Below are 113,127 nucleotides of genomic sequence, written 5' to 3' on the forward strand. Positions count from 1 at the left end.
GTCGTCTTCGCGATGTTCGCCGGCTTCCACTTCTGGTGGCCGAAGATGACCGGCAAGATGCTCGACGAGCGGCTCGGCAAGATCACCTTCTGGACACTGTTCGTCGGCTTCCACGGGACGTTCCTGGTGCAGCACTGGCTGGGCGTGGAGGGCATGCCGCGTCGTTACGCGGACTACCTCGCGGCCGACGGCTTCACCGCGCTGAACACCATCTCGTCCATTTCCGCGTTCCTGCTCGGCCTGTCGATGCTGCCGTTCTTCTACAACGTCTGGAAGACGGCCAAGTACGGCAAGAAGGTCGAGGTCGACGACCCGTGGGGCTACGGCCGTTCGCTGGAGTGGGCCACCTCGTGCCCGCCGCCCCGGCACAACTTCACCACCCTGCCCCGCGTCCGCTCCGAGTCCCCGGCCTTCGACCTGCACCACCCCGGCGTCGCCGCCCTCGACCACGCCGAGAACCCGCACGAGGACGCGTCCGCATGAGCGGCACCGAGCACGACGTGAGCGCGGGAATCCAGCAGATGGAGGGCTATCTGCTGTGGAACTCGAAGGTCGCCGAGGCCCATACGCAGGCCGAGGCGTTCACCGACCGGCTCGAATGGCTCACCGGGGCGCAGCGCGAGGAGGTGCGGCGCGTCTTCGTGGAGGAGCGCCTCGTCTTCCACCGGGCCGCGCTCGGCCAGATCGTGGCGCGGGCCGCGGAGCTGCGCACCGAGTACGACAAGCGCTATGAGCGCTTGAAGGCGCGCTGCGTCGGCCTCTGCGGCGGCGTCCTCGTCGGCCTGATGGGCCTGGCGTCGCTCGTCGCCCTGAAGTGACGTACGCGCGCGTGCTCAGGTGAAGTACGCGGTCGGCGGTGTGCCCAGCGCTCGGCGGAACATCGCCGTGAACGCGCTGGGCGTCGCGTAGCCGACCGCCCCGGAGACCGTCGTGACGGGCACGCCCCTGGCGAGCAGCGTCACCGCGTGGATGAGCCTGGCCTGCTGGACCCAGCGGGCCAGGCTCATTCCTGTCGAGGCGGCGAACCGGCGCTGCAGACTGCGCGCGCTGAGATGCGTGTGTGCCGCGGCCTGCGCCGTGGTCCAGCGCTCGTCCGGCCGTTCCCGGATCGCCGCGCACAGCGCGTCCAGGTCCGAGTCGTCCTTCGGCGTCGGCAGGTGCAGCGCGGGCACCGGGTGCGGGGCGAGCTCGTGCAGCAACAGATTCATCAGGACGCCGTCGCGACCCTCGCGGTCGTACTCGACCGGGATCCGGGTCGCCTCGTCGATCAGCTCGCGGAGCAGCGGCGAGACCGAGACGACGGTGGGCGCGTCGGGCAGGCCCACGGCCGTGCCCGTTGCGATGTACAGGGTCCGCATGGCCACGCCTCCCGCGCAGGTCATCGCGTGAGTGAGACCGCCCGGGAGCCACGCGCCGCGAGTGGCGGGGACGACCCAGGCGCCGTGTTCAGTGGTGACCGTGATGGCGCCCGTGGTGCCGTAGATCAGCTGCGCGCGGCGGTGCTGGTGCGGCGGGATGTGATGCCCGTCGGCCAGGTCACGGGCCATCGCCGCCAGGGGCCGCGGCACGTCCTGGTAGTCGTCGCGGTCCTCGCTCTTTCCGTACATGGCGCACTCTCGACAGATATTGGCTCGACCTCGAAAGTGTGCCATCGACCGGCGCCCTAACGTCGCGGTATGTGAACGCCGCACTTCCCAGAACCCAAGCCCTGACGGTCCTCCTCGCGGTCACCTGCGCCGTGACCGCCGCGAACGTCTACCTCTGCCAGCCGATCCTCGGCCCGGTCGCCGACTCCCTCGGCACGTCCCCCGACGCGCTGGGCGCGCTGCCGACCGCCACCCAGCTCGGCTACGCGCTCGGCATCCTGCTGGTCGTCCCGGCCGGCGACAGCCACGACCGGCGCCGCATCATCCTCGCCCTCGGCACCGCCTCCTCCCTCGCCCTCGCGGCCTGCGCCCTCGCCCCCTCGGTGCCCTTCCTCGTGGTGGCGAGCTTCGTCGTCGGGCTGTGCTCGCCGGTGCCGCAGCTGATCACCCCACTGGCCGTCGCCCTGGCCGACGACGGCACGGGCGGGCCGGGCCGCGGCCGCACCGTCGGCGCGGTGCAGGGCGGCCTGCTCGTCGGGGTGCTCGCCTCGCGCGCGTACGCCGGCGCCCTCGCCGAGATCGCCGGATGGCGCACCGTGTACCTCGTGTCCTGCCTGCTCACGCTGGCGCTCATGGGCGTGCTCGCCCGCCGGCTGCCCAGGTCGCGGGGGCGGGCCCCCGCCTCGTACAGGGCGGCGCTCGCCTCGCTGCCCGGCCTCGCCCGCCATCCGCTCGTGGCACGGGTCGTGGTGTCCGGGGCGCTGGTGGGGATCGCGTTCGGCGCGTTCTGGACCACCCTGACGTTTCTGGTCACGGACACCTATGGGCTCGGGTCGACCGCCGCCGGGATGTGCGGCCTCGTCGCCGCCGTGAGCGCGCTCGCCTCGCCGTACGCGGGCCGGAGCGCGGAACGGCTCGGCAGGCGCGGGGCGATCGCCCTGCTGACCGCGCTGGTGCTGGTCGGCTGGCTGGTCATGCTGCCTGCCGGGGGCGGCTCGCTCGTGGCGCTCGTCGTCGGCGTGATCGTGCTCGACGTCGGCGTGTGGGGCGGTCAGGCCGTCTGCCAGACGGTCCTGTTCGCCCTCGACCCGGCCGTGCACAGCCGCATCAACACCGTGTACTTCACGTTGCGCTTCCTCGGGATCGCGCTCGGCTCACTGCTCGGCACCGTGGCGTGGGCCGCGGGCGGCTGGCCGGGCGTCGTAATCACCGGCATGGTCGCGGCGGCGGCCGGACTCGTCGTCGGCGTGCTGCCGGTGCGCGCGCGGGACACAGCGCCGCAGGAGGTCAGCGCACCGCGAACGACGGGCTGAAGCCGTGCTCGGCGCCGTCCTGGCTCACCAGCTCGATCGCGTAGCCGCTGCCGTCCGGCACGTTCGGCAGGACGGTGGACGTCTCGCTGCGCGGCGCCGAGGTCAGCCGGGACGCGAGCCGTACGACGCGGTCGGCCTCGCCCCGTACGAGCCACATGTCCAGCTTCTGGCCGGTGGGGTTGTGCCAGGTGACGAACATGCTGGCGCCCGCGGCGTGCACGGAGTCCGCGCCGGGTTCCGTGACGGTCAGCGCCTGGGCCGGTGCGGCCATGGGGGCGAAGGCCAGGAGCGGGGCGGCGACGAGAGAGAGGAATCCGGTGCGGCGCATGCGACGACCTCGTTCCGTGGGATCGATGGAATGGACAGAGGATCTCTTCCCGCCCTCGCGGCCGGACCTGAGCATTCTGCCGTCGGGCCCGCCCCACGAGGGACGATGTTGTCCCCGAACCGGTGGCGTCGGCAGGACAGGACAGGACCGCGGGCGCATTCTCGTGCACGCGCGCGAGGCCCCCGAAGCGGCCGGGCGGCGCTTATGGGTGCACGCTGGATATGTGACACCGAGCACGCAGACGCGCAGACGAGGAGATTCGACATGACCGAGCGCAGCGACTCCTCGGCCATGGGCGACGAGGTGTATCAGCCCTCGGGCCCCGACGTACGGGACGACGAGGGCATCCTCGATGTCGAGGACACCCTGAACGACCGTGGCGTCGACCCCTACGACGAGGGATGGTCGCCGCCCGAGCGCCCACTGGCCGTCGAGCACAGCGGCAACACGGCGGCGGAGCGGCAGGCCGGCGAGACACTCGACGAGCGCCTCGCTGAGGAGCGGCCCGACCCCGTCGTCGACGCGTACGAGACGCTGGAGTCCGGCGGGGAGGACGGCGACGGTGTGGGCGATCTGCACGAGGGCGAGGGCGAACCACAGGACTCGGAGGTGGGCACGGAGCGCGCGGGCCGCCTGGTCGCACCGGACGAGGGCGCCCATGAGGACGCCGAGAAGGACATGCTGGCCCGGGACGCCGGTTACGGCGGGGGAGCGGCGTCGGCCGAAGAGGCCGCCATACACGTGGTGGACGACGACGAGACCTGAGGTCCGTACGGGCCCCCACCCGGGGTCACCGGCCGAGGGCCGTCGCGGTCAGCATCAGCGCGGCCGCGGAGAACGCCGTCACCAGTGCCAGGATCGGCGGGCCGAGGGCGACATCGCCTGTCACCATCCGCCGCGCCGTGATGCCTATGCAGACCACGCCGATCCCTCCAAGGATCATGGCCACGAAGATCAGCACTGTCGGCCCCTCCTCCTCACGACCCCCGCGTGTGTGTTCGGATCACATCCTCGCCCGGCGAGCCGTGCGTCGCACGTGGGGAAGGATCCGCTGCGTACCCTCTAGCCTGGGACGACTCGCTCATTGGCCGCAGGGGGACCGGCATGGACAGCACCGCGTGGATCGTTCTCGGCACGCTCGGAGCACTCGCGATGCTGGTGGCCGCCGCCGTGCTCCTGGCCCGGGTGTTCAAGGCGCGCAAACTGCTCGTCGACGCCGGGATCCCGCTGCACAACAAGGCGCTCTTCTGGGCCGCGGTCGCCTACACGATCTCCCCGGTCGACCTGCTGCCCGACCCGATCTACCTCGACGACATAGGGGTGCTACTGGTGGCCCTGAAGCTGCTGCACGGCGCCGCACACAAGGCGGGCATCGGCACAGGAGAGCGCCGATCCCCAGCTCCCTGAGGTCCGGCGCCGGATGACGAGCGCGGTCAGACCGCCGCACCCGGAGCGTCCTTGAGCACGGCAGCGCCCGCCCGCTCGCCGAGCTGCTCCGTGGGCACCTTCGCCGTCTCGCGGGCCGTGAGACCCGCCACCACCGGAAGCACGCACAGGGCCGCCGTGAACACGGCCACCGCCACCCAGTTGTCGCCGCCCGGACCCGCGATCTGCGCCGCGAACGTCACCGCGAAACCGGAGATGGCGAAGCCGATCTGGGTGCCGATCGCCATCCCCGAGAGCCGTACGCGGGTCGGGAACATCTCGCCGTAGAAGGCAGGCCACACCGCGTTGGCCGCGCTGTAGACCACGCCGAACGCCAGGATGCCGAGCACGAACGTCAGCGCGTACGAGCCCGTGGAGATCGCCCACAGGTAGCCGAACATCAGCAGCGCGCTGCCCGCGGCGCCCGTAAGGAAGACGGGTCGGCGGCCGATGCGGTCGGCGAGGCGCGCCCACAGCGGGATCGCGGCGAGCGCCACGAGGTTGGCGAGGGCACCGACCCACAGCATCGCGGAGCGGTCCATGCCGACCGCGTCGCTCGTCGCGTACGACAGGGCCCACACCGTGAAGATGGTGCTCACGGAGGCGACCAGCGCGCCGCCGATCACGCGCAGCACGTCCACCCAGTGGTCGCGGAAGAGCACCGCGAGCGGCATCTTGGCGACCTCGCCGGCCTCGGCCTTGCGGGCGAACTCGGGCGTCTCGTCCAGCGAGCGCCGGATGACGTAGCCGGCGACGGCGACGCCGAGGCTCAGCCAGAACGGCACGCGCCAGCCCCACGACAGGAGTTGGTCCTCGGGCAGCGCCGCGATCGGCAAGAAGACGAGGGTGGCGAGGAGTTGCCCGGCCTGGGTTCCGTTGAGGGTGAAACTCGTGAAGTACGCGCGCCGGTCCTCCGGCGCGTGTTCCAAGGTCATCGAACCGGCACTGGACTGCTCACCGGCGGCCGAGATGCCCTGAAGGATGCGGCACAGCACGAGCAGCAACGGCGCGAATCCGCCGACCTGTTCGCGGGTGGGCAGACAGCCGATCAGGAACGTCGACAGGCCCATAAGGACCACCGTGAACACCATGATCTTGCGGCGGCCCAGGCGGTCGCCGATGTGACCGAGGAAGAACGCCCCGACGGGCCGCGCGGCGTACGCGACGCCGAACGTGGCGAGCGAGAGCAGGGTGGCGTCGGCCGGATCGGACTCGTCGAAGAACACCTTCGGGAAGACGAGCGCGGCGGCGCTGCCGTAGATGAAGAAGTCGTAGTACTCGAGGGCACTGCCGCTCCAGGCGGCGAATGCCGCCTTGCGGGGCTGGCCCTGTGGTGCGCGCGGCGATGCTGCGGGGACGGACACGCGGGCTCCTTGAGGGCTGGGCGGATCAACCCGGCGGACCGGAGTCGGCCGGGTTAATTAACCCACTGGGTAGTTAGTAGCTGATGGCCAGCGATGTTGCGCCCGTGTTTCCCGCCTGTCAAGAGGTCGCGACGAGGGTGTCCGCGCCGATCAGCGCCGCTCGGCGCCCGCCGTCAGGTACGCGATCACCATGTCGCCCAGCATCGTGCGGTAGTGCTCGCGGCGGTCCTGCGCCGTCAGGTCGCGGCCGAACAGGGCGCCGAACGTATGCCGGTTGGAGACCCGGAAGAAGCAGAAGGAACTGATCATGGCGTGCAGATCCACCGCGTCCACGTCGGCCGTGAAGACGCCCTCGGCCCGGCCCGCCTCCAGGATCCGGCCGATCACGTCGATCGCGGGCGTGTTGAGCGAGCCGATCGTCTCCGACGCCGTGATGTGCTCGGCGTCGTGGATGTTCTCGATGCTCACGAGGCGGATGAAGTCCGGGTGCTGCTCGTGGTGGTCGAAGGTCAGCTCGGCGAGCCGGCGGATCGCGGCGACCGGGTCGAGGTCCTCGACGTCCAGGTCTCGCTCCGCGTGCCGGATCACCGCGTAGCTGCGCTCCAGGACGGCCGTGAACAGCTGTTCCTTGCCGCCGAAGTAGTAGTAGATCATCCGCTTCGTGGTGCGGGTGCGGGCCGCGATCTCGTCGACGCGGGCGCCCGTGTATCCGGCGCGGGCGAACTCCTCCGTGGCGACCTTGAGGATCTCGGCCTTGGTGCGGGCCGCGTCGCGGATGCGCCCCGCGCGACGCGCCGGCTCTTCGACAGTGGTCATCCGGCGATTGTAGGAGCCGTGCGGGGGCCGGATCCGATGAGTCCCTTCCCGGGCGACTCTTCCCAGGAGGGTGCCGGACTTGATATGAGTAACGAACCAGTTCGTACATTAAGCGTGCCGCTCGGCCAGGAGGACCCCGTGCCCCAGGACTCATATCTCGTCGGTCTGATCGGCGAGGGCATCGGCCCCTCGCTCTCCCCGGCCCTGCACGAGCGGGAGGCCGACCGACAGGGCCTGCGGTATCTGTACCGGCGCCTCGACCTCGGCGAACTCGGTGCCAGGGCCGAGGACGTGGGGGAGTTGCTGCGAGCCGCCCGCACCGTCGGATTCGACGGCCTGAACATCACGCACCCCTGCAAGCAGCTCGCCATCGAGCACCTCGACGAACTGTCTCCGCAGGCCGCGGCGCTCGGTGCGGTCAACACCGTGGTCTTCGACGGCGGCCGCGCCATCGGCCACAACACCGACGTCACCGGGTTCGCCGCATCCTTCGCCCGCGGGCTGCCCGAGGCCCGCATGGAACGCGTCGTCCAGCTCGGCGCCGGGGGAGCGGGCGCCGCCGTCGCGCACGCGGTGCTCACCCTGGGCGCCGGCCGCATCGTGCTCGTCGACGCGCTGCCGGAGCGGGCCGCCGCCCTCGCCGCCTCCCTGAACCGGCACTTCGGCGAGGGCCGCGCCGTGCCCGCGGGCCCCGACGGGCTCCCCGCACACCTCGCCGAGGCCGACGGCATCGTGCACGCCACCCCCACCGGCATGGCCGCCCACCCCGGCCTCCCGTTCCCCGCCGAACTGCTGCGCCCCGGCCTGTGGGTCGCCGAGGTCGTCTACCGGCCGCTGGAAACCGAACTCGTACGCACCGCACGCGGCCTGGGCTGTGCCGTCCTCGACGGCGGCGGCATGGCCGTCTTCCAGGCCGCCGACGCGTTCCGCCTCTTCACCGGACGCGAACCGGACGCCGCCCGCATGCTCACCCACTTCGCCGAACTGGCGGGCACGGAGGGGGCACTGCGAGCAGCCACCTCAACCCTCCGCGGCGATTGAGCAGCCATCTCAAGCCCGCTCTTCGTACGAGAGCCAGCGGGGTACGGGGCGGAGCCCCGATCTCTTCAACCCCCGCCGACCCGCCCCCTCCGGAAGGAGCCCCGTGCGTACCTCCATCGCCACCGTCTCGCTCAGCGGATCGCTCACCGAGAAGCTCACCGCCGCCGCCCGCGCCGGCTTCGACGGCGTCGAGATCTTCGAGAACGACCTGCTCGCCAGCCCCTTCACCCCCGAAGAGGTCCGCGACCGCTGCGCCGACCTCGGCCTGAGCATCGACCTGTACCAGCCGATGCGCGACATCGAGGCCGTGCCCGACGACGTGTTCGCCCAGAACCTCCGGCGCGCCGAGCACAAGTTCCGGGTCATGCGGCGCCTCGGCACCGACACCGTGCTCGTGTGCTCCAGCGTCTCGCCGCTCTCCATCGGCGACGACGCGCTCGCCGCCGAGCAACTGCGCGCGCTCGCCGAGCGGGCGAGCGACTTCGGCGTACGCGTCGCCTACGAGGCCCTCGCCTGGGGCAGGCACGTCAATACGTACGACCACGCCTGGCGCATCGTCGAGGCCGCCGACCACCCGGCGCTCGGCACCTGCCTCGACAGCTTCCACATCCTCGCCCGCGGCACCGAGGGCAAGGACCTGGAAGGCATCGAGGACATCCCCGGCGACAAGATCTTCTTCCTCCAGCTCGCCGACGCACCGCTGCTCGACATGGACGTCCTGCGCTGGAGCCGCCACTACCGCTGCTTCCCCGGCCAGGGCGACCTCGACGTCGCGGGCCTGCTGCGGCACGTACTGCGAGCCGGATACCGGGGGCCGCTGTCCCTCGAGATCTTCAACGATGTGTTCCGGCAGGCCGAGGCCGGGCCCGCAGCCGTGGACGCGCTGCGCTCGCTGCTCGCCCTGCAAGAAGGCGTCGGCCTTCAGGAGGTCGTGGGGCAGGGCGAGTTGCCCGCCCCGGTGGTGCCCACCGGCGTCGCCTTCACGGAACTCGTCACCCCCGACGTCGCCCCGGCCGCCGACCTCCTCGCCGCCCTCGGCTTCACCCGCACGGGGCGCCATCGCGGCAAGCCGGTCGACCTGTGGGAGCAGGGCGAGGCCCGCGTGCTGCTCAACACCGGGCCCGCCGCCCGCCGCGACGGCACCGTCCTCGCCGCCGTCGGCCTGGAATCCCCCGACCCGGCCGCCGCCGCCCGCCGCGCGGAGGCCCTGCTCGCCCCGGTCCTGCCGCGCCGCCGCGGAACCGGCGACGTACTCCTCGACGCCGTGGCCGCGCCCGACGGCACCGAACTCTTCTTCTGCGCCACCGACCGCCCCGAACTCCCCAGCTGGACACGGGACTTCGAACCCACGGGGGAGCGGCCCGCCGAGACCGACATCACCGGCGTCGACCACCTCCAGCTCACCCAGCCCTGGCACCAGTTCGACGAGGCCGCCCTGTTCCACCGCAGCGTGCTCGGCCTCGAACCCCGGGCGAGCGTCGACGTCGCCGACCCGTACGGACTGCTGCGCAGCCGCGCCGTCGCCACCGCCGACGGCGCCGTCCGCATCGCCCTCGGCGCGGGCCCCGGTCCTGGCGACGACCAGGACCGGGCCCAGCACATCGCCCTCGCCACCAGCGACGTCGTCGCGGCGGCCCGCCGCTTCCGTGCGGCGGGCGGCGACCTGCTGCCGATGCCGGGCAACTACTACGACGACCTGGCCGCACGCTTCGAGTTCGCCCCCGGCGAGCTGGAGACGTACCAGGAACTCGGCATCCTCTACGACCGCGACGCCCACGGCACCTTCCGGCACTGCTACACCCGAACCGTGGGCCGTGTCTTCTTCGAACTGGCCCAGCGCGAGGACGGCTACGAGGGATACGGGGCGCAGAACGCACCGGTGCGACTCGCGGCGCAGCACGCGCCGAACTAGCGGTTACTGCTTGAAACGGTCCGCGATCTCCTCCAGGCGGACGTGGTGCCGCTCCCACTCCAGCGGGGGCAGGCTGTCATTGTCCTGGCGGTAGCCGACCAGGCCGTCCAGGCCCTCGCGGAGGATGTCGGCCTGCCCCGCGTGGCGCTGTGTGTCGGACAGGACCCGGACCAGGACGTGGTGAAGTGTGACCTGGTTGCGCTCCTTCGGCCACCACGGCACCGTGCCGACGGTGTCCAGCGGCAGCTCCCCGACCGAGGCGTCCGCGTGCGCCCAGGCCCGCCGGTAGCGTTCGACGATCTCCGCGCGGGACTCGTCGGCGGTGGCGAACATGTCGGCGTTCGGGTCCTCGTCGTCCTTGAAGTCGGGCAGGGGCTCGCCGTGCTCCCGGCCGAAGGTGTCGCAGAGGTAGCCCAGCTCGACCCCGGCCAGATGCTTGAGCAGGCCCAGCAGGTTCGTGCCCGTCGGCGTCAGCGGGCGCCGCACGTCGTAGTCGGAGAGGCCGTCGAGCTTCCACAGCAGGACGTCGCGGGCGTCCTGGAGGTAGCGCAGGAGATCGTTCTTGCGGTCGGTGTCGGTCATGCGCTCACTCTGCTGCCCCGGACTGGCGGGGAACAGAGGTTTTCGACAGGCAGCGAAGCACCTCATGGGCTTCGATGGACGGGATGGGACACGAGCCGGAAGCCTCCGCACACGATCCGCTGACCGCACTCCTCGACGGCGTGCGGCTGCGGCTGCGCGATCTGAGCGACGGCGAGCCCGCCTCGTACATCCCGGAGCTCGGCCGCGTCGACCCGCGCCTGTTCGGTCTCAGCCTCTGCACCCTCGACGGGAGGGTCTACGGGAGCGGGGACACGGACGTCCGGTTCACCGCGCAGTCCGTGTCGAAACCCTTCGTGTTCGCGCTCGCGCTCGCCGACCACGGCCTGGAGAACGTCCTGGCGCGGGTGGGCGCGGAGCCGAGCGGCGAGGCGTTCAACTCGATCCGTCTTGAACCCGGAACCGGCCGCCCGCCGAACCCCATGGTCAACGCCGGTGCCATCGTGACCAGTTCACTCGTCGCGGGCGACACCCCGAAGGCCCGCTTCGAGCGTATCCTGGGCGGGCTCGGCGCCTTCGCGGGCCGGTCGCTCACCGTCGACGAGGCCGTGTACGCCTCCGAGTGCGCCACCGGCGACCGCAACCGCGCCCTCGCCTACCTGATGCACAACGCGGGCTCGCTCACCGGCGACGTCGAGGCGGAGCTCGCCGTCTACTTCCGCCAGTGCTCCGTCCTCGTCACCTGCGACGACCTCGCCGTGATGCACGCGACCCTCGCGGGCGGCGGCATCAACCCGGTCACCGGCGAACGCGTCGTCGCGAGCCGGCACGCCCAGCACGTCCTCGCCGTCATGGCCACCTGCGGCATGTACGACGCGTCGGGACAGTGGATGCTGCGGGTCGGTATGCCCGCAAAGAGCGGGGTGTCCGGCGGGATCGGGGTCGCGCTGCCGAGCCAGTTCGGGATCGGCGTGTTCAGCCCGCCCCTTGAGGAGAAGGGCAACAGCGTGCGCGGCATCGCCGCCTGCCACCTGATCTCCGACCAGTTCGGGCTGCACCTGATGCGGGCCACCGCCCCCGAGCGGCGGCCGCTGCCGCCCCGCTCTCTGCACCCCACGCCGCTGCGCTCCCTGCGACACCGCACCCGCGCCCAGCGGGCCGCCCTCGACGCCCGCGCGGAGCGCATCCGCGTCCATGTCCTCCAGGGCGACCTCGACTTCGCCACCGCCGAACAGACGCTGCGCGCCGCCCTCGAACTCCCGGACGCCGTCGGCTGGTTCGTGCTCGACCTCACCCGCGTCGGCCGCGTCGAACCGGTCGCCGCCGACCTGCTGCGCGGCCTCGCCGACGAGCTGCGCACGCGCGACCTGCGCATGGTGCTCGCCGACCCGGACGAGCGGCAGGCGCTGACCCGCACCACGGACGAGTTCCCCGACCTCGGCCGGGCCCTCGAAGCCTGCGAGGACGAGCTGCTCACGGGGATCGGGCTCGACCCGGACGCCCCCGTGCCGCTCGCGGACTGCGACCTGTTCGGCGCGGCGGACCCCGGCCTGCGCGCCGCCCTTGCCGAGGCCTTCGACACCTTGGATTTGGCGGCCGGCGAGTCCGTCGAGCCGCCGCGGACGGCACCGCTCGACCGGATCGTCCTCTGGTACGTGGAGTCGGGACGCCTCGCCGTGTGCGCCGACACCGCCGACACGGTCACGGCGACGCGCCGCACCTGGTCGGCGGGCCCCGGCGCGGCCCTCACCCCCGCCGACTTCCCGCCCCGCCGCACCCGCGAGGTCCTGGCCGAACGCGACACGCGCTGCCGCACCCTCACCGCCGCCGGCTTCCGGCGGCTGCGGGAGCGGAAGCCCGACGCGGTCGCGTTCCTGGAGCGGGTGCCGCTGGAGGGCGCGGAGACGGTGGACCGCGGAGACGTCCCCTGACCCATAATGGCCGCATGACCGACGTGGAGACCGGGCCCAACTCGACGCTGTCGCACCGGACGTCGGTGGTGATCGTCGGTGCGGGCCCCGCCGGCCTCACCGTCGGGAACATCCTGCGGGCCGCGGGCGTCGACTGCGTGGTCCTGGAGTGCGAGAGCCGTACGTTCATCGAGCGGCGGCCGCGCGCTGGTGTCATCGAGGAGTGGGCGGTGCGCGCCCTCGACCGGCGTGGTCTCGCCGCGGATCTGCTCAAGCGCGCGGAGCGCCACACGGCGTGCGAGTTCCGCTTCGCGGGCGAGCGGCACCGCTTCGGTTACACCGACCTGACGGGGCATCACCACTTCGTCTACGCCCAACCGTTGCTGGTGACCGACCTGGTACGTGAGTACGCCGACGTGCGCGGCGGCGACATCCGCTTCGGTGTCGGCGACGTACGCCTGCACGACCTGGAGGGCGAGCGCCCCTCGGTCTCGTACACCTGCGGCGACACCGGTCAACGGCGGCTGCTGCACTGCGAGTTCGTCGCCGGATGCGACGGGGCCCGCGGCGTGACGCGCGAGGTGATCCCCGCCGACCGGGTCCGTGTGGCGCGACACGATTACGGCATCGGCTGGCTGGCGCTGCGCGCGCAGGCGCCGCCGTCGGCGGACCGTGTCCTGTTCGGCATGCACGAGGAGGGCTTCGCCGGGCAGATGCCCCGCAGTCCTGAGGTCACCCGGTACTACTTGCAGTGCCCGCCCGGCGACGACCCGGACGACTGGTCGCACGAACGGGTGTGGACGCAGCTGCGCAGGCGCCTCGCGGCCGAGGGCGCTTCGCCTTTGGTCGAGGGCGAGTTGATCGAGAGGCGCGTCCTCGACATGCACGACTACGTCACCGAACCCATGACGTACGGGCGCCTCTTCCTGGCCGGGGACGCCGCCCACCTCGTCGCCCCCATCGCGGCGAAGGGCCTCAACCTCGCCCTGCACGACGCGTTCCTCCTGGCGGAAGCGATCGTGGCGCACGCGGCGGGCGACAGCAGCGGTCTCGCCGGGTACGGCGAGGCGTGTCTGCGGCGCGTGTGGGACTACCAGGAGTTCTCGCAGTGGCTCTCCGAGGTCTACCACGGCGCGTCGTTCGGCGACCCGTTCCGCGCGGGCACGACGCTGGCCCGGCTGCGCCGCCTGTTCACGTCGCGGGCGGCGGCGACGGCGTTCGCGGAGCAGTATCTGGGAGCGGCGGACGCGTACTGACGGCTGGGCGCGGCGTCAGCGGCCGCGTGCGTATGCCACCCGACGCCGCGCCCGTACCGCGCGAAGCTCTCAGCCGGCCCGCAGGGCACCGTCGAGAAGCGGCAGCAGCCGGTCCCAGTGGCGCTTCAGCGCGTCCGCGGAGAAGGCGGAGGTGTCGGCCATGGTGAAGCCGTGCACGGTGCCGGGGTAGAGCTCGATGGAGTGCTCGACCCCGGCGGACTCGAAGGAGTTGTTGAGCTCGGTGACGGCCTCGGGGGTCAGGTCGCCCTCGGCGAGGCCCAGGTGCACGCGGGCGGCGATCTTGTCGGCCGAGAGGTGCGCGCTGTCGGGGGCGTCGGTGACGAGCATGCCGGGGTGGAATCCGGCGACGGCGCCGACCCGGTCCGGGTGGGCCGCGGCGGTGCGCAGCGCCAGGGCGGCGCCCATGCAGTAACCGGTCGTACCGATGGGGCCCTCGGCGACCTCGGGCTGGGCGCAGAGGAAGTCGACGTAGGCCGCGGCGTCGCTCAGGGCCCGCTCGGCGGTGTGCTCCTGGAGGAGTGGCATCACCTTGCCGAAGACCTCCGGCCGGTTCTCCTCGCCGATGTACTCGGGAATCTCGACGACGGGCGAGGCGCCGCGCCGGTAGTAGACGTTGGGCACGAGCACGTAGTAGCCGTGCCCGGCCAGCTCGCGGGCGATCTCCTCGATCACGGGCCGCACGCCGAAGGCGTCCATGTAGAGCAGTACGCCGGGGTGTCGGGCGCCGTCGTCCGGGAAGGCGACGAAGGCGTCGGCCCGGCCGTCCGCGGTGGGAATCTGCACTGTCTTGCTGGTGGCGATGGCGGATCATCCTTCCTGGATCAACTGAATACAGATGCACAGTACAGTTGCCCTCCGCGGTGGCTTTCCGCGCGGGTGCCCAGGGGATGCGGTGCTCAGTGGCTGTGCCGCTTGCTCGCCCAGAAGACGGCGCGGGCCGCTCTTATCCGCTCGGACTGCCGACCGGGGTCGAGCGCCGACTTCAGGGCGGTGCGCAGGAGTTCGGGCTCGACGAGCTTGCCGCTGCCGTCCGGCGGAGTGCGCCACAGGAACGAGTGGTGGCGCACGCCCGTGATGCCGTCGGCGTCCGGGGACGGCATGGACAGGTACTCACCGGCGGTGAGCATCCGCACGTCCTCCGTCTCGGGCCAGGCGGGGTCGCCCGCCGGATGGGGGCGCGTGAGGATGTAGAACACCGGGCGCGGTTTGGCGTGCTCCTCGAGCACCGGCACGGCGTCCGCCTCCTCGCCCAGCTCCCACAGCACCGTCAGACCGAGCGGCTGCTGCACGCGCAACGCGTCCCAGTCGCGACCGGCAGGAAGCTTCGCCAGATACGGCGACCGGTTCCATGCGGCATATGCCTCGCTCGGCTTTCGGTGACAGGAGGCTAACCACTGCGCTCCGTCCATTGGGTGACCATACGTCAACTGCCGTGTCTGGTCAGCAGATTCATCAATCCGAAGAACCCGCTCGGTGAAGGTTTGGCCATGACTGCCGTGCCAGGTGCGGACTTCGCGGATGGCACATGCCAGAACGGGACGCCGCCAGTGCTCAGACCGGGGACACCAGCCACGCGGCCGTGTCCTGCGGCAGCGCTCCCGCCGTCAGGGGGCCACTGGTGAGGAGCGGAGGGCCGGTCAGGCCGAAGGCGGAGAGGGCGAGCGGGGTCTCGGCCAGGTTCACCACGCACACCAAGTTCCCGCGACGGAACGCGAGATGGGACGCGCCGGGCGCGGAGAGCCACTGCGGGGGCGCCGCGGGATCCGGGGCCGGATGCGTGCGGCGCAGCCGCAGTGCTCGCCGGTACAGGGCGAGCGTCGAACCCGGGTCCGCCTGCTGCGCGGCGACCGTGAGCGTCGCCCAGTCGTCCGGCTGGGGCAGCCAGGTCGCCTCCGGCGCCGCACGGCTGAAGCCGTACGGTGCCGCCGTGCCGGACCAGGGCAGCGGGACGCGCGCGCCGTCGCGGCCCCGCTCGGTGTGCCCCGAGCGTTCCCACAGCGGGTCGAGGATGCGGTCGTCGGGCACGAACGCCTGCGGAAGCCCCAGTTCCTCGCCCTGGTAGAGATACGCGGATCCGGGCAGCGCCAGCATCAGCAGAGCGGCCGCACGGGCCCGCGCCAGGGAGCCGTGCCGGGTCACGGGCCGGGGCGCGTCATGGCTGGAGAGCAGCCAGGTCACCGCGGAACCGGGCACCGCGAAAGAACCGTCGATGACCTCGCGCAGTTCCTTCGCCTCCCACGAGGCCTCCAGGAAGGCGAAGTTGAAGGCCTGGTGCATCTCGTCGGGGCGGATGTAGCGGGCGAGCCGGGCCGGGTCGAAGACCGCCGACTCCGCGACCATCACACGGTCCCGGGGCTCCACCGCACCGGGCGGCGCGGGGTGCGTGTCGAGCAGGGTGCGCCACTCGCGGTAGAGCGGGTGCAGCTCCTCCTGGTCGTAATAGGGCATCAGGTGGTTGCGCAGGGGGTCGGCGTGCTGCCCCGGGCCCGCGTCGGGCAGCCCCTCCGCCTTGAACAGGGCGTGTGCCACGTCCACCCGGAACCCGTCCACGCCCCGGTCGAGCCAGTGACGCAGTACGTCGGCGAAGGCGCCGCGCACCTGGGGGTTGCGCCAGTCGAGGTCGGGCTGCTCGGCGGCGTGCAGGTGGCAGTACCACTCGCCGTCCGGGACCCGCGTCCAGGCGGATCCGCCGAACGCCGACTGCCAGTCGTTGGGCGGCAGTTCACCGCCCGCGCCCCGGCCCGGGCGGAAGAGATACCTCTCCCGCTCGACCGAACCCGGGCCCGCCGCCAGCGCCTCCAGGAACCAGGGATGCCGGTCGGAGGTGTGGTTCGGGACGAGGTCGACGATGAACTTCAGGCCCAGTTCATGGGCGCGGGCGGTCAGCGCGTCGACGTCGGCCGTCGTCCCCAGGTCCGGGGCGACGCCGGTGTAGTCGGCGATGTCGTAGCCGCCGTCGGCCAGCGGCGACGGATAGAACGGCGTGCACCACACCGCGTCCGCGCCCAGATCCTTGATGTGTTCGAGGCGTTCGGTCAGCCCGGGCAGGTCCCCCACACCGTCGCCGTTCGAGTCGGCGAAGGCCCGCGGGTACACCTCGTAACAGACCATGTCCTGCCACCAGTTCATGCGGCGACTCCCGGGGACAGGACCGGCTGTTCGCGGCCCGTCGCGGCGGCGACCGTGGCCGCCTCGGCGACCGCCACCGCGCCGAAGCCGCTGAGGGCGTCCGCTTCCGGCGGTGCGCCTTCGCGCACCGCGCGTACGAGGTCGGCCATCGCCGCGCGCACGCTCTGCGCGTACACGTACGGCTTGCGGGCCTCGCCGCCGAGGTCGATGACGGCGTGCACGTGGTGCGGCGCGGTGCGCCGTTCGCCGCGCCCGCGGGCGGGTGCGGAGGACCCTGCGTCGCGTTCGACGTGGACCGTGAGCTGCTCGTCGCCGTGCGGCCGGAAGCCGTCGACCGCCAGCAACGGGCCTATCTGGAGCGGTAGTTGCTCCCAGCGGCAGGCGCCCGCCTCGTCGGTCCACGCCGAGATCCCCGCGTACGCGGGGATCCAGCCGGTGATCCGCGTCTCCTCGAACCCGTGGTCGAGGCGCATCAGTTGCCGCTCCGCGCGGTGCGCGTGGGTGAAGGAGTGCAGGTGGGAGGCGAGGACGCCGCCGGGGTGCACGACATCCGCGCTCACCATGTCGACCGGGCCACCGGGCCGCGCCACCGCCGTGGCCCGCACGCTCATCGGGTCCGAGCCGAGCAGCGTCCGCGCCGCGTCGAAGAAGTGCACGCCGTGCTCGACGAAGATGCCACCGGAGTGCGCCGGGTCCCAGAACCAGTGGTCGGGGCCGAGGTCCTCGTCGGCGGCGTCGTTCTCGAACAGGAACCGGCGGACGGGCGCGAGCAGTTCGCGCTCCATGAGCCGCTGGACCGCCCTGAGCAGCGGGTTGTAGCGCAGCACGTGATCCACGACCAGGACACGCCCTGCGCGGCGCGCCTCGTCGGCGACGGCTGCCGCGTCCTCGGTCGTGGTCGCGAGGGGCTTCTCGCAGAAGACATGGCGCCCCGCACGCAGCGCCTTCGTGGCCATCGCGGCGTGGGTGGCGGGCGGCGTGGCGATCAGTACGGCCGCCACGTCGTCCCGTTCCAGGAGCTCGTCGAGCGAGCCGAGGGCCGGGACACCGTGCCGCTCGCCCAGCGCGTCCGCGCGTGAGCGCGACGGGTCCGCGACCGCCGCCAGGCGCACGCCCGGCAGTCCGGCGATGGCGTCCAGGACGAACTCGGCGAAGCCGCCGCAACCCACGAGCCCGATACCGAGCGGGGCGCCCGCGGTCACGCGGTGCGCTCCAGGAGGGCCACGCCGATGTGCGCGTCGGCCATGCCGTAGAAGACGTACAGCTCGCCGTCGATCTCCTCGATCGCCGTCGGGAAGACGACATTCGGCACCGTGCCGGAGATCTCCTCCTCGGTCTCCGGCGCCATCAGCGGGGCGTCGGAGCGGGCGAGGATCTTCGAGGGGTCGGCCGGGTCGAGGATCATCGCGCCCGCGGCGTACGACACCTTCTGGTTCTGCGCCCACGGGTCCTCGATGGTGCCGGAGACACCGTGGTGGATGAGCAGCCAGCCCTCGGGGACGCGGATCGGGGCCGGGCCGCCGCCGATCTTCAGGGACTCCCACTCGTACTCGGGCAGGGCCACGAGGGTGTGCTGCCGCGGGCGGACGAGGGCGCGGATGTCGGCCTCGACCTCCTTCACCGGCACGTAGGAGATCCAGATGCCGGGCCGCTCGTCGGTGACTCCGGCCGGCAGGTGCACGCCCTCGCCCTCGCGGAACCAGCCGAGGTCCCACATCGGGCGGTGCAGCATCGCGTACGACAGCTCGCCGTCGGGGGCCGGGACCGGCTCGGGGAAGTGGACGACGTCCTTGTTCGGGAAGAGGTTGAGGTCGGTGTCCAGCTCTGCCTGGTACGCGAACTGGATCGGGCCGAGGCGCGTCCAGTCGGTGAGGTTCTCGGAGACGGCAAGCGCGGGCTTCGGGCCGAGCGGGCCGTAGGCGACGTACGACATGACGTGCTTGCCGAGCGAGGGGACCCAGGTGACGCGGGGGTCCTCGACGCCTGCGTTGTTCTTGCCGCGCTCCCAGCCCTCGTCCGGGGAGAGGACGACGCCGCGGCGCTCGACACCGCTCGGGGCGCCCGCTTCGTCGAAGGTGACCTCGGCGAGGCCCACGCGGGAGACGTTGCCCTCGGAGACGAGGCGGGGGAGGAGGTGCAGCTTGCCGTCCGGGGTGCGGCCCGCGGCCGGGTTCAGGACGCCCTCGACCTCGTTCGCCTCGCCGGCCAGCGGGGACATGACGACGCCCTTGCGCACCATGCGGTAGGGGATGGGAGTGGAGTTACTGGTCATGATGCGGTTCAGCCCTTGGTTGCGGAGTCGATGTCGGTGGAGGTGAAGTGGCGCTGGAACACGAGGAACAGGACCACCGCGGGGACGGCCAGCACACACGCGCCGGCCAGCAGGGCGCCGGCCGGGTTGGCGACCGTGCCCTGGAGGTTGGACAGGAAGCTCGCCAGCGAGACGGCGAGGGGCTGCATGTCGGCGTTCTTGGTGACCAGGAACGGCCACAGGAACTCGTTCCACGGCCCGATGAACGTCAGGAGCAGCGCGGTCAGGATGGCCGGCTTGGCCATCGGCAGCGCGATCCGCCACAGAATCCGCAGCTCGCTCGCGCCGTCGATGCGCGCCGCCTCGAAGAGGGACTGCGGCATCTGCGAGAAGAACTGCCGGAACAGGAAGACGGCCGTCGAGTTGATCGCGAACGGCAGGATCATGCCGAGGTAGTTGTCGCCGAGCCCGTAATCGCGGACCACGAGCACGTACAGCGGCAGCGTGAGGAGCTGGAACGGGATCATCTGCACCAGCAGCAGCGCGCCGAACACCGCGCCCTTGCCGCGGAACTTCAGCACCGCGAGCGCGTACCCGGCGAGCACACCGAAGACCAGCGTGCAGATCAGGACGCCGATCGTCATGATCCCGGAGTTCAGCAGCGAACGGCCCAGCGAGATCGTGCTGTTGATGGCCGCGTAGTTGGCGCCGGTGAGGCCGGAGGGGATCGCCGCCGACAGATCGCCGGCCGTGACCTTCCGCAGCGAGCCCACGACCATGTAGTAGAAGGGGAACAGGAAGGCGACCGCGCCGAGCGACAGCAGCACGTAGCGCAGGGACTTGCCGCCCAGACGGCGTGTTGCACTCATGTCAGTTGCCCTTCTCGGTGAGCTTGCGGGCGGCGAGCGAGACGACCATGACGAAGGCGATGAGGACGACGCCGAGCGCTGCCGCGACATCGGGGTGCCCCTGCTCGATGCCCTTCTGGTACATGAGCAGCACGGGCGACGTGGACGCGTGGTCCGGGCCGCCGCCCCCGGTCAGCAGGTAGGGCTCGCTGAACATGTTGGCGCCGGTGATGATCGCGTAGATGACGACGAGCGTCGTCGCGGGACGTACGCCCGGCACGGTCACCGAGAAGAACTGCCGCACCTTGCCCGCACCGTCCATGGCGGACGCCTCGTACAGCTCCTTGCCGACGTTCTGCAGCGCGGCCAGGTAGAGCATCACGAAGAAGCCGAGCTGCTTCCAGGTCACGAAGACGGCGATCATCGGCATCGCGAGGTGCGAGTTGACCAGCCACGACGGGTCCGGCGCGTGCGAGCCGAGCAGATGGTTGACGAAGCCGTCCTGCCCGAAGAGGAACTGCCACACGGCGACGAGCGCGACGCTCGCGGTCACGTACGGGAGGTAGAACGCGGCGCGGAAGAACGCACGCCCCCGCATCTTCGCGTTCAGCGCGGCGGCCAGGACCAGTGAGAGGCCCACGGTCAGCGGCACGTTGATGACCAGGAAGATCAGGATGTTCAGGAACGCCTGGCCGACCACCGGATCGGTGAACACGTCCCTGTAGTTGGACAGGCCCACCCACGGCGAGTCGACATCCGTGCCGGGAGCCGTGAAGTAGAAGCGGTGGAAGGACATCCACACCGTGTAGACCAGCGGTATCGCGAAGACCACCAGTAGGAACAGCACGTACGGCGACACGAACAGCGCGCCGACGCGGGACCGGAAGCGGTCCGTGGGGGCGTTCATGACGGGTCTCCGTACTCGCTCAGCAGGTCGGTGATCTCGGACGAGGCGTTGCGCAGGCCCGCGCGCGTGGACTCCCGGCCGAAGATGACCGACTTCGTCCACTCGTCGCGGAAGGCCTGCCAGATGTCGACCGAGCCCGGCACGTTCGGCACCTCGACGACGCGCTTCGCCTGGTCCGCGAAGGCTCTGTACGTGGGGTGCTCGGCGAAGTAGTCGGCGTAGCGCTTCGTCAGGTCCTCGCGCATCGGCATCTGGCCGGTCGTCTCCAGGAACCGGCCGTCCTGCGCGCTCGACGTCGCGAACCTCAGCAGGTCCCAGGCCGTGCCGCGGTTCTTGCACGCGCTGAACATCGCCACCGACTTCTCGTCGCTGAACGAGTGCTTGCCCGCGCCGCGGTCGGCCGTCGGCACCGGTGCGACACCGATGTCCACGCTGTTCTTGTACGCGGAGACCGCCCACGGCCCGACGGTGGCCATCGCGGCCTTCCCGTCGTTCAGCGCGTCGCCCGGATACGCCTCCTGCGGCGCCAGCTTCTGCGCGTACAGCGTGCGCCAGAACGCGGCGACCTGACGGCCCGCCTCCGAGTCGAACTGCGGCTTGCCGTCCTCGATCAGCTGCTTGCCGCCGCTCTGCGCGGCGAACGCGGGATAGAAGTCGTACCAGGGCTGAAAGAAGTCACTGGACGGCGACGGCCAGATCGCCGCCTTCGCGGCGCCGCTGTGTACCAGCGTCCGGGAGGTCGCGAGGAACTCCTTGTACGTGGCGAGCTTCGGGTGCTCCGGATCGAGGCCGGCCTTCTTGAACAGCTTCTTGTTGTAGAGGATCATCACCGGGTTGCTCTTCCAGGGCAGTTGGTAGAACTTGCCGTCCGGCGACCTGTACTGGTCGGCGAGGCCGCCGCTGCGCCCGGTGACGTACGACGTGCCGCCCGGGAAATCATCTAGCGGCACGAGCCCGTTCTGCTTCTGGAAGGTCGGCACCGCGGCAGGCGAGGTGTTGAAGGCCAGACACGCCGTCGTGCCCGCGATGATCGAGGCGCTGATGGCCTCCTCGGACGTCTTGCCCGCGGGGATCTGCTGGGCGGTGACGTGCTGATCGGGATGGCGCTTGTTCCACGCGGCCACCATCTGCTCGCCCCACTGCACCTCTTGGGCGTTGTTGGACAGCCAGACCGTGATCGGTCCGCGCGCGTCGGCGGCGACGGTCGCGTCGGGGGCGGCCCGGCCACAGGCCGTTGCTGTACCCGCGAGAGCGAGCACGACCAGCGCGGACGCCGTTCTCCTCAGCATGATGATCTCCGAACTGTTCACGCGCGGCCTCGTCGCCGTGCGCAATTCCCGGTCCGCGCGGGCGCGGCCGAAGCCTGTTGCTGTGTCGCCTTGTTTGTTTGTCGCTGTATCGATGTAGCGCGCGGATTCAGTCGCGCGGAGCGGGGCCGATCGAGGCGCGGGGAATGAACTCGGCGGGCGGCAGCGCCATGTGCGCCGCGCCCTCGTCCCCGGCGAGCACCGCGTCCAGGGCGCGGGCCGCGGCCTCGCCCCAGCCGCGGGCGTCCGCGCGGGCGGAGGAGAGCGGCGGATAGCTGTAGCGGGTCAGGGGCGCGTCGTCGTAGCCGACGACCGAGAGGCGCTCGGGGACCGGGACGCCCAGTTCCTGGGCGACCGAGAGCCCGGCCATCGCGGCGAGGTCGTTGCCGTAGACGATCGCGGTCGGCGGGGTGTCGAGCGAGAGCAGCTCACGGGTGGCGCGCGCGCCGCCCTCGGCGCTGAACCCGCCGGGCAGCACCGGGCCCTCGGGCAGGCCAAGGTCGCGCAGCGCCTGCTCCCAGGCGAGGCGGCGCCGGTGCGCGTGCCGGAACTCTCGGGGGCCCTCGACGTGTGCGATGCGCCGGTGGCCGAGGTCGGCGAGGCGGCGGACCGCGGCGGAGTAGGCGGGTTCGTCGTCCAGGCTGACCGTGGGCAGTCCGTCGCCCCACTCGGGCTGGCCGACGACCACGGCGGGCAGGCCGAGCCGGCGCATCAGCGGGGGGCGCGGGTCGTCGTGCCGGAGGTCCGTGAGCAGTACGCCGTCCACCTGGCGCTGGGCCGCGAGCCGTTCGTACACGCCTTGCTCCTGCTCGGGTGTGGTCACGTGCACCATCAGGCCGTCGCCGCGCCGGCCTATGACGGCCTCGACACCCGCGATGAAAGCCGGGAAGAAGAGGTCCGCCCCGATCTGTTCCGGTTCGCGCGTCAGGACGAGGCCGAACGCCCCCGCCGTGCCGAGGGAGAGGGCGCGGGCCTGACGGCTCGGCGTCCACCCGAGCTCGTCGGCCGCCGCGAGCACGCGGGCCTTGGTGTCCTCCGCGATGCCGGGGCGGTCGTTGAGGGCGAAGGAGACGGTGGCGCGGGAGACTCCGGCGTGGCGTGCGACGTCCGCGATGGTGGGCTTGCGGGCCATGGCGTACGCAACTCCTTGGGGGCGGCCTCCGGATGGGCGTTCAAACCGGTTTGAACGGCCGAACGGCGTTGACTAAACCGGTTTGAACGTGGAGGCGTCAAGGGGTTGGTCGATGTGATCTGCGTCGCTGCGTGATGGCTTTGCCCGGGTGGTGTCGTGGCCGCGCTCAACGCCCGCCGCGAGAGCGGCGGTTGAGGACGGCGGCCGCCGCCAGCAGGGCGAAGAGGGCCACCGCGAACCAGGTCATCGCCGAGGTCGCCGTGAGCACGAGCGTCGCGACGCCGAGGGCGACGGCCGGACCGCTCAGCCCCAGGTAGGCGACGAGGAACAGGCCCGCGAGGGCCTCTCCGCGCCGCGCGGGCGCCGCCATCGCGACCACGGCCCCGACCGCCGCCTTGAACAGCAGCCCCGCTCCGACTCCCGCGACCGCGCCTCCCACCAGGAACGTGGCGAGGTCGGCGGTGTGCATCCCGACGACGAGCGTGAGGAAGCCCGCGCCCTCCGCGAGCAGCCCCAGCGTTGACTTCGCCCGCGGCGCGAGGCGGTTGGTGAGGATCTGGGCGACGGCCGCGCCGCCGAACACCAGGAACGAGATCGCCCCGGCCAGCAGGTGCGACGGATGGTGCAGCGTGTGCGCGACGAACCCGGCGGCGATCGACGAGAAGAGGCCGAACACCGCGAAGGACGCGAACGCGCCCGCCGCGGCGGCCACATACCCGGCCCGGTCGCCATGGTCGGCGCTCACCCGCTGCGGCCGGTAACGTGGCCTGACCGGCAGCTCGCGCACGGTCTCCGGAGTACGGGACAGCGCCACCGCCACCACCGCGATGAGGGCGGCGAACACGAGATACGGCAGCCGCAGCGGAGCCGTCACGTACTGCGCGAGGAATCCGGAGACCAGCGGGCCGAGGCCGAGCCCGCCGATGTTCGCGGCCGTCGCCACCGTCTCGAACCGCCCCGGGGAGGCGCCAGGTCGGTGCGCGCCGTGCAGTTCGGCCAGGTGGGCGGTGGCCGTCGCACTGAGCATGCCGATGCCGAGACCGCACACGAACCGGGCGACGAGCAGCACTGGCAGCGCCGGGCTCGACAGGAACAGCAGGGCGGCCACGAATTCGAGGCCGAGCGCAGGCAGCAGGATCTTCTTGCGCCCCACCCAGTCCGACACATGCCCGGCCAGCAGCAGGCTGACCACCACACCCACCGCGTACACGGCGAAGACGACGGTGACCATGAAGGTCGAGAAGCCGCCCCGCTCCTCGTACAGCGGATACAGCGGGGTGGGCACCGTCGAGAACGCCATCGACGTGAGGAAGGCGAGTGCCACGATCCAGAATCCGATGCCGTGGCGTCTCGAACCCACGGCGGGCCGTGCGGCGGGGGAGTGGGACGTGGTGCGGACGCGCGTCGGCGTGGCCATGCGGCAGAAGTCCGTTCGGCTGGACGGGGTGCGGGTGGGCACGTCCCACTCTCCGCGCACGCAGCCATCACGTCCAACGAGACTTCCCGCTCGTGACGATCGCGGATGGAGATGGTTGATGGGATGGTCGACGAGTGGAATTGCGTCATCTCGAGTACTTCGTCGCCGTCGCGGAAGAGCAGAACTTCACGCGCGCGGCGGCCCGTCTGCACATCGTCCAGTCCGCTGTGTCCGCTGCCGTCAAAACGTTGGAGCGCGAACTGGGCGCGCGACTTCTTGACCGCAATTCCAAGCGGGTGCTGCTGACCGACGAGGGCCGGGCGCTGCTGCCGCGCGCCCGGATCGTCCTGGACGCGGCGCGTGACGCCGCCGACGCCGTGGCGGAGGTGCGTGGCGCGCTGCGCGGCACTCTGCGCCTGGGCACTCTCACGTCGATTCGGCTGATCGATCTGCCGGCTCTGCTGGGCGAGTTCCACCGTCGTCATCCGGGGATCCATGTGCAGATCACCGTCGCGCCGACCGGGTCCCAGGGGCATCTCGCGGCGCTCGCGGAACGCCGTCTCGACCTTGCCCTGGTGTCTCTGCCCGGGGCAAGCCCTGCCGAGGTCGAGCTGACGCCGCTGGCCGGCTCGACTCTCGACCTCGTGGTGCCGGCCGAACATCCGCTCGCCGGGCGCGACAGCGTGGCGATCCGCGAGCTGGCCGGGCTGCGGTTCATCGACTGCCCGGTCGGCTACGGCAACCGCTCCGTCGCCGACCGCGCCTTCGCCACGGCGGGCGTCCCGCGGGACGTCACCATCGAGATCACGGACCTCGCCACAAGCGCCGACTACGTCAGGGCGGGGCTGGGGGTCGCCCTGGTGCCGCGCTTCCTCGCCGACACCGCGCACGGCCTTGCCGTCCTCCCGGTGACCGGCGCGGACCTGGCCTGGTCGCTCTATCTCGCGGCTCCGGCCGACCGCCCGCGGAGCGCCGCGGCCCGCGCGCTCACGGATCTGCTGCGGAATTCGGACGTCGCCACAGCACAGAAGGCGCAAACAAGGACTTGAGACGCCTCTGGCATGTGCCATACGTTTGGAGGTGCCGAAGAGGGTGACCCTCTTCAACGCCCCTGGTCCCCGGGCAACGTGGCTGAAGACGCCACAGTCGCATCGCCGACGACGCGACTGTGGTTCTCCGTCCGATGTGTGCCTGCTGGGGCTTCCTCCCGCGGTCCCTCGGCGTCACTGGACGGAACAGACGAGGAAGCGCGTGAAGGGGAGCCGTGCTTTCTCGTGGGTGACCCCCGCCGATGTTCGGAAACGATTTCCGGTGGGGGTTGCTTCTGCCCCTCCCGTGCGGCCGGGCGGGTCTCAGTGGCCGAACGCCTCCTGCAGCCACCAGGAACCCTCGTCCCGCGTCGTCTTGGCGTCGATCACCATCGGCCGGCCCGGGGCGGCGAGCCAGTCGGCGAGCGGGGCCAGGTCCTCCGGCGCCGTCACCGTCAGGACCGCGCAGCCGTGGCCGCGGGCGAGCGCCGCGATGTCCGTGTCGGGGAACGTGACCGTGGACAGGTCCGCCGACTCGGCAGGGTGTCCGAAGTGGTGGACCTCCGCGCCGTACATGGCGTCGTTGTAGACCACCACGAGGAGCGGCAGGCCGAGGCGCACCGCCGTCTCCAACTCCGATACGCCCATCAGGAATCCGCCGTCACCGCAGGCTGCCACCGGGAGCCGCTCGGGCCGGGCGAGCGCCGCGCCGATCGCCGTCGACAGGCCGAGGCCGATCGACTGGAACGCCTGCGTGAAGCACAGCCCGTACTGGTCGGGCACGTCGAGGTACATGCTCGGGTAGCCCATGAAGTTGCCCGAGTCGACGGCGACCGTGCGCTCGGCCGGGAGCATGCCGTTGAGCGCGCGGGTGAGCGTCCGGGGGTCGATACGTCCGTCACCTGTGCCGTCCTCGAACGGGACCTGCGGCCAACGGCCCTCGGCGGCAAGCTGCTTGGCGACGTCCGGCGTGCGGTAACCGCTCGCCGCGGGACCGTCCGACAGAAGCGACGCGACATCGTTCGCGGTCTCCGTGACACCGCCCCACAGACCCAGGTCGATGTCACGAGTACGGCCGAGGGCGTCGCGGTCGACGTCCACCTGGACCACCTTGGCGGTGTCGGAGATGAGGCGCCCGTGCCGCATGGTCCACATGTTCAGTGCGCAGCCCCAGCCCACGATCAGGTCGGCGCCGGAGAGGAGTTCGGCGGCCAGTGGCGTGGAGAAACCGCCCGCCACATCCACGCACCACTCCTCGCCCGGCCGCCCGTTGAACAGCCCGCGTGCCACCGCCGACGTGGCGAGCAGCGCGCCCGCCTGCGAGGCGAGCGCCGCGATCGCCTCACCGGCCCCGCCGGAACGCGCACCGCGACCGGCCACGAACACCGGGCGTTCGGCGCGGCGCAGCAGCTCGGCGAAGTCCTTGGCGTCGGCGGCTGCCGGACGCGGCAGGCCGGGGGCCGGACGGCGCCGAGGAGCCACCGCGTCCTCGGGCAGCGCCTCGTCCTGTACGTCGATGGGGACGTTGAGCACCACCGTGCGGCGCTCCTCCGCGCACAGCCGGAACGCGCGGGTCACGTCGTCCAGCGCCGTGCGCGCGGAGCGGACCCGCGCCGACACCGCCCCGACGGCCTCGGCGAGGGCCGGTTGATCGACGTAAAAGTTCGACGTCCGCTCCGTCGCCTCCGCCGTCACGACCAGCAGCGGCGTGCGGCTCTTCGCGGCCTCGGTCACCCCGGTAAGGGAGTTGGTGTATCCGCAGCCCTGGTGCACGGTGAGGACGGTGACCTCGCCACTGGTGCGGGCATGGGCGTCCGCCATGACCGCCGCGCCGCCCTCGTGCCGCGCCGCGACGAAGCGCGCGCCCGCGGCCACGAGCGCGCCGGTGACATGAAAGTTGCCGCTGCCCACCACGCCGAACGCGGTGCGCACACCGAGCCGGTGGAGTTCGCGGCCGATGGCTTCTCGTACGAGCATGCTCACTTGCCCTCCGCGGCGGGCGTCAGCGCCAGGACGCGCGCGGGACTGCCGGAGCCGCCGACGATGCGCAGCGGAGCGACCACGAGCACCGCGCCGACCGGCGGGAGCTCCCCGACATTGCGCAGCTGTGTCACGCCGTACTTTCCGTTGCCGAGCATGAAGTGGTGGACGGGGAAAGGCGGTTCGAAGCGGAACGCCTGACCGGCGTCCGTGCCGACGGTCTCCACGCCGATCCCCACGATGCCGGTCTCCTCTGCCAGGTAGCGGGCGCACTCCGGGGTGAGGCCGGGGGTGTGCGGGCCGTTGTCGTCGGCGTTGAGGAAGGCCGCCTGGTCGTCGGAGCGGGTGTCCCAACCCGTGCGGTACACCAGCCAGCCACCTTCGGGCAGCGCGCCGTGCTCCCGCTCCCACGCCTTGAGCTCGTCGAGGCCCAGCAGGTAGTCGGGGTCCTTGGCACACTCGGCCGACTTGTCCACGACCGCGGCGGGCCCCACGAGCCGCGCCGCCGGCACACTGCCCACGTCCTCCAGGTCACGGCCCGACGACCAGTGCACCGGGGCATCGAAGTGTGTGCCCACATGTTCACCGGTGTGGATGTGGTTCTGGAAGGAGATCTCACCGGGATCGTCCCAGTCGTTGAGCCGCTCCAGCTCGAAGTGGGGTATCGGGTGCATCGGTTCGGGCAGCGGCAGGATCGGCGTCCCGGACGACAGCGGGGCGGTGAGATCGACCACGCGGAGCGAGCCGTCGGCGAGCGATCCGGCCAGGTCGGTGGCGGCGGAGGTGTGCGGACGTGATGTCATGGCGGACATCATCGATCCTGCGGGTGCCGGAGCGAAACCTCCCCCACACACGGAAACGGAAGTACGGAGAACCGGAATGAGCAATGAGCCCGCGTCCGCACCGGCATCAGCGGCGACGTCCGTCTCGCGGGCGCTGCTGCTCGAAGAGTTCGGTGTGCTGCCGCGGCTCGTGGAACGACCCGTCCCCGACCCCGCGCCAGGACACACCCTCGTGCGCGTGAAGGCGGCGACCGTCGCGCACCTGGACCTGAACGTGCTCGACGGGCAGTTCGGCATCCTGCCCGAGCTGCCCTCCGTCCCCGGCACCCAGGGCAGCGGTGTCGTCCTCGCCTCCGCCGCCCACCCCGAGGGCGCGCTCGTGCGGGTGCGCGGCGAAGGGCTCGGACTCAGCCGCGAAGGCGCGTGGGCGCAGCACATCCTCGTGCCCGACGACGCCGTCGAGGTCGTGCCCGAGGGCATCGACGCCACCCTCGCGTGCAGCTACTTCTCGCCGGTCGGCACCGCATGGGCCGCCGTGCACCCCATCGGCCGGATCGAGGCGGGCGAGCGGGTCGTCGTCACCGGGGCGTCCGGAGCGGTCGGCGCCATGGCCGTGCAGCTCGCGGAGCGGGCCGGTGCCGAGGTGATCGGAGTCGTCGGCCGCGCGTCCAAGCTCGCGCACGTGCCCGGCACCGCGAAGGCGGTCCTCGCCGCCGACCTCTCGCCGGAGACCGTCGGCGGCACGGTCGACGTGCTGATCGACACGGTCGGCGGCGCCGTCCTGCGCGACGCGCTCGCCCTCGTCCGCCCCCGCGGCCGCGCCGCCCTCATCGGCTACACGGCGGGCCGCGAGCTCACCCTCGACCTTGCGGACTTCCTCCTCGCGGACGTCGCCCTACTCCCCGTCAACATGATCCACCGTGGCTCGGAGGTCGCCGCCGACGTCGACCGCCTCCTCCCGGACTTCGCCTCCGGCGCGCTGTCCCTTCCGTACGAGCGGTACGGCATGGACGAACTCGCCGAGGCGGTACGGCGGTTGCGCGCCGGTGAGGTCGTCGGGAGGGCGATCCTCGACCTCGGGTGAGCCCGGGCATCGACTTTTCGAGAGGCCTCAGCCCATGCTCTTCGAGCCGTCGAGCGACTCGCGGATGATGTCGGCGTGGCCCGCGTGCTGCGCGGTCTCGGCGACGAGGTGCATCAGCACCCGGCGAACCGACCACTCCGCACCCGGCTCGTTCCACGGGGCCTTTGGCAGCGCCCACTTGCGGTCCATGTCGGTCAGGGTCGCCACCAGCTCGTCGGTGCCCCGCGCGGCCTCCTCGTAGTCCGCCAGCACGGCGGCCAGCGTCTCGTCGGGCAGCAGCCGGAAGGAGTCCGCCCGGGTGGCCCAGTCCTTCTCGGTCATGGCCGTGAAGTCCGGCATGGCGGCAGCCCCTTCGAGGATGAAGCCCACCCAATTGCGCTCCACCTCCGTGACGTGCTTGATGAGACCGCCGAGACACAGCTCGCTCGCCGTCGTCCGCTGCCGGGCCTGATCATCCGTCAAGTCCCGTGTGGTGAAGGCAAGGAAGTGCCGCTGCTTGGCCAACGCCTCAAGGAAGTCGGCGCGTTCGCCGGTGACGGTGGACGCGTTGGTGGTCGACTCGCTGGTGGTCATGGTGTCCGCCTCTCGCGGGGAGTACCCGCTTGGTGTTCGGTTCGGTCACAGTAACCAGCGGATAGGTCAGGTCGTGACCTACTTCGCTCACTTCGCCCGCCCGGCTTCGTTCGTTTCATCCGTCCACGGCGGTTCGGCACGCCAGATGCAGGGCCAGGCGCTCGTCCGGATCCGCGAGGTCCACGCTCAGGAGCTGCTGCACGCGGGCGATGCGTGCCGCGACCGTGTTGCGGTGCACACCGAGGATCGCGGCGGTCTCCGCCGTGGAGGACTCCGCGTCGAGGTACGCGGTGAGGGTGTGCACCAGGTCGCCGGGCTCGCCGGACAGTGGTTCCAGCAGGGAGCGGGCCGCGGGCTGGAAGGTGTCCGTGCGGGTCCAGGCGAGGAGGAGCTGGGCGAGGCCGAGGCGGTCGACGTGGAAGAAACGGCCGCTCGCCTCCCGGCCCTGCGCCAGGCGCGCCGCGTCGGCCGCCTCGCCCAGGCTGCGGGCGATGCCGGTGGGACCCGGCTGGGCGCGACCCACCCCCACGTACGCGTGCAGCACCTCCGGGAGGCGGCGCTGCACGCGGCGCACGGCGGCGGCGTGCCGCTCGATGTCGCCTGCCGACGGCTCCTGGTCGGCGCTCGTCCACGCGGACCAGCCGTCGCCCTGCTCGACGACCTGGGCGCCGAGCCGCTCCGCCGCGAACGCGTCGGTGACCTCGGCGCGCAGGCCCGCCACGTCCACGTCGGGCCCTGTGCCGATGCGGATGCCGGTGTGCCAGCCGTCGAGGCGCCAGCCGAATTCAACCGCGTGCCGACGCACTGCGTCCGGGATCTCGCCGCCCGCCGGGCGCAGCAACTCGCCCAGCAGAGAGGTGCGGTGGCGGGCGCTGCGCTCCAGGTCGAGCCGGCGCAGCGCCATCCGTTCCCGCACGGCGCCCGACGCCACCTCCAGGGCGGCCGCGACGGCGTCGGCCTCGGGGGCCAGCCGGGCGGGCAGCCGCACGGCGAGGCGCGGGCGGGCGCGTTCGGTGCCGACGGGATGGGTGAGGAGGTGGGCGCCGCTGGGCAGGTCGAGCGGGCGGGGGAGCGGTGGCCCGGTCAACTGCCGCGCCACCGTGCCCTGTTCGGCGGGCGTCACCGTGGCCGGGTCGCCCGCCAGGTGCCGGGCGTCCGCGGTGAGCAGGGCGACCGGGCGGTGCAGCAGCTCGCCCAGATCGGCGAGCAGCGCGTCGACGCCCTCGTCCGCGCGGGCGCACACCTGCGCGGTGCGCAGCGCCGACTCGGCGCGCAGCAGCCCCGGTTCGGCGGTCATCCGCTCCAGCGCGAGGTACGCGGCGAGCGGGTCGGGGGAGCCGAGGACGGGCAGCCGCAGCCGCTCCGCGAGCAGCGTCGACGACATGCGCAGCGCCGTCACCCCGGGAACCAGCAGAGCCGCGACACCCGCGCCGTGCGCACGACGTAGTAGCGCGTCCAGTCGCCAGTCCCCGCGGTCCGCGCCGCCGAGCAGCACGAGGAGCCTGCCGGCGGCCTCCTCGGCGAGCGGATGCGCCAAGTCCAGCGCCGCTACGGGGTGTTGGACGGCGCGGTCGTCCCCGGGGCCCGCGATGAGGGTGACGTCGTGCCACGTGGGGTGCGCGAGCATCGCGGAGAGGGACACACCAGCGGACGAGCCACTTCGGGTGGTACTGGTCATGTCGTGGCCGCCTCGAATCCGACGACGCCCGAGTCCAGGCCGAAGGCGCGGGGCGACACGTACGGCTCCGTGTCGGGGCGCCGCCAGAACTCGGGGCCCGGCAGTGTCACGGCTATGACCTCCTGGCCGGGCCGGACCCGGTCGATGGCAACGGGGAGCGCCGTGCGGCGGTCCAGGAGGCAGATGACATCGGGGACGGTCGCCGCGACCTCGCCGTCGCGCAGGGCGAGCAGGATCTCGTTCTCCGTCTCCAGGCGGACGACCGCGCCGGACGCGACGTCCGCGACCGTGACGCTGCCCCGCCCGAAGCCCGGGCCCTCGCTGCGCGCGACCTCCCGGATCCGGCCCGCCGCGAGCACCCTGCAGCCGAGCGCGGCCTCCACGGCGTCCCTGTCCGGGCGGTGCGGGAGTCCGGCGTGCGCGCGGCCCAGGGCCAGGGCCCGGGTGAGGGAGCCGTGGACGCAGGCGTCGCGCACCTCGCTCAGCCGGACCGGGGCGAGGGCGAGTGCGGCCCAGCCGCCCGCCGCCGTGAGGAATCCGCGGACCGTGCGTTCCAGGCCGCGCGCGTCCATGCGGTCCACCACCAGGATCTGGCCGCCCGGTTCGGCCAGTGCGCACGGGGTGACCGGGAGGCCGCGCACCGCCCAGCTGAGCTGGTCCAGGCGGGGGAGCGCGCGGCCCATCAGGTCGACGTCGACGACGGGGAGGCCGAGGTCGAGTGCGGCCAGCAGCACGGTGAGGGCGTTGGGGCCGCCCGCCTCCAGGGCCATCAGTGCGTCGGGGGCCGGGCCGCCCGTCCAGCGGGCGACCGCGCCGACCGCCTCCCGGAACTCCTGGCCGTTCGGCAGCTTCTCGCTCAGTACGTTCACCGCGCCCACGACGCCGACCGGGACGAGCACGGGGTCGTGGGGGCCGGCCCCGTGCCAGGTGGCCGTGCCTTCCTCGCCCAGTGAGCGGCGGAGCATCGAGGCGAAGGCCGCGGCGTCGCCGCCTCCGCCGCAGCCGAGGATGTTGACGCCTGTGACCAGGGCGGGGACGTCTCCGACGGTGATCGTGTGGGGCACTCGCCGATTGTCTCAGCGGGTCGCTGGGCGTGCGCGACCGGCGCCCATCCGTGGTTACGGTCGCGGGGCTCCGCCCCGGACCCCGCTGGCTCTCGTCCCAAGGCGGGGCTTGAATGGCTCACCCGCCGCCGAGACATGATTCAGGTTCCGCGCCGCACGCTCAAGACAGTGGCAGCCGGCCCTCCACCGGGCGGAATTCGTACGGGAGGCCGAAGCAGGACGGGCCGAAGACGGAGAGGGCCTCCGGGGTGCGCATGATTGCTGGTGCCGCGATGCCGATCACCGTGACCCGCTGGCCGTAGCGGAGCGCCTCCGTGGTGATGGGTTCGCCCGTGTCCGCCTCCAGGACACACACCAGGTCCGGCACCACGCAGATCGGCTCGCCGTCGCGGAGCGCCGCCAAGTGCTCGTTCTGGAAACGGAGTTCGAGGTCCGAGTCGCCCTCGAACGCCGCGAACGTGGCGCGGCCCCGCGCGAAACCGCCCTCCGTGCGGCGCTCCACATCGGTCACCTTGCCGCGGAACAGCACCCGCAGGTGACCGTAGATCGTGCCGCCCACCGCCTCGCCGAGCGCCTCCACCGGATCGCGGTGCGCCTCACGCGCCTCGCGTACCGCACGGCCCAGGGACAGCGCGAGGGACAGCGTGCGCGGCACCGCGGTGCGCTTGAGCTGCTCGCCGGTCATCGAGTACTCGGCGATCGCGGCGCCGCCACCGAGTCCGACCGTGACCCGGCGGGCCAGGTCCTCCAGGCGCTTGGTGTCCTTGCCGGTGTCGAAGACACAGGTCTCGCCGTGTTCGCCGGCCATGGCGAGCGGCGAGGCCGGGATCCCGTACACGTGGAACGTCTCCATCTGGAGTTCCGGGAAGGCGCGGCCCATGCCGTCCGCGTCGACCACCGGAAGGCCCGTGCGGGCCGCGACGATCAGCGGGATGAGGGAGTTGCTGCCGCCGCACTCGATGGGCATCGTTGCGTCCGCCTTGCGCCCGGTGAGCCGTTCCAGGGCGCGCAACGCGGCCACCGGCTCGTCGGCTCCGGGCAGCTTCTCGACCATCACGGTGGGCGCGCCCATGTTCGCGACCGGGATGATGAACGCGTCGTCGTCGACCTCGTCCGGGTCGAGGACGGTCACGGGACCGTACTCGCGCATCGCCTCGCGCACCAGCAGGCGGCCGATGGTCGGGTCGCCGCCCCCTCCGGTGCCGAGGATCGCGGCGCCGCGCGCCAGGTCGTCCAACTCTTCGAGGCCCAGGGTCCAGCTCATGTGCTCGTGCTCTCCTTACGTGGGTGGTGGCGGGACTCAGTCGACCTGTTGCAGGTCGCCCACGGCCTTGCAGCGGATGCGGGTGGCGTTGCCCGGCAGGTAGGGGACGGGGACCTCGTCGAACTCGACGATGCGGACGCCGGCCGGGTTCGCGCCCGCCGCGACGGCCCGATCGACCGCCTCCTGCCGTGCCTCGTCAAGCACGGCATCGCGGCGACCCGCGTCGATCGCGTAGACCCGGTCGACCTCGCCGCCGACCTGCGCGATGGCCGCGCCGATCGCGTTCGCGACCGCGAAGTGGTCGGGGCGGTGGACCGTGCCGGAGCCCGGCAGGGTGTCCGGCAGCAGGACCGAACCGCCGCCCACCGCGACCACCGGCAGCGGCTCGGGCGACGTCCGCATGGACTCGACCGCGCGCGCCACGTCGGCGGCGATGGTGTCGAGCGCCTCCTTCACCAGGCGCGCGTCGAGGTGGGCGACGGCCGAGCGGTCACCGATGTCGGTGAGCCCGGCCGCGACCGCGACATCGGTGGCGGTCAGCGTGGAACCGGCGAACACCAGGGCCTCGTCGGTGAGCCGGTAGCCGACCGAGCGGGGGCCGACCGTGACCCGGCCGCCCTCCTCGACGACCAGCGAACCGCCGCCGATGCCGATGCTCTGCACATCCGGCATCCGGAAGTTGGTGCGCACCCCGGCCACGTCCACGGCCGTCCCCGCCTCACGGGGAAAGCCCTGCGTGAGGACGCCGACGTCGCTTGTCGTGCCGCCGACGTCGACGACCGCGCAGGTGTCGAGCCCGGACAGCACCGCGGCGCCGCGCATCGAGTTCGTCGGCCCTGAGGCGAACGTGGCGACCGGGTAGCGGCGCGCGAACTCCAGGTCCATCAGCGTGCCGTCGTTCTGGCTGAGATACAGCGGCGCGGTGATGCCGAAGCCGGCGACCGCCCCGGCGAGGCCGTCGACGATCCCGGCGGCCAGCTCGCGCAGCGCCGCGTTCACGGCCGTCGCGTTCTCCCGCTCAAGCAGGCCGATCCGGCCGATCTCGTGGGACAGCGACAGGGCCACGTCCGGGCCCAGCTCGGCCCGCAGGATCTCCGCCGCGCGCACCTCGAACTCGTCGCTGACCGGCGAGAACACCGAGGAGATCGCCACGGACCTGATGCCGTGGGCGGCCATGTCGGCGGCGTGCCGGCGCAGCTCGTCCTCGTTCAGGTCGGCGATCTTCCGCCCGTCGAACTCGTGGCCGCCGTGCGCCAGGTACGGCCGCCCGGCGATGGCCCGCGTCAGGCGCTCGGGCCAGTCCACGAACGGGGGCAGCGCCGACGTCGCGGGCAGGCCGAGGCGCAGCGCCGCCGTCGGGGCGAGATTGCGGGCCTCGACGAGCGCGTTGAGGAAGTGGGTGGTGCCGATCATCACGGCGCCGACCGCGGCCGGGTCGAAGGCGTGCTGCGCGCGCAGCGCCTCGAGCGCGGACACGATGCCCGATGTGACGTCCTGGCTGGTCGCGGACTTGGTGGTGGCGAGCACCCGCGGTCCTTCGAGCAGGACGGCGTCGGTGTTGGTGCCGCCGACATCGATTCCGATACGCACGGAACTCTCTCCTTAGCGGGAATCGCCGCTGGAGGCGGCGGAGACGTGAGGGGTCTGGGATGCAGGGGAGTCGTCGTCGTTCGCGACGGCGTGGGTCTCATCGGACACCGGCGCACCGGCACCCAGGTCGCGGGACACACCGACGCCGCGGATCAGGCCGAGCCGGCCCAGAACGACGTAGGCGACGAACGCGACGACGACCGAGTTGATGCTGGGCAGGCCCCAGTCGACGAATTCACCGACGCAGAAGGCAAGCACCCACACGATGAGCGTCGCCGGGACCCAGGTCGGCGCGGTCGCGGGCAGGGTGCCCGAGGCCCGCGAGGCCTCCAGGTCGCCGCGCCACCGCTTGACCACGAAGTACTCGGCGATCATCACGGCGGCGATGGGCGGGAAGGCGACGCCGAGCAGCGTCAGGAAGTCGGTGAACCGGTCGAGGATGCCGGCCGCCGCGAGCAGGCTGCCGATGACACCGAGGAGGACGGTGACGGTGGCGCGGTTGACCTTGCGGCCGAAGACCGACTCGATGAAGTTCACGACGCCGAGGCCGGAGCTGTACAGATTCCAGTCGTTGATCTTCAGCGCGCCCATGATGACGACGAGCGTGCCGACCCAGCCGACCGAGGACACGGCGATCGCGGTCACGTCGGCGGACCGGGTGGCGTGCGCGAGCAGCACTCCGGCGAGCCCGACGACGTACTCACCGAGCGAGATGCCCACCACGGTCTGCTTGACGACGTCGGCGGTTGTCCGGTTGAAGCGGGTCATGTCCGGCGTGATGATGGCGCCCGCGATCGCCCCGCCCGCCACGAGCGTCGTGCCCTGGACGAGGGAGAGCTGCGGTCCGGGCGGCGCCGAGGTGACGAGGTGCCCGATGTCGTGGCTCATCAGCTCGTGCACGGTGGACCAGCCGACGAGCAGGAGGAACGCGGGGACGGTGATGTACGCGGCCCACGTCATGGAGCCGAAGCCCCACAGCACGACGGCCGTCACACCGAGCCCGAAGAGGACCGACCACACGGGCGCGGGGAACACCCCGACGAGCCCGGCGAGCGCGTCGGCCGAGATCGCCGACTGGATGCCGAACCAGCCGATGAGGCTCAGCGCGATCGCGAGCCCGATCAGCGAGGACCCGACGCGCCCGAACCCGGTCCAGCGTGCGAGCACGGACGTCGGAAGACCCTCCCGTACGCCGATGATCCCCACGAAGATCGAGAGCACCTCGACGATCACCGAGCCGAAGGTGAGCGCCCAGAACGCCGTCCAGAAGTCCATCCCGAAGCCAAGCGTCGCGCCGAGCACGAACTGGCTGAGCCCGGAGATCTGCCCGAAACGCTGCAGGGCTACGGACCACCAGCTGTAACGGGCGGCGGTGGGCACTCTGGTCAGGGCGTGGTCGTCCACCCCGACGGCGCGTGCGGCGGCCATCGAACCTCCAAGCGACTGCGGTTTCCCGCACGCTACGGCGGCCGCGGAAGGGGCGGGATGGGCGCAGTGCATGGTGGGGCGGAGGTGACTGTGCAGAGTGCACGGGCAGCAGGTTCAGGGGCGGCGCCCCGTGAGGCCCACGATGCGGTCCATCAGCGGCGCGTCGGAGGGTGTCTCGACCGGCGGTCCCCACAGCTCCGGCAGGGGCGCCGCCGTCACGAAGCCGGAGACGTGGTCGAGGCAGCCGCGCAGAGTCTCCTCGGGCAGGTCGAAGGGCTGTCCGGTGGCCCGCGCGAGGTCCCAGCCGTGCACCACCATCTCGGTGAGCGCGACCTTCCCCCACGTGTCGTTCGGCAGCGCGAACCCCGGGCCCTCCGTCTCGCCCCGCCAGGCCTCCGGGTCGTCCCAGGCGTCGCCGAGCGCCTGCACGCTCTTCACCGTCCGCTCCCGCTGGTCTCCCGGCTCCGCAGGCAGGGGCGCCTCCTTGCGGGCGAAGCCGGTGAACGCCCGCGCCGCACCGTCGACGTGGGCGATGAGCTCGCGCACGGAGTACTCGGAACAGGGCGTGGGCAGCGACAGCTGCTCGTCGCTCACGCCGGTCAGTACGTCGGTCATCCGGTCGCAGGCCGGCTTCAGATCGATCACGGAAAGTCCTCCTCGGGTGGCATGCCGTGGTGATACTGGTGCAGACCGCCCCCAGGGCCCGAACTCATCGGCGTACCCGGCGTGTTGTGTGTGAGGCTGGGGCCATGGATCAGACGGATGGCGAACTCCGCGACAGGCTGCAGACCGACCGCCCGCACTCCGCCCGGGTGTGGAACTACCTACTGGGCGGCAAGGACAACTACCCCGTCGACAGCGAAGTCGGCGAGGCCATCCTCGCCACGTTCCCCGAGTTCGCCGCCGTCGCGCGGATGCAGCGGCAGTTCCTCGTGCGCGCGGTGCGGTACCTGGCGGGCGAGGCGGGCGTCCGGCAGTTCCTCGACATCGGCACCGGCCTGCCCACGGCCGACAACACGCACGAGGTGGCCCAGCGCATCGCCCCGGACAGCCGGATCGTGTACGTCGACAACGACCCGCTGGTGCTGACCCACGCGCGGGCCCTGCTCACCAGCACGCCCGAGGGGACCTGCGCCTATCTGGACGCCGATGTGCGGGACCCGGAGCGGATCCTGGCCCAGGCGCGCGAGACCCTGGACTTCGACCGTCCGATCGGTCTCACCCTCCTCAGTATCATCGGGCAGCTCTCCGACGAGGACCGTCCCGCCGAGGTGGTGTCCGCACTGCTCGACGCGCTGCCGCCCGGCAGCTACCTGGCCCTGACCGACGGCACGAACACCAACGACGCGCTGAACACGGCGGTCGCCGGCTACAACCAGCAGTCGGTGCACACCTATCACCTGCGGTCACCGGAGCGGATCGCCGCGTTCTTCGACGGCCTCGACCTCGTCGAACCGGGAGTCGTCCACACATCGGCCTGGCGCCCCGATCCCGGCGCCCAGCGCCCCGAGGCGTCGGCGGTCGAGGCGGCGGTGTGCGGAGTGGCGCGCAAGGTGTGAGGGCGCCCTGGAGGTGGGGCGCTACTTGCGTTCCACCTCAACGAAGGCCAGCGGGTCCTGGCCCGCGTTGACGACCTCGTGCTCGCTGCCCGCCGAACGCGCGTAGGAGCGGCCCGCGTACAGCTCGTTGCGGGTGACCGTGCCGTCCGGGGTGATGACGTCGGTGTGGCCGTCCGTCACCGGGACCACGACGTAGTCGTACTCGTGCACGTGGCGGCCGGTGCTCTGCCCCGGCTCGAAGTCCCAGCGGGTGACCCGCGTGCGCTCGTCCTCGTGCTGCACGGTGGCGCGGGCGGTGGTGGTCATGTTCACGGCTCTTTCGTCGGGCGGATCGGTGGCGACGGGCATCGCCGCAGGCGGCAGGCGAGGGTCTGGCCGCCGGACAGACCCTAACCGGATCAGACAGCGAAGAGCTGCTCGAGGTCGGCGAAGGCCTTGAACTCCAGGGCGTTGCCCGCCGGGTCGAGGAAGAACATCGTCCACTGCTCGCCAGGTTCCCCCTGGAACCGCACATAGGGCTCGATCACGAAGTCCGTGCCGGCGTCGGTGAGGCGCTCGGCGAGACGCTGGAATTCCGGCACCGGGAGCACCAGGCCGAAGTGCGGCACCGGCACCTCGTGCCCGTCGACCGGGTTGGTACCCGCGGGCCCTTCGCGACGTGTCCCGTCGCCGACCTGGTGGGTGACCACTTGGTGGCCCCCGAAGTTCCAGTCGATCCACCGGGTGTCCGAACGCCCTTCGGCGAAGCCGAGCACCTTTCCGTAGAAGTCGCGGGCGGTGGCGAGATCGTCGACCGGAATGGCGAGGTGGAAGGGGACCAGCGGCATCGGGAACTCCTTGTGCGGTCGGTGGATCGGGGCGAGGTGATCCCTGTCCCGGTGGGCGAACCGGTATGCGTGGGAGCGGTGTGCGCCGCTCCCCAGCCACCCCTCAGCGTGCCGCCGCCGGCTCCTCGTCCTGGGGGTCCGCCGCTCCCGGCCGGGGTGCGGGCGCCGTCACCAGCGGCGGCTCCGTGACACACGGCCGGGACCAGGCCAGGGCGCTCAGACCGAAGGTGAGCGCCGCGTTCAACACCACCGTGAGCAGGCCCGCGTTGACCCCGCCGAGGTCGGGTTCCACCACGTACAGCACCAGGGAGGCGGCGACACCCGCGATCATGCCCGTCGCCACCGCCACTGAACTGGTACTGGCCCCACGGCACCAGAGCCACCAACAGGGCGAGCGCCGTGATGAGTTCGAGGCCGCGGCTGCGGAAGTGCCGGCCGAACACGTCGGGGATGGTCATCGCGTCGTAGCGGACACCGGCCCGCCAGATCAGCGGCGCCACGTAGAAGCCGAGCGGATAGGCCAGCAGGATGTAGCCGAGGAACCAGACGACGTAGCTCGCGCCCTTGGCGTAGATGCCGGCCGGGAAGCCGATCATCGTGTAAGCGGCTGAACGGCTACAGCGATCAGACGTAGTCCCGGTACTTGTCGAGGTGCCTGACCGGCTTCGACAGGGCGTCGCGGCGGAACGGGTCGCCCAGCTCACGGGTGGTCATGACCTCGATGACCGTGGTGCGTCCCTCGGCCATCTGCGCCTCGACGGCCTTGCTCAGCGCCGGGCCGACGTCCTCGAGCCGGTCCACGATCACGCCGTCCGCGCCCATCGCCCGGGCGATCCCGGCGAACGACTCGCTCTCCAACTCGCCCGCCACGAACCGGCGGTCGTAGAAGTCGACCTGGTTCTTCTTCTCGGCGCCCCACTGCCGATTGTGGAAGACGACGGCCGTGACCGGGATGTCGTGGCGCACCGCCGTCATGATCTCGCCCATGCTCATGCCCCAGGCGCCGTCGCCCGCGTAGGCGACCGCGGGGCGCTCGGGCGCGGCCAGCTTGGCGCCGATGATCGTCGGCAGCGCGTAGCCGCAGTTGCCGAAGGACATCGGAGCGAAGAAGGACCGCGGTTCCTCGAAGCGCAGGTAGCTGTGGGCGATGGAGTTGATATTGCCGATGTCGGTGGAGACCATCACCCGTTCCGGCAGCGCCTTCTCCAGTTCGCGCAGCACCTGACGGGGGTGCAGCCAGGAGCCGTCCTCACCGTCCTGCTCCGTGATCATGTCGAGGCTGTACGGGTCCGTCTCGTGGATCCAGCCGTCCAACTCCTTCTCCCAGGCGTCCTTCTCCGCCTGAATGGTCGCCGAACGCCGGGCGCGGGTCTGCTCGCATGCCAGGTCACGGCCGTCGAGCCGGTGCACGAGGGACTGCGCCGCGGCGCCCGCGTCCCCGCAGATCCCGACCTCGATCTTCTTGACGAGGCCCAGCATGCGGTGGTCCGCGTCGATCTGGATGATCTTGGCGTCCTTCGGCCAGTACTCCATCCCGTACTGCGGCAGCGTGCCGAACGGGCCGAGCCGGGTGCCGAGCGCGACCACCACATCTGCCTGCGCGAGCAGCTTCATGCCCGCCTTGGAGCCCTGGTAGCCGAGCGGCCCGCACCACAGCGGGTGGCTCGCGGGGAACGAGTCGTTGTGCTGGTACGAGTTGACGACCGGCGCGCCCAGCCGCTCGGCCAACGCCTTCGCCTGCTCGACCGCGTCACCCATGACCACACCGCCACCGGAGATGATCACCGGGAACTCGGCCTCTGCGAGCAGCCGCGCCGCCTCCTCCAGGCTGCGCTCACCGCCGGGGCCCCGGTCGAGGCGGGACGGGCGCGGGATCTCGGCCTCGATGTCCCCGTAGAAGTGGTCGCGCGGGATGTTGAGCTGCGTCGGGCCCAGCTCGCTCATCGCCCGGTCGAAGGCGCGGCCCGTCAGCTCCGCCATCCGGCGCGGATTGTTCACGTGCGCCTGGTACTTGGTGAACTCCTCGAACATCGGGAGCTGGTTGGTCTCCTGGAAGCCGCCGAGCCCGATGCCCATCGTGCCCGCCTCGGGCGTGACCACGACGACGGGGGAGTGCGCCCAGTAGGCCGCCGCGATCGCCGTGACGCAGTTGGAGATCCCCGGTCCGTTCTGGCCGATCACCACGCCGTGCCGGCCGCTCGCCCGCGCGTAGCCGTCCGCCATGTGCCCGGCGCCCTGCTCGTGCACGACCGGGATCAGCTGGATGCCGGCTGGCGCGAAGATGTCCATCGCGTCCATGAAGGCCGAACCCATGATGCCGAAGATGTCCTTGACGCCGTGCGAGACCAGGGTCTCCACGAACGACTCGGAAGGGGTCATCCGCTGCACGCCGGCGGCCACCTGACGGCCGTCCTCGGTCGTGAACTGCGGTTGGGACGCGTTGTTTGCCGTGGACTCGGTCATGGAGTTTCCACCCTTCGACGTGCTGTCGGTGCTGGTGCGGGGTGGCGCATGTTCAATGGGGGAGAACAGGTTCCGGGATCCGGTACGCGGTGTTCCCGAAAGCGGGACACGTCGAGGACCGTAGAGCGGGCATCTCGGCAGCGTCAACCGTGCGTACCGAATTCCGGGACGTGCTGCTACGTTCAGTGGCCCGGCAACCGGCCCTCTCCAAGGGGGAGTTGAGGATGGTGCGCATGGAGGACGGAACCCCGGCGCTGCGCCTGTTCGCCCTGCTGGAACACATCGCCCGAACCGACCGACTGGTCACCCTGACCGAGCTGGTCGCCGAGACCGGCCTGCCCAAGCCGACCGTGCACCGGATGCTGCAACAGTTGGAGGGCGCGGGCCTCCTCGACCGCCAGGGCGACGGCCGCCGCTACGGCGCGGGCGGCCGGCTGCGGGCCTTCGCCGAGGACCTGCTCAGCCACGGCACCCACCACGCCGCGCGGCACGCGGTGCTGCGCCACCTCGTCGACGAGATCGGCGAGACCTGCAACCTGACCGCGCCGGCCGGACCGGAGGTCGTCTACCTCGACCGCGTCGAGACCCCGGAACCGCTGCGGTTCGCCCTGCGGCCCGGCTCCCGCGTCCCGGTGCACTGCAGCGCCAGCGGAAAGCTGATCCTCGCGTTCCTGCCCGCCGCCCAGCGCCGCAAGATCCTCACCGCGGCTCCCCTGAAGGCGTTCACCGCGCGTACCCGCACGGACCCCGACGCCCTGGAGGCCGAGCTCGACCAGGTGCGCAGGGACGGATTCGCCCTGGACGACGAGGAGTTCCTGCCCGGCCTGGTGTGTGCCGCCGTGCCCGTGCCCCGCGGTCCGGGTGTGGACCCGGTGGCGTCGCGGGTGCGCCAGTGCGTGGCGCTCCAGGCGCCCGTCGTGCGGGTCAGCGTGGAGCGGGCCGTGGAGCTGGTGCCGGTGCTGCGGCGGGCGGCCGAGCGGATCGCGCGGGTCGAGGCGGAGTGAGCGTTACCGCGGAGGCAGTGACTCCCGCACCACCTCACCGAGGATCGCGATCCCGGGCTCGATCACATCGGCCCGTGGCGCCGCGAAACCGACCCTGAAGTGCCGCAGCGTGTCGGGGTCGGGACCGCCCAGGAAGAGGATGTCACCACGCTCGATCAGCACACCCCGCTCGCGCGCACGCCGCACCAGCTCACGGCAGTCAAGACCTTCCGGCCCCGACATCCACAGGCTGACGCCGCCCGGCGCCGGTGAACTCGCCCACGGCAGCGTGTCGTTCACCGCGTCCCGCATGAGCCGCCACTTCAAGCCGAGGCGCGCCCGGCTGCGGCGTACGGCCCACTGGTAGTCGCCCGACTCGATCAACAGGCCCAGCGCCCGCTGCAGATGACCGGGAGGATGCCGCACGGAGTACCGGCGCAGGTCCCGCAGATGCGCCACGAGTTCGGCCGACCCCACCAGGTAGCCGAGCCGGAGCCCCGGCGCGAGGAACTTGGAGAACGTGCCCAGGTACACCACCTGCCCCGTCGTGTCCTGCGACTTGAGCGCGGGCGTCGGGCTGCCCTCGTAGCGGAACTCGCTGTCGTAGTCGTCCTCCACCACGACGGTGCCGGCCTCCCGGGCCGCCGCGAGCAGCGTGCGTCGACGCTCCGGGCCCAACGTCACATTGGTCGGGTGGTGATGACTGGGCGTCACATGGAGCAAGGTAGCGCCCGCCAGCGAGGCGGGCGGCCGCAGCCCGTCCCCGTCGACCGGCAGCGGACGCAGTTCGGCGCCCGCCCGCAGGAAGATGTGCCGCGCGTCCAGATAGCCGGGATCCTCCACCGCGGCCACCGTGCCGGGCCCCAGCAGCGCCCGGCCGAGCAGATCGAGGCCCTGCTGCGAACCGACCGTGACCAGCACCTCGTCCGTCTCGGCGGCGACACCGCGTGCGGGCAGCAGATGCGAACGGACCATCTCCACCAGCAACGGATCGTCGTCCGCCACGCAGTCCTGCAACGACCAGGCCGCGTGCGGCCGGTCCAGCGCCCGGTTCAGCGAGCGCGCCCAGGCCCGCGCCGGGAAGGCCCGCGGATCGACCTGCCCGGCCGGGAACGGATACGGGTAGCTCGCCCAGTCGTGCAGCTTCTCGATGTGCGGAAGCCGGTCACCTTCGCGGCCGCGCAGCCGCCCCGACCAGTCGAAGGCATGCTCCTGCGGGGGCTCCGGATCCGGCTCCGCGCGAGGCGCCATCCGCGGATTGACGAACAGCCCCGAACGGTCCCGGCTCTCCACGAAACCCTCGGCCACCAGCTCCTGATACGCGGCGGTCACCGTATTCCGTGACACCCCCAACTCCTGGGCGAGGAGCCGCGAGGACGGCAGCCGGCCACCCGCGTCCAGCCGCCCCGACGCGATGCCGTGCTCGATCGCCTGCCGCACCTGCCGGTACAGCGGCTCCCCGCGGCCCCGCTCGATCTCGATCAACGTACGTGGCATGTACCGCCTCCGTCTCGCCGTCGGCCTGGCACCCTCAGCGTGCACGCAACTGGACCTGTCGCGGTCGCCGCGTCGTTCGGCACGGTAGCCGTGGTGGCCCCGCACGCACGAGAGTGCGCGGCTCGCGCCACCTTCCACGCAGGCTCTGTCCCGACGTCGCAGCCTCCACCCCAACTCGTGTCGAGCGCGCCAACCCACGCCTGTCGCCACCGCGTCCGCCCCGCGTTCCGGGCCGGGCCAGAGGGGAGTCGAACCGTGAGGATCGGTATTCCGCGAGAAGTGAAGAACAACGAGTTCCGCGTCGCCCTGACCCCCGCAGGGGTTCACGAACTGACCGCACACGGCCACACTGTCACCGTCGAGGCCGGCGCGGGAGCCGGGTCCGCGCAGCCCGACGCCGACTACACGGAGGCAGGCGCCCGCGTCCTGCCGGCCGCCGACGACGTATGGGCCGAGGCCGATCTGGTCCTGAAGGTGAAGGAACCGGTGGCGCAGGAGTACCACCGGCTCCGCCCCGACCAGGTCCTCTTCACCTACCTCCACCTCGCCGCGTCCCGCGCGTGCACGCAGGCGCTGCTCGACGCAGGCACCACGGGCGTCGCCTACGAGACGGTGCAGGCGGCCGACGGCTCGCTGCCGCTGCTCTTCCCGATGTCCGAGGTCGCGGGCCGGCTCGCGCCGCAGGTCGGGGCGTACCACCTGATGCGGGGCGGGGGCGGACGCGGCGTGCTGGCCGGTGGTGTCTCCGGCACACGGCCGGCCCGCGTCGTCGTCATCGGCGCCGGAGTCGCGGGCATGAACGCCGTCGCCGTCGCCACCGGCATGTGGGCGGACGTCGTGCTGCTCGACACCGACCTGAACAAGCTGCGCGCCGCCGACCGGATGTACCAGGGCCGCATCACCACACTCGCCTCGAACCGGCTCGCCCTCGAACAGGCCGTGCTCGACGCCGACTTGGTGATCGGGGCGGTCCTCGTCCCCGGCGCCAAGGCGCCGCGCCTCGTGAGCAACGACCTCGTCGCCCGCATGAAGCCCGGCGCCGTGCTCGTCGACATCTCCGTCGACCAGGGCGGCTGCTTCGAGGACACCCGGCCCACCACCCACGCCGACCCCGTCTACCAGGTCCACGACACCCTCTTCTACTGCGTGGCCAACATGCCCGGCGCCGTCCCGCACACCTCGACCCACGCCCTCACCAACGTCACACTGCCCTATGTCCAGGCCATCGCCGACCACGGTCTGCGCGCGGCCGCCGCGGCCGACCCGGCGCTGAAGCGGGGCATCAACACGCTCGGCGGGCGGCTCACCTACCGGCCGGTGGCCGAGGCCCACGACATGAAGCACGTCGACGTCGACCAAGCCCTGCTGTGAACACCAAGGCGTACGTGACCGCGCATGTGAACCCGACCGCGAAGGAGCGCACCGTGCCCCAGGACCCCACCCTGCGTGCCAAGGCCCAGCGTCACCTCGGCCCGCACTTCACCCGCCGGAGCAGCTGGTACGACACGCCTCCGCCGGTCTACGTCCGCGGCGACGGCTGCTACCTCTACGACGACGAGGGCAGGCGCCATCTCGACGGCCTGTCGGGGCTGTTCTGCGTGAACATCGGCCACGGCCGCGCCGATGTGGTGGCCGCGGGCGCCAAGCAGATGGAGACCCTCGCGTACTCCACCAACTGGGGCGCGGCCCACCCGCCCGCCATCGAGGCGGCGACCCTGATCGCGGAACTCGCCCCCGGTGACCTGGACGTGACGTACTTCGTCAACTCCGGTTCGGAAGCGGTCGAGACGGCCATCAAGTTCGCCCGCCAGTACCACCGTTCGCAGGGGCAGCCGCAGCGTACGAAGATCATCAGCCGGTCGATGGCGTACCACGGTGTGACCCTCGGAGCCCTGTCCGTCACCGGCCTCCCCAAGATCCGGGACCCCTTCGGGCCGCTGCTCCCGGGCATCCGGCACGTCCCCAACACCCTTGGATTCACCGGCGATTGCGGCCCGGCGGCGGAACTCGACTGTGTTCGCGCCATCGAGCACGCCATCGCCGAGGAAGGCCCGGAGACGGTGGCCGCGGTCTTCGCCGAACCCGTGCAGAACGGCCGCGGCGCCCTCGTCCCTCCGCACGGCTACTGGCGCGAACTGCGCCGCGTCTGCGACGAGCACGGCATCCTGCTCGTCGCAGACGAGGTCATCTGCTCCTTCGGCCGGCTCGGCCACTGGTTCGGCAGCGCCGCCGAAGGTGTCGTCCCCGACCTGGTCACCTTCGCCAAGGGAGCCACCTCGGGCTACGCCCCGCTCGGCGGCACCATCGTCCGCGAGCCCCTGGTGCGCGGCCTGTACGACTCACCGCTCGGCGGCACCTTCACGCACGGCGCGACCTGGGGCGGGCACCCGGTGTCCACGGCTGTCGCCGTCGCCAACATCGGCGCCATGCGCGACGAGAACATTCCCGGCAACGTACGGGACCTCGGCCCGACGCTGCGCGCCGGGCTCGACGAGATCGCGGCACGCCACCCGGTCGTCGCCGACGTCCGAGGCACCGGCTTCTTCTACGCGGTCGAGTTCACCGCCGACCGGGACAGTGGCCGGGAGCTGACCGAGGAACAGTCCACGCGGATCCTGCGCGAGGTGCTGCCCGAAGCGATGCGCCGCACCGGCGTGATCCTGCGGCCCGACGACCGGGGAGCGACGATGCTGATGGTGGCTCCGCCGCTGGTCGCGGACCGGGCGGTGCTCGGCGAACTCCTCGAAGGAGTCGACGAGATGGTGTCCTCGGTCGCCCGCGCCGTGGGCTGACACGCCGTTCGTTTCGACCGTGTGAACGGTTCGTTGAACGCACCCGGCGGGCCTTCGGGTGTGCCAAGACTGTCCGACGGCGCCGCATGATCATCACGTGCCGGCGCCGCCTGACAGGCCCACGTCGGACGTACAGAGAAGAGGCGGACGTGACGGACACCAGCGACAGATCCCTGCGGGACGACGGCACGACCGAGCCCTCGGGCGGCCCTGGTCTGCGCAGCGCCCTCAAGCAGCGCCACATGACCCTGATCGCGATCGGCGGTGTCATCGGCGCCGGGCTCTTCGTCGGCAGCCGGGTCGTCATCCAGGACACCGGACCCGCCGCCGTGATCTCCTTCGCGCTCGCCGGTGGCCTGGTCATCCTCGTGATGCGGATGCTCGGCGAAATGGCGGTGGCCCGCCCGGCCGTCGGCTCCTTCCACGCCTACGCCCGCCTGGCCCTCGGTCCGATGGGAAGCTTCACGATCGGCTGGCTGTACTGGTACTTCTGGGTCAACGTGGTGGCCCTCGAAGCGGTCGCCGGCGCGGAACTCGTCCGCGCCTGGCTTCCCGGCATCCCGCTCTGGACGATCAGCCTCGCCCTGATGCTGCTCCTGACGGCGGTCAACATGTTGTCGGTGAAGACCTTCGGCGAGTTCGAGTACTGGTTCTCGTCGATCAAGGTGGCCGCGATCACGGTGTTCCTCGTCGTGGGCCTCGTCTTCGTGGTCGGCCTGTGGCCGGGCGCGCACGACGCGGGCGGCGTCGACAACCTCACCGCCCACGGCGGCTTCCTGCCGATGGGGGTGGGCCCCGTCCTGACCTCCATCATCCCCGCGGTCGGCTTCTTCACCGGCGCCGAGATCGCGGCACTCGCCGCCGCCGAATCCGCCGAACCCGGCCGCAACGTCGCACGGGCGACCCGCTCCGTCGTCCTGCGCGTCCTGCTCTTCTACGTGGGGTCGATCTTCCTGGTCGTGGCGATCGTCCCGTGGAGCTCGGACAAGCTGAACGGCGGACCGTACATCGCGGCGCTCCAGGAGCTCGGCATCCCCGGTGCCGACACCATGATGCGCGTCCTGATCCTGATCGCGGTCCTCTCCTCGCTCAACGCGGGCCTGTACTCGGCGTCCCGCATCGTCTTCGCGCTCACCCGCGAGGGCGAGGCACCCCGCGGCCTCACCAAACTCAGCCGCAGCGGAGTCCCACGCCGAGCCATCCTCCTCGCCACGGTCCTCGGCTACGTGGCCGTGGTCTTCGCCTACGTCTCCCCGGACACGGTCTTCTCCTTCATCGTCCACTCCTACGGAGCGGTCGCCCTCTTCGTCTACCTCCTGGTCGCCCTCTCCCAACTCCGCCTGCGCAAGCGCCTGGAACGCGAGGACCCCGACTCCCTGACCCTCAAGATGTGGGGCTACCCGTACCTCAGCTGGTTCACGATCATCGCGATGATCGTCGTCATCGCCGCGATGGCCATCCTCCCGGCGACCCGCGCCGACTTCGTCGCCAGCCTCCTGACGGTCGTGGTCGTCCTGACCTCCTACGCCTGCCTGCGCAGACGCCGCCGCGCACGGGCGGCGGCGGGGCTTGACCTCGAGTCCGATTGAGCCGCACCGAGAAGATATGGCGCCGGGGCGGTCAACCGGTCGTGGGCATGAAGGCCTTGGCGTGGGCGAGGTGGGCCTCCAGGAGGCCGGCCGCTTCCTCGCCCTTCGCCTGACGCAGCAGTGAAACGATCTCGCGGTGCTCCTCGACCTGCGCCGGGAGGTCGTCGCTTGTGCGATCGGTGGTGGCGACCGCCAGCTTGATCTCCGACATGAGGTCGCGGGCGGTCGCCGTCAGGCGCGGGCTGCCCAACAGCCCGACGATCGCCACATGGACGAACAGATGCGCCTCCGTGACGGCACTGGCGGCGGCCGAAGAGGCGACCGCCTCCTCGAAGTCGCGCTGGGCCGAGGTGAGCGCCACGAGGTCCGCGCGGGTGGCCTGCACCACTGAGCGCGCCGCCGCCGTCTCGAGGACGCGCCGCGCCTTGAAGATGTCCTCGATCTCCTCCTCGGTGAGCCGACGCACCTCGACCCCGCGGTTCGGCCGCCGCACCAACAGGCCCTCGGCGGTGAGGATCTGCAGCGCCTCGCGCACAGTGCTGCGGGAGACGCCGAGGCTCTCCGCGACATTGCTCTCGCGCAGCGACGTGCCGCCCTCGATGGCGCCCCGGTACATCTCCTCGCGCAGCGCGTGCGCCACCCGGTCCACCGTGCTGGAGCGATCGATCTCTATGGGCCCTAGCGCCATCACGTTCTCCCTCGAGGCATGCGTCGGATTGCCGGACAATTATGCCGACACCCTACTGGCAGCCGACTACCAGGCGCGGGCGGGGAGTTGGGCGCGGAATTAATCGCTCCGACTCTTGACCGTCACCCAGCGTTGCTGAAATTGTCCGACAAGCAGTCAGTCCGGCGAGACCCGTCGACGGCTCTCGTGCTCAGCCCTGCCCTGCCACCCCGCCCGGCCTGCCCGCGGGCGATCCTTCGGGCGCCCCCACCCTGCCGACCGCGGCTGTCGCGCTGCCCCCTTTCCTCCCAGGGAGACCGTTCATGACCGATACCGCTTCCACCACACGCCTCTGGGGCGGACGCTTCCGCAACGCCCCCGACGAAGCGCTGACCAAGCTGTCGCGTTCTGAGCCGAGCTACTTCGACATGGCGCCCTACGACCTCGCGGGCTCCCGCTCCCACGCCCGCGAACTGCAACGGGCGGGACTGCTCGACGACGCCGAACTGGCCACGCTGATCGAGGCCATCGACGTACTCGACGTCGAGTACCGGCGCGGCGAGATCCAGCCGCGCCCCGAGGACGAGGACGTCCACACGTTCCTGGAGCGGGTGCTCAGCGAGCGACTCGGCGCGGTCGGCGGCAAGTTGCGCGCCGGACGCTCCCGCAACGACCAGGCCGCCAACGACCTGCGGCTCTACCTCCGCGACCAGGTGCGCCACCTCGTCGGGGCCACCGCAGATTTGGAGGAGGCCCTGCTCGCCCAGGCCCGGCAGCATCGCGCCACCGCGGCCCCCGGCTTCACCCATCTGCAACCCGCCCAGCCGATCACCTTCGGGCACCAACTCCTCGCGCACACCCACGCGATCAGCCGGGACATCGACCGGTTGCGCGACTGGGACCGCCGCAGCGCACGCTCCCCGCTGGGCGCCGCCGCCCTCGCCGGTTCGGCCATCGCGCTCACGCCCGAGATCGCCGCGCGCGAACTCGGATACGAGCGCACCTGCGCCAACTCCATCGACGCGGTGGCCAGTCGGGACCACGTCGCCGAGTTCCTCTTCGTCGGCTCGATGCTCGCCGTCGACGTGTCCCGGCTCGCCGAGGAGATCTGCCTCTGGGCCAGCCGCCAGTTCCGCTGGATCGCGCTCGACGACCGCTTCGCCACCGGTTCGTCGATCATGCCGCAGAAGAAGAATCCGGACATCGCCGAGCTGGCCCGCGGCAAGGCGGGCCGCCTCGCCGGCAACCTGATGGGCGTCATCGGCGCGCTCAAGGGCCTCCCGCTCGCCTACAACCGGGACCTCGCGGAGGACAAGCGCGCCGCCTTCGACACCGTCGAGACCCTGCTGACGGTGCTGCCCGCGATGTCCGGCATGGTGCGCACCTTCGTCGTCGACGAGGCGGAGCTGCGCGCACAGGCCACCGCCGGATTCACCCTCGCCACCGAGATCGCCGACTGGCTCGCCCGCCGAGGTGTCCCGTTCAGCGAGGCCCACGAGATCACCGGCGCCGTCGTGCAGCTCTGTGAGGAGCGCGGCATCGACCTGGAGGAGCTGAGCGACGCCGATTACGCGGGCGTCGACGCGCGCCTCACCCCGGAGGTGCGCTCCGTCCTCACCGTCGAGGCCGCGCTGGCTGCCCGCAGCGGACAAGGAGGCACCGCGCCCGCCCAGGTCGACGTGCAGGTAAAGGAGTTGGAGGCGCTCGTCGTCGAACAGCGCGCGTGGGCCGCCGCCTACCAGGGCCCCCGCGCATGAACACGCCACCACCCTCGACCGGCACGACAGCCTCCGGAGAAGAGAGTCACGTCATGTCCCAAGCAGTAGCGGAGAGTTCCGCACCCGCGGACACCGGCGACCTTGTCGCTGTGCCGCGCACCCACTACGGGCGCTGGGTCGGTGCGCTCGTGGTCGTCGCCTTCCTGGGCTGGCTGGGTTATGCCTTCGCCCACGCGGCCATCGACTGGGGCGTCGTCAAGGAGTACCTGACGATGGGCGTGCTCCTGAAGGGGCTGCTCATCACCCTGGTCCTCACCGTCGTCGGCATGGTCCTCGGCATCGTCCTCGGTGTCCTGGTCGCCGTGATGCGCCTGTCCCGCAACCCGGTCACCTCGGGCGTCGGCTGGCTGTACGTGTGGGTGTTCCGGGGCACCCCGGTCTATCTGCAACTGCTCGCCTGGTTCAACATCGGGCTGCTCTTCCCGTACGTGTCGTTGCCCGGCCTGGGCGGCGCCCGCACCGTCGACCTCGTCACCCCCTTCGTTGCCGCCGCCATCGGCCTCGGCCTCAACCAGGGCGCGTACACCTCCGAAGTGGTGCGTGCCGGCATCCTCTCCATCGACGAGGGCCAGACCGAGGCGGCCCAGGCGCTCGGCATGTCACGTCTGCGCACCATGGGCCAGATCGTGCTGCCGCAGGCGATGCGGGTGATCCTGCCGCCCATCGGCAACGAGACCATCGGCATGCTCAAGACGACCTCGCTCGCCTCGGCCATCGGTGTCAGCGAGATCCTCTCCGAGGCGCAGCACATCTACTTCGTCAACAACCGGATCATGGAACTGCTGATCGTGTGTGCCGTCTGGTACCTCGCCGCGGTCTCGATCCTCTCGGTCGTCCAGTACTACCTGGAACGGCACTTCGCCAGGGGCAGCAGCAGCCGTGCGCTGCCCCCGACGCCCCTGCGGCGGCTGCGCACGATCCTCCGGCAGAAGAAGGCGGTCTCCTGATGAGCGTCACGACGAGCACCACCACGAGCACCGAACGCGCCCTGGTCCGCGCCGAGTCCGTGCACAAGAGCTATGGCGACCTCAACGTACTCCGGGGCATCGACCTCGATGTCCGGCGCGGCGAGGTGGTGTGTCTGCTCGGCCCGTCCGGGTCCGGCAAGAGCACCTTCCTGCGCTGCATCAACCACTTGGAACAGCTCAACTCGGGGCGCATCTGGGTCGGCGACGAGGTGATCGGCTACCGGCAGCAGGGCAACAAGCTGCACGAGCTGAACGAACGCGCCATCGCCCGGCAGCGGCAGCGCATCGGCATGGTCTTCCAGCGGTTCAACCTGTTCCCGCACATGACGGCCCTGGAGAACGTGGTCGCGGCGCCCGTCGGGGTCAAGCGCCTGGCCCGCGCCGCGGCCCGCGAGCGTGCCACCGAACTACTGGCCCGAGTGGGCCTCAAGGACAAGGCGGACGCCTACCCGCGCCAGCTGTCCGGAGGGCAGCAGCAGCGCGTCGCCATCGCCCGCGCCCTCGCCATGGAACCCGACCTGATGCTCTTCGACGAGCCGACCTCCGCGCTCGACCCCGAGCTGGTCGGCGAGGTCCTCGAGGTGATGAAGGACCTGGCGAGCAGCGGTCTGACGATGATGGTCGTCACGCACGAGATCTCCTTCGCGCGCGAGGTCGCCGACCGCGTCGCGTTCATGGACGGCGGCGAGATCCTGGAGGTCGGCCCGCCTTCCGAGGTGCTCGTCGACCCGCAACACCCGCGTACGCAGTCGTTCCTGGCCCGCGTCCTGTGAGCCCCGAGTCCGCAGGAGAAGCCATGTCCCGTCCGCTCCGCGCGCTCACGGCCGTCGCGGTCTGTCTCGCCGCGACGGCCGCACTCACCGGCTGTGTCAGTACGAGCATGCCCGCATCGGCGGCCGGCAAGGGCGGCCTGCCGCCCTCCATCACCGACGACAAGAAGCTCACGGTCGGCCTGTCGCCCGACTTTCCGCCGATGGAGTACCGCGACGAGAAGACCAACCGGGTGGTGGGCGTCGACGTCGACCTCGCGCGGGCGCTCGGCGCCGAACTCGGCCTCGATGTCACCTTCCAGGAGCAGAAGTTCGACCAGCTCATGAACTCCGTGACCACCTCCCGCGTCGACATGGTGATGTCCGGGATCTCCGACACCGTCGACCGCCAGGAGACCGTGGACTTCGTCGACTACTTCGACACCGTCGGCCGCTTCTACACCCTGCCGAGCCGCGCCGACGACTTCCGTGACGGCGACGACGTGTGCGGCCGAAGGCTCGCCGTCAGTAAGACGACCGACTACTACGGCCAGGCTCTCGACTACAACAAGCGTTACTGCACCGGCAAGGGCAAGCCCGCCATCCGCGTGCTGCCCACCGACTCCGGCGCCGCGGCCCGCCTGCAACTGGAGCAGAAGCGCGCGGACGTCGCCATCCAGGGCGGCGAGAACCTGGCCTTCTTCGACCGCACCGAACCCGGACGGTTCAAGGCGGTGCTCGACCCGATCCCGGCGAAGCCGTTCGCCGCCGTGGTGAAGAAGGACGACAAGCCCATGGCGCGGCTCGTACTCAAGGGCTTCCGGCAGCTCCGCGCCGACGGAACGTACCAGCGGATCCTGAAGAAGGCCGGCATGGCCTACGGGTCGATGGCGCCCACGTTCGACGGAGTTGAGGACTGACCCATGCACACCCCTGTCGACCCGCGGCCGCCGCACTGGCCGCACGGACACCGCGCCGCGGTCGCCCTCGCGTTCGACCTGGACGGCCCCACCGGCGGAGCCATGCTCGACGGCTCCCTGTGGGACCGGCCCGGCTACTTCGCCCTCGGCGGCTACGGACCCCACCGGGCGCTGCCCCGACTGCTCGACCTCCTCGACGATGCCGGGGTCCCCGCCACCTTCTTCGCCCCGGCCTGGGTGGTGGAGCACTGGCCCGAGGCCTGTCGCGCCATCGTCGAGCGCGGGCATGAGGTCGCCCACCACGGCTACCGGCACGAGTGCTATTACGATCTGACCGTCGACGAACAGCACGCCGTGATCCGACGCAGCCAGCGGGTGTTCCGCGACGTCCTCGGCGTCGAGGCCACCGGATTCCGCTCGCCGTCGGGCGACTGGCACCCCGAGACACCGCGCATCCTGCGTGACCATGGCTTCCGCTACTCGAGCTCGATGCGCGGCGACGACCGCCCGTACCGGCACACCCTCGACGGCGCTGTGAGCGACCTCGTGGAGATCCCGGCGCGCTGGGACATGGACGACTACGCCTTCCTCGCCTACCACCGCAACCCCGACTACCCCGGCGGCCAGGACCGGATCGCGAGCTACGCCCTGACGCTCGACAACTGGAAGCGCGAGTTCGACGGACACCGCGCCGAGGGGCTCTGCCTGACGACCCTTTTCCACCCGAAGGTCTCGGGACGGCCAGGCCGCCTGCTGCTCCTGGAGGAACTCATCGACCACATGCGCGCACACGACGACGTCTGGTTCGCGACCTGCCACGACGTGGCCGACTGGTGGATCGGGAGCGGACAAGGTACGGAGGTGGCCGCCGCGTGAACGACACCCACGGCCGGTGGCCGAACGGCGCCCGCGCCGCCGTCATGATCACCGTCGATCACGATGCCGACCTCGCCCTCCTGAGCGGCTCTCCCGCCATCGCGGACCGTGGCAAGACCCTGTCCGTCGGCCGCTACGGAACCGACCGCGGCATCGACCGACTGCTCGGCCTGTTCGCCGAACTCGCCGTACCCACCACATGGTTCGTACCGGGACGCAACGCGGAACGGCACCCCGACGCGGTACGCCGCATCGCGGCAGCCGGACACGAGGTGTCCTGCCACGGAGACGCGCACGAGGACTTCCAGCCGCTGACGCTCGACGAGCAGATACGCGCCGTCCACGACGGAGCCGACCGGCTGCGCCAGGTCACCGGTGCCCCCGTGCGCGGCTTTCGCACCCCTGCCGGAGAGTGGAAGCCAGGGCTCGGCGCCCGCTTCGCCGACTCGGGCCTCGACTGGTCCTCCTCGTCACCCGGCGACGACCTGCCCTACCTCCACCCCGGCACGGACGGTGTCGTCGAGATCCCGGTCCAGTACGAGCTGGAGGACCACCAGTACTTCTTCTTCAACCTCGAACCGCCCTTCCCCACGGGCCAGTCACGCATCTCGTCGTACGCCCACGTCCTCGGCAACTGGACGCAGGAATTCACGGCGCACCACCGCTACGGACTGTGCTACGTGCTGCGCCTGCACCCCGAGGTGACCGGAACACCGGGCAGGATCGGGCTCGTGCGGCAGCTGATCACCCACATCCAGGCCCACCCCGACGTGTGGCTCACGACCGGTTCGCGGATCGCCGACTGGTGGCGGACGAACCACCCGGACAACGGCCCCGGCCACCCGGCGGACCTGTTCGCCCGGCTCCAGGCGGAACGCGAGCCGTCCGTATGACGCCGAGCCCCCTTACCCGGCTCGCCGGCCTGATCACCGACACCACGTACGACGACCTGCCGGAAGCCACCACGCACAAGGCGAAGCTCCATCTCCTGGACACCCTCGGAGCCGGCCTCGCGGGCTCCCACAGCGAGGAGACCCGGATCGCCCTGTCGGTGCTCGGTGGGGAACGTGGCGACGTCCCGGTGTGGGGGACGCGCTCGCGTCTGACACCACGGGCGGCGGCCCTGGTGAACGGTGTCTCGTGCCACGCCTACGAGGTCGACGACACCGGCGGTTGCGACCACTCGGGCGCGGTCGTTGTACCGGCCGCGCTCGCGGCCGTTGACGTGGTCGCATCTCCGGCGAGCGGCGCCCGGCTGCTCACCGCGATCGTCCTCGGCTATGACGTGGGGCGCCGGATGCTCGAAGCGTTCGGCGGGTACGAGGCGCACAACGGAGCCGGTTGGCACTCCACCGGAACCTGCGGCCCCTTCGGGGCTGCGGCCGCGGCAGCCCATGTCCTCGGCCTCACCAGCCGCCAGACGGAGGCGGCTCTTGGCCTGGCGTCCAGCGGCAGCGCGGGCCTGTGGGCCTTCGTCCACGACGGAGCCATGACCAAGCGGCTGCACGCGGGCCGCGCGGCCGAGACCGGCCTGCTCGCGGCGCGCATGGCCGCAGCCGGGATGACGGGTCCTTCGGCGGTCTTCGACGACACCTGGGGCGGTGCGCTTGCCACGTACGCGGGGGAGGAGGCTCAACCGGACGCGCTCACTGACGACTTGGGCCGGAGTTGGAAGATCATGCGCAGCTCCCTCAAGCCGTACGCCTCCTGCCGCGGCACCCATTCGTCGGTCGACGCCCTGCTCGCCATCATGGCTGACCGAAACCTCGACGCGGACGACATCGCCACCGTCCACGTGCGCATGAGCCCGTTCCTGCACGGCATGTGCGGGGGACGCGAGACCACGACGCTTGCAGCGGCGCAGCTCAGCCTTCCGTGCGCGCTGGCCGCCGTAATCACCCATGGACATGCGGAACTTGAGGCCTACGTCGGCGACGGGGCTTCGCCGCACCTCGCCATGGAGCGCATCGCGCTCGAAGTGGACGACACGATGCCGGCGGACGGAGAGCCGGTCGTCACCGTGACCAGCACCGACGGGCGACGCTGGTCGCTCCGGGTCGACGAACCCAGCGGCTCACCGGGCAACCCGCTCTCCGAGACGGCCGTCCGGGAGAAGTTCCGCGGACTCGTGGGTCGGGTGTTCACTTCGGATCGGTCCCGGGCACTGGAGGCGGCGGTGCTCGGCCTGGCGGAGGCGGGGGATGCGCGGGCGCTGGGGGTGTTGCTCGCCCCCTAGGGCCTGTCCTGGCGGGTCCGGCGGACAATCCTGCGCACCCGCTGGCGCGTTGCGAAGAAGCGTGCTCAACTGTGCGCACGTTCTTGCAAGTTGGTGAGCGACTCTGCGCAGCCGGGGTGATCGCCGGGGCCGGTGGCGCTCGTGGTGGGCTTCAAGGAGGCCAGGTGAGCAGCCGCCGCGTTCTGCGGGAGACCCGCACCATCGACCCCGCGTCGATCACGGAGCAGTATCTGGACCGTGTCCTCACCCTCCCGGAGGGCGTCGGCACGCTCCGCGTCGAGTTGGACTTCGAGAAGGTCACCGACTGTTTCCAGCTCTACGCGGCGGCCCTCGACCCCGACGGGTTCCTGCGCGGTCACGTGCAGTGCCCCGGCGACCCCGGGCCCCGCCGGTTGTCCTTCGAGGTGGGGGAGGACCACGCCGACCTCGGGTGTCATCCGGGGCCGCTGCCCGCCGGTGCGTGGACCATCCGCATCGACCTTGACCGGTTCACGCAGGGCGGGAGCTACGAACTGCGGGCGTACGTGGCCGATGCGGATGCCGATGCGGATGCCATTGCCCCAACACGCGCCATTCGTGGGCAGGTTAAGACGAAGGTACCGGCACCGCAATCACCCCCCACCTGGCTCCGCGGCGAGCTCCACTCGCACTCCCTGCACAGCGACGGCTCCGCCGACCTCCCCGCCCTGCTGGACGCCGCCCGCGCCGCAGGGCTCGACTTCCTCGCCGTCAGCGACCACTTCACGTCGAGCCACTGGGCGGAACTCGCGCGCTTGGAGGAGGAGGGGACCGCCGACGGGATCGTTCTTTTCCGCTCGATCGAGCTGACCTCCCACTTCGGCCACGCCAATCTCCATGGCCTGTCCCGGTGGCCCGGCACCTACGTCGACGCCGACGGCTGGGACTTCGCCGACGCCGCCCGCGACGTGCACGCCCAGGACGGGCTCGTCGGGGTCAACCACCCGTTCAGCGGCCGCCAGGCATGGCGCAGGGACGACCACACCTGGGACGACGTCGACCTCCTGGAGATCGACAACTTTGGTCAGGGCGCCAATAACGACGCGGCCGTTGGGCTGTGGGACCGGCTGCTCGGCGCGGGCCACCGCATCGTCGGTGTCGCCGGTACCGACTGCCACCACCCCCAGAAGCCCGAGCACCGACTCGGCCAAGTCGCCACCGTCGTACGGGCGGAGCGCACCCGCGAGGGCATCATCGGCGCGCTCCGGGCGGGCGAGGCGTATGTGTCGCGCGGCGCCGGGCTGCGGCTCTCCGCCCGGACCGCGAGCGGGGAGTGCGGGATGGGCGGGACCGTGTCCGTGTCTCCGGGCGGGGCCGTCCACCTCGACGTAGAGCTCGACACACCTCGCCCCGCCGTGCTGTTCATCCTGCGGGGCGGACTGCTCTGGCACATGGAACCGGTGGCGGCCGAGGGGCCCGCGCACATCCGCGTCACCGACCCGCGCCCGCTCCCCGGCCACTACCGCGCCGAGCTGCACGCCTCCAGCGACGACCCCTACTTCTGGGCCTCGTGCAACCGCTCGCACGCCTCCTCGCTCGCCGTCTCCAACCCCGTGTGGGTCGCCGCCACGTCCCCGCGGGAAGCAGAAAGGCACTCCGCATGAGATCCGTACGTGTCTGTGTCCTCGCCGTCACCGCGCTCTCTCTCACCGCCTGCAGTTCCGTCGTCGGCGGGCAGAAGTCCGGTGACACCAAGGGACTCGTCGTCTACACCTCGTCCGGACCCGAGGTGACCGGCCCCATCGTGAAGGCCTTCGAGAAGGCCAACCCGGACATCAAGGTGACACTCACCGCGATCTCCGGAACCGGCCCGCTGATGAGCCGCATCCAGGGCGAGAAGGCCAATCCGCTCGGTGACGTCGCGTGGGGCGGGTCCATCGAGAACTACAAGGCCGTTGCGGGCAAGGGCATTTGGGCGTCGGCCGAACTCGGCCAGGACAAGCACATGGTGGCCACCGACCCCAAGCACCAGTGGCACGCCACCGACTTGCTCTACCAGGCCATCGCGGTCAACACCGACCGCGTCAAGGACCCGGCCGACTACCCGAGGACGATGAACGACCTCGCCGACCCGAAGTGGAAGAAGCGGGGCGGCATCGGCTTCGCCAACCCCCGTTCCTCCGGGACCGGTTACTCGGTGCTCGCCGCCATGGTGAGCAAGTACGGCTGGGACTACGTCGACAGGTTCCTCCCCAACGCCAAGGTCACCGACAGCAGCGACGCCATGTTCAAGGGCGTACGCAACGGCGAGTTCCCCCTCGCCTTCATCAATGAGGACCTGGGTAATGCCTGGGTGAAGGCCAAGGCACCGCTCAAGCTCGTCTATCCGACCGACGTGGTCTCCAACCAGATCGGCGCCGCCGCCGTCATCAAGGACGCGCCGCACACCGCCAACGCGAAGACCTTCGTCGACTACCTCATGTCCGCCAAGGGGCAGAAGGTCATGAGCGATGCCGTCGGCCGCCGCTCCGCCCGCACCGACCTGCCCGCGCCCACCGGACTCGCCGAGGGCAAGAGCCTTCATCTGGCCAAGTCCCCCGAGGAGTTCGTGAGCGGGCAGCCGAAGGTGCTCGACACGTTCGACGCCGCGTCGGGCGCCAAGTAGCGGGGCGGGCACGGAACGTCACATGACCGCCACCGACACCCCGCCCAAGGAGCGAACCGCGGCTGTCACCGGAAGACCGCGCCGCCGCCCCGGCATCTGGGTCCTCATCGCCGTCCTGCTCACCCTGCTGCTGCTCGCGATCATCGTGCTGCCCCAACTCCGCATCGTGACAGCGGCGTTCAGTGACGGCCACGGAGGGGCGACCCTCGCGCACTTCGGTGAGTTCTTCACCACCGCCCGCTTCACCGAGGCCCTGTGGCACTCGGTGGTGGTGTCCCTCGCCGCCGGGCTGCTGTCCTGCCTGGTGGGGATCCCGGCAGCGTATCTGCTCGCCCAGTACGACCTGCCGCGCCGCAGCCTCTTCCTCACCCTCGCGACGATGGCTACGGTCTCGCCGCCGTTCCTCGGCGCCTACGCCTGGGTCATGCTGCTGGGACGCGGTGGCATCCTCACCGACGTCCTTCCGCTGCCGTTCGACACCATCATCGGGCCGGGCGGCATCATCTGGGTGACCATCTGGGCCACCCAGTCCATGACGTTCCTGATCGCCTACGACACCTTCCGGTCCATCGACCCGAGCCTCGACGAGGCCGCCGCCAGCGTGGGCAGCAACCCGTGGCGCACCCGCCTTCGCATCGTCCTGCCGCTCGCCGTGCCCGCCCTCGTCACCGGCTTCTACACCGCCGCGATGAAGATCTTCGCGGACTTCGGCACCCCGCTCATCATCGGCGGCGGCTTCCGCATGCTCCCGGTGCAGGTCTACAACGAGTTCCTCAGTGAAGTCAGCACCAACCCAGCCCTCGCCTCCTCCGCCAGCCTCGTCATGCTCGCGGTCGCCGGAGCCACCCTCGCCGTGCAGCAATGGGCGCTGCGACGCAGGACCTACGCGTCGGTGGGCGTACGCACCCGGCCACTCCAGCCGGTCGGACAGACCCAGAGGATCCTCATGACCGGCTGGCTCTGCCTCGTGTTCTTCCTGTCCTTCGTGCCGCACCTCGTCGTCATCGGCACCAGCTTCCTGACATGGCAGACCGGCATCCTGACGTGGACGCCCACCCTCGCCAACTACCGGCAGCTGTTCGCCGAGGACCTGGGCACGATCCTCACCAGCTTCGTCCTCGCCGGCATCGGCTGCGTACTGTGCGTCCTCGTCGGCGTCCTCACCGCCTACATCACGGTGCGCCGCCGCTACCGGGTCGTCGCCCCGGCGCTCAACATCATGGTGATGATCCCGTACATCCTGCCGGGCACCGTCCTCGCCATCGGCCTCATCCTCAGCTTCAACAGCGCGCCGCTCATCCTCACGGGGACGGCCACGATCATCGTCCTCGTCTACCTGACCCGGCGCCTGCCCTACTTCATGAAGTCGGTCGAGGCCGCCATGACCCAGGTGCACCCGGCCCTCGAAGAGGCCGCGATCAGCGTCGGGGCCAAGCCCCTGCGGGCGTTCCGGCAGGCGACGCTGCCCGCGATCCGGCCGGCCGTGGTCTCCGGCGGGACCGTCGCGTTCCTCCAGATGATCACCGAACTGAGCGCCACGATCATGGTGTACGCGGTGCCCTTCATCACGATGACCGTCGTGATCTTCAACAACGCGGTGCAGCCCGGCAGCCCGTTCGGCGTCGCCTCCGCGATGACCGTCGTCCTGATGGTGAGCGTCTACGTACCCCTGTACTTCGTCCGGCGCCGCTTCTCCGACCTCAGAACCTCGTGACGGGAATCCACCCACCATGGCCACACACCAGCCCGCATCCGGCGCCTCCGTGGGCGTCACCATCTCCGGTGTCCGCAAGCAGTTCCCCGAGCACCTGGCCCTTGACGGCATCGACCTGTCCGTCCCCGCCGGGTCCTTCACCACGCTCCTCGGACCCTCCGGCTGCGGGAAGACCACGCTGCTCCGCATCCTGGCGGGTTTCGAGACGGCGACCAGCGGCTCCGTCAACTTCGGCGACCGTGATGTGGCGACCGTCCCGCCGTGGAAGCGGGACGTCGGATTCGTGTTCCAGAACTACGCGCTGTGGCCGCAGATGCGGGTCAGCGAGAACGTCGCGTACGGCCTGAAGCTCCGCAAGCTGCCCCGGGCCGAGATCGCCCGCCGCGTGCACGAGACCCTCGACCAGGTCGGCCTCGCCCAGCGCGCCGACGCCTTCCCCGGCCAGCTCTCCGGAGGCCAGCAACAACGTGTGGCGATGGCCCGCGCCCTGGCACTGCGCCCGACCGTCCTGCTGCTCGACGAGCCGCTGTCCAACCTCGACGCGAAGATGCGTGTCGACATGCGCCACGAACTGCTCACGCTGCAGCGCGAGGCCGGGATCACCGCCGTCTACGTCACCCATGACCAGGAGGAGGCGCTGGAGATGTCCGACGTCGTCGCGGTCATGCACGACGGCCGTATCGAGCAGGTCGGTTCGCCGTCCGACATCTACGAGCGTCCGGCGACCTCGTTCGTGGCGTCCTTCGTCGGCCAGGTCACGCTCATCGAGGGCAGGTGTACGTCGACGGGCTTCGTGCCCGCCCTGCCGTCCGGCCGGCCGCTGTCCGAGATCGCGCAGGGCACACAGGACATCGGATCACGCTGCCAACTGGCGCTGCGCCCACAGGACGTGACGGTGGTCGAGCCCTCCGAGGGCCACTGGGAGGGCACCCTCGAACGCACCACGTACCACGGCAGGGGCCGCACCAGCTCGGTTCGTCTCGCCGACGGCACCCGCTGCCTGGTCGCCCACCGTGCGCCGCTGACGGCCCGCCCCGGCGACAGGGTCGGCATCCGTGCGCTCGGCGGCTGCCTCGTCCCGCTGGACGACCGCGTCAGCCCGGTTCCGGCGCAGGGCGCAGCTGCCGCAGCCACCTCTCGGTCCGGGTGAGGTGCGCGCCCGCCGCCGCTGCGGCGGCGGTGGGGTCATGGGCGGCCAGCGCGTCGATGAGCGCCTCGTGGCCCTCGTCGCTCGCGGCGCGGACCGCCGTGCCCTGCGCGGAGCCGTACACGTTGTAGTGGCGGCCCCGGGAGCGCAGGACACCGGCGAGCGCGGCCAGGGTCTCATTACCGGAGGCCGCGCAGATCGTGGTGTGGAACTCGTGGTCCAGGTCGTGGAGTTCCCGCTCGTCCTCGGTCGCGCTCAGACGCGCCTGCAGCTCCCGCAGCCGCGCGATCACCCGCCCGTCGGCGCGGGCCGCCGCCAGCGCGGCGGCCTGGCACTCCACGGCGCGGCGGGTGTCGAAGAGTTCCAGGATGCCGTCGAGGGGGAGTACGTCGACCATCGCGGCGAAGCCCGCCAGCATATGGGCCGGACGCAGCGCGGAGACGAACGTGCCCGCGCCGTGCCGGGGTTGGAGCATCCCGAGCGCCGCGAGCGAGCGCACCGCCTCGCGCAGCGAGCCGCGTGACACCCCGAGCCGGGCGCACAGGTCCGGCTCGGCCGGCAGCTGCGCGCCCGGAGCCAGTTCGCCGCTCGCGATCATCGCGCGCAGCCCGGCTGCCGCCGTGTCGGTGGCCGTCATCGTCCTACCCCCTTCGTCCTCGCGTCACCCGAGGAGTCATCCGATGAATCCGACAGTAGGTCATGAGCCGGATTCTCGTGTTTCACAACTACCCCTGTTCAGCGAGCAATTTAACGCCTACGGTCCTGCGAGTACGACACGAACCGACACAGTCATCGGATGACTCGCGGAGTGACATGTCTTCTCACCCTCTCGACGCCTGGGCGCTCGACCCCGACGTCCGCCACCTCAACCACGGCTCCTTCGGCGCCGTGCCCCGTGTCACCCTCGACGAGCTGCGAGCGTTGCGCACGGAGATGGAGGCCAACCCGTGCCGGTGGTTCCGCGGCCTCCCGGAGCGGGTGGGGCGGGCCCGCACCGACATCGCCCGGTACCTGCGGGTCGCCCCGGACACCGTCGCGCTCGTGCCCAACGCCAGCGCCGGTGTCAGTACGGTCCTGGCCTCGCTCGATCTTCCCGCGGGCAGCGAGGTGCTGCTGACCGACCACTCCTACGGAGCCGTCACCATGGGAGTGACGCGGGCCGCGGAGCGGGCGGGCGCGCACGTACGGACCCTGCACATCCCGCTCGACGCGACACCCGCGCAGATCGGCGCACTCTTCGCCGACGCCCTCGCTGACACGGGCGCGCCGACCTCCCTCGTGGTCGTCGACCAGATCACCTCGGCCACCGCCCGCCTCTTCCCCGTCGCGGACATCGCCGCGCACGCCCACGCGGCCGGCGCCCTCGTGCTCGTCGACGGAGCGCACGCGCCGGGCATGCTCGCCGACCCCCTCGCCGACGCGGGCGACGCCGACTTCTGGGTGGGCAACCTGCACAAGTGGCCCTGCGCGCCCCGCGGCACGGCGGCCCTCGTGGCGCGCGGCGACCGGGCGCAGGGGCTGTACCCGCTGACCGACTCCTGGGGCGCGCCCCACCCCTTCCCCGAACGCTTCGACCAGCAGGGCACGGTGGACCTCGCCCCCTGGCTCGCCGCGCCGCGCTCCCTGGACTTCGTCGAGGAACGCTTCGGCTGGGACGCCGCGCGCCTCCACATGGCCGAACTGGCGGACGAGGCCCAGCAGTTGCTCGCGGACGCCCTGGGCGTGGACACCGCCCCGGTCGGCGGTAGCCCGGCCCCGGCCATGCGCCTCGTGCCGCTGCCCGGGGGCGCGGCGGCCGACCAGGACTCCGCGCACGCGCTTGGTCGCCACCTCGCCGACACGATCGGCTGCGAGACGGCCATCACGACCTGGAACGGCCGCGGCTTCCTCCGCGTGTCCGCCCACCTCTACAACGACCGCAAGGACTACGCCTACTTGGCGGACCAGCTGCCGACGGCGCTGGTCGAGGCCGCGTCGTAGTCCACGTCGGCTCGGCGAACGCGCCGCGACGGTGGGCACACAGGGCGGGACCCCCGCCGCCGCGCGACGCGCCGTGGTACCCACGACGCTCGTCCACTACGGCTAGGGTCGAAGGCCCGCCCCACCTCGCAGGAGTCCGCCACCGATGCCCGACACCCCGCTCGCCCCCGTCATCCACGGCAACGTCCCCGGCTCCTTCGCCCGCAGTGTTCTCGCCGAGCGGCACCCCGCGCTCATCGAGAAGGTGCGCGCCGCCTTCCCGTACGGGCCCGAGCAGCACCGCGCCCTCGACGCCCTCCTGCGGAACACGGCGGACGGTGTGATCGAGCCGCTGGGCGCGGGGGCGCACGACCGCGAGCGCTGGGAGGTGTGGGGGAGCGAGTGGTTCGGGGCGTCGTGGTTCGACGCGCCGTTCCTGTGGGCGGAGAGTTACTTCTACCGTCAACTCCTGGGCGCCGTCGGGTACTTCGCCGAGGGGGCCTGGCGGGGCGTCGATCCCTTCCGGCCGTTCAAGCGGGCCGAGCTCGACACCGCGGAGACGGGCGCCGAGCTGGCCGCTGTCGACCACCTGGCCTCGGTGACCCGCGCGGAGCGGGAGCGCGGACTGCTCCTCGGGGCGCTCTGGGGCAACCGCGCCGACCTCGGCTTCCGTGTCACCGCCGACGGCGACGAACCGGGCGCGGACACGCAGCTCGTCGCCGACGACTCCGACGCCTTCTGGGCCGCACTGCCGCAGGGCGGTGGCGCCACGGTGAGCCTCGTCGCGGACAACGCCGGGCGTGAACTCCTCGCCGACCTGCTGATCGTCGACCACCTGCTGGACTGCGGGCGCGCCGCAAGTGTGATCGTGCAGGTCAAGCCCTACCCGTACTACGTCTCCGACGCCATGACCGCCGACGTCGTCGACTGTGTGCGGCGGCTCACCCGGGCGGGCGGCGCGGCGGCCGAGGCCGGTGGGCGGATCTGGGCGGCGATGGGGGACGGGCGGCTCGTGCTCCGCGCCCATCCCTTCTCCTGCGCTCCGCTGCCGTACACCGAGATGCCCGACGACCTGCGCGCCGAGTTCGCCGCGACGACGCTCACCGTGCTCAAGGGGGACCTCAACTACCGGCGCCTGGTGGGGGACCGGATGTGGGAGCCCACCACGCCGTTCGCCGGACGGACAGCGTACTGGCCGACACCCGTGGTCGCGCTGCGCACACTCAAGTGCGACGTGATCACGGGCATCGACCCGTCCACCCGAGACCCGCTGGACGCCGCCGAACCGCACCAGAAGTGGCGGGTCAGCGGCGCCCACGCGCTCGTACAAGCACACACGTAACCGGTCAGGCGGAGCGCTCCAGCGTCTCCAGGGACCGGCCCGCCGTCTCCCGGATGAACGCCGCCGTGAACGCGAACGCGAGGACGCAGACCCCGGCGAAGAGCGCGAAGGCGACACCCGCCCCGGCCGTGAGCAGCACCGGGAACACCAGCGAGACGGCGAAGTTGGCGGCCCAGTTGGTGCCCGAGCCGACACTCACGCCGACGCTGCGCACCCGCAGCGGGAACAGCTCCGGCAGCATCACCCACAGCAGCGGCGCCCAGCTCAGCGAGTAGGCCACCTTGAAGACCGCGAGGCTCGCGACGGCCGCGACCTGGCCGAGCGTCTGGTGCAGCAGGCCGAGCGAGAACACCGCGCACAGCGTGCTCATGCTGACGATCATCAGGACAAGCCCGGTGAGCAGCAGCGGCTTGCGGCCGACCCGGTCGACGAGACGGCCCGTCACGAACGTCGTGACGATCGAGAGGACGCCGAGCCCGACGCTGTTGAGCAGCGCCGCCGAGTCCCCGAAACCGGCCGCCTTCAGGATCGTCGGCGCGTAGAAGACGATCGTGTTGGAGCCGATGATCTGCTGGATCACCGCCATCGCCACCGCGATGCACAGACCGCGCCGCACCCGGAGGTCGGTGAACAGCTCCCTGAGGCGGCCCCGGCGCTCGTGCGAGCTGTTCGCGGCGGCACGGATGTCCGAGAGTTCGGCCTCCGCCTCCTCCTCGGTGTGCAGGCGCAGCAGCACCGTGCGGGCCTCGTCCTCGCGTCCGTGCGCGACGAGCCAGCGGGGTGTCTCCGGCTGCGTCCACATCCCGGCGAACAGCACGGCGGCGGGGACGATGGCGAGCCCCAGCATCCAGCGCCAGGCGCCAGCGTCGGACAGCAGGTACGAGATGAGGTACGACACGAAGATGCCGACCGCGATCATCATCTGGTTGAGCGTCGACACCCGGCCTCGGATGGCCGTCGGGGCCAGCTCGGAGAGATAGCTGGGGATCACGGACGAGGAGAGGCCGACGGCCACACCCGTGATGATCCGGAACGCGATGAGCAGCCAGGGCCCCGTGGCAAGCGCCATCCCGAGCGCCCCCGCGCCGAACACCACGGCCGTGCAGAGCATGACCGGGCGGCGCCCCCAGCGGTCGGTGGCGGGTCCCGCCGCGAAGCAGCCGGCGATGGCGCCGATCATCAGCGAGCTGACGAACGCGCCCTGCATCCAGGCGCTCAGGCCCAGGTCGCGGGTGAGGAACAGCTGAGCGCCCGCCACGATGCCCATGTCGTACCCGGACAGCAGACCACCGAAGGCGCCGCAGAGATACAGCAGAAGCGTGCGGCGTGAACGGACGTCCGCGCCCTGTGCGGCGGACACCGGGGTCCGGGTGACGGCAGGCATGACGAGCTCCCTTGCTGGTCGGCTCCGCCTCATTAGCGTCAAGACTCCGACGAAAATCAAGGGGTAACGACCAGCGCTTTTGATTTCTGTCGCGAGTCTTGACGAAAATGCGCGACGCGGGGGAGTATCCGACCCATGGCAGTGGTCAAGAACCCCACCGTGCTGCGCCAGTTGCGGTACGGGAACGTGGAGCGGGTCCTCCAGGTCCTGCGCAGGCAGGGCCCCAGCAGCAGGGCCGACGTGGCCACCGTCACCGGGCTCTCCCGCACCACACTCTCCGGCATCGTCGGGCAGCTGCTCGCCGACGGCGTCGTGACCGAGGAGCCCGCGGGCCCGCCCTCGGGGCGCGGCCGCCCGGTGCACCGGCTCACGCTCAACCCGCGTTCCGCGCAGGCGGTGGGCATCGAGGTGGGCCGCGAGCGCATCACGGTCGCGATCGCGAACGCGGCGCACGAGGTCACCGCCTTTGCCGGCACCCACCACGCGCAGCGCTCCGGCGCCCGCGAACAGGCCGCCGCCGCCCTGGAGTTGCTGCGCGAACTCGCCGCCCGCGAAGGCATCGACCTCGCCGGGCTCGGCGGCGTCGGCATCGGTACACCTGGCCCCGGAGACACCACGGGCGGACCTGATGACACCACGGGAAGCACCGCGCCCACATCTGGTGTGCCCCGGCACCGCCAGACCGTCGCCGACGCGATCGCCGAAGCCCTCGACGTGCCGGTCCTCGCCGACAACAACACGCGGCTCGCGGCGCTCGGCGAGGCGATCTGGGGCGCGGCCCGCGGCGCGGGCGACGCCCTGCACCTCACGCTCTCGTACGGCATCGGCGGCGGGCTCGTCGCCGGCGGCCTGCTGTTCCGTGGCGCGCAGGGCGCGGCGGGCGAGCTCGGACACATCAGCGTCGACGTCGAAGGACCGCGCTGCTGGTGCGGCGGCCACGGCTGCCTGGAGCAGGTCGCCGCCGTGCCCGCGCTGCTGCGGGCGGCCGCGCGGCGCAGCTGGGACCGGTTCACGCAGGCCCTCGCGGCCGGCGAGAACACCGAGCGCGCCGCCGTCGAACGCGCGGCGCTCGCCGTCGGCCGGGCCCTCGCCGCCGCCTCCAGCACCGCGAACCCGCGCCGCATCGTGCTCGGCGGCGAGGTCGCCGAGCTGGGCCCGGTCTTCCTCGGCCCCGTCGAGGACGCCTTCCGCCGGTACACCGCGACCCGCGTCCACCAAGGCGTGGAACTCGTACCGGCCGCGCTCGGCGAGCGCTCCGGCGCGCTCGGCGCACTCGCCCTCGTCTTCCACGAGTCACCGCTGCTCGCGGGGTACGCGGTGGCACCGGGCGCGGAGTCCGCCGGGGAAACCGCCACCCACGCCTCGTAGCACCTGTCCTGAACCGAACCACCCCTCGTACGATCCGAAAGGCACCGCCGTGCGCCACAACATGCTCTTCCTGATGACCGACCAGCACCGGGTCGACACCCTCGGTGCCTACGGCAACCCGCACGTGCGCACCCCGAACCTCGACCGGATCGCCGCCGAAGGCACCCGCTTCGACAGCTGTTACACGCCCACCGCCATCTGTACCCCGGCCCGCGCCAGCCTCCTGACCGGCGCGGCCCCCTTCCGGCACAAGCTGCTCGCCAACTACGAGCGCAACGTGGGTTACCTGGAGGACCTCGCCGACGGCCAGTTCACATTCGCCGAGCAGCTCAAGGGTGACGGCTACAACCTCGGCCTCATGGGCAAGTGGCACGGTGGTGTGCAGCGCACCGCCGCCGACTACGGCTTCGAGGGCCCGAACCTGGAGGGCTGGCACAACCCCGTCGACCACCCCGACTACCTCGACTACCTCAAGGAGCGGGGCCTGCCCGAGTACGCCATCAGCGACCGGATGCGCGGCACCACTCCCAACGGCAGCCCCGGAAACCTCCTCGCGGCCCGCCTTCACCAGCCCGTCGAGGCCACCTTCGAGTACTACCTCGCGACCCGCACCATCGAAATGCTCCGCCGGTTCGCCGAGGACGAGCGCGGGGGAGAGGGCAACCCGTTCTTCCTCGCCACCCACTTCTTCGGCCCTCACTTGCCGTACATCCTGCCGAACGAGTACTTCGACATGTACGACCCGGAGCTCGTCGAGCTGCCCGCCTCCATGGCCGAGACGTTCGCGAACAAGCCGCCGGTACAGAGCAACTACAGCAAGCTGTGGGCCTTCGACACCATGCCGCTGGAGGACAGCCGCAAGCTGATCGCCGCCTACTGGGGCTATGTCACCCTCATCGACGAGCAGATCGGCCGCATCATGCAGGCCGTGCGCGATCTCGGCCTCGACGAGCGCACCGCCGTCTGCTTCACCGCCGACCACGGCGAGTTCACCGGCGCCCACCGGCTGCACGACAAGGGCCCCGCCATGTACGAGGACATCTACCGCATCCCCGGACTGCTCCGTGTCCCCGGCGGAGAGCCCGGCCAGGTGCGCGACGAGTTCGTCTCCCTCACCGACTACACGGCGACGATCCTGGAGCTCGCCGGAGCCGACGCCGCTCCGGCCGTCGACAGCCGCAGCCTGCTCCCGCTGGCCCGCGGCGAACACCCTCAGTGGGACGAACACCACCTCGCGGAGTACCACGGGCACCACTTCCCGTACCCTCAGCGCATGCTGCGCACCCGCCGCTACAAGCTCGTCGTGAACCCCGAGTCCCACAACGAGCTGTACGACCTCCAGGCCGACCCGGACGAGCTCCAGAACCGCTACGAGCACCCCGAACTGGGCGAGGTGCGCATGCAGTTGATGCACCGCCTGTACCACCTGCTGCGCGACCGCGGCGACAACTTCTACCACTGGATGACACCGATGTACGACGTGCCGACCGACTACGACACGACGCTGTCCGCGTTCGAGTCGGAGGGTGTGGCGCAGTGAGCGGCTGCACCCCCGATCCGACCCCCTCCTGCTGCGCGCCGTCACGCGAGGGCGGCCCGGAGGTCACGGACGCCGGGCCGGTCCCTCGCACCCACGCGCCCCGCGCCGAACCGGCCTACGACACCCGCGTCGACCTGCCCGGCGGCACCTTCCGCATGGGCAGCGAGGACTCCGACGCGAACCCCGGGGACGCGGAAGGTCCCGTGCGCGAGGTACGTGTGAAGGCCTTCGCCATAGACGCGTACGCCGTCACCACCGCCCGTTTCGCCGCGTTCGTCGAGGCGACCGGGCACCGCACCGAGGCCGAACGCTTCGGCTGGAGCTACGTGTTCGCCAAGTTCCTGCCCGGCCACCTGCGCAAGATCTCACCCCGCCCCGATGCCACCCCGTGGTGGTGCGGAGTGGAGGGCGCGACCTGGCGCACACCGGAAGGCCCCGGCAGCGACCTCGAAGGACGCTGGGACCATCCCGTCACCCACGTGGGCTGGTCGGACGCCGCCGCCTTCGCGCAGTGGGCGGGCGGCCGGCTGCCGACCGAGGCCGAGTTCGAGTACGCCGCCCGCGGTGGCCTCGACCAGAAGCGCTACGCCTGGGGCGACGAGCTGACCCCCGACGGCGAGCACATGTGCAACATCTGGCAGGGCACCTTCCCCACCAAGAACACCGTCGAGGACGGCTACGCGGGCACCGCCCCCGTCCACGCCTTCCAGCCCAACGGCTACGGCCTCCACAACGTCGCCGGCAACGTGTGGGAGTGGAACGCCGACCTGTGGGAGCGGGGAGGGGACTCCAACAGCCGTGTCATGCGCGGCGGTTCGTACCTCTGCCACCACTCGTACTGCAACCGCTACCGCGTGGCCGCCCGCACCTCCAACACGGCGGACAGTACATCGGGCAATACAGGGTTCCGGGTGGCCTACTCGGGCTGAGCCCCGGTGACGTACTCCACGGTGACCTGCTCGGCGTGCGGCGCGAGCAGGTCGCGCAGCTCCTCGGCCGCCGTCTTCAGCAGATGCCCGTCGCGGTCCGCGCGCACGGTCTCCATGAGGAACGCGACGCGGGTCGAGTCCTCGGTGACACATGTGCGGTGTGCGTCCCGGTGGTTCCAGTGCCGGGTCAGTACGCCGCTGGTGTCGACGTAGATGATCTCGCCGGGCTTGGGGTGCTCGACGGTGTCCGGCTCGCCGAGCGGCGTGAACTCCTCGGTGCCGTCCGCGTAGCGGATCTCCACCACGTCGCCCGTCACATGATCGAGATCGAAGGCTCCGGCGGGCAGACCGTGCCGTACGGAGACGGCGTTGTAGGAGTCGACCGCCGGGTTGATGCGCGGCAGCGCGCCCTTCTTGGCCATGCGGCGGCCGAGGGCGTCGACGCTGGGCCGGATGCGGCGCGGGTTGGTGCCGAAGGAGCGGTACGCGGTGTGCCACGCCTCGATGCGGGGGTCGGACTCGTCGGCGGGCTGCCAGGAGCCGTCGGCGAGCGCGCGCTCCAGGTCGTCGAGCGCGGTGACGGTCCCCGGCCAGGGCTCGCGCCCGCGCAGACCGGTGGCCGTGACGACGGCGATCCGGGTGTCGGGGAAGGCGTCGGCGACGGCGGGGGTGAGGTGGAAGGAGGGCATCGGGGTTCTTGCCTTTCTGGGTGTGTGCGGGGTGCTCAGGTGAGGGCGAGGAGGCTGATGGCGACGGCGGCCGTGCCCAGGCCGACCAGCTGCCCCCGGTGGATCCGCTCGGCCAGCACGCCGCGCGCCAGCAGCACCGTACCGGCCGGGTAGAGGGCGGTGATGACGGCGACGACGGTGAGGTCACCACTGCGCGCGGCCAGCAGGAACAGCAGGTTGGCGATCGAGTCGAGCACGCCCGCGGCCGCCGAGATCCCGTACGCGGGCCTCTCCGCCCCGAGCCGGCGGTGCAGCACACCGGCCGCGCCCAGCGTGACGGCCGACGACACCGCCCTGCCGACGATCAGCGGCGCCACGCCACTGTCCGACGGCGCCTGGTGCAGACACACCAGTTGGAGCGCGATGGCCGCGCCCGCACCGAGGGCGAGCAGCAGCGCCGTGCGCGAGGGACGGGACGAGCCGGCGCCGCTCCCCGCGCTGACCAGGACCACGGCGATGAGCGCCAGCGGCAGACCGATGAGACCGGCGACGGCGAGGTGCTCGCCCTGCAGCAGACCCACGGTGACCGGCAGCGCGGCGGACACCAGCGCTGTCACGGGGGACAGGACGTTCATCGGCCCGATGGCGAGGGTCTTGTAGAGCAGCGCGAACGCGGCGGCCGACGCGACACCGGAGGCCATGCCCCAGCCCACCGCGGCGGAACTGAACGAGGCGCCGAGGAACGGCCACAACAGCAGCTCGACCGCGAGGCTGGCCGGTGCGGCGACCATCACGGTGCGCAGCACATGGGCCTTGCGGGCTCCGAGGCCGCCGAGGAAGTCGGCGCATCCGTAGGCGAGAGAGCTGCCCAGGGCCAGCAGCAGAGCGATCACGAGACTTTCCCTTGCCATCTTCGAGCTTCAGTGGAACGACCTTTGTGCTTCAGTGGAACGACCAAACCGTACAATGAACCGACCGTGATGTGTCAACCGAACGACCGCGCGGTACATTCCACTGGCCAGTCGGTGGTGAAGCGGAAGGTGGTCAGGTGACCGAGACAGAGGCAGCCCTGCGCACACTCGCGCACAACGTCAGGACGGCCCGCACCCGAGCGGGCCTCTCCCTGGACGAGCTCGGCCGCCGCGCCAAGGTCAGCAAAGGTGCCCTGGTCGGCCTCGAAAGAGCCCAGGGCAATCCGAATTTCGCCACCCTGGTCCGGCTCGCCGACACCCTCGGTGTCTCGGTGTCGGCCCTGCTGGACGGACCGACCGAAGGACGCGTGCGCGTCGTGTCCGCGGCCGAGGTCATGCCGCTGTGGGCGGGGGAGCGGGGCGGCGAGGCCCGGCTCATGCTGACGACCACGGGGCCTGCCCCGGTCGAGGTGTGGCGCTGGCGACTCGAACCGGGCGAGGAGTATCCGAGCCACCCCCACCAGGCCGGCGTCATCGAGACGGTGAGTGTCACCAGCGGCCGTATGACCCTTGTCGTCGACGGCACCGAACACCCGGTGGCGGCAGGCCAGACCGCCACCTTCGACGGGGACGCCGCGCACACCTACCGCGGCGCGGGCGAGGAAACCTGCCGACTGATCATGACGGTGCAGCTGCCACCCGGTCCGGCGGCGGGCTGACCTGCCGCCGGGTCATAGGCACCACCTATCCGGGGCATCGATTTTTGGTCGTGGACCTCCACGCACGCAAACCGCTTCACTGACGCGGTAGTTGGGGCGGCGCCGGACGGGCCCGGTGCCGCAGCTCCCAGCCGTGCCCGGATGGAGGTTGCAATGACGCATGCCCCGGACGCCGCCGAAGGCACCGGCACCGTGGTGAAGGCCAAACCGTGGTACCGGCAGCTCTATGTGCAGGTGCTGGCGGCGATCGTCGTCGGCATCGTGCTCGGCTGGCGGTGGCCCGACCTCGGCACGGCGATGGAGCCCGTCGGCACGACCTTCGTCACCGCGATGAAGATGCTGATCGGCCCGATCGTCTTCCTGACCATCATCGGCGGCATCGCGGGCGTGGCCGACCTCAAGAAGGTGGGACGCACCGGCGTCAAGGCGCTCGTCTACTTCCAGGTCGGCACCGTCGTGGCGCTCGGCTTCGGGCTCCTCGCCATCAACCTGTTCCCCCTCGGCGAGGGTGTGCACGCGGACGTCGGCTCCCTGCACACCTCGGGAGACGCGAGTCAGTACGTCGAGCAGGGCGAGACGCAGCACTGGTGGGAGTTCCTCACCCACCTGGTCCCGGACAGTTTCTTCGGCGCGTTCGTCGAAGGTGACATCCTCCAGGTCATCTTCCTCGCCGTGATCTTCGGGATCGCCCTCAAGATGGTCGGCCCGGTCGGCGAGCCGATCATCGCCTCCGTCAACCGCCTCACCGAGGTGGTCTTCAAGGTCCTGTCGTTCGTGATGAAGGCGGCCCCAGTGGGCGCCTTCGGCGCGATGGCCTTCGCGATCGGCAAGTTCGGCCTGTCCACGCTGGCCAGCCTCGGCTCGCTGATCGTGCTGTTCTACGTCACGTCCATCGTGTTCGTCGTCGTGGTCCTCGGCGCCGTCCTCTCCCTGTACGTGAAGCTGAACCTCTTCCAACTCCTGCGCCACTTCAAGGAAGAGCTGCTCCTCGTCCTCGGTACCTCGACGGCTGAGCCGGCGCTGCCGGGCCTGATGCGCAAGCTCCAGTTCATGGGCGTCGACCGCTCGACGGTCGGTCTGGTGGTGCCGACCGGCTACAGCTTCAACCTCGACGGCGCTGCCATCTACCTCTCCCTCGCCACGCTCTACATCGCCCAGGCCACCGACACCACGCTCTCCCTCGGCCAGCAACTCGGCCTGCTGGCCGTCATGTTGCTGACCTCCAAGGGTGCGGCAGGTGTCGCGGGCGGCGGATTCATCGCGCTGACGGCGACCCTGTCCACCGTGGGACATGTGCCCGTCGCGGGCATCATGCTGATCTTCGGCATCGACAAGTTCATGTCCGAGTGCCGGGCGCTGGTCAACTTCTGCGGAAACGCCGTCGCCACCCTCGTCGTCGCCCGCTGGGAGAACGCGCTGGACCTGGAGCGGGCACGACGGGTCCTGGCGGGGGAGGATGTCGAGCCGCTGCCCGCGGCCCCGGCCGGAGCCGCGGCGGTGCCGCCGCAGAAGGCGGTTCCGGTGCCCGCCCCGCCGGCCTGAGCCGCAGCCGCCCCTCCCGCCCCTCCCCGTGGAAACGCCATATCGACCTGTCGATAGGTTGCCCTTATGGCAGCAGGCGGAGGCGGAAGAGGCAGGATGGACGCGCGGCAACTGCAGTACTTTCTCGCCATCGTGGAGCACGGCGGCTTCAGCAGGGCCGCCGCCGCGCTCCACGTGGCGCAGCCGTCGTTGTCCCAGGCGATGGCCAACCTGGAGGCGGACCTCGGGGTCTCGCTCTTCCACCGGATGGGCCGCGGCGTCGTCCTCAGCGAGGCGGGCGCCGAACTCCTGGAGCCGAGCCGTCGCGTGCTGCGCGACCTGGCCGCCGTACGCGAACGGGCCGCCGCCCTCACCGGACTCGGCAGCGGCACCGTCGAGGTGGCCACCATGCCCTCACCCGGCATCGAGCCCATGGCCACACTGATCCACCGGTTCGCCCAGCTGCACCCCGACGTCACGATCAGCACCCGCGCCGCCTTCACCCCCGAGGAGACCGTCGAACTGGTCCGCAGCGGCGCCTGCGAACTGGGGCTGCTCGGCGCCGACAAGCCGGTGACCGCGCCCGGCATCGACATGCTGCCGGTCGAGGAGCAGCCGTTCGTCGTCGTGGGCGCGGCCGACGGACCCTTCGCCGACGGCGCCGTGCTGCACCCCCAGGACCTGGCCGGACACAAGCTGATCGCTTCCAGGACCGGCAGCCTGATGCGCAGCATCGTCGACGACATCACCGCCCGCGGCGGGGACACCGAGATCGTCGCCGTCGTCGACCACCGCACGTCCATACTTCCGCTCGTGCTCACCGGCGTGGGCGTCGCCGTACTGCCCGCCGCCTGGACCCGGCTTGCCCGCCGCTGCGGCCTCGCGGTCGCCTCGCTCGTACCGACCGCACACCTGCACGTCGCCATGATCAGCCTGCCCGCGCACTTGACGCCGGGGGCACGCGCCTTTCTGGAGTTGACCCGCTCGCTGGCGGAACGCCGCACACGTACCGCCCAGGCATAGCGACGCTGCGGCCGAACCCATCAGCCGCGCCTATGTGTCGCATCGGAACCATGTCTTGGACGCCCCGCGCACCGGCCTGTTGACTCGGGAACACACCAACCGCCGCCCGGCCAGGCGCTCTTGAGCACCCCCTTGAGCACGGGCGTTTCCCGTACCTCTGGAGGCCCTCGTGTCCGAGTCGTCCGAGCCCCGCACCTTCCGTATCGCCGCCATCCCCGCCGACGGCGTCGGCACCGAGGTCGTGGCGGCGGGGCGCGCCGTCCTCGACGCCCTCGCCGCCGGCTCCGAGGGAGCCTTCGCCTTCGACTGGCAGGAGTTCGACTGGGGCTGCGAGTACTACGCCCGTACCGGCAAGATGATGGCCGAGGACGGTCTCGACCAGCTCAAGGACTTCGACGCGATCTACTTCGGCGCGGTCGGCTGGCCCTCCGTCCCCGACGACGTCAGTCTGTGGGGCCTGCGCCTGAAGATCTGCCAGAACTTCGACCAGTGGGCCAACGTCCGCCCCGTGCACTTCCTGCCCGGCGTGCTCAGCCCGCTGCGCAAGGCCGACGACACCGAACTCGACTGGGTCGTCGTCCGCGAGAACAGCGAGGGCGAGTACGCAGGGTTGGGCGGCCGCAATCTCTCCGGGCGCGGTCCGGGCGGCGAAGTGGCCGTCCAGTCCTCGCTGTTCACGGAGGTGGGCTGCGAGCGCATTATCCGCTTCGCCTTCGACCTGGCCCGCACCCGCAGCCGCCGCAAGGTCTCCTCGGTCACCAAGTCCAATGCCCAGCAGTACGGGATGGTGCTGTGGGACGACGTGTTCAAGCGGGTGGCGGCCGAGTACCCGGACGTGGAGACGGAGAGCGTGCTGGTCGACGCGATGTCGGCGAAGTTCGTGCTCAAGCCCGAGGACCTGTCGGTCGTCGTCGCCTCCAACCTCAACGCCGACATCCTCTCCGACCTCGGCAGCGCGCTGGCCGGCAGCCTCGGCCTGGCGGCCAGCGCCAACCTCAACCCGGAGCGGCGCTTCCCGAGCATGTTCGAGCCGGTGCACGGCTCGGCCCCCGACATCGCCGGTCAGGGCCTGGCGAACCCGATCGGCGCGGTGGGCAGCGCGGCGCTGATGCTGGAGCACTTCGGCCTGCCCGACCAGGCGGCCCGCCTGAACAAGGCGATCGAGACAGTCACCGGCGCCGGAACCCTCACCCGTGACGTCGGCGGCACCGCCACCACCGAGGACGTCACCAAGGCGCTGATCGACGCGCTGGCCAACTGACCCTCGTACGGCGAGCGGCCAAGCGCCCCTCGTACGGCGACACCCTCGTCCCGGCCGGTCCTCGGGTCGCGCCGACGGGCCGGGACGGCCGCTCCGAAGCGGCCACGCACGGTCCGGGCCCCGCAGTCCGCGGGGCCCGGACCGGTCACCAGCTGACCCCCGCCGCCACCGGCCGATGATCGCTCCCGGTCGCGGGCAGCACCCAGGAACTGTCCGCCGTGACGCCCCGCAGCAGGATCTGGTCGATGCGCACCACCGGGAAGTCCGCCGGATAGCTGAAGCCGAAGCCACCCCCGGCCTCCTCCTGGGCCGAGCGCAACTGCGACGTGAGCCCGTCGAGAGCGCGGTCGTCCGTGCTGCCGTTGAGGTCGCCGAGCAACACCAGCCGCTCGCTGTCATCGGCCGCGACCGCCGCGGCGAGAGCCTGCGCGTTGCGATCCCGGCTGTCCGTCCAGAAGCCGCCCCTGGGCATCACGCGCACGGAGCCCAGATGTGCCACGTACACCGCCACCGGCCCGTCGTCCGTGGTCACTGTGGTGCGCAGCGCCCGGTTCGAGGGCAGCTTCTCGGCGGCCGACTTGGTGGCGCCCAGCGGCCCGACGTCCTGGTGGAGGTCGACCGGCTCGGTGTCCGACAACGGCAGCTTGCTCCACACCCCGACCGTGCCCTGCACCGCGTGGTGTGGGTACGTCTCGGCCAGCTCCTTCTCGTACGTGCCCCGGGCCTGCGCCGTGATCTCCTCGAGCGCGAGCACGTCGGCCCCGGAGGCCGCCACATCGTGCGCCGTGCCCGCGGGATCGCGGTTGTCGGCGCCGACGTTGTGGCTGACGACGGTGAGGTCACTGGCGTCCGCCTGCGCCTTGTCGCCGAGCACGCCGCCGAAGAGCCCCGCCCACACCATGGACGGCAGCAGCACCGCCACCACGGCGGAAGCGGAACGCCGCCACAGCGCCCCGGCGAGCAGCACCGGCACGAGGAGACCGAACCACGGCAGGAAGGTGTCCACCAGGCTGCCCAGGCCCCCGCGGTCCGTGACGCGCGTGTGCAGCAGCAGAAGCAGTCCGAGCAGCAACGCGAGGCCCGCCAGTATCCGGCCGCGCTTCCAGGGGCCCGGCCGGGAGAGGGCGCGCATCGACCGGAGCATCCGTCCCTTCGTCCGTCCGCGCATTCGTCCGCGCTTGCTGCCGGTCACTTCTGCATCCTCGGGTCCTCGGTGGGGTTGGCGTACAGGTCGGGGCAGCCGTGATCGGCGGCCTCGGAACGGAGTTCGTAGTGCCAGGGCTCGTTGCCGTAGATCTGGCAGAGTCCGTACGCGGCGCCGTGCTCGGACAGCCACGCCGTCGCCTCGGAGCGCCCCAGGTCGACCGCGTCGCCGGACACGTGCGGCGAGGTGTCGGCGGTGGCCACCCACTGGGCGGCCTCGGCCTCGGAGCCGTACTTGGAGACCGCCTCGCCGAGCAGCCGGTTCTGGTACTCGGGGGAGCGCCAGCCGCTGTTGACGTAGAACGTGACTCCCTCGCGCGAGGCATCCGTCGCCGCCCGGCGGAGGGCCTTGAGGAGACCCGGGGCGAGATTGCCGACGGCCGGGGTCGTGTCGTCGCGGACCGTCACGCCGTCGGGGACCACACCGTCGGCCTCGTCCGCCGCGCCGTGCCCCGACTCCACCGGTGAGGCATTTGTCGGCGGCGAGGCCGACGCGGGTGGACTGGGTGACTGAACGCCGAGAACCGTGGCGACCACCGCCACGACGGCGACGACGCCGATGGCGAGCAGCAGCGGACTCTTCCGGCGAGCCATTGCGATGCGATTCATGCCGCCAGTCAAGGCAGCGCGATGTTGCCACAATGTCTGCGCTTTTCGATATGCCGACGATACGCGCCGACTCGTAGCGTGAAGGGCATGCGTGTGCTGATTGTCGAGGACGAGCGGTATCTGGCGGAGGCGGTGCGCGACGGGCTGCGCCTGGAGGCGATCGCCGCGGACATCGCGGGCGACGGTGACACCGCGTGGGAGCTGCTGAGCGTGAACACCTACGACATCGTGGTCCTCGACCGCGACATCCCCGGGCCCTCCGGCGACGAGATCGCGGGGCGCATCGTCGCCTCCGGCAGCGGCATGCCGATCCTCATGCTGACCGCGGCCGACCGCATCGACGACAAGGCCTCGGGGTTCGAACTCGGCGCCGACGACTACCTCACCAAGCCGTTCGAACTCCAGGAACTTGTGCTCAGGCTCCGGGCGCTCGACCGCAGGCGCGGCCACAGCAGGCCGCCCGTCCGGGAGATCGCGGGCGTCCGCCTCGACCCGTTCCGCAGGGAGGTGTACCGGGACGGCCGGTTCGTCGCGTTGACCAGGAAGCAGTTCGCCGTGCTCGAAGTCCTCGTGGCCGCCGAGGGCGGGGTCGTCAGCGCCGAGGAACTCCTGGAACGTGCGTGGGACGCGAACGCCGACCCGTTCACCAACGCGGTGCGCATCACGGTCTCCGCGCTGCGCAAACGGCTCGGCGAACCCTGGATCATCGCCACCGTGCCGGGCGTCGGCTACCGCATCGAGGCGCGCCCGGAGCAGCGCCATGGATAGGGAACCCGGACTGAGCGTCCGCCTCAAACTCACCCTGAGCTACGCCGGGTTCCTGATGGTCGCCGGTGGCCTGCTGCTCGCCGCCGTGGGGTTCTTCCTCCTGGAAGAAGGGTGGTTGCAGACCAACGCTGAGGGGGCGTGGAGAGCGACTCCGGGCACCACCTTCGTGCGCGGGTTCGCCCCGCTGGCAGCCGGGGTCATGGTGTTCCTGCTCGTGTTCGGCCTCCTCGGCGGCTGGTTCCTCGCCGGCCGGATGCTCGCCCCGCTGAACCGCATCACCGAAGCCACCCGCACCGCCGCGACCGGATCGCTCTCCCACCGCATCCAACTCCCGGGCCGCCAGGACGAGTTCCATGAACTCGCCGACGGGTTCGACATCATGCTCGCGCAGCTCGAAGCACACGTCGCCGAACAACGGCGGTTCGCCGCCAACGCCTCCCACGAGCTGCGCACTCCACTCGCCGTCTCGAAGTCGCTCCTCGACGTGGCCCGCGCCGACCCGCACCGCGACACCGGCGAACTCGTCGACCGGCTCAGCGCCGTCAACACCCGCGCGATCGAGCTCACCGAGGCGCTGCTCCTGCTCAGCCGCGCCGAGCGACGGGCGTTCACCCACGAAGACGTGGACCTCTCCCTCGTAGCCGAAGAGGCCGCCGAAACGCTGCTCCCGCTCGCGGAGAAGAACGGCGTCACCCTCGACACCCGCGGCGACATCGCCCACGCGCCCGGATCGCAGCCGCTGCTGCTGCAACTGGCCACGAATCTCGTGCACAACGCGATCGTCCACAACCTGCCCGCGCGGGGCACCGTGTGGATCACCACCGGCGTCCGCCCCGGATCGGTGGAGCTCACCGTCGAGAACACCGGCGAGACCCTGGCCCCGGCCCTGGTCGCCACCCTCACGGAACCCTTCCAGCGCGGCACCGAACGCATCCGCGGCGACCAGGCAGGCGTGGGCCTCGGCCTCGCCATCGTCCAGTCCATCACCCGGGCCCACGACGGCACGCTCACCCTCACCCCGCGCGCCTCCGGCGGCCTCCGCGTCACCGTGCGACTCCCTGCGGCCGACATGTGAGGTAGGCCACCGAAGGTGCCGTACGGGTCAAGAAGCCCAGGTCACCGTGTCATCATGCGATGACATCGCTTGATGACATGAACGGGAAGAACGTGCAGCCCTCCATACCGACGCCCGCCCCGGCCCCCGCCCCGCTCCGCCACCCCCGCGCCCTCGTGCCCGTGCTGGTCGGCCTCGGGATGCTCGTCGCCGTCGTCAGCAGCCTCGGCGCGCCGCTGATCCCCACCATCGCCGCCGAGGACCACGTCGCCGTCTCCACCGCGCAGTGGGCGCTGACCGTCACGATGCTGGTCGGCGCCATCGCGACGCCCGTGATGGGACGGCTCGGCGACGGCCCGTACCGCAAGCGGGTCATTCTCGGAGGGCTCGCGGCCGTCTTCGTCGGCAGCCTGCTCGCGGCGCTGCCGGTCGGATTCGCCTGTCTCCTGGCCGGCCGGGCGTTGCAGGGCGTCGGCATGGGGCTCGTGCCGCTGGCCATCGCCACCGCGCGCGACGCGCTGCCGCCGGAGAGGGCGCGGGGCGCGGTGACGACGCTGTCGCTGACCACCGCGGCGGGCATCGGCCTCGGCTACCCGATCACCGGGCTCTTCGCGGAGTACCTCGGCATGTACGCCGGATTCTGGTTCGCGCTCGCCACGGCGGCCGCCGCGTTCCTCGCCACCCTCATCGTCGTGCCCAAGCCCCCGCACCGGCCCAGCACCCCGATGGACGTACCCGGAGCGCTGCTGCTCGCAGGAGGCATGGCGGCGCTGCTCGTCGCACTTGCCGAGGGGGAGCGGTGGGGGTGGCTCTCCGCACGCCTCCTGGTCCTCGCGGTCGCGGCGGTCGCGCTCCTCGCCGGGTGGATCGCGCACTCGCTGCACTCCACGCACCCCCTCGTACGTGTCCGCCTCGTCAAGGACCGCGGCGTACTCGTCGCCAACCTGACCACCATGGTCGGCGGCGTCGGCACGTACCTGCTGATCTCCCTGGTGACCCGGTACGTGCAGACGCCCGAGTCGGGCGGCTACGGCTTCGGCGCGTCGATCGTCGTCACCGGCCTGCTCCTCGTGCCGTTCTCCGCGGCAAGCCTCGTCACCGGGCGCCTGGTGCGGGCGATGGGACGGGCCGCGACGCCCGCCCGGATGCTGCCGCTCGGCTGCCTGCTCTCGCTCGGCTCGCTCGTCTGCTTCCTGCTCGCCCGCTCCAGCCTGTGGGGCATCGGCGCGATGATGGCGCTCGCCGGACTCGGTGTGGGCGTCACGTTCGCCGTCACGCCCGGCCTCATCGTCGGCGGTGTGCCCGCGGCGGAGACCGGCAGCGCGATGAGTTTCAATCAGGTCGTGAAGTACATCGGTTACTCGACCGGCAGCGCGCTCAGCGCCGTCGTCCTACAGGCCTCCACCGCGCCGGGCAGCGCGCTGCCCACCAACGACGGCTACCGCAACGCCGGCCTCGTCGGCTGTGGCGCCTTCCTCGCCACGGGTGTCATCGCCGTGGCACTCACCCGCGCAGGCGCCCGCCGCCGCGCTTCCCTCGTCGCGGCGGGAGCGGCCCCCGAGCCCCGCACGGAACCGAGCCGGACATGACCGGCGAGGCCCCCGACCGGCGCCGCAACAGCGCCCGCAGCCGCGAGGCGCTGCTGCTGGCGGCGACGGAACTCTTCTCCGAGCGGGGCTACGACCGCACCACCATCCGCGAGATCGGCGAACGGGCCGGCGTCGACGCGGCCCTCATCTCCCGCTACTTCGGCAGCAAAGCCCTGCTCTACGTGGCGGTACTGCACGCCGAACACGGCGACACCGCCCCGGACGACCTCCTCGCCGGCCCGCGCCTGCGCGAGGTCGCGGAACGCGCGGAGCGTCGCGGCCCGGTGCCGCTGCTGCGCGTCGCCGTGCAGCCCTCCAGCGACCAGGCCGCGCAGGACGCCGCCCGCGCCGCCCTCCAGGCCCGGCTCGTCGAACCGCTGCGCGCCCGCTTCACCCGCGAGGGCCGCGACCGCCCCGGACTGCGCGCCGACGTCCTGGTCGCCTCGGTCGCCGGAGTGCTCCTCGCCCGCCACTCCGGCGCTTTCGACGACCTGGCGGACGCCGACCTCGACGCGATCGTCGACGTACTCCTGGAGGCGTGGGGCGGCGACTGACCCCGCACACCCCCCACCTGTCACTCGAACGGCGGTATTCAAACCGCCTCGCTCTGCGCGAGCCGCCCAGGCACGTGAGCCTCGCAAGTAAGCGACCGTACTTTCGAGGTGGTGGAGATGCAGGAGATGCAGACGAGAGCTGTCATTTCGGAATTTCTCGGCACGTTGCTACTGGTGTTCTTCGCCGTCGGATCAGCGGTCCTGGGAGCCCAGTTCATCGGCACCCTCGGCATCGCCCTCGCCTTCGGATTCACCCTGCTCGCCCTGGCGTACGCCCTCGGCCCGATCTCCGGCTGCCACGTCAACCCGGCCGTCACGCTGGGCATGCTCTGCGCCCGCCGCATCGACGTGGCGACCGCCGTCCGCTACTGGATCGCCCAGTTCGTCGGCGGCATCGTCGGCGCGGCCCTGCTGTTCCTGCTCGCCAAGCAGGTGCCGGGCCTCCAGACCAAGGGGACGTTCGGCTCCAACGGCTACGGCGACCGCTCCGACGTGCACATCAACATGGGCGGCGCGTTCCTCGCCGAGGTCGTCCTGACGTTCCTCCTGGTGTTCGTGGTGCTCGCCGTGACCCACCGCGTGGCCGTGGTCGGCTTCGACGGACTGCCCATCGGTATCGCCCTCGCCGTGATCCACCTGGTCGGCATCCCGCTCACGGGCACGTCCGTCAACCCGGCGCGCAGCCTCGGCCCGGCGATCTTCGCCGGCGGCGACGCACTGTCCCAGCTCTGGCTGTTCATCGTGGCGCCCCTGGTCGGCGGCGTGATCGCGGCCCTGGTCCACCAGCTCACCCACCCCTCGGGCGAGGAGCGCACCATCGCCGACGAGGCGTCCGCGGCCTGACGACACATGACGGGCCTCCTGGACACACTGCCGCCCGAACTGGAGAAGCGCGTCCGTGACGCGGCCCCCGGCATCGAACTCGCGGCCTCGCCGATGCTCGCGACACTCAGCGACCGCCGGGAGTTCGCGAAGGGCTGGATCTTCGAGCGGAAACTGGACGGGATCCGCGTCCTCGCCGTCCGCGAGGACGGCCGTACCACGCTCCGCTCCCGCTCGGGACGGCGCCTCGACGCCACGTACCCCGAGATCGTCGAGGCCCTCGACGCGCAGGACGCCGCGGACTTCACCGTCGACGGCGAGATCGTCGCGTACGCGCACGGCCGCACCGACTTCTCCCGCCTCCAGCAGCGAATGGGCCTGACCAGGCCCGGGGATGTGGCGGCGAGCGACGTGGCGGTGAAGTACTACGTCTTCGACCTGCTGCGCGTCGACGGCGCGGACGTCCGCCGCCTGCCCCTGCGCACCCGCAAATCCCTGCTCCGGCAGGCCCTCACCTTCACCGACCCCCTCTGCTTCAGCAGCCACCGCAACGAGGGCGGCGCCGAACTCCTCGCCGACGCCTGCGAACGCGGCTGGGAGGGACTCATCGCCAAGCGCGCCGACAGCACGTACCAGCCGCGCCGCTCCGGCGACTGGCTGAAGCTGAAGTGCGCCCACGGGCAGGAGTTCGTGGTCGGCGGATTCACCGAACCCACCGGCAGCCGGGAGGGCATCGGCGCACTCCTCATCGGCTACTACGAGGGCGACCGGCTGCGCTACGCGGGCAAGGTCGGCACCGGCTTCGACCGGCGCACCCTCCTCGCCCTGCGCGCACAACTCGACGAACTCCGGCAGTCCCACTCGCCGTTCACCGACCGCGTCGCCGAGCGCACCGCGCACTGGGCGCGGCCGCGGCTCGTCGCACAGATCGAGTTCTCCGAGTGGACCCGCGACGGCATGCTGCGTCACCCCCGCTACCAGGGACTGCGGGACGACAAGGGCCCGACCGACGTCGTCAGGGAGCACACGTGAGCAGGACCGCCGGTGCCGCGACGAGGAGAGGGACAAGTCATAGATACAAGCTTGTATCTATGGCTGATAGGGTCCGGTCATGCCTCGGACCCAGCCTCAGCAGACGAAGTCGACGTCGGCGGCCACCACCGTCTACGCGGTCACCAAGGAACTGATCCTCACCGGTGAGCTCCCCGGCGGCAGCCTCATCAGCGAGGGGGAGATCGCCGAGCGCGTGCAGGTGAGCCGCACTCCCGTGCGGGAGGCGTTCCTGCGGCTCGAGTCCGAGGAGCTGCTGACGCTGCATCCCAAGCGCGGCGCCGTCGTCGTGCCCGTCCCGCCGGGGGAGGCGGCGGACGTGCTGGAGATGCGGCAGGCCGTCGAGCAGTCGGCGGCCGAACGCATCGCGCGCGTCGGCCTCACCCCCGAACACGAGGCGCGGCTGCGTGAACTCATCGCCCGCCAGCGGGAGTTGGCGGCAACAGGCGACGTGCGCGCCTTCGCCGTCGCGGACGAGGCCTTCCACCGCGGAGTCGTAGAGGCCTCGGGGAACGCGATCGCCGCCCGCTTCTACGAGACCCTCGGCGACCGGCAGCGCCGCATGAGCGTCTCCGCGCTCGGCCACCGACCCGAGCGGCTGCCCGGCCTCGCCGACGAGCACGAGGCGTTGCTCGGCCACCTCGGTGCCCGGGACGGCGCCGCGTTCGCCGAAACCCTGCGCGCCCACCTGGCCGCCACACACGGCCACCAGCACTGAACAACCCCCGCACCCCCGCACCCCCACTCCAGAACTCACCCCTGAAAGAGCCCTGCCCTCACGATGCTCGACACGCAGACCGCCCAGCAGCCGGCCGAATCAGCGGCTGCTCCCGTCCAATCCGGCCAGTGGCGGACCGTCGCCGCGGCGATGTTCCTCTGCGGCTGGGGCGGCAACCAGTTCACGCCGCTCCTGCTCATGTACCGCGAGTTGGGCGGCTATTCGACGCTCAGCGTCGACGCCTTCCTCGGCGCCTACGTCGTCGGCCTGGTCCCCGGCCTGCTGCTCGCCGGGCCGATATCCGACCGGCGCGGACGACGACCGGTGATGATCGCCGGGGCCGTCGCCTCCATCCTCGCCAGCCTTGTCCTGTGCTTCGGCGAAGAGAGCGCCTGGCCCATCTACGTGGGTCGTCTGATGACCGGCGTCGCCGTCGGCATCGCCATGGCCGTCGGCAGCAGCTGGGTCAAGGAACTGTCGACCGGTGCGGACGCGGGGGCCGCCGCGCGCCGCGCCTCTCTGTGCCAGACGGCCGGCTTCGGCCTCGGCGCGGGCGTCGCCGGCGCCCTCGCCCAGTGGGGCCCCTGGCCGATGGTGACGCCGTACGTCGTCCACATCGTGCTCACCGCCGCGATCCCGGTGCTCCTGCTGCGCATCCCCGAGACGCGGACCGCGGTGCGCGGCGCGGCGGGCTCACTCCGGGCGTTGCTCGGTGAACTCGCCGCCGACCTGCGCATCCCCGCTCCCGCCCGCCGCCGCTTCCGCTGGGTGGTGTTGCCCATGGCGCCGTGGGTGTTCGGCGCCGCCGGGCTCGCCTACGCGGTCATGCCCCAGCTCGTCGACAACCAGGTCGGCCACTGGGGCCTCGCCTACGCGACCGCGCTCACGGTGCTGACCCTGGGCACCGGCGCCGCCGTGCAGCCCCTGGCCAAGAAGCTCGACAACCGCAAGGGCTCCCGCGGAGGCCGCGCGCCGGTCGCGGCCATGTCCGTCATGCTGCTCGGCACCGTGCTGTGCGCCGTCAACGCCGCCGTTCTGTCACCGTGGCTGGCGGGCGCCGCGGCCGTCGCGCTCGGCGCCGGATACGGCATCGCCGTCGTCTCCGGCCTCCTGGAGATCCAGCGGATGGCGGGCCCGGACGATCTCGCGGGCCTGACCGGCATCTACTACACGCTCGCCTACGCCGGGTTCCTGCTGCCCACCGTCCTCGCGACGCTGTCGGCGTGGCTGCCGTACTCGGTGATGCTTGTCGCGATCGCCGTCGTCGCCCTCGCCTGCCTCGTGCTGGTTACCGTCGGTGGACGCGCCACGCAGGAGGTCAGCGGCCCGGCTCGTACGTGAGCTGCTTGACCTGACGTACGAAGAGGGCGCTCTCCACGGACCGCACGCCGGAGAGTGCCCCGATCCCCTCGCTCACGTACGAGTACAGCTCGCGGGTGTCGCGGTGCACGGTCGCGGCGAACACCCCGGCCACCCCGGTCACCGCCGCGGCGAACCGCACCTCCGGGTGGGCCGCCAGGGACTCGCCCACGGAGGCGAGCGCGGACGGGGCGACGGTCAGCCACAGCGCCGCCATGACCGAGCGGCCGAGCAGTTCGTGGGTGTGCTGCACGTCGAGGTAGAGGACCCCGCTCGAACGCAGCCGGTCCAGGCGGCGCTTGACGACCGACTCCGACTGGCCGGTGGCCGCCTGGAGTTCGGTGAGCGCCACCCGGCCGTCCCGGCGGAGCAGCGCCAGGAGAGTCTCGTCCACCTCGTCGAGGACCGGTGGCGGAGCCGACGGTTCGACGGCCGGCACCCGCAGCGCCGCCTCCTGGTCCGCGTCGAGCGCGTTGATCTTGTTGAGCCAGCCGACCGGGCCACCGTAGAAGGGATGCAGGACGCACTGCGCGGTCGCCGACGTGACGAGAGGCGTGCGCTGGAGACGGGCCAGGAGGAGTTCGTCCTCCTGGCCGCCGCGCGGTCTGATCGAGCACAGCACTTCCGTGCCGCCGGAGAGCAGTCCCACGTACGACGTGTCGGTACGCCGCGCGAGGGCGCCCGCCAACTGCTCCGCGCCGTCCGGGGCGCAGCCCAACCGGACCAGCCAACTGCTGCGCCCGAGCAGCGCCTCGTCGGTGACGCCGATGACCCGCAGGCCCACGCTCCCGCGCAACCGTCGGAATCGGCGGGCGACGGTCTGGTCGGAGACGCCGAGGACGGCCGCGATCCGGCTGAACGGCGCCCGCCCGTCCAACTGCAGCGCCTGCAGCAACTGCAGGTCGAGTGCGTCGGGCACGTGCGGCTCCGGGGGCGTTGTCATGACGTGTGGGCCTACGCGTGATCGTAAAGGAGCCGGCAGCGGCGGGCGGACGGCGCCTTCGCGAAACGCGTGAGCCCGGGACCGCCTGACGCGGTCCCGGGCTCATCGCCTTCACCTCAGCCGTGCGGGTGCGCCAGGTCCAGGTCAAGGGCCTCCACTGCGCGGCCGTTCACGGACACCGTCCGGGTCGAGGCCGGATATCCGGTGGCGACCAGGGCGTACTCGCCCGCGTCCAGATCACCGAAGGCGTACGCGCCGTCCGAGCCGGTGGTCGAGGTGCCCACCACGTTCCCGGCCGCGTCCAGCAGTGTCACGCGCGCGTCGGACAGCGGCCGCAGCTCCGCCTTCGTACGGATCCGGCCTTGGAGGCGGACGCCCGGACTGAGCGCGATGTCCGGCTGGACGGTGGCGGACTTGGCGGCCTGCGCCGCGACGGCGGTGGGCCGGAAACCCTCCGCTGTCACGGAGACCGTGATCTCGCCCTCGGCGATGTCCCCGAAGACGTAGCTCCCGGAGGCGTCGGTGACCCCGGTCGCCAGCACGTCGCCGCGAACGTCCGTCACCGTGACGACGGCGTCGGCGAGGGGGAGTCCGTCGTCGGCGCCGACGGCCTTGCCGGTCATGCTGCCCGCGCCGGACAGCAGGATGTCGTGCTCGGTCGGGCGGCCGGTGAGGACGAGGTTCGTCGCGTGCGGGTGGTGGCCGTCCGCCGTCGTGATCAGCACGTGGGCGCCGGGCCCGGGAACGGGCAGGCCGTAGTGCCCTTCGGCCCCGGCGACGGCGCGCGCGAGCTGCCGACCCGTGGGCGAGATGAGCGTGAGCACGGCGCCCGCGAGGCCCGCGCCCGCCGCGTCGCGCACGGTGCCGGACAGGGCGGGCTCGGCGGAGTCCACCGCTTCGACCGGCTCGGGTGCCGGAGCCGTCCGGGGCGCCGGCTTCGGGCGGCGCAGCAGCACCGCACCGACCAGCGCCGCGAGCACCGCCAGCGAACCGGCCACGATCAGGCACAGCTGCATCCCGTCGAGGAACGACTCGGACAGCGCGCCGAGCGCCCGCCCCCGGTCCGCCCCGAGATCCAGCTGAGCGACCGCCCCGAGCCCCTGCGCCTCGGCCGCACCGACGACCCGCTCCGCCGCGGACCCGGTCACCCCGGCATCGGCCAGGTGCTCGCCCAGCGACCCCGTGGACCTGGACGTGAGCAGCGCACCCAGGATCGCGGGACCGAGCGCGCCGCCCACCTGCCGCAGCGCGTTGTTGCCCGCCGCCGCCATGCCCGCCAGATGGTGCGGCACGGAGGAGACCGCGGTCGCCGTCATGGGCGTGACGACGAGACCCATGCCGAGCCCGAGCAGGGCGAGCCGCCAGGCCATCGGGCCGAACGAGGTGTCGGCGGTCAGTGACGTCAGCGAGAACAGCGCGCCCGCCGCGCACAGCAGGCCCACGGTGATCAGCACGCGCGGCGAGATCCGGTGCATCACACGCCCGGCCACCGGGCCGACGAAGAAGCACACCCCGGTCACCATCAGCAGCCGGTACCCGGCGTCGAGGGTGTCGAGCTGCTGCACCATCCCGAAGTAGAGGCTGAGCACGAAGAAGAACCCGATGAGCCCCATGAAGGTGATCATCGCGATCAGGGTCGTCGCGCTGAACCCCGCGCTGCGGAAGAGGCCGAGGTCGAGCATCGGACTGGCGCTGCGCCGCTCGAAGACGATGAAGGCGATCAGGGCGACCACGGCGAGCCCCAGCGCCACCAGCACCCGGGTGTCCGTGAAGGAACCGGCGCCGCCCTCGATCACTCCGTACACGAGCGCCGTGATGGCGACCGTGGCGGTGATCTGCCCCGGCCAGTCGAGTGCCCGGGCCTGCGGGGAGCGGGAGTCCTTGACCAGCCGGGCGGCGACAGCCATGGCGATCAGCGCCACGGGTATGGACGGCAGATAGATCCAGCGCAAGTCCGTGTGGGCCAGGATCACGCCCGAGATCAGCGGGCCGACGGCCAGCGCCGCCATCAGCGACGAGGCCCACAGGCCGACGAACTTGCCGCGTTCCCGCGGGTTGGGCACCGCCTGGCTGATCATCGCCAGCGTCGTCGGCAGCAGGGCGGCCGCACCGATCCCGGCCAGCGCCTGACCGGCCCACACCACCTCGACCGACTGCGCGCACAGTGCCGTCGCGGCGCCGATGGCGGTGAAGGCCAGGCCTGCCTGGAACACCTTCTTGCGCCCGTGCACATCGCCGAACACGCCCGCCGTCAGGATGAGCGCCGCCATCGGCAGGACGAACGCGTCGGACACCCAGGACAGCTCGGAGGTGGACGCGCCGAGCGCGCGCTGGATCGCCGGGAGACTCACCGACACGGAGGTCACCGGCAGATAGGCGACGAACACTCCGACACAGGCCATGACGAGGGTGACGGCCCGCCGCTCCTGTGTTCCGTTCGCCGTTGTCGCCACGTTCACGAAGACTCTCTCCTGCGGCGCCGTGCGCCGCGCTCGACATTTCCGACCTCGTGCACCCTCCGTCCTCGGGTGGCATCGAGGCCAGCCAGGGTCGCCGAACCACGGAAAACCGATGCCGGGGTGCCCGTATTCACGGATTTCCGACAAGCGGCAAGACATGCGTGCTGCCGGGCATGCGAACGGCCCCCGGCGGTGGTTCGCCAGAGGCCGTGGGTGTTTCGTGCGCGGTGCGGGTCAGCCCGCGGGTCAGCCCGCCACCGCGTCCGGTTCGACCGGCGCCTGCGCGGCCTCGCCCGTGAGCCGGGTGACCGCGTCCTGCATGTGCGCGTCGAGGAGCGTGAGCAGCCGCTCCTCGTCCTCGTCGCGCATTGCCTCGATCAGCTCCGCGTGCTCCTCGACCAGCGCGTCCGGATCGGGATGGTCGTCGGTGAGGACCGACAGGCACATCCGCGTCTCCACGAAGAGGGTCTGCGCGATGCGCTGCAGCCGCGGACTGCCGGACTCCTCGACGAGCACCTGGTGGAAGTCCATGTCGGCGGCGCTCAACGCCGCGTCGTTGCCGCGGCGCGCCGCCGACTCCATCCGGCGGTGCGCCTTCTCCAGATGGTTCGCCGTGCTCTGCGGATCCTGCTGCAGCACGAGGCGGCAGGCCGCGGACTCCATGGCGGTGCGCGCCAGATAGATGTCGCGCACGTCGTCCTCGTCGAGGCGGGTCACGAAGACGCCGCGATGCGGTGCGCTGACGGCGATGCCCTGCTGCACGAGGCGTTGCAGCGCCTCCCGCAGCGGGCCCCGGCTCACGCCGAGCTGGCCCGCCAGCTCGGCCTCGCCCAGCTGGGTGCCGGGGGCCAGGGTGCCGTCCATGATCGCTTCGGTGAGCCGGGCGGCGATGACGGTCGCCGCCGGTTCACGCTTGACCGGTCGCAGCGCTTTCGCAGTGGCCATATTCAGTTCGGTCCTCTGATCGGCGCGGCCGCCGCCTCAGGCGGTCGCGGGTGTCGGGGAATGGGGTGTGCGGGAGAGCCGGAACAGCGAGCCCAGGCCCTCGCGAGGCGTCTCGTCGCCCGCGAGCCGCAGACCTTCCCAGGCGGTGACCTGGTTGGCCGTCAGGACGGGCTTGCCGACTGCCTCCTCGAGGTCGTCCAGCCAGGCGGCGCTGTGCAGCGCCGTGTCCGGCAGCAGGATCGCCTCGGCGTCCGGGTGGTCGTTCTCCCGCGCCAGCTCGATGACCTGCTCGCGGCCCAGCGTGCCGACCTCGGCGGCGGTGATGATGCCCTGGCCCGACACCGAGACGACCTCGGCGCCGTGGTGCTCCAGGAACCGTACGAAGTAGCCCGCCACGTCGTCCGGGTACGTCGCGGCGATGGCCAGACGGCGCACCCCGAGAGCCTGTACGGCATGCGCGAAGGCGAAGGACGTCGAGGAGGCCCGCTCGACCGGAAGGCCCGCCGCCTCGGCGAGTTCGGCGACCTGCCTGCGCGCGCCGTCGGGGCCGAAGATGAAGCTGGCGCTGGTGCACGCCCAGATCACCACGTCCTGCGGCTGGGCGAGCAGCTCACCGAGTGCCGCCTTGAGACGGTGCGTGGAACCCATCTCCAGGAGGTCGTCCACCCGGTGCGCGTCCACGCCGATGTCCGTGTGGACGAGCGTGAGCCGGGCGCCGCCGCCGATCATCCGCTCGAGGCGCGGGTAGTCGTCCTCAGCGGAGTATCCGGGGTACAGGAACCCGACTCGGGTGGTCTTCTCGCTCATACGTCTGACGTCCTTTCGTGCAGGCAGTGTACCGGGAATCCGGTCAAATGTAGATTGTTGACAGTGTGAAAAGCGGCAGCGCCACGGGTGTGGCGCTGCTCAGGGGTTCAAGGCCTCAGGGGCTCAGCCGAGATCGAGGTCCGCGGTCGGCTCGTCCGGGGGAGCGGCCGCCGTCGCCTCCGGTGCGGCGATCTGCTCCCAGTCGGCGGCGGCCTCCCGCACGACGGCCGCCGCGGCCGCGGGCGGCGCGGGAGTACTGCCCCGCCCGCAGTACGGCGCGAGTGCCGCCCGGGCCGCCGGGTCGATCAGCGACTGGTAGTCACCCGCCGCGCCGGCTCCCGCGTTGCGCAGCGCGGCCCACATCGTGACCTGGTTCGCGGAGATCACCGGGATCCTGAGCTCCGCCTCCAACTGGGGGATCACGTCGTACGTCGCCAGGTTGGTGCAGCTGATGAAGAGGCAGTCCGCGTGCGTCAGGTCCGCCGAGCGGGCCAGTTCCACCACGTTGCGATAACCGACCTTCCAGATCTCCCCGGTCAGGCCCATGTACTGGCGCCCGACGACGTCCACGCCCGCCTCGCCCATGAAGTCGGCGAGCGAGTCGGTCAGGGACGCCGTGTACGGCGTGATGACGCTGACCCGGCGCGCCCCCAGCTCACCGAGGGCCTCGAGCAGCGCCCCGGACGTGGTAACGGACGGCGCGCCGCGGCCCGCTCCGCTCATGGACACGCACATCGCGCGTTCGTGAGCCGTGCCGCCGACGAAGCTGCCGGATGTGCAGGCGTACGCGAAGGACGCGGGCTGTACCGCGTCGAGTGCCATGACGGCGTTGTGCAGGGTTTCGTGCTCGCTGATCAAGCGAGCCATGTCCACGCTGACCTCCACGGGAACGTACGGGGTGCGGGTCAGGTGGAGGGAGATCTCCTCGGGGGTCCAGCGCCACAGTTCGCGGTCGAGCGCGAAGTCGAACGGGGCGACTACGCCGATGCCGCGCTGCGGGACGGGTCCGCCGAAGGTCGTGATGTCCAATGCAGTGCCCCTTCGTGGCTGCACGCGTACGGGATGCGGTCGTACGCCTGAGGTGGACGTGAGATGGCAGGTGGTGCGGAGGGGAGTTGTTTTGCCGGACGGCCCGAGGGTAGGGGAGTGGGCCCGCGGTTCGCCTGTAGATTGTTGACAACGTAAAGATCGGCTGCTTAGCGTGTCAATCCCCTACGCGGGGCGGCTCGTTCGTCGTGGTGAAAGCCTCGGTAAAGAGCCGGGGAAATCAGCCCGGGGGATGGCCCTTCCCCAGCCCCTCACGGGGCTTCGTTCCTCCATGGTCAACCCTCGAACCGCACCTCGCATACCGTCCGCTCCAACCGTCGCCGCATCCGCCGGGCGACCCGAAGGACCGCCGTGCCGAAGACCGAGAAATCCCGCGTTCTGGTGCTCGCCGACCACCGGCCGAACGGCCTGGAGGAGGTGGCCGACCACGCCGAGCTCGTCTGCATCCCCGAGGACCGACTCGCCGCGGAACTGCCGCACGCCGACGCGCTGTTGGTATGGGAGTTCGGTACCGACGCGCTGCCCGGCGCCTGGCCCGAACACGGCGGACCGCGCTGGGTGCACACCGCGAGCGCCGGCGTCGACCGGCTGATGTTCCCCGCCCTGCGCGACTCAGACGCCATCCTGACCAATTCGCGCGGCGTCTTCGAACAGCCCATCGCCGAGTACGTCGCGGGTCAGGTCATCGCCCTCGCGAAGGACTTCGCCGGCACCTACGACCGCCAGCGCGACCACGTCTGGCGGCACCGCGTCACCCAGCGGGTCTGGGGGACCCGCGCCGTCGTGCTCGGCGGCGGGCCCATCGGCCGCGCCGTCGTCCGCACCCTGCGCGCGCTCGGCATCGACACCGACCTGGTCGGACGGACCCGCAGGGAGGGCGACCCCGAGGTCGGCACCGTGCACGCCTTCGACGAGCTCGACACGCTGCTCGCGCGCGCCGACTGGGTGATCTGCGCGGCGCCGCTCACCGAGCAGACGCAGGACCTGTTCGACGTGGCCACGTTCGGCCGTATGAAGCGCGGCGCCCGTTTCGTCAACGTGGGGCGCGGCCCCATGGTCGTCGAGAAGGACCTCCTCGCGGCGCTCGAAGAAGGTCACCTGGGTGGCGCCGCGCTCGACGTGTTCCGGGAGGAGCCGCTGCCCGCCGACAACCCGCTGTGGGACGCGCCGAATCTGCTGGTCTCCCCGCACATGTCGGCCGACACCGACACCTGGCTCGACGACCTCGCCGAGGTCTTCGCCGACAACTTCACGCGCTGGCGCGCGGGCCGCCCGTTGCGCAACGTCGTGGACAAGGAACTGGGTTACGTACCGGTCGCGGACGCCCCGCAGGCCGCAGCAGAGGAGGGCTCCCGATGACGAGCACGACCAGCGCGACCGCCGCTACCGGTACGAACACCCCGGCTCCCCAGGAGCCGTACGCACTGACCGCCACCGAACTGCTCGCCGCCTACGAGAGCGGTGACCTGTCACCGGTCGAGGCCACGGTCTCCGTGCTCGACCGCATCGAGTCCGTCGACAGCAAGCTCAACGCGTTCTGCCTCGTCGACCGGGACGAGGCGCTCGCCCAGGCGCGGGCGAGCGAGGAGCGGCGCCGGCGCGGCGAGCCCCTCGGACTCCTCGACGGCGTACCCACGTCCATCAAGGACCTGATGCTCACCAAGGGCCACCCCACGCTGCGCGGCTCGCTGACCATCTCGCCCGACCGCGAGTGGGACGAGGACGCGCCGTGCGTCGCCCGAATGCGGGACCAGGGAGCCGTGTTCGTCGGCAAGACGACGACGCCGGAGTTCGGCTGGAAGGGCGTCACCGACAACCCGCTGACCGGCGTCACCCGCAACCCGTGGGACCCGTCGACCACGGCCGGCGGATCGTCGGGCGGCAGCGCGTCTGCCGTCGCCGCGGGCATGGCCCCGCTGTCCATCGGCACCGACGGCGGCGGCTCCGTGCGAATCCCGGCCGCGTTCTGCGGCATCTTCGGCATGAAGCCCACGTACGGGCGGATCCCGCTCTACCCGGCCAGCCCCTTCGGCACCCTCGCCCACGCGGGGCCGATGAGCCGCACCGTGGAGGACGCCGCCCTCCTCATGGACGCCGTCACGGGCTTCGACAGCCGCGACTGGTCGGCCCTCGAAGCGCCGCGCGCCGGCTACCGGGCCGCCGTCACCGAGGCCCTCGCCGGCGGCTCCCTGCGCGGACTGCGCATCGCCTACGCCCCGACCCTCGCGAAGGCCCCCGTGGACCCGCAGGTCGCCGAGCGCGTCGCCGCCGTCGCCCGACTCCTGGCCGACCTCGGAGCGGATGTCGAAGAGGCCGACCCCGGCTTCAGCGACCCCGTGGAGGCGTACCACACGCTGTGGTTCTCCGGCGCCGCCAAGGTCGTCGAGCACCTGGGCCCCGAGCAGTTCGCCCAGCTGGACGCCGGGCTCCAGGAGGCGTGCCGCGAAGGCGCCGCGAAGAGCGCGCTCGACTACTTGAGCGCCGTCGACACGCGCATGGCGCTCGGTGTGCGCATGGGGCGCTTCCACGAGACGTACGACCTGCTGCTCACGCCCGCGGTGCCGATCCCGGCGTTCGAGGCGGGCGTCGAGGTGCCGGCCGGCAGCGGGCACGAGCGGTGGACCGGCTGGACCCCCTTCACGTACCCCTTCAACCTCACCCAGCAGCCCGCCTCCACGGTGCCCTGCGGCGTCACGAGCGCGGGACTCCCGGTGGGCGCGCAGCTCGTCGCCGCGCGCCATGGCGACGAGCTGGTGCTGCGCGCGTCGGCGGTGCTGCACGCCGCGCTGCGCGGGTCGGGAGTGGTGGACACGGCGCCGGTCGGCTGACGGGCCGCTGCCGCAAGGGAGTTGCGGGCCATGCGCGTGATGGACGCCCCACCGCCCGCGACGCCGTGCCCTGACACACACCGTCAGGACGGCATGTCCGAGGCGCCCTTGGACTCCAGGCGTCCCAACGGGTGCGTTCCCTCGGCGAGTTCGGACCGGGCTGCCGCCCAGTCGGAGTCGCCGAGGCCGAGGACGTGGCGCAGGTAGGCCGTCGTGACGTCCTGGACCAGGGCGACGTGCGCCGGGTTCTCGTCGGTCGTCTCCGCGGCACCGTAGCCGGAGATGCCACCGAGGAAGTGCTCGGCCCCGAACAGTGTGAGCAGGCTCTTGTCGCCGGGGCCGAGGGTGTACGGGTCGGTCGTCCACTCCGCGCCCCGCACGGTCAGCGGCAGCTCGTCCTTGTCGCCCGCGACGACCAGCGCGGGAGCGGTCATCCGCGTGAAGTCGGGATGCCGCAGCCAGGGGAGGTTCTCGGCGGCGTAGCGAGTCAGGGAGTCGCCGCCGCTCCCGGCCGTGGCCAGCAGCACGCCTGCCCGGACGCGTGGATCGGACAGGTCATCCGCGATCCCGGTCTCCGGATCGCCTACCCGCAGCCCGAGCAGCATGCCCGCCGTCTGCCCACCGAAGGAGTGCCCGGCCACGGCGACGTGCCCCCGGGCCACGCGGCCCCGCAGACCGGGAACGGCCGCCTCGAGCACGTCCAGGTGGTCGAGCACGAGCCTCATGTCCTCGACCCGGTGCCGCCACATGTGGGGCCTGCGCGGATCGGCCGCCGCGAGGCCGAGCGTCCGGGAGTCGAGATGGGTCGGCTGCACGGTGACGAAGCCGTGCGCGGCCCAGTGGTCGGCCAGCGGACCATAGCCCTCCAGCGACGAGCCGAACCCATGCGCGAGGAGGACGACCGGCAGGTCCCGTCCGCTCACCGGCGCGGTGACGCGTACGCGCAACCCGCCGTCGTGATGCGGCGCCGGCAGCACGACCGGCTTGACGGAGACGATGCGGGAGGGCGTGGTGCCGGAGAAGCGCGAGGTGTCCAAGGCGTTCAAGGTGTCCATACGCGTACGCTAAAACCTGACGTCTACGTTAGAGGCAAGGCCTGGCGTCGGACCGGCCAAGGAGGCGCACGGTGCGTATCGGAGAGCTCGCCACCAGGACAGGCGTCAGCGTCCGGGCGCTGCGCTACTACGAAGAGCACGCACTGCTCGCCGCGGACCGCAGCCCCAGCGGGCAGCGGCGGTACGCGCAGGACGCGGTCGACCGGGTCCTGCTGATCCAGCAGCTCTACGCAGCCGGCCTGTCGAGCCGCACCATCGTCGAACTCCTGCCGTGCGTCGTCGACGGCACCGCCACCCCCGAACTGCTGAAGCGCCTGTCGGCCGAGCGGGACCGCGTCGACCACAAGATCACCGAACTCGCCGACACCCGGGACCGCCTCGACTCCGTCATCGTCGGAGCGACGAAGAACCTTCGCACCGGGCGGTCCTGCCGCGCGTCGGCGCCGTAAGGTTGCCCCGTGATCCTGCCCAAGATCCGCGACCCCCGCTTCATCACGCTGCGCCGCGGGGGGACGCTCACGGACGACGACCATCACCTCCTGGCCCTGTGGGCGGCCGACTGCGCCGAGCGTGTGCTGCCGCTGTTCGAGGCGGTGGAGCCCCTCGACCGGCGTCCCCGAGAAGCGATCGAGCAGGTTCGGACGTGGACGCGCGGCGAGATCAGGATGTCCGACTCCCGCTCGGCGGGCGGGCATGCGATGGCCGCGGCGCGGGTGCTGAGCGGCGCGGCCCGGCACGCCGCCTTCGCGGCGGGCCAGGCGGCGGTCGTCGCGCACGTCGCCGCGCATGAACTGGGCGCGGCGGCGTACGCGATCAAGGCCGTCCGCGCGGCGGCGCCCAAGAGCGCTGCCGAGGAGGCCGGCCGGGCCGAGTGCCGCCGACAGCGGGCCGCGCTCCCGGACGCGATTCGCGAACTCGTCCTGGACGATCAGCGGTTGCGCAACGACATCTGCTGGTCGGTCTTCGACTGTTGACGTGGGCCGTGGGCCGTGGGCTATCGGGGGAGGCCCCTGCGTGCTTTAATAAATGAACAAGCATTTATTAATGGAGGGTGGCGGAGATGGCACGTCCCCGAGGCGTCGAGGACGAGGTGATCCTCCGGGCGGCAGTGGAGGTCATGGGTCGGGGCGGGCCCGCGGGGCTCACACTGGCCGCCGTGGCGCGCGAGGTCGGCATCGTCCCGGGAACGCTGGTGCAGCGCTTCGGGTCCAAGCGCGGTCTGCTCCTGGCGCTCGCCGAGCGGTCCGAGAGCAGCGCGCGCGCGAGGGCCGACCGCGTGCGGCGCTCGCACACATCGGCGCTCAGGACGCTGGTGGCGCTGACGGTGGAGTCGGCGGCCGTGATGGCCACGCCGGAGCGCTTCGCCAACCACTTGGCGTTCCTGTGCATGGATCTCGGCGACCCCCAGCTGTACGAGAGCGCACTGGCCGTTCACCGCACGCAGTTGGGGTTGATCGAGGAACTGCTGACGGAGGCGGCCGGCACGGGCGAACTCCGGGCCGCGACCGACACCGCCGCACTCGCCCGCACGATCCGGGCGATCACCGCGGGTGCGGGCCTGACCTGGGCGCTCGAACGGGAGGGTGGTCTCGAGCAGCGGCTGCGCCAGGAACTCGACGCCGTACTCTCCCCGCATCTTCCGACAGGCACAGCCACCACCGATCCGGAGGAATCATGACGACCGACGCACGTCCACTCGCGGGACGGACAGCCCTCGTCGCCGGCGGTACAAGGGGCGGCGGCCGGGGCATCGCCGTCCAACTCGGCGCCGCGGGCGCGACGGTGTACGTCACCGGCCGCAGCAGCAAGGAGGGGCGCTCAGACCTGGACCGCCCGGAGACCATCGAGCAGACCGCCGAGCAGGTCGACGCCGCGGGCGGCCACGGCATCCCCGTCCGCACCGACCACAGCCGACCCGACGAGGTCCGGGCCCTCGTCGACAGGATCGCCGCCGAACAGGACGGGCGGCTCGACATCCTGGTCAACTCCGTGTGGGGCGGAGACCCGTTGACCGACTGGGAACACCCCATGTGGGAACAGGACCTGGACACCGGCCTGCGGTTGCTGCGTCGGGCCGTGGAGACCCACATCATCACCAGCCGGTACGCGCTACCCCTGATGGTCGCCCGCAAGAGCGGCCTCGTCGTGGAGGTCACCGACGGCAACACCGCGCGCTACCGGGGCACGCTCTTCTACGACCTGGCGAAGTCCGCGGTCATCCGCCTCGCCGTCGCCCAGGCCGAGGAACTCCGGCCCCATGGCATCGCGGCCGTCGCCATCACGCCGGGGTTCCTGCGCTCGGAGGCGATGCTGGAGGGCTTCGGAGTCACCGAGGCCAACTGGCGCGAGGGCGCGGCCCGCGACCCGCACTTCGCCTACTCCGAGACCCCGGCCTACCTCGGAAGGGCTGTCGCCGCACTGGCCGCGGACCCGGACGTCATCGCCAAGTCCGGGCGGGCGCTGGCCACATGGGGCCTGTACAAGGAGTACGGGTTCACCGACGCCGATGGTACGCAGCCGGATTTCGAAGCGCACTGGGCCGCGGCCCTGGAGGGGGAGTACGGGCCCCTCGGGGACCCTCTGTAGCCCGGCACGGACCGGACGCGAACGGGGCGGGCCGGAGAGTCCGGCCCGCCTCGTCCGCTCCTGCCCGGGCACTCACTCTGCGCGCGTGAACCGCAGCGACTCCCCGACCGCGCCCGTCCGCCACAGGTCCTGACAGGCCTCGGCGAGCCGGTCGAGGCCGTCGACGACCGTGCCCCAGACGATGCCGGGGACCCAACCCTGGTCGCCGTTGATGAGGAGGTTGTTGCGCTCGTAGAAGAGGGCTAGGTCGACGACGATGTCGCGCTCGGCGTGCGCGGCCTGGTTGCCCTGCTGTTCGGCGGCGGCCTCGTAGCCGTAGGAAGCCGTGCTCATCTGGGTGTTGGAGAACGTGAAGTAGCACAGGTCGCCGGGGATCGGCGTGATCGTCGGGTTCTCCAGCGGGGGCTCCTGCGGGGCGAAGGCCGGTACGAGGGTGTAGATCTCGTTGCGCGCGTACTTCGCGTGGTAGACGTCGCTGCCCAGCGGCAGGGCGTTCCAGATCGCCTCGCAGGTGATCGGGGCACGGTCGTCGAGCAGCTTGGCGGTGGCGGTGACGCCGCGCTTGGGCAGGGAGACCTCGATGAAACGGTCCATGGGTGCAGTCGCTCCGGTCTGGTCGGTGATCAACTTAACGGGAAGGTAGGTCGGTTGGCGTCCGCCTGTCAGCCGAGTGGCATCGCCAGGTAGCGCGTCTCCAGGAACTCGTCGATGCCGACCCGGCCGCCCTCACGGCCGAGGCCCGAGGCCTTCACGCCGCCGAACGGGGCCGCGGGGTTGGAGACGACGCCCTTGTTGAGGCCGACCATGCCGGTCTCCAGGCGCTCGGAGAGCCGGAAGGCGCGCTCCAGGTTCTCTGTGAACAGGTAGGACACCAGGCCGTACTCGGTGTCGTTGGCCGCGGCGACGACCTCGTCCTCGTCGGTGAAGGTGAGGATCGGGGCGACCGGGCCGAAGATCTCCTGGCTCATCAGGGCGGACTCGGGGGAGACGCCGGTGAGGACGGTCGGCGTGTAGAAGTAGCCGTCGCCCTCCGCGCGTTCGCCGCCTGTGAGGACCTTCGCGCCGCGCTCGACGGCGTCCGCGACCAGCTCCTCGACCTTGCCGCGGCCGTCCTCGTCGATCAGCGGGCCGACCGTGACGCCGTCCTCGGTGCCGCGCCCGACCGCGAGCCCCGCCATCCGGGCGGAGAGCTTCTCGGCGAACTCGGCGGCGACCGACTCGTGCACGTACAGGCGGTTCGCGGCCGTGCAGGCCTCGCCGATGTTGCGCATCTTGGCGGCCATGGCGCCCTCGACGGCCTTGTCGAGGTCGGCGTCCTCGCACACGATGAACGGCGCGTTGCCGCCCAGTTCGAGGGAGACCCGCAGGACGTGCTCGGCGCTCTGCTCGATGAGCAGGCGGCCCACTGCCGTGGAGCCGGTGAAGGACAGCTTGCGGATGGTTCCGCCGCGCATGAGCGGCTCGACGACCTCGGCGGGACGGGACGTGGTCAGCACGTTCAGGACGCCCGCGGGCACGCCCGCCTCCGTCATGATCTCGGCGAGCTTCAGCATCGTCAGCGGCGTCTGCTCGGCAGGCTTGATGATCATTGTGCAGCCCGCCGCGATCGCCGGACCGATCTTGCGGGTGCCCATGGCGAGGGGGAAGTTCCACGGCGTGATGAGCAGGACCGGGCCGACCGGGCGCTTCATCACGACGAAGCGGTCCTTGCCGTCGGGGGAGGCCTGGTAGCCGCCCTCGATCCGGACGGCCTCCTCGGCGAACCAGCGGAAGAACTCGGCGGCGTACGCCACCTCGCCGCGCGCCTCGGAGAGCGGCTTGCCCATTTCGAGTGTCATCAGGAGGGCCAGCTCGTCCTGGCGCCGCATGAGGAGTTCGTAGCCGCGGCGCAGGATCTCGCTGCGCTCGCGCGGCGCGGTGGCGGCCCAGGTCTCCTGCGCGGCGGCCGCGGCCTCGGCGGCGGCGCGCGCGTCCTCGGCGCCCGCGTCGGCGACGGTGCGCAGCTCACGGGCGACCGAGGGGTCCTCGACGCCGAAGGTCGCGCCGGAGGCCGCCGGGCGCCAGCTGCCGCCGATGAACAGTCCGTCGGGCACCGACGCGACGACGGTCCGCTCGCGGTCTGTCTGCTGTTCGGTCACTGCACTCACTTCGACTCCCGTGGTTTTGTAACTCCCGGCCCGGCTCACTCGTGGACAGCCGCGGAATTGCATGCTTGCATGAGTGTAGGTTGTTGACAATCCTACGACGCAGCCCGATGTTGATCTCCGTAGAAGATCCGTGAAGTACCACGGTCACCGAGCGAGGAGCCGTCCATGAGTGCCTTGTCCCCCGTCCTCAAGCAGGCCACCCCCGTCCTGGCCGAACGCGGCGAGGGCGTCCATCTCTACGACGAGTCCGGCCGCGCCCACCTGGACTTCACCGCCGGCATCGGTGTCACGTCCACCGGGCACTGCCACCCGAAGGTGGTCGCCGCAGCTCAGGAGCAGGTCGGCAAGCTCATTCACGGCCAGTACACGACCGTGATGCACAAGCCGCTGCAAACCCTCAGCGCGCGCCTCGGCGAGGTACTGCCGACCGGGCTCGACTCGCTCTTCTTCGTCAACTCTGGTTCGGAGGCCGTCGAGGCCGCGATGCGCCTCGCCAAGCAGGCCACCGGTCGGCCCAACATCGTCGCCTTCCAGGGTGGCTTCCACGGCCGTACGCTCGCCGCCGCGTCGATGACCACGTCGGCCACCAAGTTCCGCTCCGGGTACGGCCCGCTGATGTCGGGGGTGGCGCTCGCGCCGTTCCCCAACTGCTTCTACTACGGCTGGGACGAGGAGACCGCGACCAAGTTCGCGCTGCGCGAGCTGGACCAGCTGCTCGCCACCGTCACCACGCCCGCCGACACCGCCGCGTTCATCGTGGAGCCGGTCCTCGGAGAGGGCGGCTACGTTCCCGCGAACACGGCCTTCCTGCGGGGCTTGCGCGAGCGCGCCGACCGGCACGGCATCCTGCTGATCATCGACGAGGTGCAGACCGGGTTCGGGCGCACCGGCAAGTTCTGGGGCCACGACCACTTCGACGGCAAGCCCGACATCATCGTCACCGCCAAGGGACTGGCCAGCGGCTTCCCGCTGTCCGCGATCGCCGCGTCCAAGGAGCTGATGTCGCGGGCATGGCCCGGCTCGCAGGGCGGTACGTACGGCGGCAACGCGGTGTCGTGCGCCGCGGCCATCGCCACGCTCGACGTCATCCAGGAGGAGAAGCTCGTCGAGAACGCCGCCGAGCGCGGCGAGCAGCTCTTCGCAGGCCTGCGCGAGGTCGCCGAGAGCTACCCCGTCGGCGAGCAGGGCGGCATCGGCGACGTGCGCGGCCTCGGTCTGATGGCGGGCATCGAGTTCGTCGACGCCGACGGCGAGCCGGACGGCGCCACCGCCGCTCGCGTGCACGCCGCCGCGTCCGAGCGTGGCCTGCTGCTGCTCACCTGCGGGACGCAGGGCCAGGTCGTCCGGATGATCCCGCCGCTCGTCGTGAACGGCGAGCAGATCGACGAGGGCCTGCGGCTGTGGCGCGAGTCGGTCGCGGCGGTCCTCGGCTAGGGCCTCCGGCGGATTGCGGGCGGCGTCGCGGCGCTGTCCGTAGCCCACCGTCGCCCCGGCCGGCCGCCGCCGTGCCGGGGCGACGGTGCGTCAGATGGGGGGCACGGTCCGGTGTGGGAGGCCACGCCCAGGTACTGGGCTCCGGTGCTCCGTCCCGCCGGGGCGACCGCGCTTCGCTCGCGCCGGGGGAACAGGACTCGCCCGTGTCGGGGCAACACGCCTCACCGGTGTCGGGGCGACCGCGCCTCGCCCGTGCCAGCGCAACACGCCTTGCGCGCACCGAAGGAACACGCCTCGCTCGCGCCGGGGCAATAGGCCTCGCCCGTGCCGGGCACCCGCCAACCCCTCCTGCCGGGCAACCGGCGTCCCTCTTACCGGCCACCCGCCACCCCGTGATCCCGCAATTCCGCCACCCCGCCGCAGCGATCTTGAGACCCTCACCTCCAACAGCAGCACCCCGCCCGCCCGAAGGAGCCACCATGTCCGCCCCCGTCGCCACGACCGGATCCGCCGCGCCTCGTCCCGACGTACCCGACCCGGCGACGTTGCAGAAGCTGGAGCGCGCGCTGCGGGAGGCCGTGCCGCACGGTGAGGTCGCCTTCGGGAAGCGGCGGCGCGCCGAGTACGCGCAGGACGCCTCCGTGTACCGGCAGGTGCCCGCGGCCGTCGTGCTGCCCGCCGACACGGACGAGTTGGCGGCAGCGCTGGCCGCCTGCCACGGACTCGACGTCGCCGTCACCCTGCGCGGCGCGGGCACCTCCATCGCCGGGCAGGCCGTCGGCGACGGCGTCGTCATCGACACCTCCCGCAGCCTCAACCGCATCGTCGAGATCGACGCCGAGGCACACACCGCCCGCGTCGAACCCGGCGTCGTCCTCGACCGCCTCCAGGACGCCTGCAAACCGCACGGCCTGCGCTTCGGCCCCGATCCCTCCACGCACGCCCGCTGCACCATCGGCGGCATGATCGGCAACAACGCGTGCGGCACGCACTCGGTGGCCTGGGGCCGTACCGCCGACAACATCGTCGAACTGGAGGTCCTCACCTACGACGGCGAGCGCATCCGGCTGCGTTCCCTCGAGGCCGACGAACTGCAGCACGTCATAGACGAGGGAGGGCGAACCGGAGAGATCCACGCCCGCCTGCGCGACCTGCGCGACCGCCATCTGGCCATGCTGCGCACGGAGTTCGGCCGCTTCCGCCGCCAGGTATCCGGCTACAGCCTCGAACACCTGCTGCCGGAGCGGGGCTTCGACCTCGCGGCGGCGCTCGTCGGCACCGAAGGGACGTGCGCGGTCGTCGTCTCGGCCACCGTCAAGCTCGTCGACCTCCCCGCCCGCCGGACCCTCGTGGCGCTCGGCTTCGCCGACCTGCCCGCCGCGGGCGACGCCGCACGCCACGTCCTGCGCCACGAACCCATCGCCTGCGAGGGCCTGGGCGCCGACCAGGTCGCCGCACTGCGCCGCAACGTCCCCGACGCCCGCCCCGAGGAGATGCTGCCCGAGGGCGCGGGCTGGCTGCTGTGCGAGTTCGGCCACGCGGACACGACACCCGACCCGGAGGCCGAACGGGCGCGCGCGGAGGCGCTGTTGAAGGACACAGGCGCCGTCGACGTACGCCTCGTACAGAGCCCCGCCGAACAGGCCGCCCTGTGGCGCATCCGCGAGGACAGCTCGGGCCTCGCCACCCGCGCCCCCGACGGCTCCGAGGCCTGGCCCGGCTGGGAGGACTCCGCCGTCCCCGTCGAACACCTCGGCGACTACCTGCGCGACCTGGCCGCCCTCCTGGAGAGCCACGGCCTCCAGGGCACCCCGTACGGCCACTTCGGCGAGGGCTGTGTGCACATCCGCATCGACTTCGACCACGGGACGGCCGAAGGCGTGCGGATCTTCCGTACGTTCATGAAGGACGCGGCCGAACTCGTCGCCCGGCACGGCGGCACCCTCTCCGGCGAGCACGGCGACGGACAGGCCCGCGCCGAATTCCTGCCCCTCGTCTACAGCGAGGAGGCCCTGGCGGCCTTCGGCGAGTTCAAGGCGATCTGGGACCCGGAGAACCGGCTCAACCCCGGCATCCTCGTCCACCCCCGGCCCGCCGACGAACGCCTGCGCATCACCGCGGGCCACCGCCCCACACTCTCCCTGACGACGACCCTCGCACTCGAAGAGGACGGCGGCGACCTCTCGAAGGCGCTGCGCCGCTGCGTCGGCATCGCCAAGTGCCGCACCGCGTCCGGCGGCGTGATGTGCCCCAGCTACCGCGCCACCGGGGACGAGAAGGACTCCACGCGCGGGCGCGCACGCGTGCTGTACGAAATGGTGCAGGGCGACGTCATCACCGACGGCTGGCAGTCGGAGGAGGCCGCCGAGGCGCTCGACCTCTGCCTGTCCTGCAAGGGCTGCAAGAGCGACTGCCCCGTGGGCGTCGACATGGCCTCCTACAAGGCGGAGTTCCTGCACCACCACTACAAGGGCAAGCGCCGCCCCGCCTCCCACTACGCACTCGGCTGGCTGCCCCTGTGGTCCCACCTCGCGGGCCTCGCGCCGAGCCTCGTCAACGCGGTGACGCGCAACAAGAAGGCGGCTTCCCTCCTCAAGAAGGCGGGCGGCATCGCCCCGGAGCGCCCCGTCCCGCCCTTCGCCGCACGCCGCTTCCGTACGAGCTTCAAGAAGCGCCGCAACGCGCCGGCCCCCGGCAGCCGGGGCAAGGTCCTCCTCTGGCCGGACACCTTCACCGAGTTCATGTCGCCCGAGGTGGGCCGCGCGGCCGTCGTCGTCCTGGAACACGCGGGCTTCGAGGTGATCCTGCCGCCCGACCGCCTGTGCTGCGGCCTGACCTGGCACACCACGGGCCAACTCGACATGGCCAAGAAGGTGTTGGACCGCACCCTCAAGGCGGTCGACCCCTACCTCAAGGAGGGCATGCCGCTGATCGGCCTGGAACCCAGCTGCACCTCCCTGTTCCGCACGGACGCCACGGAGCTGTTCCCCGGCGACCCGCGCGCGAAGCGCCTCGCCGACCAGACCATGACCCTCGCCGAACTCCTCGACCAGCGCGCCCCCGACGTCGACTTCGGCCACCTCGACGACGTCACCGCCCTGACCCAGACCCACTGCCACCAGCACGCCACACTCGGCAGCAAGGCGGACGACCGAGTGCTCGCCCGCGTCGGCGTGGACAGCGGCCGCCTCGACTCCGGCTGCTGCGGCCTGGCCGGCAACTTCGGCTTCGAGGACGGCCATTACGACGTGTCGGTCGCGGTCGGCGAACAGGCGCTGCTCCCGGCCCTGCGCGAGGCGGCCGACGACACGGTGGTCCTCGCGGACGGCTACAGCTGCCGCACCCAGATCACCCAACTCTCCGACCGCCGCCCACGCCACCTCGCGGAACTCCTCAGGGACGCGCTGAGGACACGCCGCGACAACTGACCGGCCCCCGTCGCATACCGATGAGTTCTGACGCACCCGCCGGTCTATGGGTGAGAGTGGGCGCAGAGCCGACTCGTACCGAGTGAATCACCAGGGAGATCCGACATGCGTACGCTGATCAGCACGGCCTTCGTGTCCCTCGACGGAGTCATGGAGGCACCGGGCGGCGAGCCCGGGTACCGCAATTCCGGGTGGACCTTCAAGGACATCGACTTCGTGCCCGACGCGTTCGAGATCAAGGGCCGCGAGCAGACCGAGGCTTCCGCGATGCTGTTCGGCCGGGTCAGCTACGAGGCGTTCAGTCCGGTGTGGCCGGGCATGGCGGAGTTCGCCGAGTACAAGCCGATGCCGAAGTACGTCGTGTCCACCACCCTCAAGTCGGGTGACCTGGTGGCCGGTTGGGGCGAGACGACGATCCTGCGCTCGCTCGACGAGGTCGCCGCGTTGAAGGAGACCGAGGGCGGCCCGATCATCATGCACGGCAGCGCCACCCTCAACCAGAACCTGTCGGACGCGGGCCTCATCGACCGCTATCACCTGCTGGTCTTCCCGCTGCTGCTCGGCGCGGGCAAGCGACTGTTCAGCGCCACCGACAAGGACAAGCAAGCCCTGAAGCTCGTCGAGCACGAGGCGTACGCGAACGGGCTGCAGAAGAACGTCTTCGACGTCGTGCGCTGAGGCGGCCTCCTGGGCGCTCCGTCACGCGTCGAAGTCGGTGGAGCGGGCGAGCTTCTCCCAGGCGCTCAACTCGGCGCGGGAGCCGTCCAGTTGGGCAGTAATCGCGTCGACCGCATCGTTGCCGAGCGGCAGGCGCAGCGGCGGTTCCTCGGCGTCCACGGCGGTCAGGATGGCAGCGGCGGCCTTGGTCGGGTCGCCGGGTTCCTGGCCGCTCCCGCCCGGCAGCGCGGACAGGACGGGACCCACGGTGTCCTGATACGCGTCCAGGGTCGACACGGGAGTGAGGTCGGCGGATCCGGCGAATCCGGTCCGGAACGCGCCTGGCTCGACGATCAGCACCCTGATGCCGAGCGGCGCGACCTCGGCGGCCAACGCCTCGGAGAGCCCTTCCAGGGCGAACTTGGTGGCGCAGTACGCGCCGACCCCGGCGAACGCGAACCGCCCGCCCATGCTGGTCAGTTGGACGATGGTGCCCGAGCCCCGGCTGCGCATGTGCGGCAGCACGGCACGGGTGAGCGCGGCCGGGCCGAAGAAGTGCAGGTCCATCAGGTCACGCAACTCCGCGTCCGTGGCCTCTTCGACCGCCCCGACCATGCCGCGCCCGGCGTTGTTGACCAGGACGTCGATCCGGCCGTGCCGGGCGGCCACCTCGTCGACCGCGGCCTGGACGTCGCCGATGGTGGTGACGTCAAGCGCCAGAGTCTCGACCTGGTCGGGGTGCGCGGCGACCAGATCGTCGAGCGGCGCGGTGCGGCGGGCGGCGGCCACCACGACGTCACCCGCGGCCACCGCCGCTTCGGTGATCGCCCGCCCGAACCCGCTGCTCGCACCTGTGACCAGCCAAACCCTGTTCATGGTGTTCCCCTCGATGGGCGGGTGCCGCCGCTGCCGGCGGCCCCTGTGTGAACTACCTTGCGGTGCGGGCCAGTTGCCCGTCCAAGATCCGCTGTGATAGCCGATGGTTATGGACGTTCACGGGCGGGACCTGAGGTACTTCACCGCGGTGGCGGAGGAGTTGCACTTCACGCGTGCGGCCGAGCGGCTGTACGTCTCGCAGCCCGCGCTGAGCAAGCAGATCAGGATGCTGGAGAAGCAGGTGGGGGCCGAGCTGTTCGAGCGGAACCGGCGCGATGTGCGGCTGACGGAGGCAGGGGCGGCGCTGTTGCCGCACGCCCAGCGGATGGTCGCCGAGTGGGAGGCGGCGCGGGAGTCCGTCGCCAAGGTGGTGGCCGAGCGGGCGAGCGCCCTCGTGGTGGGCATGAGCACGAGTCCGGGGCGCGGAGGTGTGCTGCCGGCGATCCGCTCCCGCTTCACCGCAGAGCATCCCGAGACCCGGCTGCGGGTCCGCCAGGTGTCCTGGGACGACTCGACCGCGGGGCTCGCCGACGGCACGAGCGACGTGGCGTTCGTCTGGCTGCCGCTTCCTGAACAAGAGCGCTACCGCTGGGTGCCGGTCGCCGAGGAACCCCGCCTGGTGGCCATGGCCGAGACGCACCCGCTGGCCGACCGCGAGACCGTCGACTTCGCGGACCTTCTGAACGAACCGTTCCTCGCACTGCCCGACAGCGCGGGGCCGCTGCGCGACTACTGGCTCGCCACCGACGCCCGCGGCGGGAAACCCGCGGTCATCGGCGCCGAGGTGGCCAGCGCCGAGGAGACGTACGAGGCGCTCACGGCCGAACTCGGCGTCGTCCTGCTCGCGCTCGGCAACGCGCCGCTGGTCACCCTCGGCGGCGTCGTCACCCGCCCTGTCCACGGCGTCACACCCAGCCGCTTCGTCCTGGCCCGGCGCGCCGACGACCGCCGCCCACTGGTGCACGCGTACGCGCGCGCCGCCGAGGCCCTCAGTGGCGGAACCCGCACTCCGCCCACTTTCCGACCACACCGGTAGGGAACCACGGGGATGCCGGGCGCCTCCGAGCACCTGTATTCGCCGCTGCCGGCGAGCCGACGGCGACGCTTCGGTCGGCCCCGAAGTGTTCCGCGCCTAGCGTCGGTGGCATGAACCGAATCGTGCATGAGATCTCCCGTTACGAGGACGTGCGGGCGGCGCTGGACAACCCGGACCTGGTGCCGGAGGTGCCGTCGGCCGCCGAGGGGAAGGAGGGCGCGTCCATGGCCTGGTTGCGGGCCTCGGTGCCGCGGTTCAGCTACGGCCCGGCGCACGCGCGGCGCCGGGCGCTGGTGGAGGCCGAGCTGGCCCGCCTCGACGTGGCGCGGCTGCGGAACGCGGCCACCCGGTGGCCCGAGGCCGAGGACGTGGCCCCACACGTGGTGAGCACGCTCGCCGAGGCCCTCGGGTACCGCGAACCCGGCGCCGTGGCGGAGGCGGTCGGGGTCGTGGCTCGGGTCTACTTCGGCGGCGAGGACCCGGAGGCCGACGTGGCGGTGGCACGCCTCGTGGAACTGCTGGCGCCGTCCGGGCGGCCGCGGGACCTCCATGAACAAGACCCCCATGAAGTGGCCGCGGCCCGCATCTGTCTCCTTGTGCAGGCCCGTGACGCGACTGCCGCCCTTGTACGGCACGCCGACGCCGGCCCCACCGACACCCGCCCCGTCGAGCGGCTCCTCCACGAAACCCTGCGCAACGACCCGCCCGTCCGTGTTCTGCGCCGCGTCGCCGTCCGCGACACCCGCATCGGCGGGGTGGACATCGCCGCCGGGGACCTCGTACTCCTCGACGCCACGGCCACTACCCCCACCAACGCCGACGACCCGCTCGCCTTCGGGGCGCCGCCGCGTGTCTGCCCCGGCCGGGACCACGCCATGGCCCTGGCCGCGGGGGCCCTCGCCCACCGGCAGCCCTCGGGCACCCCCTTCGCCCGCCTGCACCGCAAGGACGCGCCGCTGCTGCTGCCGAACGCGTGGGACTGCGCCTCGGCCGCGGCCCTGGCCGCCGCCGGCTTCGAGGCCGTCGGCACCACCAGCCTCGGCGTGGCCGCCGCGGCGGGGCTCCCGGACGGTGCGGGTGTCACCGCCGACGCCACCTTGGGCCTGGCCCGTCGGCTCGGGCGCACACCGCTGCTGTTCACCGTCGACATGGAGGGCGGGTTCAGTGATGAGCCGGATGAAGTGGCCGACATCGCCGCCCAGTTGAGTGCCGCCGGCGCCGCCGGGATCAACCTCGAGGACGGGCGCGCCGATGGTAGCCTCACCCCCGTCCACCAGCACGCCGCGAAGATCGCAGCGGTCAAGGCGGCCGTCCCCGAGCTGTTCGTCAACGCCCGCACCGACACGTACTGGCTGGGCCAGAACCCGGACCACCAAGACGACACCGAGGAGCGCCTCAGCGCCTATCAAGACGCGGGCGCCGACGGGCTGTTCGTGCCGGGTATTGCCGAACCCGACCGGATTCGCGACCTCGCCTCCCGCTTCGAGCTCCCGCTGAACGTCCTCTACTCGCCCACCGGGCCGACCCTCGACGAACTCGCCGCGCTGGGCGTCCGCCGCGTCAGTCTCGGCTCGTTGCTCTACCGCCGGGCGCTCGGCGAGGCCGTGGCCACCGCGCGGGCCGTCCGCGAAGGACGGCGGCCAACCGGCGACACCCTGTCGTACGGGGAAGTACAGGCCCTGTAGGACAGGCCCAGTAGCGGGTCGGTGGTCAGCGCTCCGGCGCCGGGTTCGCGAGCGCCGTCGTCGTGCAGTAGCCGATCGGGCCCGCCGCGTCGTACAGCGTGCAGTGCCCGACGGCGATGCCGTCCTCGGCCGTGTGACCGGTCGCCTCCAGGCCGACCGCGTCGCTGAGCGGGAGCCGGCTCAGGGACAGGGTGTAGTCGGCGTTGATGTAGCGCAGGCCGTCATCGCTCGCGTGGGCGAGGGGGCTTGCCGTGTCCGCGGCCAGCGCGGCGCGGACCAGCGGCGACAGAGCCTCCCCGCCGACCAACGGCCGCGCGTCGCGCATCCAGGACCGCCGCCGCTGATCGCCGCTCCACTCCCGCACCGGCCGAAGCTCCTCGTCGAACCGCAGGAACTGCGTGCGCCCGTGCGGGGCAAGCAACTCCTGCGCCGACGGCGCGTCCCACGGGCCGGTCGCGGGAATGTGTCCCGGTGGTGGTGTGCCGGTGCGCAGGAGCACCGCACTGGCCCGCGCCAGGGCGCGTCCGTCCTCGCCGCGCACGACGGCGTCGGCCACGCGGATCCGTCGCCCGTCGCGGACCCGCTCCGTGGTGACACCGACCGGGGCGAAGGGCGCGGTGCGGAACAGGTCGACGGTGAGCCGGGCGAAGTGCAGCCCCTCCTCGGCGTGTTCACGCTCCAGCGCCCGCGCGGCGAGCCCGCCCAGGAGCCGGCCGTGCACCGTGTTCGGCGCCCACCAGCCGCGCGCGTGCGACTCGGGCACGAACGTGTCCCCGCTCCGGGTGAAGTAGGGCGCCTCGTCCTCGGTCTGTGCCACGTGTGTTCCCTTTCAGTGCGTCGTACGCCGGTGCGTACGGGGGTCGGTCATCCGCAGCGGATCGATGTGCAGCGGGTCGAGCCTGCGGATGAGGGCGAGCGTGGCGTGACAGATCGCGTCCGCGTCCCGCTTGCGCGCGCACGTGCTGATCTCGCGGCCCGCCTCGCCGATGACGGAGGTGAGGACGCCGACCACCAGCCGGTCCACGGGTTCGCTGCCCGCTTCGAGCAGCACCGAGTTCTGCCGGATCCACTCGCGGCCGCGCGCCCGGCGCATCAGCTCGAAACCGGGCGGCCCGTCGCCGTCCATCCACAGCTCGATGAGGTCCCGCCGCCGCCAACAACCCTCCAGGAAGCTGCGGGTGCCGACGAGGAACAGCTCCAGCGGATCCGTCCCGCCCGCCGCCCGCGCCGCGGCCACCGCCTCGGCCGCCTCGCGTTCCCGGGAGTTCTCGTAGTCCTCCCACAGTGCGACGAACAGCTCCGTCTTGCCGCCGAAATGGTGGTAGAGACTGCCGACGCTCGACCCGGCCCTGCGCACCACCGCGACGACCGCCGTGTCGGTGAACCCCTGCTCGCAGAAGACCTCACGGGCCGCGTCCAGCAGGGTCCGACGGGTCTGCTCCGTGCGGCTCCACTGCCAGGCGCTGTCCTTGGCCGCGATCCGCTCCGCCTTGCGTGTCATCCGCTGGTCACCCCCTGCGCACCCACTGCCGTACCGAACCGTGTACCGGACTGCCGTACCGGACTGCCGTACCGGACTGCCGTTCCGGACTGCCGTACCGAACCGAATTTTAGAATCAGCCGATTCTGAGCGCCAGAAGCCCGGTCGAACTCGTTCCGACCTCTTGACCGACCGCCGCACCGCGGGCAACTTGAACTCATTCCTAGATTCGTGTTCCAGGATTCCCGCATCCGGATTGAGGGGGCACTTCCATGGTCGACTTCTCGCTGTCCACCGAGGAACGTCAGATCAGGGACACCGTCCGCGCGTTCATCACCAAGGAAGTGATGCCACTGGAGCAGGACGTCCTGCGCAACGAACGGGCCGGACAACCGGGCGTCGAACCGGAAGTCATCGCCGAACTGCGCGCCAAGGCACGCCGGTCCGGGTTCTGGGGCATCAACACCCCGGAGGAGTACGGCGGGATGAACCTCGGCGCCGTCATGTCCGCGATCATCGCGATGGAGATGGGCCGGACCTTCGTCCCCTTCAGCTTCGGCGGCAGCGCCGACAACATCCTCTACGCCTGCGACGCGGAGCAGAAGCGGCAGTACCTGCTGCCCACCATCGAGGGCGAGCGCCGCTCCTGCTTCGCCATCACCGAACCCGGCGCGGGCTCCGACGCCCGCAATATCCGCAGCCGCGCCGTACCCGACGGCGACGACTGGCTGATCACCGGCGAGAAGACCTTCATCACCGGGGGCAACGAGGCCGACTTCGTGATGGTGTTCGCCGTCACCGACCCCGACAAGGGCGCCGACGGCGGTGTCACCTGCTTCCTCGTCGACCGCGACATGGGCTGGAAGTCCGAACCGATCGAGACCATGGGCCAGTGGGGCCCGGCCTCGCTCGTCTTCGACGAGGTGCGCGTCCCCGGCCGCAACGTCCTCGGCGAGGTCGGCAAGGGCTTCCAGCTCGCCATGCAGTGGATCGGCCAGGGC

The 113,127-nt window shown here is 71.5% G+C and carries 104 protein-coding genes and 1 pseudogene (1 of these 105 only partly in view); 56 read left to right on the forward strand and 49 right to left on the reverse strand.

The genetic code is table 11. From position 1 onward, the window contains the following. Together ACWD2L_RS25935 and ACWD2L_RS25940 are read left to right on the forward strand one after the other, a co-directional pair. Window positions 1-483, forward strand: a 483-nt coding sequence (locus ACWD2L_RS25935; RefSeq protein WP_451191566.1) for a cbb3-type cytochrome c oxidase subunit I, incomplete at its 5' end; no start/stop codon positions are given. Further along, complete coding sequence (locus ACWD2L_RS25940) at window positions 480-818, forward strand: hypothetical protein (RefSeq protein WP_451191569.1); 339 nt, start codon at window positions 480-482, stop codon at window positions 816-818. The genes ACWD2L_RS25935 and ACWD2L_RS25940, both read left to right, overlap by 4 nt. A gap of 15 nt (window positions 819-833) precedes the next feature. Here the strand turns inward: ACWD2L_RS25940 and ACWD2L_RS25945 are convergent, their stop codons facing one another. After that, on the reverse strand, window positions 834-1,607 hold the full coding sequence (locus ACWD2L_RS25945; protein ID WP_451191571.1) for a helix-turn-helix domain-containing protein: 774 nt from the start codon (window positions 1,605-1,607) through the stop codon (window positions 834-836). Between the two features lie 71 nt (window positions 1,608-1,678). Between ACWD2L_RS25945 and ACWD2L_RS25950 the strand changes: the two genes are divergently transcribed. Then, on the forward strand, window positions 1,679-2,899 hold the full coding sequence (locus ACWD2L_RS25950; RefSeq protein WP_451191574.1) for an MFS transporter: 1,221 nt from the start codon (window positions 1,679-1,681) through the stop codon (window positions 2,897-2,899). Here the strand turns inward: ACWD2L_RS25950 and ACWD2L_RS25955 are convergent. After that, window positions 2,874-3,227 (reverse strand): Ser-Thr-rich GPI-anchored membrane family protein, encoded by a 354-nt coding sequence (locus ACWD2L_RS25955; protein ID WP_451191577.1) that lies wholly within the window; start codon window positions 3,225-3,227, stop codon window positions 2,874-2,876. The genes ACWD2L_RS25950 and ACWD2L_RS25955 overlap by 26 nt on opposite strands. A gap of 264 nt (window positions 3,228-3,491) precedes the next feature. Here ACWD2L_RS25955 and ACWD2L_RS25960 point away from each other — a divergent pair, with 264 nt between their 5' ends. Next, a complete protein-coding gene (locus ACWD2L_RS25960; protein WP_451191580.1) occupies window positions 3,492-3,992 on the forward strand; it encodes a DUF5709 domain-containing protein in 501 nt (166 codons plus the stop codon). Window positions 3,993-4,017: 25 nt separating this feature from the next. Here ACWD2L_RS25960 and ACWD2L_RS25965 read toward each other — a convergent pair whose 3' ends face one another. Then, the gene (locus ACWD2L_RS25965; protein WP_451191583.1) at window positions 4,018-4,188 is read right to left on the reverse strand and encodes a hypothetical protein; all 171 of its coding nucleotides are present in this window, start codon (window positions 4,186-4,188) and stop codon (window positions 4,018-4,020) included. A gap of 143 nt (window positions 4,189-4,331) precedes the next feature. Here ACWD2L_RS25965 and ACWD2L_RS25970 point away from each other — a divergent pair, with 143 nt between their 5' ends. Next, window positions 4,332-4,634, forward strand: a complete 303-nt coding sequence (locus ACWD2L_RS25970; protein WP_451191586.1) for a YkvA family protein — start codon at window positions 4,332-4,334, stop codon at window positions 4,632-4,634. Window positions 4,635-4,660: 26 nt separating this feature from the next. Here the strand turns inward: ACWD2L_RS25970 and ACWD2L_RS25975 are convergent, their stop codons facing one another. After that, window positions 4,661-6,016 (reverse strand): MFS transporter, encoded by a 1,356-nt coding sequence (locus ACWD2L_RS25975; RefSeq protein ID WP_451191588.1) that lies wholly within the window; start codon window positions 6,014-6,016, stop codon window positions 4,661-4,663. Window positions 6,017-6,166: 150 nt separating this feature from the next. Next, entirely contained in the window at window positions 6,167-6,832 is a 666-nt protein-coding gene (locus tag ACWD2L_RS25980) for a TetR/AcrR family transcriptional regulator (RefSeq protein ID WP_451191591.1), read from the reverse strand. 138 nt (window positions 6,833-6,970) lie between these two features. On the opposite strand from ACWD2L_RS25980, the gene ACWD2L_RS25985 reads away from it, so the two are divergent. Both ACWD2L_RS25985 and ACWD2L_RS25990 read left to right on the forward strand, forming a co-directional pair. Continuing rightward, window positions 6,971-7,873 carry a shikimate dehydrogenase gene (locus tag ACWD2L_RS25985; RefSeq protein ID WP_451191941.1) on the forward strand — a complete coding sequence of 301 codons (903 nt, stop codon included), beginning with the start codon at window positions 6,971-6,973 and terminating at the stop codon, window positions 7,871-7,873. Between the two features lie 103 nt (window positions 7,874-7,976). Further along, the gene (locus ACWD2L_RS25990) at window positions 7,977-9,785 is read left to right on the forward strand and encodes a TIM barrel protein (protein WP_451191594.1); all 1,809 of its coding nucleotides are present in this window, start codon (window positions 7,977-7,979) and stop codon (window positions 9,783-9,785) included. A 3-nt stretch (window positions 9,786-9,788) separates the two neighbouring features. Here the strand turns inward: ACWD2L_RS25990 and ACWD2L_RS25995 are convergent, their stop codons facing one another. Further along, window positions 9,789-10,367, reverse strand: a complete 579-nt coding sequence (locus ACWD2L_RS25995) for a DinB family protein (protein ID WP_451191597.1) — start codon at window positions 10,365-10,367, stop codon at window positions 9,789-9,791. Between the two features lie 83 nt (window positions 10,368-10,450). On the opposite strand from ACWD2L_RS25995, the gene glsA reads away from it, so the two are divergent. Together glsA and ACWD2L_RS26005 are read left to right on the forward strand one after the other, a co-directional pair. Further along, a complete protein-coding gene (gene glsA / locus ACWD2L_RS26000; RefSeq protein WP_451191599.1) occupies window positions 10,451-12,256 on the forward strand; it encodes a glutaminase A in 1,806 nt (601 codons plus the stop codon). 14 nt (window positions 12,257-12,270) lie between these two features. After that, window positions 12,271-13,491 carry a 4-hydroxybenzoate 3-monooxygenase gene (locus ACWD2L_RS26005; protein ID WP_451191601.1) on the forward strand — a complete coding sequence of 407 codons (1,221 nt, stop codon included), beginning with the start codon at window positions 12,271-12,273 and terminating at the stop codon, window positions 13,489-13,491. A 69-nt stretch (window positions 13,492-13,560) separates the two neighbouring features. Here the strand turns inward: ACWD2L_RS26005 and ACWD2L_RS26010 are convergent, their stop codons facing one another. The 10 genes from ACWD2L_RS26010 to ACWD2L_RS26055 form a co-directional block, all read right to left on the reverse strand. Further along, the gene (locus ACWD2L_RS26010; protein WP_451191603.1) at window positions 13,561-14,295 is read right to left on the reverse strand and encodes a dienelactone hydrolase family protein; all 735 of its coding nucleotides are present in this window, start codon (window positions 14,293-14,295) and stop codon (window positions 13,561-13,563) included. Window positions 14,296-14,408: 113 nt separating this feature from the next. Further along, window positions 14,409-14,801: a hypothetical protein gene (locus ACWD2L_RS26015; protein WP_451191605.1), complete on the reverse strand. Its 393-nt coding sequence runs from the start codon at window positions 14,799-14,801 to the stop codon at window positions 14,409-14,411. Window positions 14,802-15,063: 262 nt separating this feature from the next. Continuing rightward, window positions 15,064-16,641 carry a glycoside hydrolase family 13 protein gene (locus tag ACWD2L_RS26020; protein WP_451191607.1) on the reverse strand — a complete coding sequence of 526 codons (1,578 nt, stop codon included), beginning with the start codon at window positions 16,639-16,641 and terminating at the stop codon, window positions 15,064-15,066. Continuing rightward, entirely contained in the window at window positions 16,638-17,843 is a 1,206-nt protein-coding gene (locus ACWD2L_RS26025; protein WP_451191609.1) for a Gfo/Idh/MocA family protein, read from the reverse strand. The genes ACWD2L_RS26020 and ACWD2L_RS26025 overlap by 4 nt, the downstream gene beginning before the upstream one ends. Next, entirely contained in the window at window positions 17,840-18,913 is a 1,074-nt protein-coding gene (locus ACWD2L_RS26030; protein WP_451191612.1) for a glycoside hydrolase family 130 protein, read from the reverse strand. The genes ACWD2L_RS26025 and ACWD2L_RS26030 overlap by 4 nt, the downstream gene beginning before the upstream one ends. Before the next feature lie 8 nt (window positions 18,914-18,921). Then, window positions 18,922-19,761: a carbohydrate ABC transporter permease gene (locus ACWD2L_RS26035; protein ID WP_451191614.1), complete on the reverse strand. Its 840-nt coding sequence runs from the start codon at window positions 19,759-19,761 to the stop codon at window positions 18,922-18,924. 1 nt (window position 19,762) lies between these two features. Beyond that, window positions 19,763-20,647, reverse strand: coding sequence for a carbohydrate ABC transporter permease (locus tag ACWD2L_RS26040; protein WP_451191617.1), 885 nt, complete (start codon window positions 20,645-20,647; stop codon window positions 19,763-19,765). Further along, on the reverse strand, window positions 20,644-21,936 hold the full coding sequence (locus ACWD2L_RS26045) for an extracellular solute-binding protein (protein ID WP_451191620.1): 1,293 nt from the start codon (window positions 21,934-21,936) through the stop codon (window positions 20,644-20,646). The genes ACWD2L_RS26040 and ACWD2L_RS26045 overlap by 4 nt, the downstream gene beginning before the upstream one ends. 127 nt (window positions 21,937-22,063) lie before the next feature. Beyond that, window positions 22,064-23,086 (reverse strand): LacI family DNA-binding transcriptional regulator, encoded by a 1,023-nt coding sequence (locus ACWD2L_RS26050; RefSeq protein ID WP_451191624.1) that lies wholly within the window; start codon window positions 23,084-23,086, stop codon window positions 22,064-22,066. 166 nt (window positions 23,087-23,252) lie between these two features. Continuing rightward, complete coding sequence (locus ACWD2L_RS26055; RefSeq protein WP_451191627.1) at window positions 23,253-24,545, reverse strand: MFS transporter; 1,293 nt, start codon at window positions 24,543-24,545, stop codon at window positions 23,253-23,255. Window positions 24,546-24,637: 92 nt separating this feature from the next. On the opposite strand from ACWD2L_RS26055, the gene ACWD2L_RS26060 reads away from it, so the two are divergent. Continuing rightward, entirely contained in the window at window positions 24,638-25,552 is a 915-nt protein-coding gene (locus ACWD2L_RS26060) for a LysR family transcriptional regulator (RefSeq protein ID WP_451191630.1), read from the forward strand. 303 nt (window positions 25,553-25,855) lie between these two features. On the opposite strand, the gene ACWD2L_RS26065 is transcribed toward ACWD2L_RS26060, so the two are convergent. Together ACWD2L_RS26065 and ACWD2L_RS26070 are read right to left on the reverse strand one after the other, a co-directional pair. Continuing rightward, window positions 25,856-27,508: a thiamine pyrophosphate-binding protein gene (locus ACWD2L_RS26065; RefSeq protein WP_451191632.1), complete on the reverse strand. Its 1,653-nt coding sequence runs from the start codon at window positions 27,506-27,508 to the stop codon at window positions 25,856-25,858. 2 nt (window positions 27,509-27,510) lie between these two features. Then, the gene (locus ACWD2L_RS26070; protein WP_451191634.1) at window positions 27,511-28,314 is read right to left on the reverse strand and encodes a cyclase family protein; all 804 of its coding nucleotides are present in this window, start codon (window positions 28,312-28,314) and stop codon (window positions 27,511-27,513) included. 76 nt (window positions 28,315-28,390) lie between these two features. Here ACWD2L_RS26070 and ACWD2L_RS26075 point away from each other — a divergent pair, with 76 nt between their 5' ends. Next, window positions 28,391-29,377: a quinone oxidoreductase family protein gene (locus ACWD2L_RS26075; RefSeq protein WP_451191637.1), complete on the forward strand. Its 987-nt coding sequence runs from the start codon at window positions 28,391-28,393 to the stop codon at window positions 29,375-29,377. Between the two features lie 27 nt (window positions 29,378-29,404). Here ACWD2L_RS26075 and ACWD2L_RS26080 read toward each other — a convergent pair whose 3' ends face one another. The 7 genes from ACWD2L_RS26080 to ACWD2L_RS26110 form a co-directional block, all read right to left on the reverse strand. After that, a complete protein-coding gene (locus ACWD2L_RS26080; protein WP_451191639.1) occupies window positions 29,405-29,950 on the reverse strand; it encodes a DinB family protein in 546 nt (181 codons plus the stop codon). Window positions 29,951-30,065: 115 nt separating this feature from the next. Beyond that, window positions 30,066-31,628 (reverse strand): PucR family transcriptional regulator, encoded by a 1,563-nt coding sequence (locus ACWD2L_RS26085; RefSeq protein WP_451191641.1) that lies wholly within the window; start codon window positions 31,626-31,628, stop codon window positions 30,066-30,068. Next, window positions 31,625-32,692, reverse strand: coding sequence for a DUF917 domain-containing protein (locus tag ACWD2L_RS26090; RefSeq protein WP_451191644.1), 1,068 nt, complete (start codon window positions 32,690-32,692; stop codon window positions 31,625-31,627). The genes ACWD2L_RS26085 and ACWD2L_RS26090 overlap by 4 nt, the downstream gene beginning before the upstream one ends. A gap of 160 nt (window positions 32,693-32,852) precedes the next feature. Next, a complete protein-coding gene (locus ACWD2L_RS26095) occupies window positions 32,853-33,956 on the reverse strand; it encodes a DUF917 domain-containing protein (RefSeq protein WP_451191646.1) in 1,104 nt (367 codons plus the stop codon). A gap of 36 nt (window positions 33,957-33,992) precedes the next feature. Next, the gene (locus ACWD2L_RS26100; protein WP_451191649.1) at window positions 33,993-35,546 is read right to left on the reverse strand and encodes a hydantoinase/oxoprolinase N-terminal domain-containing protein; all 1,554 of its coding nucleotides are present in this window, start codon (window positions 35,544-35,546) and stop codon (window positions 33,993-33,995) included. Window positions 35,547-35,558: 12 nt separating this feature from the next. After that, on the reverse strand, window positions 35,559-36,974 hold the full coding sequence (locus ACWD2L_RS26105; RefSeq protein ID WP_451191652.1) for a purine-cytosine permease family protein: 1,416 nt from the start codon (window positions 36,972-36,974) through the stop codon (window positions 35,559-35,561). Between the two features lie 114 nt (window positions 36,975-37,088). Further along, on the reverse strand, window positions 37,089-37,619 hold the full coding sequence (locus ACWD2L_RS26110) for a TIGR03086 family metal-binding protein (protein ID WP_451191654.1): 531 nt from the start codon (window positions 37,617-37,619) through the stop codon (window positions 37,089-37,091). A gap of 104 nt (window positions 37,620-37,723) precedes the next feature. Here ACWD2L_RS26110 and ACWD2L_RS26115 point away from each other — a divergent pair, with 104 nt between their 5' ends. After that, window positions 37,724-38,533 carry an SAM-dependent methyltransferase gene (locus ACWD2L_RS26115; protein WP_451191657.1) on the forward strand — a complete coding sequence of 270 codons (810 nt, stop codon included), beginning with the start codon at window positions 37,724-37,726 and terminating at the stop codon, window positions 38,531-38,533. Between the two features lie 21 nt (window positions 38,534-38,554). On the opposite strand, the gene ACWD2L_RS26120 is transcribed toward ACWD2L_RS26115, so the two are convergent. From ACWD2L_RS26120 to xsc, 5 genes and pseudogenes are all read right to left on the reverse strand, one after another. Continuing rightward, window positions 38,555-38,839, reverse strand: coding sequence for a cupin domain-containing protein (locus ACWD2L_RS26120; RefSeq protein WP_451191660.1), 285 nt, complete (start codon window positions 38,837-38,839; stop codon window positions 38,555-38,557). A 92-nt stretch (window positions 38,840-38,931) separates the two neighbouring features. Beyond that, on the reverse strand, window positions 38,932-39,360 hold the full coding sequence (locus ACWD2L_RS26125) for a VOC family protein (protein ID WP_451191663.1): 429 nt from the start codon (window positions 39,358-39,360) through the stop codon (window positions 38,932-38,934). Between the two features lie 103 nt (window positions 39,361-39,463). Then, a complete protein-coding gene (locus tag ACWD2L_RS26130) occupies window positions 39,464-39,709 on the reverse strand; it encodes a hypothetical protein (RefSeq protein ID WP_451191666.1) in 246 nt (81 codons plus the stop codon). A gap of 49 nt (window positions 39,710-39,758) precedes the next feature. Next, window positions 39,759-39,956 (reverse strand): annotated as a pseudogene (locus ACWD2L_RS26135) (hypothetical protein); the annotation flags it as partial. Between the two features lie 28 nt (window positions 39,957-39,984). After that, window positions 39,985-41,823: a sulfoacetaldehyde acetyltransferase gene (gene xsc / locus ACWD2L_RS26140; protein ID WP_451191669.1), complete on the reverse strand. Its 1,839-nt coding sequence runs from the start codon at window positions 41,821-41,823 to the stop codon at window positions 39,985-39,987. Window positions 41,824-42,056: 233 nt separating this feature from the next. On the opposite strand from xsc, the gene ACWD2L_RS26145 reads away from it, so the two are divergent. Beyond that, a complete protein-coding gene (locus ACWD2L_RS26145) occupies window positions 42,057-42,827 on the forward strand; it encodes an IclR family transcriptional regulator (RefSeq protein ID WP_451191672.1) in 771 nt (256 codons plus the stop codon). A gap of 3 nt (window positions 42,828-42,830) precedes the next feature. Here the strand turns inward: ACWD2L_RS26145 and pdxR are convergent, their stop codons facing one another. Then, window positions 42,831-44,303 carry a MocR-like pyridoxine biosynthesis transcription factor PdxR gene (gene pdxR, locus ACWD2L_RS26150; protein WP_451191676.1) on the reverse strand — a complete coding sequence of 491 codons (1,473 nt, stop codon included), beginning with the start codon at window positions 44,301-44,303 and terminating at the stop codon, window positions 42,831-42,833. A 255-nt stretch (window positions 44,304-44,558) separates the two neighbouring features. Between pdxR and ald the strand changes: the two genes are divergently transcribed. The 3 genes from ald (at window position 44,559) to ACWD2L_RS26165 (ending at window position 48,684) form a co-directional block, all read left to right on the forward strand. Next, the gene (ald, locus tag ACWD2L_RS26155; protein WP_451191678.1) at window positions 44,559-45,674 is read left to right on the forward strand and encodes an alanine dehydrogenase; all 1,116 of its coding nucleotides are present in this window, start codon (window positions 44,559-44,561) and stop codon (window positions 45,672-45,674) included. Between the two features lie 14 nt (window positions 45,675-45,688). After that, complete coding sequence (locus ACWD2L_RS26160) at window positions 45,689-47,095, forward strand: aspartate aminotransferase family protein (protein WP_451191681.1); 1,407 nt, start codon at window positions 45,689-45,691, stop codon at window positions 47,093-47,095. 149 nt (window positions 47,096-47,244) lie between these two features. Then, entirely contained in the window at window positions 47,245-48,684 is a 1,440-nt protein-coding gene (locus ACWD2L_RS26165; RefSeq protein ID WP_451191683.1) for an amino acid permease, read from the forward strand. A 31-nt stretch (window positions 48,685-48,715) separates the two neighbouring features. Here the strand turns inward: ACWD2L_RS26165 and ACWD2L_RS26170 are convergent, their stop codons facing one another. Continuing rightward, entirely contained in the window at window positions 48,716-49,372 is a 657-nt protein-coding gene (locus ACWD2L_RS26170) for a GntR family transcriptional regulator (RefSeq protein WP_451191686.1), read from the reverse strand. Between the two features lie 302 nt (window positions 49,373-49,674). Between ACWD2L_RS26170 and argH the strand changes: the two genes are divergently transcribed. The 11 genes from argH to ACWD2L_RS26225 all read left to right on the forward strand — a co-directional run bounded on the left by argH (window position 49,675) and on the right by ACWD2L_RS26225 (window position 62,365). Beyond that, on the forward strand, window positions 49,675-51,108 hold the full coding sequence (gene argH, locus ACWD2L_RS26175; RefSeq protein WP_451191689.1) for an argininosuccinate lyase: 1,434 nt from the start codon (window positions 49,675-49,677) through the stop codon (window positions 51,106-51,108). Between the two features lie 53 nt (window positions 51,109-51,161). Then, entirely contained in the window at window positions 51,162-52,076 is a 915-nt protein-coding gene (locus ACWD2L_RS26180) for an amino acid ABC transporter permease (protein WP_451191692.1), read from the forward strand. Beyond that, window positions 52,076-52,870, forward strand: a complete 795-nt coding sequence (locus ACWD2L_RS26185) for an amino acid ABC transporter ATP-binding protein (RefSeq protein ID WP_451191696.1) — start codon at window positions 52,076-52,078, stop codon at window positions 52,868-52,870. Before ACWD2L_RS26180 ends, ACWD2L_RS26185 begins: the two co-directional genes overlap by 1 nt. A 23-nt stretch (window positions 52,871-52,893) precedes the next feature. Further along, entirely contained in the window at window positions 52,894-53,766 is an 873-nt protein-coding gene (locus ACWD2L_RS26190) for an ABC transporter substrate-binding protein (RefSeq protein WP_451191699.1), read from the forward strand. A 3-nt stretch (window positions 53,767-53,769) separates the two neighbouring features. After that, on the forward strand, window positions 53,770-54,642 hold the full coding sequence (locus ACWD2L_RS26195) for a polysaccharide deacetylase family protein (RefSeq protein ID WP_451191701.1): 873 nt from the start codon (window positions 53,770-53,772) through the stop codon (window positions 54,640-54,642). Beyond that, entirely contained in the window at window positions 54,639-55,535 is an 897-nt protein-coding gene (locus ACWD2L_RS26200; protein WP_451191703.1) for a polysaccharide deacetylase family protein, read from the forward strand. The genes ACWD2L_RS26195 and ACWD2L_RS26200 overlap by 4 nt, the downstream gene beginning before the upstream one ends. Continuing rightward, window positions 55,532-56,878 (forward strand): MmgE/PrpD family protein, encoded by a 1,347-nt coding sequence (locus ACWD2L_RS26205; protein ID WP_451191706.1) that lies wholly within the window; start codon window positions 55,532-55,534, stop codon window positions 56,876-56,878. Before ACWD2L_RS26200 ends, ACWD2L_RS26205 begins: the two co-directional genes overlap by 4 nt. Window positions 56,879-57,042: 164 nt before the next feature. Then, complete coding sequence (locus ACWD2L_RS26210) at window positions 57,043-58,500, forward strand: CehA/McbA family metallohydrolase (protein ID WP_451191708.1); 1,458 nt, start codon at window positions 57,043-57,045, stop codon at window positions 58,498-58,500. Continuing rightward, on the forward strand, window positions 58,497-59,501 hold the full coding sequence (locus ACWD2L_RS26215; RefSeq protein ID WP_451191710.1) for an extracellular solute-binding protein: 1,005 nt from the start codon (window positions 58,497-58,499) through the stop codon (window positions 59,499-59,501). Before ACWD2L_RS26210 ends, ACWD2L_RS26215 begins: the two co-directional genes overlap by 4 nt. A 22-nt stretch (window positions 59,502-59,523) precedes the next feature. Then, window positions 59,524-61,215 carry an ABC transporter permease gene (locus ACWD2L_RS26220; RefSeq protein ID WP_451191713.1) on the forward strand — a complete coding sequence of 564 codons (1,692 nt, stop codon included), beginning with the start codon at window positions 59,524-59,526 and terminating at the stop codon, window positions 61,213-61,215. A gap of 16 nt (window positions 61,216-61,231) precedes the next feature. Beyond that, a complete protein-coding gene (locus ACWD2L_RS26225) occupies window positions 61,232-62,365 on the forward strand; it encodes an ABC transporter ATP-binding protein (RefSeq protein ID WP_451191716.1) in 1,134 nt (377 codons plus the stop codon). Here ACWD2L_RS26225 and ACWD2L_RS26230 read toward each other — a convergent pair. Continuing rightward, the gene (locus ACWD2L_RS26230) at window positions 62,310-62,999 is read right to left on the reverse strand and encodes a FadR/GntR family transcriptional regulator (protein ID WP_451191718.1); all 690 of its coding nucleotides are present in this window, start codon (window positions 62,997-62,999) and stop codon (window positions 62,310-62,312) included. The two genes, ACWD2L_RS26225 and ACWD2L_RS26230, sit on opposite strands and share 56 nt — an antisense overlap. Before the next feature lie 176 nt (window positions 63,000-63,175). On the opposite strand from ACWD2L_RS26230, the gene ACWD2L_RS26235 reads away from it, so the two are divergent. Then, a complete protein-coding gene (locus ACWD2L_RS26235) occupies window positions 63,176-64,342 on the forward strand; it encodes an aminotransferase class V-fold PLP-dependent enzyme (protein ID WP_451191720.1) in 1,167 nt (388 codons plus the stop codon). Window positions 64,343-64,487: 145 nt separating this feature from the next. After that, entirely contained in the window at window positions 64,488-65,663 is a 1,176-nt protein-coding gene (locus ACWD2L_RS26240; RefSeq protein WP_451191723.1) for a damage-control phosphatase ARMT1 family protein, read from the forward strand. 4 nt (window positions 65,664-65,667) lie between these two features. Here ACWD2L_RS26240 and ACWD2L_RS26245 read toward each other — a convergent pair whose 3' ends face one another. Continuing rightward, window positions 65,668-67,047: a sugar porter family MFS transporter gene (locus tag ACWD2L_RS26245; protein WP_451191725.1), complete on the reverse strand. Its 1,380-nt coding sequence runs from the start codon at window positions 67,045-67,047 to the stop codon at window positions 65,668-65,670. A gap of 135 nt (window positions 67,048-67,182) precedes the next feature. Here ACWD2L_RS26245 and ACWD2L_RS26250 point away from each other — a divergent pair, with 135 nt between their 5' ends. From ACWD2L_RS26250 to ACWD2L_RS26260, 3 genes are all read left to right on the forward strand, one after another. After that, window positions 67,183-68,415 (forward strand): ROK family protein, encoded by a 1,233-nt coding sequence (locus tag ACWD2L_RS26250; protein WP_451191728.1) that lies wholly within the window; start codon window positions 67,183-67,185, stop codon window positions 68,413-68,415. A gap of 61 nt (window positions 68,416-68,476) precedes the next feature. Next, window positions 68,477-69,955, forward strand: a complete 1,479-nt coding sequence (locus ACWD2L_RS26255; protein WP_451191944.1) for a sulfatase-like hydrolase/transferase — start codon at window positions 68,477-68,479, stop codon at window positions 69,953-69,955. Then, window positions 69,952-70,884, forward strand: a complete 933-nt coding sequence (locus ACWD2L_RS26260) for a formylglycine-generating enzyme family protein (RefSeq protein ID WP_451191731.1) — start codon at window positions 69,952-69,954, stop codon at window positions 70,882-70,884. The genes ACWD2L_RS26255 and ACWD2L_RS26260 overlap by 4 nt, the downstream gene beginning before the upstream one ends. On the opposite strand, the gene ACWD2L_RS26265 is transcribed toward ACWD2L_RS26260, so the two are convergent. Next, window positions 70,872-71,573 (reverse strand): B3/B4 domain-containing protein, encoded by a 702-nt coding sequence (locus ACWD2L_RS26265; protein WP_451191734.1) that lies wholly within the window; start codon window positions 71,571-71,573, stop codon window positions 70,872-70,874. The genes ACWD2L_RS26260 and ACWD2L_RS26265 overlap by 13 nt on opposite strands. A 35-nt stretch (window positions 71,574-71,608) precedes the next feature. Next, a complete protein-coding gene (locus ACWD2L_RS26270) occupies window positions 71,609-72,445 on the reverse strand; it encodes an EamA family transporter (protein ID WP_451191737.1) in 837 nt (278 codons plus the stop codon). A 155-nt stretch (window positions 72,446-72,600) separates the two neighbouring features. On the opposite strand from ACWD2L_RS26270, the gene ACWD2L_RS26275 reads away from it, so the two are divergent. The 4 genes from ACWD2L_RS26275 to ACWD2L_RS26290 all read left to right on the forward strand — a co-directional run bounded on the left by ACWD2L_RS26275 (window position 72,601) and on the right by ACWD2L_RS26290 (window position 76,987). Further along, window positions 72,601-73,182, forward strand: a complete 582-nt coding sequence (locus tag ACWD2L_RS26275) for a helix-turn-helix domain-containing protein (RefSeq protein ID WP_451191740.1) — start codon at window positions 72,601-72,603, stop codon at window positions 73,180-73,182. Between the two features lie 153 nt (window positions 73,183-73,335). Then, window positions 73,336-74,724, forward strand: coding sequence for a C4-dicarboxylate transporter DctA (dctA, locus tag ACWD2L_RS26280; RefSeq protein WP_451191743.1), 1,389 nt, complete (start codon window positions 73,336-73,338; stop codon window positions 74,722-74,724). Window positions 74,725-74,820: 96 nt separating this feature from the next. After that, window positions 74,821-75,726, forward strand: a complete 906-nt coding sequence (locus ACWD2L_RS26285) for a LysR family transcriptional regulator (protein WP_451191746.1) — start codon at window positions 74,821-74,823, stop codon at window positions 75,724-75,726. A gap of 169 nt (window positions 75,727-75,895) precedes the next feature. Beyond that, window positions 75,896-76,987, forward strand: coding sequence for a tartrate dehydrogenase (locus ACWD2L_RS26290; protein WP_451191749.1), 1,092 nt, complete (start codon window positions 75,896-75,898; stop codon window positions 76,985-76,987). Between the two features lie 145 nt (window positions 76,988-77,132). Here the strand turns inward: ACWD2L_RS26290 and ACWD2L_RS26295 are convergent, their stop codons facing one another. Then, window positions 77,133-78,119 (reverse strand): endonuclease/exonuclease/phosphatase family protein, encoded by a 987-nt coding sequence (locus tag ACWD2L_RS26295; protein WP_451191752.1) that lies wholly within the window; start codon window positions 78,117-78,119, stop codon window positions 77,133-77,135. A gap of 56 nt (window positions 78,120-78,175) precedes the next feature. Beyond that, window positions 78,176-78,799 (reverse strand): M15 family metallopeptidase, encoded by a 624-nt coding sequence (locus ACWD2L_RS26300; RefSeq protein ID WP_451191755.1) that lies wholly within the window; start codon window positions 78,797-78,799, stop codon window positions 78,176-78,178. Between the two features lie 87 nt (window positions 78,800-78,886). On the opposite strand from ACWD2L_RS26300, the gene ACWD2L_RS26305 reads away from it, so the two are divergent. The 8 genes from ACWD2L_RS26305 to ACWD2L_RS26340 all read left to right on the forward strand — a co-directional run bounded on the left by ACWD2L_RS26305 (window position 78,887) and on the right by ACWD2L_RS26340 (window position 86,695). Continuing rightward, window positions 78,887-79,567 carry a response regulator transcription factor gene (locus ACWD2L_RS26305; protein ID WP_451191757.1) on the forward strand — a complete coding sequence of 227 codons (681 nt, stop codon included), beginning with the start codon at window positions 78,887-78,889 and terminating at the stop codon, window positions 79,565-79,567. Then, window positions 79,560-80,642, forward strand: a complete 1,083-nt coding sequence (locus ACWD2L_RS26310; RefSeq protein WP_451191761.1) for a sensor histidine kinase — start codon at window positions 79,560-79,562, stop codon at window positions 80,640-80,642. The genes ACWD2L_RS26305 and ACWD2L_RS26310 overlap by 8 nt, the downstream gene beginning before the upstream one ends. A gap of 59 nt (window positions 80,643-80,701) precedes the next feature. Further along, window positions 80,702-82,210: an MFS transporter gene (locus tag ACWD2L_RS26315; protein WP_451191764.1), complete on the forward strand. Its 1,509-nt coding sequence runs from the start codon at window positions 80,702-80,704 to the stop codon at window positions 82,208-82,210. Then, a complete protein-coding gene (locus tag ACWD2L_RS26320) occupies window positions 82,207-82,764 on the forward strand; it encodes a helix-turn-helix domain-containing protein (protein ID WP_451191766.1) in 558 nt (185 codons plus the stop codon). Before ACWD2L_RS26315 ends, ACWD2L_RS26320 begins: the two co-directional genes overlap by 4 nt. A gap of 126 nt (window positions 82,765-82,890) precedes the next feature. Then, window positions 82,891-83,607 carry an MIP family channel protein gene (locus tag ACWD2L_RS26325; protein WP_451191769.1) on the forward strand — a complete coding sequence of 239 codons (717 nt, stop codon included), beginning with the start codon at window positions 82,891-82,893 and terminating at the stop codon, window positions 83,605-83,607. A gap of 6 nt (window positions 83,608-83,613) precedes the next feature. Beyond that, entirely contained in the window at window positions 83,614-84,618 is a 1,005-nt protein-coding gene (gene ligD / locus ACWD2L_RS26330) for a non-homologous end-joining DNA ligase (protein ID WP_451191772.1), read from the forward strand. Between the two features lie 79 nt (window positions 84,619-84,697). Further along, window positions 84,698-85,354 carry a GntR family transcriptional regulator gene (locus tag ACWD2L_RS26335; RefSeq protein WP_451191775.1) on the forward strand — a complete coding sequence of 219 codons (657 nt, stop codon included), beginning with the start codon at window positions 84,698-84,700 and terminating at the stop codon, window positions 85,352-85,354. A gap of 63 nt (window positions 85,355-85,417) precedes the next feature. Beyond that, a complete protein-coding gene (locus tag ACWD2L_RS26340) occupies window positions 85,418-86,695 on the forward strand; it encodes an MFS transporter (protein WP_451191778.1) in 1,278 nt (425 codons plus the stop codon). Here ACWD2L_RS26340 and ACWD2L_RS26345 read toward each other — a convergent pair. The 5 genes from ACWD2L_RS26345 to ACWD2L_RS26365 all read right to left on the reverse strand — a co-directional run bounded on the left by ACWD2L_RS26345 (window position 86,673) and on the right by ACWD2L_RS26365 (window position 92,896). Further along, the gene (locus ACWD2L_RS26345; protein ID WP_451191781.1) at window positions 86,673-87,632 is read right to left on the reverse strand and encodes an Lrp/AsnC family transcriptional regulator; all 960 of its coding nucleotides are present in this window, start codon (window positions 87,630-87,632) and stop codon (window positions 86,673-86,675) included. The two genes, ACWD2L_RS26340 and ACWD2L_RS26345, sit on opposite strands and share 23 nt — an antisense overlap. A 140-nt stretch (window positions 87,633-87,772) precedes the next feature. Beyond that, entirely contained in the window at window positions 87,773-90,058 is a 2,286-nt protein-coding gene (locus tag ACWD2L_RS26350; RefSeq protein ID WP_451191947.1) for a DHA2 family efflux MFS transporter permease subunit, read from the reverse strand. Between the two features lie 303 nt (window positions 90,059-90,361). Next, complete coding sequence (locus tag ACWD2L_RS26355) at window positions 90,362-91,060, reverse strand: GntR family transcriptional regulator (protein ID WP_451191784.1); 699 nt, start codon at window positions 91,058-91,060, stop codon at window positions 90,362-90,364. Window positions 91,061-91,096: 36 nt separating this feature from the next. Beyond that, window positions 91,097-91,867 (reverse strand): maleate cis-trans isomerase family protein, encoded by a 771-nt coding sequence (locus ACWD2L_RS26360; protein WP_451191788.1) that lies wholly within the window; start codon window positions 91,865-91,867, stop codon window positions 91,097-91,099. Between the two features lie 123 nt (window positions 91,868-91,990). Then, on the reverse strand, window positions 91,991-92,896 hold the full coding sequence (locus ACWD2L_RS26365; protein ID WP_451191791.1) for a maleate cis-trans isomerase family protein: 906 nt from the start codon (window positions 92,894-92,896) through the stop codon (window positions 91,991-91,993). Between the two features lie 369 nt (window positions 92,897-93,265). Between ACWD2L_RS26365 and ACWD2L_RS26370 the strand changes: the two genes are divergently transcribed. Together ACWD2L_RS26370 and ACWD2L_RS26375 are read left to right on the forward strand one after the other, a co-directional pair. Continuing rightward, complete coding sequence (locus ACWD2L_RS26370) at window positions 93,266-94,273, forward strand: D-2-hydroxyacid dehydrogenase (RefSeq protein ID WP_451191794.1); 1,008 nt, start codon at window positions 93,266-93,268, stop codon at window positions 94,271-94,273. After that, window positions 94,270-95,742, forward strand: coding sequence for an amidase (locus ACWD2L_RS26375; protein ID WP_451191796.1), 1,473 nt, complete (start codon window positions 94,270-94,272; stop codon window positions 95,740-95,742). The genes ACWD2L_RS26370 and ACWD2L_RS26375 overlap by 4 nt, the downstream gene beginning before the upstream one ends. Before the next feature lie 83 nt (window positions 95,743-95,825). On the opposite strand, the gene ACWD2L_RS26380 is transcribed toward ACWD2L_RS26375, so the two are convergent. Then, entirely contained in the window at window positions 95,826-96,797 is a 972-nt protein-coding gene (locus ACWD2L_RS26380) for an alpha/beta hydrolase family protein (protein WP_451191798.1), read from the reverse strand. A 71-nt stretch (window positions 96,798-96,868) separates the two neighbouring features. On the opposite strand from ACWD2L_RS26380, the gene ACWD2L_RS26385 reads away from it, so the two are divergent. The 4 genes from ACWD2L_RS26385 to ACWD2L_RS26400 all read left to right on the forward strand — a co-directional run bounded on the left by ACWD2L_RS26385 (window position 96,869) and on the right by ACWD2L_RS26400 (window position 99,383). Further along, a complete protein-coding gene (locus tag ACWD2L_RS26385) occupies window positions 96,869-97,246 on the forward strand; it encodes a MerR family transcriptional regulator (protein ID WP_451191800.1) in 378 nt (125 codons plus the stop codon). A gap of 9 nt (window positions 97,247-97,255) precedes the next feature. Continuing rightward, a complete protein-coding gene (locus tag ACWD2L_RS26390) occupies window positions 97,256-97,771 on the forward strand; it encodes a putative immunity protein (protein ID WP_451191802.1) in 516 nt (171 codons plus the stop codon). Window positions 97,772-97,857: 86 nt separating this feature from the next. Next, window positions 97,858-98,475, forward strand: a complete 618-nt coding sequence (locus tag ACWD2L_RS26395) for a TetR/AcrR family transcriptional regulator (RefSeq protein WP_451191804.1) — start codon at window positions 97,858-97,860, stop codon at window positions 98,473-98,475. Continuing rightward, window positions 98,472-99,383: an SDR family oxidoreductase gene (locus ACWD2L_RS26400; RefSeq protein ID WP_451191807.1), complete on the forward strand. Its 912-nt coding sequence runs from the start codon at window positions 98,472-98,474 to the stop codon at window positions 99,381-99,383. The genes ACWD2L_RS26395 and ACWD2L_RS26400 overlap by 4 nt, the downstream gene beginning before the upstream one ends. Window positions 99,384-99,455: 72 nt before the next feature. On the opposite strand, the gene ACWD2L_RS26405 is transcribed toward ACWD2L_RS26400, so the two are convergent. Next, complete coding sequence (locus ACWD2L_RS26405) at window positions 99,456-99,977, reverse strand: DUF3830 family protein (RefSeq protein ID WP_451191809.1); 522 nt, start codon at window positions 99,975-99,977, stop codon at window positions 99,456-99,458. Window positions 99,978-100,045: 68 nt separating this feature from the next. Then, window positions 100,046-101,530, reverse strand: coding sequence for an NAD-dependent succinate-semialdehyde dehydrogenase (locus tag ACWD2L_RS26410; protein ID WP_451191812.1), 1,485 nt, complete (start codon window positions 101,528-101,530; stop codon window positions 100,046-100,048). Between the two features lie 165 nt (window positions 101,531-101,695). Here ACWD2L_RS26410 and ACWD2L_RS26415 point away from each other — a divergent pair, with 165 nt between their 5' ends. From ACWD2L_RS26415 to ACWD2L_RS26425, 3 genes are all read left to right on the forward strand, one after another. Next, window positions 101,696-102,964 (forward strand): aspartate aminotransferase family protein, encoded by a 1,269-nt coding sequence (locus ACWD2L_RS26415; protein WP_451191815.1) that lies wholly within the window; start codon window positions 101,696-101,698, stop codon window positions 102,962-102,964. Window positions 102,965-103,443: 479 nt separating this feature from the next. Further along, on the forward strand, window positions 103,444-106,392 hold the full coding sequence (locus tag ACWD2L_RS26420) for an FAD-binding and (Fe-S)-binding domain-containing protein (protein ID WP_451191818.1): 2,949 nt from the start codon (window positions 103,444-103,446) through the stop codon (window positions 106,390-106,392). Window positions 106,393-106,497: 105 nt separating this feature from the next. Continuing rightward, complete coding sequence (locus ACWD2L_RS26425) at window positions 106,498-107,070, forward strand: dihydrofolate reductase family protein (protein WP_451191821.1); 573 nt, start codon at window positions 106,498-106,500, stop codon at window positions 107,068-107,070. Between the two features lie 21 nt (window positions 107,071-107,091). On the opposite strand, the gene ACWD2L_RS26430 is transcribed toward ACWD2L_RS26425, so the two are convergent. Then, window positions 107,092-107,925: an oxidoreductase gene (locus tag ACWD2L_RS26430; RefSeq protein ID WP_451191824.1), complete on the reverse strand. Its 834-nt coding sequence runs from the start codon at window positions 107,923-107,925 to the stop codon at window positions 107,092-107,094. A 103-nt stretch (window positions 107,926-108,028) separates the two neighbouring features. Between ACWD2L_RS26430 and ACWD2L_RS26435 the strand changes: the two genes are divergently transcribed. Continuing rightward, window positions 108,029-108,961 (forward strand): LysR substrate-binding domain-containing protein, encoded by a 933-nt coding sequence (locus ACWD2L_RS26435; protein ID WP_451191827.1) that lies wholly within the window; start codon window positions 108,029-108,031, stop codon window positions 108,959-108,961. Between the two features lie 110 nt (window positions 108,962-109,071). After that, window positions 109,072-110,646, forward strand: a complete 1,575-nt coding sequence (locus tag ACWD2L_RS26440; protein ID WP_451191830.1) for an isocitrate lyase/phosphoenolpyruvate mutase family protein — start codon at window positions 109,072-109,074, stop codon at window positions 110,644-110,646. A 25-nt stretch (window positions 110,647-110,671) separates the two neighbouring features. Here the strand turns inward: ACWD2L_RS26440 and ACWD2L_RS26445 are convergent, their stop codons facing one another. Both ACWD2L_RS26445 and ACWD2L_RS26450 read right to left on the reverse strand, forming a co-directional pair. Further along, a complete protein-coding gene (locus ACWD2L_RS26445; protein ID WP_451191832.1) occupies window positions 110,672-111,463 on the reverse strand; it encodes a thioesterase family protein in 792 nt (263 codons plus the stop codon). Between the two features lie 12 nt (window positions 111,464-111,475). Further along, complete coding sequence (locus tag ACWD2L_RS26450; protein ID WP_451191835.1) at window positions 111,476-112,147, reverse strand: TetR/AcrR family transcriptional regulator; 672 nt, start codon at window positions 112,145-112,147, stop codon at window positions 111,476-111,478. Between the two features lie 251 nt (window positions 112,148-112,398). On the opposite strand from ACWD2L_RS26450, the gene ACWD2L_RS26455 reads away from it, so the two are divergent. Next, window positions 112,399-113,127 carry the 5' portion of an acyl-CoA dehydrogenase family protein gene (locus ACWD2L_RS26455; RefSeq protein ID WP_451191838.1) on the forward strand. Its footprint extends 444 nt past the window's final position, so 729 of the gene's 1,173 nt are visible here — the first part of the coding sequence; its start codon is at window positions 112,399-112,401; its stop codon lies beyond the right edge, outside the window.

Source organism: Streptomyces sp. NPDC002754 (assembly GCF_053592315.1).

Excerpts from the sequence above, each read along its gene's own strand:
- ACWD2L_RS25940 (WP_451191569.1), top strand. The coding sequence starts at position 480 with ATGAGCGGCACCGAGCACGACGTGAGCGCGGGAATCCAGCAGATGGAG.
- ACWD2L_RS25945 (WP_451191571.1), bottom strand. The coding sequence starts at position 1,607 with ATGTACGGAAAGAGCGAGGACCGCGACGACTACCAGGACGTGCCGCGG.
- ACWD2L_RS25955 (WP_451191577.1), bottom strand. The coding sequence starts at position 3,227 with ATGCGCCGCACCGGATTCCTCTCTCTCGTCGCCGCCCCGCTCCTGGCC.
- ACWD2L_RS25960 (WP_451191580.1), top strand. The coding sequence starts at position 3,492 with ATGACCGAGCGCAGCGACTCCTCGGCCATGGGCGACGAGGTGTATCAG.
- ACWD2L_RS25970 (WP_451191586.1), top strand. The coding sequence starts at position 4,332 with ATGGACAGCACCGCGTGGATCGTTCTCGGCACGCTCGGAGCACTCGCG.
- ACWD2L_RS25980 (WP_451191591.1), bottom strand. The coding sequence starts at position 6,832 with ATGACCACTGTCGAAGAGCCGGCGCGTCGCGCGGGGCGCATCCGCGAC.
- ACWD2L_RS25995 (WP_451191597.1), bottom strand. The coding sequence starts at position 10,367 with ATGACCGACACCGACCGCAAGAACGATCTCCTGCGCTACCTCCAGGAC.
- glsA (WP_451191599.1), top strand. The coding sequence starts at position 10,451 with ATGGGACACGAGCCGGAAGCCTCCGCACACGATCCGCTGACCGCACTC.
- ACWD2L_RS26005 (WP_451191601.1), top strand. The coding sequence starts at position 12,271 with ATGACCGACGTGGAGACCGGGCCCAACTCGACGCTGTCGCACCGGACG.
- ACWD2L_RS26020 (WP_451191607.1), bottom strand. The coding sequence starts at position 16,641 with ATGAACTGGTGGCAGGACATGGTCTGTTACGAGGTGTACCCGCGGGCC.
- ACWD2L_RS26030 (WP_451191612.1), bottom strand. The coding sequence starts at position 18,913 with ATGACCAGTAACTCCACTCCCATCCCCTACCGCATGGTGCGCAAGGGC.
- ACWD2L_RS26035 (WP_451191614.1), bottom strand. The coding sequence starts at position 19,761 with ATGAGTGCAACACGCCGTCTGGGCGGCAAGTCCCTGCGCTACGTGCTG.
- ACWD2L_RS26040 (WP_451191617.1), bottom strand. The coding sequence starts at position 20,647 with ATGAACGCCCCCACGGACCGCTTCCGGTCCCGCGTCGGCGCGCTGTTC.
- ACWD2L_RS26045 (WP_451191620.1), bottom strand. The coding sequence starts at position 21,936 with ATGCTGAGGAGAACGGCGTCCGCGCTGGTCGTGCTCGCTCTCGCGGGT.
- ACWD2L_RS26050 (WP_451191624.1), bottom strand. The coding sequence starts at position 23,086 with ATGGCCCGCAAGCCCACCATCGCGGACGTCGCACGCCACGCCGGAGTC.
- ACWD2L_RS26065 (WP_451191632.1), bottom strand. The coding sequence starts at position 27,508 with ATGCTCGTACGAGAAGCCATCGGCCGCGAACTCCACCGGCTCGGTGTG.
- ACWD2L_RS26070 (WP_451191634.1), bottom strand. The coding sequence starts at position 28,314 with ATGACATCACGTCCGCACACCTCCGCCGCCACCGACCTGGCCGGATCG.
- ACWD2L_RS26075 (WP_451191637.1), top strand. The coding sequence starts at position 28,391 with ATGAGCAATGAGCCCGCGTCCGCACCGGCATCAGCGGCGACGTCCGTC.
- ACWD2L_RS26080 (WP_451191639.1), bottom strand. The coding sequence starts at position 29,950 with ATGACCACCAGCGAGTCGACCACCAACGCGTCCACCGTCACCGGCGAA.
- ACWD2L_RS26085 (WP_451191641.1), bottom strand. The coding sequence starts at position 31,628 with ATGACCAGTACCACCCGAAGTGGCTCGTCCGCTGGTGTGTCCCTCTCC.
- ACWD2L_RS26095 (WP_451191646.1), bottom strand. The coding sequence starts at position 33,956 with ATGAGCTGGACCCTGGGCCTCGAAGAGTTGGACGACCTGGCGCGCGGC.
- ACWD2L_RS26105 (WP_451191652.1), bottom strand. The coding sequence starts at position 36,974 with ATGGCCGCCGCACGCGCCGTCGGGGTGGACGACCACGCCCTGACCAGA.
- ACWD2L_RS26115 (WP_451191657.1), top strand. The coding sequence starts at position 37,724 with ATGGATCAGACGGATGGCGAACTCCGCGACAGGCTGCAGACCGACCGC.
- ACWD2L_RS26120 (WP_451191660.1), bottom strand. The coding sequence starts at position 38,839 with ATGACCACCACCGCCCGCGCCACCGTGCAGCACGAGGACGAGCGCACG.
- ACWD2L_RS26125 (WP_451191663.1), bottom strand. The coding sequence starts at position 39,360 with ATGCCGCTGGTCCCCTTCCACCTCGCCATTCCGGTCGACGATCTCGCC.
- xsc (WP_451191669.1), bottom strand. The coding sequence starts at position 41,823 with ATGACCGAGTCCACGGCAAACAACGCGTCCCAACCGCAGTTCACGACC.
- ACWD2L_RS26145 (WP_451191672.1), top strand. The coding sequence starts at position 42,057 with ATGGAGGACGGAACCCCGGCGCTGCGCCTGTTCGCCCTGCTGGAACAC.
- pdxR (WP_451191676.1), bottom strand. The coding sequence starts at position 44,303 with ATGCCACGTACGTTGATCGAGATCGAGCGGGGCCGCGGGGAGCCGCTG.
- ACWD2L_RS26170 (WP_451191686.1), bottom strand. The coding sequence starts at position 49,372 with ATGGCGCTAGGGCCCATAGAGATCGATCGCTCCAGCACGGTGGACCGG.
- argH (WP_451191689.1), top strand. The coding sequence starts at position 49,675 with ATGACCGATACCGCTTCCACCACACGCCTCTGGGGCGGACGCTTCCGC.
- ACWD2L_RS26180 (WP_451191692.1), top strand. The coding sequence starts at position 51,162 with ATGTCCCAAGCAGTAGCGGAGAGTTCCGCACCCGCGGACACCGGCGAC.
- ACWD2L_RS26185 (WP_451191696.1), top strand. The coding sequence starts at position 52,076 with ATGAGCGTCACGACGAGCACCACCACGAGCACCGAACGCGCCCTGGTC.
- ACWD2L_RS26190 (WP_451191699.1), top strand. The coding sequence starts at position 52,894 with ATGTCCCGTCCGCTCCGCGCGCTCACGGCCGTCGCGGTCTGTCTCGCC.
- ACWD2L_RS26195 (WP_451191701.1), top strand. The coding sequence starts at position 53,770 with ATGCACACCCCTGTCGACCCGCGGCCGCCGCACTGGCCGCACGGACAC.
- ACWD2L_RS26205 (WP_451191706.1), top strand. The coding sequence starts at position 55,532 with ATGACGCCGAGCCCCCTTACCCGGCTCGCCGGCCTGATCACCGACACC.
- ACWD2L_RS26215 (WP_451191710.1), top strand. The coding sequence starts at position 58,497 with ATGAGATCCGTACGTGTCTGTGTCCTCGCCGTCACCGCGCTCTCTCTC.
- ACWD2L_RS26220 (WP_451191713.1), top strand. The coding sequence starts at position 59,524 with ATGACCGCCACCGACACCCCGCCCAAGGAGCGAACCGCGGCTGTCACC.
- ACWD2L_RS26225 (WP_451191716.1), top strand. The coding sequence starts at position 61,232 with ATGGCCACACACCAGCCCGCATCCGGCGCCTCCGTGGGCGTCACCATC.
- ACWD2L_RS26230 (WP_451191718.1), bottom strand. The coding sequence starts at position 62,999 with ATGACGGCCACCGACACGGCGGCAGCCGGGCTGCGCGCGATGATCGCG.
- ACWD2L_RS26235 (WP_451191720.1), top strand. The coding sequence starts at position 63,176 with ATGTCTTCTCACCCTCTCGACGCCTGGGCGCTCGACCCCGACGTCCGC.
- ACWD2L_RS26240 (WP_451191723.1), top strand. The coding sequence starts at position 64,488 with ATGCCCGACACCCCGCTCGCCCCCGTCATCCACGGCAACGTCCCCGGC.
- ACWD2L_RS26245 (WP_451191725.1), bottom strand. The coding sequence starts at position 67,047 with ATGCCTGCCGTCACCCGGACCCCGGTGTCCGCCGCACAGGGCGCGGAC.
- ACWD2L_RS26250 (WP_451191728.1), top strand. The coding sequence starts at position 67,183 with ATGGCAGTGGTCAAGAACCCCACCGTGCTGCGCCAGTTGCGGTACGGG.
- ACWD2L_RS26255 (WP_451191944.1), top strand. The coding sequence starts at position 68,477 with ATGCTCTTCCTGATGACCGACCAGCACCGGGTCGACACCCTCGGTGCC.
- ACWD2L_RS26265 (WP_451191734.1), bottom strand. The coding sequence starts at position 71,573 with ATGCCCTCCTTCCACCTCACCCCCGCCGTCGCCGACGCCTTCCCCGAC.
- dctA (WP_451191743.1), top strand. The coding sequence starts at position 73,336 with ATGACGCATGCCCCGGACGCCGCCGAAGGCACCGGCACCGTGGTGAAG.
- ACWD2L_RS26285 (WP_451191746.1), top strand. The coding sequence starts at position 74,821 with ATGGACGCGCGGCAACTGCAGTACTTTCTCGCCATCGTGGAGCACGGC.
- ACWD2L_RS26295 (WP_451191752.1), bottom strand. The coding sequence starts at position 78,119 with ATGCGCGCCCTCTCCCGGCCGGGCCCCTGGAAGCGCGGCCGGATACTG.
- ACWD2L_RS26300 (WP_451191755.1), bottom strand. The coding sequence starts at position 78,799 with ATGAATCGCATCGCAATGGCTCGCCGGAAGAGTCCGCTGCTGCTCGCC.
- ACWD2L_RS26305 (WP_451191757.1), top strand. The coding sequence starts at position 78,887 with ATGCGTGTGCTGATTGTCGAGGACGAGCGGTATCTGGCGGAGGCGGTG.
- ACWD2L_RS26310 (WP_451191761.1), top strand. The coding sequence starts at position 79,560 with ATGGATAGGGAACCCGGACTGAGCGTCCGCCTCAAACTCACCCTGAGC.
- ACWD2L_RS26315 (WP_451191764.1), top strand. The coding sequence starts at position 80,702 with ATGACATCGCTTGATGACATGAACGGGAAGAACGTGCAGCCCTCCATA.
- ACWD2L_RS26320 (WP_451191766.1), top strand. The coding sequence starts at position 82,207 with ATGACCGGCGAGGCCCCCGACCGGCGCCGCAACAGCGCCCGCAGCCGC.
- ACWD2L_RS26325 (WP_451191769.1), top strand. The coding sequence starts at position 82,891 with ATGCAGACGAGAGCTGTCATTTCGGAATTTCTCGGCACGTTGCTACTG.
- ligD (WP_451191772.1), top strand. The coding sequence starts at position 83,614 with ATGACGGGCCTCCTGGACACACTGCCGCCCGAACTGGAGAAGCGCGTC.
- ACWD2L_RS26335 (WP_451191775.1), top strand. The coding sequence starts at position 84,698 with ATGCCTCGGACCCAGCCTCAGCAGACGAAGTCGACGTCGGCGGCCACC.
- ACWD2L_RS26340 (WP_451191778.1), top strand. The coding sequence starts at position 85,418 with ATGCTCGACACGCAGACCGCCCAGCAGCCGGCCGAATCAGCGGCTGCT.
- ACWD2L_RS26350 (WP_451191947.1), bottom strand. The coding sequence starts at position 90,058 with ATGGCCTGTGTCGGAGTGTTCGTCGCCTATCTGCCGGTGACCTCCGTG.
- ACWD2L_RS26355 (WP_451191784.1), bottom strand. The coding sequence starts at position 91,060 with ATGGCCACTGCGAAAGCGCTGCGACCGGTCAAGCGTGAACCGGCGGCG.
- ACWD2L_RS26360 (WP_451191788.1), bottom strand. The coding sequence starts at position 91,867 with ATGAGCGAGAAGACCACCCGAGTCGGGTTCCTGTACCCCGGATACTCC.
- ACWD2L_RS26375 (WP_451191796.1), top strand. The coding sequence starts at position 94,270 with ATGACGAGCACGACCAGCGCGACCGCCGCTACCGGTACGAACACCCCG.
- ACWD2L_RS26380 (WP_451191798.1), bottom strand. The coding sequence starts at position 96,797 with ATGGACACCTTGAACGCCTTGGACACCTCGCGCTTCTCCGGCACCACG.
- ACWD2L_RS26395 (WP_451191804.1), top strand. The coding sequence starts at position 97,858 with ATGGCACGTCCCCGAGGCGTCGAGGACGAGGTGATCCTCCGGGCGGCA.
- ACWD2L_RS26400 (WP_451191807.1), top strand. The coding sequence starts at position 98,472 with ATGACGACCGACGCACGTCCACTCGCGGGACGGACAGCCCTCGTCGCC.
- ACWD2L_RS26405 (WP_451191809.1), bottom strand. The coding sequence starts at position 99,977 with ATGGACCGTTTCATCGAGGTCTCCCTGCCCAAGCGCGGCGTCACCGCC.
- ACWD2L_RS26415 (WP_451191815.1), top strand. The coding sequence starts at position 101,696 with ATGAGTGCCTTGTCCCCCGTCCTCAAGCAGGCCACCCCCGTCCTGGCC.
- ACWD2L_RS26420 (WP_451191818.1), top strand. The coding sequence starts at position 103,444 with ATGTCCGCCCCCGTCGCCACGACCGGATCCGCCGCGCCTCGTCCCGAC.
- ACWD2L_RS26425 (WP_451191821.1), top strand. The coding sequence starts at position 106,498 with ATGCGTACGCTGATCAGCACGGCCTTCGTGTCCCTCGACGGAGTCATG.
- ACWD2L_RS26430 (WP_451191824.1), bottom strand. The coding sequence starts at position 107,925 with ATGAACAGGGTTTGGCTGGTCACAGGTGCGAGCAGCGGGTTCGGGCGG.
- ACWD2L_RS26435 (WP_451191827.1), top strand. The coding sequence starts at position 108,029 with ATGGTTATGGACGTTCACGGGCGGGACCTGAGGTACTTCACCGCGGTG.
- ACWD2L_RS26440 (WP_451191830.1), top strand. The coding sequence starts at position 109,072 with ATGAACCGAATCGTGCATGAGATCTCCCGTTACGAGGACGTGCGGGCG.
- ACWD2L_RS26450 (WP_451191835.1), bottom strand. The coding sequence starts at position 112,147 with ATGACACGCAAGGCGGAGCGGATCGCGGCCAAGGACAGCGCCTGGCAG.